Here is a 115,343-nt window from a genome sequence, read left to right as displayed (position 1 = left end):
CATCAGCCTGGGCATCAAGGAAATGTTCGGTACTGTCAGCAAAACCATCGACGACCTGCTGAACGATCTGCAGGCGTATGCACAGAGCGGGCTGGCCCAGCTGGCAGAGCCCGGCCGCAATACCAATGACACCAACGACGGCGGGCAGAAATCCGCCAAGGGGGAGTAAACCATGAAGAAAAACGGATTTTTGACCTTCTGCTTTGCCTGTATTCCCGGCGCGGGGCAGATGTACTACGGATATATGAAGCGGGGACTGTCCCTCATCACGCTGTTTTGCATCGGTGTGGGGCTGGGGGCCATCATCGGGCCGCTGGTGGTCATCTGCCCGATCATCTGGATGTACAGCTTTTTCGACACCTATGACCTGATCCGCCGCATGACCTCCGGTGATCCCAAGCCCGACGAACTGCTGCTGTTTGACAACCTGGGCTCGCTGCGCAGCGTATTTCCTGCCGGCAACCGGGTGATCGGCTGGATTCTCATCGGTCTGGGCGCATGGGCGCTGTACAGCTCCATCATTGAACCCATTCTCTACAACCTGTTCTCCTGGTACTTTGTCAACATGGTCCCCACCGTCGTGGTGGCGGCCCTGCTGATTGCAGGCGGCTTCTGGCTGCTGGGCGGCAAGCGCAGCCGCGGCGGCTATCTGCCTCCGGATGATTTTCCTCCCTACCCCGGCAATGACTGGGACCCCCACGGCATGCCTCCCGATCAGGATGTCCCCGGCTTCTCCGGCATGCCGGACGAAAACCTGGGCGCCGGCAGCGCACCCCGCTGGCCTCGGGCAGGGGTCCATCCCACCGACGGACCTCGTCCCGACGCATTCGGGCAGCAGCCCTCTGCACCGGAACAGCCGGAAACCCACACCGACGGCAGCAACGGCAGCTGCTGATCTGACAGGGAGGAACTGAAAAATGGAACAAAACACCAATCAGGCCTCGTCCCGTACGACGCAGGCCGGGCACGGCGCGCCTCAGCCGCCGGAATACCGTCCCAAACGGGTTCGCCGGGTAGGCACGGTGGCCTTTGCCCTCACCCTCATCGTGGTGGGTGTGCTGTTGCTCATCCGGGTCTTTGTACCGGGCTTTGACGTTCTGTCGGTACTCAAGTTTTCGCCGGTGATCCTCATCATTTTGGGCATCGAGGTGCTGGTCTACTCCGCCCGGCCGGATGTGAACATCAAGTACGATTTTCTCAGCATGTTCGTCTGTTTTGTGCTGCTGGTGGCGGCGGCCGGGTCCAACGTGGTCAGCGCCCTCATCGACGGCTACGGCCCCACCCATGAGTATACCGAGCACCGGCTGAAAACCGAGCTGGAACAGCAGGCATATGACGCGCTTTCCTCCACGGGCATCATCCGGGACCTGAGCGTCAACGTGACGCTGCACCGGCCCATCTCCTCCGAGGAATCGTCGGACACGGCCATCACTGCCGACGACGATGCCGATGTCTATGTGACCTTTGAAAACACCTATTCCACCGCCCTGGCCTTTGCTCAGGACTGCCGGCGCATCATCGACGCAGCGGAAGCGGCGGGCCTGCCTTTTACCGGCTACACCTTTGATACTTTCTGGGAAAACGGCAAGATGCCGGATCTGTCCCGGAGCTACTATCTTTCCATTGGCAGCAAGTGGGGTTTGGACCGGACGGCGGAAGAACTGGCCATGGATGTGGATGAGGACATCTGGTACGCCGGCGACTGCTTTGACGGACAGGCCGATCTGCAGGAATACCTGGAGCAGTACGGCCAGGAAGTGGGAGAGCTTTTCCCCGCCACCGGCGAGAGCGCCGGAACCGACGGAACCTCTTCCTCTTTGGAGGAAGCCACGGCCACCGAGAGCGCGTAATGCCTCCTGTGGGAACCCCATAAAAACCATACGGGCATTTTACACAAATTTTGCGGCGCATCCGTTGTTTTTCGGGTGCGCCGCATTGTTTTTGCCTGTGGGGGATGATACAATATATTTTAGTATCTTCTTGTCAGGAGGAAAACAGTATGGGGTTATTGAAAGGCTATACCAAGCAGGAAATCAGCTGGATGATGTACGACTGGGCCAACAGCGCCCACTCGGTCATCATCGTCACCATCCTGCCCATTTTCTTTGACTCGGTGGCCGAATGCACGGCGGACAGCGTCTCCAGCATGAGCACCTGGGGCTATGCCACCAGCATCGCCATGGCCATCGTTGCCTTGTCGGCGCCCTTCCTGGGGGTGTTCGGCGATATTCGCGGCATGCGCAAAAAGCTGTTCGGCATCTTTCTGGGGCTGGGTGTCCTGTCGGTGGCGGGCCTGGCCTTCACCCCGCTCATGGACTTCACCTCCTCCACCGATGCGGCGGGCCGGGTGGCCATGTTCATTCTGGCTTTGTACATCCTGAGCACCATCGGCTTTGACGCCTCCTGCATCTATTACGACGCCTTCCTCACCGACATCACCACCGAGGACCGCATGGACCGGGTCTCCACCCTGGGGTACGGTCTGGGCTACATCGGCGGCTCCACCATTCCTCTGGTGATCTTCCTGGTCATGAATCTGGTGGGCATCGACATGCTGATCTGCCTGTCCTTCATCTTTGCCTTTACGGCAGTGTGGTGGCTGGTGTTCAGCCTGCCCCTGCTCAAAAACTGCCAGCAAAAGGGCGGCAAACCCTACGAGAAGGGGGACGTGGGCCGCAATATCCGGGGCGTTGTCTCTACTGTGAAGGAGATCGGCCGCAACAAGCCCATGCTCATCTACATCATTGCCTATTTCTTCTACATTGACGGCGTCCATACCGTCATCAGCATGTCCACCACCTACGGCACCAACCTGGGTCTGGATTCCACCGGCATGCTGCTGGCGCTGCTTCTGGTGCAGGTGCTGGGCCTGCCCTTCTGCCTGCTGTATATGAAGCTCAGCGCCAAATTCGGCGCCCGGACCATGGTGGGCGTGGGCATCTGCGTCTATATGTTCATCTGCGTCTTCGGCTTCTTCCTGCGCAGTCTCTGGCAGTTCTGGGTGCTGGCCGTGCTGTGCGCCACCAGCCAGGGCGGCATCCAGGCTTTGTCCCGCAGCATGTTCGGCAAGCTCATCCCCGACAAGGAGCGCAGCGGTGAGTTCTTCGGCTTCTTTGACATCTTCGGCAAGTTCAGCTCCATCATCGGCCCCACCCTGGTGGGCATTGTCAGCGCCACGGTGGCCAACAGCATGCTGACCAGCCAGGGCCTGACCGCCGCCACCGCCACCGCCGAGCAGGTGGATGCCATCAATGCGGCATCCAGCCCCTACGGCATCCTGTCCATCCTCATCATTGTGGCACTGGGCGGCGGACTCTACTTCTTCCTGCTTCCCAAGTACCTGAAACAGAGCGGCAAAAAGCTGTGAGGCTTTCTGCGCGGTTCCATAAGAAAACAAAGCCGCAAAATTCTGCCTGCAAGGCGGCATCTGCTGCGTGATCGGGCCTTGCGTTCCACCAAGGAGCGCTACGGCCCTCTGCCTTGCATCTGCCGCCTTGCAGCGATTTTGCGATGCAGAGCAGTTCTTGCAGAACCTTCGTTTTCTTATGTCACTCACGCTTTCCTTCCGGAATTTCCCGGCGGGGCCGGGTTTGCATCTTTGCCCCGTTTCGTGTAAAATAGGGGAGCGACACGGCAATCCACCGATGTTTCAGCCGCGTCCCGGTGACTGCGCCGGACGCGGCTTTTTGTGCGGCAGGAGAGTCTCCCGCCGCCCCAACGACACCAAAAGGACGGAACCAAAATGCCCGAAGGATATACCCATGTGCGCACGGCACACCGCGCGGCAAAAGGGGTTCATTATCGGATTCAGTACCCGGCAGCTTTTGCTGCCGGTGCCAACGGCCCGGATTCCCTGTTCTGCTTTGAGGTATGGAAATCCGCGGCCAAGCGCCGCTACGATCTGCCCGGCCTGGGCAACCGCATGCATGAGGAAAATACCGGCGCCTTTCTGCAAAGCCTGGTCAAACGGGTCTCCACCCGGCCCCAGGTGGAGTACGCTCTGGGCTTTCTTGCCCATTACGGCACCGACACGGTCATGCATCCCTATGTCTGTGCCCTCTGCCAGCCCGGCATGCCCTACGCGGGGCCGGGCGGCCACGGCTATTTTGAGATCGCTCTGGACTCCACCCTCCACGCCGAGGACACCGGCAGCGCCACTGTCCCGGCGGAGGACACCAGCCCCCGCATGCACGGGGAGGAGCTGGCCGACGTGACCACTCTGCTGGCCCACTGCCTGTCCGACGCCTACGGCCTGGACATCCCCATCGAGTACCTGGCCGATGCCTTTGAGGACATCTATCGCCTGCGCAGCATTTTTCCCTCCCGCTACGGCGTAAAGAAGGCGCTGTTCACCCTGGTGGAACCCATGTTCGGCGGCAGGGGCTTTATCACGGGGCATGTCTCCCCGCGGCATCTGGTCAAGGACCTGCCCGACCAGTGGACCGACCCCTTTACCGGGGAGCAGCGCAGGGGCAACGCCTTTGCCCTGCTGCGGGAGGCGGAAAAGCGCAGCGGCATCTTTATGGCCGGGGCGCTGGAATACTGGATGCGGGGCATCACCGGGGAGGAGTTCTTCGGCCTGCTGGGCAGCATGAGCTACACCGAGGGCCGCCCCACACCCCAGAGCGACCCCGCCCTGGCCGCCCGCCTCCAGGCAGAGGAAGCGGCCAGGAGAGCAGCGGAGGCCGCCGCGCCTCAGCCGGAACCCGACACGTCCGTATCCCAACCGGCGCAGACGGAACAGCCCGACAGCCCTGCCGAGACAGCCCGGGAGGCCCAGGAGGCGGAACAGACCGACTGGCAACCCGGCCAGGACAGCCCGCAGCAATGAAACCCGCGTCCGCCACCGGCGTGACGGGTAAGATAGACAAACGGTATCACACAAAAAAGGAGAACACCTATGGTACGCATCACCATGCAGAACGGCAAGACCATCGACCTGGAGCTGGACCCCAAGTCGGCTCCCATCACCTGCGAAAACTTCCTCAAGCTGGTCAACCAGAAGTTCTATGACGGTCTGACCTTCCATCGCGTCATCCCCGGCTTCATGATCCAGGGCGGCTGCCCTCTGGGCAACGGCACCGGCGGCCCCGGCTGGCACATCAAGGGTGAGTTCGCCCGCAACGGCGTCAACAACCCCATCAAGCACACCCGCGGCGTCATCAGCATGGCCCGCGCCATGGACCCCAACTCGGCGGGCAGCCAGTTCTTCATCATGCACGCCGACGCCCCCCATCTGGACGGTGACTATGCGGCCTTCGGCCATGTGGTCTCCGGCATTGAGGTGGTGGACGAGATCGCCAACGTGCCCACCGACTGGAACGACAAGCCCACCAAGCCCGTGGTCATCGAGAGCATCCGCGTGGTGGACTGATTTTTCCATCTGATGCAGCAAAAGCCGCCGCAGACTCTGTGAAAGGAGCCTGCGGCGGCTTTTTGTAATTAATGTTACGGGTGGTCAGGCGGCAACGTCCTGCATGGGGGCATAGGTCATCAGGTCGGCGGCCAAATTGCCGATCTCAGTGATCCGGCTGGCACCCGGCTCGGGAAAGTCCTCGCTGTCGTTGCCCCAGTCGCTGAGCACGGCGATGCAGTAGGGCTCGTCGGCGTAGACGATGGCGATGTCGTGGAGGACGTACTCCCAGCTGCCGTACTTTTTGGCCATGGGATAGTCGCTCTCCAGCATGGGATGGTCGGCATCGAGGAAGGCCTGCTTCAGGGCCGCCGCGTTGGGGGCGTCGCTCTCAAAGTAGTCCCACAGCGCCAGCAGAATATTGGCGCAGTCCCGGGAGGTGAAGACCCCCTGAATGTTGGTCTCATCGCTGAGGGCGTTGAGGGGGCGGTCCACCCCCATGTCCAGCAGGAACTGGGAGAAATCGCTCTCGGTGTAGGCGGGCCAGATGCGGTAGAGCTGGGTGGCGGCGTCGTTGTCGCTCAGGGAGATCATGCTGATCATGGCCTCCATGGCGGTGCGGGAGGGGGAACTGTTCTGGGCGGGCACCACAGTGGACAGGTCCACCTCCCCGGCGTCGGCCCGTTCGGCCAGCCAGAGGGCATAGGGCGCCTTGAGCAGGCTGGCGGCATAGTATTCGCAGTCGGCATTGTACTCAAAGGTATAGCCGTCTGAGATGCGCACGCAGCTCACCGAGACAAGGCCGTCCAGCCCGTCCAGATAAGTATTCAGGGCGGTGAGGGCCTCCTCCTCGGTCATGAGGGACTCCGGCGTGGGGGTGGGGGCGACGGAGGAGGTCTCCGGGGTGGAGGAATCCTCCCCGTCGGTCTCTTCGGCGGAGACGCTGCTCACCGCATCCAGAATGGCGGCAGTTTCTTCGGAAGGTTGTGCATAGCAGCCCGCCAGCAGCGACAGGGCGCAGAGGGCGGACGCAAGGGGCAGTTTTGACATATGCTGTTTCCAGCCTTTCTTTCGCAGGCTGGGGCCGATGGCCAAAAGGGGGATCGTCCAACAGGGAAGGGAAGACGAAGCCGTTGTTTGGCAAGGGAGCACCCGGGCTGTGAGTGATACAAATGACGGGGATAAACCGGGCCGGACGGTTCAGGAGGCTGTAGGCCGGGTATCCCGCATTTCAAACCAGAAGGTGGCGCCGTGGCCGGGGGTACTGCTGACACCGAAGGAGAAGCCGTGCTGCTGCAAAATGGCCTTGGTGATGGAAAGGCCGAGGCCCGAGCCCACCTTGCCCTGGTCCTTGCGGGAGCGATAGTACCGGTCAAAGACATGGGGCAGGTCCTCCGGCAGGATGCCGGGACCGTGGTCCTGGACCTCCACCCGGCAGGTGCCGTCGGCGGTGGGGATGCAGCGCAGGATAAAAACGCCGTCGGGACCCATGTGATGGGTGGCGTTGCCCAAAAGATTGTGCAGCACCCGTTCCATCATGCCGGGGTCGGCCTGGACGATGCACTCATGGTCGGCCTCCAGCTGGAGAGTCCAGCCGTTCTGGTCGCAGACGGCGTCGTAACGGCCCGCTACCTCAAAGCAGAGCTGGCTCATGTCGAAGGTGACCAGATTGGGCTTTTCGGCGCCGCTGGACACCTTGCTCAGCTCCATGACGCTGTTGACCAGCCCGGACAGACGGTCGGTCTCGTCCACGATGATGTTGCACTGTTCGGTGCGCTGGTCGGCGTTGTTGCCGGTGATGTCCCGCACCGTCTCGGCGTAGCCCTTGATGAGGGTGAGGGGGGTGCGCAGGTCGTGGCTGACGTTGGCCAGGATGTCCCGTTCCAGCTGGGCCGAGCGCTTGACCTCCGAGGCCATGCGGTTGAATTCCAGTGCCAGCAGGCCCAGCTCGTCCCGGCGGCGGACATCCACGTGAACGTCATAGTTGCCGTCGGCCATTTCCCGGGCGCCCTCAGACAGTTTGCGCACGGGGGCGGTGAACCACCGGCTGAAGAAAATGGCAAACAGAATGTCCAGAGCCAGAATGGCCAGGCCGATGGGGGGCAGCATCTTGCCCAAAACCCCGGCGGCCGTCTCGATCTGGGCGACACTGGCCGACACAATAATGGCGTAGCTGCCGTCGGAGGAGAGGCCGCCCACCACCATCTGGCGGTTGCTGCCCGACTCCACAATCTCGTAAAGCTCCCCTTTGCTGAATACCTCCTTGCGCAGCTGGATGGCCAGGGGGGTGTCGCTGGTGGTGTCCACCGAGCCGCTCAGGCTGCCCATGCTTTCGTGGAGGACGCAGGGGTAGAGGCTTTCAATGTAGACGATGTTTCGGTAGGTGTGGTCGCTGATGTCGACGCAGCAGTTGGCAAGATTGAGGTCACCACTTTCGATGGCATCTGCCAGGTCCTGGAAAAAATCGGTATTGGGAATGACGTGCCACAGATCCCGGGAGATGAGGGGGGCGTCTGCTGCGTCGATGCGGGCGGTGATATCCTGCAGGCGGGTCTCCAGATTGGTGCGGATGGTGCGGTTGTACTGCGGCTGCAGAAAATAGGTGATAAGCACCCACACCAGCAAGAGCGTCACCAGAGTGATGCCGCCCAAAAATACGATCAGCTGCCCCTGTACGCCCAGCAAAATGTTGCCCTGGCGGGGGGTCTGGGGCTGCCGGGGTTTCAGTCGTGGCAGATTCAAGGAAAATACGCCTCCCGGCCGTTACAGGGTATCAGGGTCGAACTTATACCCGATGCCCCACACGGTCACAATATAGCTGCGGCATTTGCCCAGATGGCTGCGCAGCATTTTGATATGGGTATCTACTGTGCGGTCCTCGCCGTAGTAGTCGTAGTTCCAGACTTTCTGGAGGATCTTCTCCCGGGAGAGGGCAATGCCCTTGTTGCTGACCAGAAAGACCAGAAGATCGAACTCTTTGGGCGTCAGCGAGGCTTCCTGCCCTTCTACCCGGACGGTGTGGCTGGCAGTGTCGATGCACAGGTCGCCGAAGCTGTATACCGAGCCGGTATCCTCGGTCTTGGGCATGGTGCGGGAAAGCACTGCCTTGACCCGGGCCACCAGTTCCCGGGGGGAGAAAGGCTTGACCACATAGTCATCGGCACCGCTTTCCAGCCCGGCCAGCTTGTCGTATTCCTCGCTGCGGGCGGTGAGCATGATGACAGGGGTCATGATTTTGCGGGTACGCATTTCCCGCAGGCAGGTCATGCCGTCCATGAAGGGCATCATGATGTCCAGGATCACCAGATCCACACTCTCCCCCGCAAGGGTGGAGAGTGCCGCGGTACCATCGCCCGCCTCCAGGCAGGTAAAGCCGGCATGCTGCAGATGTTCCCGGATCAGATCGCGAATCCGAGGTTCGTCGTCCACAATCAGTATCTTTGCCATAAAAACCCCTCCTTACGGGAAGAAACACACAAGGCTGCAACCGGAACTCCGCAGCCGCACCGGGCCTGTCCCCGGGGCAAAGGCCGGAGCGCTTTGCTTCGGTCAAACCGCGAAAAAATGGGATCGAACAAACTCTCCCCCAAGTGTTCATGCTACTATATTAGCGGTCAGGTATGGCCGTTTTGTGAAATGTTTCTGAAAACTTTTCACAATTTTCATCTATGTGACAGAGCGGCGGCGTGGTTGCCAGCAGCCCGGCTTTGCGCTAAAATAAAAATAATAGAGGATTATGGCAAACGGGATGAAGGAGGCAGAGAAAGTCCATGTGGATCGTCTGGATGCTGTTGATTCTGGCGGCGGTATTTTGCCTGCTGACGCTGTTTCTTGTCTGCCCGGCCTTTGGCCGCAGGGCGCTGCGCCAGCCTTTTGCGGGGCGCAACTATGCCCATCGGGGGCTTTTCACCCCGGACCAGTCCATCCCGGAAAACAGCCTTCCTGCCTTTGAGGCGGCAGTTTCCGCCGGATACGGCATTGAGCTGGATGTGCAGTTCACCGGTGACCGCAAACTCATCGTCTTTCACGACGATACCCTGGACCGGATGACCGGCACGCACGGCTGGGTGCGGGACTTTTCCTGGGAGCAGGTCTCGTCTATGTCTCTGGCAGGCACCCAATACCACCCGCCCCTCTTTGCCGACGTGCTGCGCACGGTGGGCGGCCGGGTGCCGCTGATCGTGGAGATCAAGAGCCGGGCGGAGTACAAGGGCGACTATCTCAACGCCCTCTGCCATGCCGTTCTGGATGCGCTGGACGGCTATGACGGTCCCTGGTGCATCGAAAGCTTTGACCCCCGCATTGTGCAGCGAGTGCGCAAGTTCGCCCCCGGGGTGCTGCGGGGCCAGCTGGCCGACTGTAGCAAAGGCTTCCGCTCCAGCGGGGCCAAGGCGCTTCCCGCCTTTGTGATGTCCCACTGCCTGGGCAACTTCCTGGGACGGCCGGACTTCATTGCCTGGTGTCCCGCGCCCCGCAACTGGGTCATCCGGCTCAATGCGGCTCTGGGGGCCATGATGGTCAACTGGACCGCCCTGCCGGAATACGACACCGCCAAGCTGGAAGCGGGCTATGACGCGGTCATCTTCCAGTGGTATGCTCCGGCGCCCCACTACGGCAGCCGCTGAGCCGCCGATGCCGGCAGCGCTTCAAACTAATAGTAAGGCGGGGCGTCCGCCCCTGTCAAGAATCCCTGCCCGAAAAAACGGGTGGAAATTATGCCCAAGGAGGACAACCGGACCATGAAAACCTACCTTTCCCGGTTCCGGTTTCCCGATGCCGATGCCGAATGGCGTTTTTTTGCCGGCCTGCGCCGCACCTGCTACGACAGTTACTATCCCTTTCAGGTGCTGGCGCCCCGGGGACTGCACCAGCTGGAGCTTGAACCGGTGACCATCCTGTATGGCGGCAACGGCTCAGGCAAGAGCACCGCCCTCAACGTCATGGCGGAAAAGCTGGAACTGGAACGGGACGCCCCCTTCAACAAAACCGGCTTTTTCCCCGACTACCTGCGCCTGTGCAGCGCGGATGACGCCTGCCCGCCCAAAGGCAGCCGCATCATCACCAGCGACGACGTTTTTGCCTGGATGCTGGACCTGCGCAGCCTGAACGACGGCATCGACCGCAAGCGGGAGGAGCTGTTCGGCCAGTATCTGGATGCCAAGTACGCCGACTTCAAGCTGGAATCTCTGGAGGACTACGAGCGCCTCAAAACCATCAACGCCGCCCGGCGGGAAAGCCAGTCCCGGTTTGTGCGGGGCAGGCTGATGGATAATGTGCGCACCCGTTCCAACGGGGAGAGCGCCTTTCTCTATTTCACCCGGAAGATCACCTGCGACGCCCTGTATCTTCTGGACGAGCCGGAAAACAGCCTCTCTCCGGCGCGGCAGCTGGAGCTGGCGGATTTTTTGCTGGAATCGGCCCGGTTCTACGGCTGCCAGTTCGTCATCGCCACCCACTCGCCCTTTCTGCTGGCCATGCGGGGCGCCAGGATCTACGACCTGGACGCCGACCCGCCCCGGCCCCGTCCCTGGACCGAGCTGGAAAACGTGCGGGTCTATCAGCAATTCTTTGCCGACCACGCCGGGGACTTTTCCCACGACGAATGACAGTTCACAGAAAAGGAGGGCGCCCCTTTGCGCCATCAGAATGAGACCATCACCGAGCTCCCGGCAGAGCAGCTGCTCAGGGGGGAGGACTACATCGACTGCATCTTTGAGGGCTGCCGCTGGCAGGGCCTGCGCATTGAGAACTGCAGCTTTACGGGGTGTACCTTCCGCAAGTGCCAGTGGTCGGGGGTGGTGTTCTCCTTTACCCGGATGACCGACGCCCGGCTGGAAGACTGCGCTTTCCGGGGGATCGCCTGGGGCGGCCTGCGGGGCAAGAGCGCCCTGGCCCAGCCTCTGGCCGCGGTGAAAAACTGCATGTTTCAGTATAACGACTTCTCAGGTATGGCCCTCACGGGATTCGACTTTTCGGGCAGCGAGTTCCGGGACTGCCGCTTTGACAACTGCAAGCTGGCGGGGGCCAATTTCCGGGGCGTGCGGCTGGGAGAAAGCCAGTTCACCCGCTGCGCCCTGGAAAAGGCCGACTTCCGGGACGCCGAAGGCTATGCCATCGACCCCGCGGTGAACACTCTCAAAGGGGCAAGGTTTTCCTTCCCCGACGTGGTGCGCCTGCTGGACGGCACCGGCATCCGCATTGAGTAAGCGGGCTTTCCAACAGTATACAAAAAGGCCGCCCCGGCGGGAGAAAATTCTCCTCTGCCGGGGCGGCTGTTTTTATGGTCTGTGGTTGGGTTATGCCTTGTGGCTGTAATCCCGGGCGCCGTATATGGCGGTGCCGATGCGCACGATGGTGGCACCTTCCCGGATGGCGGCCTCATAGTCCCCGCTCATGCCCATGGACAGGGTGTCCAGCTGAGCGCGGGCGTAGCCGCGGGTGCGGGTCTGTTCCAGCAGCTCCCGCATCCGGGCAAAGAAGGCACGGGTCTCGTCCTCGGTGGCGTCGGCCGGGGGAATGGCCATGAGGCCCCGCAGCCGAAGATGCCCGCAGGCCTCGGCGGCGTCGGTGAGCTCCCACAGTGCCTCGGGGGAGACGCCGCTCTTGCTGGCCTCATCCCCGATGTTGATCTCGATGAGGATGTCCTGCACCAGGTCCAGGCGCTGGGCGGCGGCCTCGATCTTGTCCATCAGGCGCAGGCTGTCCACGCTCTCGATCATGGCGGCCCGGCCCACCACCTTGTTGACCTTGTTGGTCTGCAGGTGGCCGATGAAATGCCCCGGCTTGCCCAGATAGGCCCCGGCGTCGGTCTTTTCCACCAGCTCCTGGACGTGGTTCTCCCCAAAGAGGTCAATGTCCAGCGTGGCGCTGTCCTTCACTTCCTCCACGGTGCGGGTCTTGCAGGCGGCGCACAGCAGCACATCCCCGGGCCGGCGTCCGGCAGAGCGGGCGGCGTCGGCCATGCGGGTGCGGATCTCGGCCACCGCGGCGGCCATTTGTTCCCTGGTAGTCATTGCGTTACATCTCCTGGTAGACGGCACGGGCACCGCCGATATACTTGGGACGGCAGCGGGCGCACAGAATGTGTGCCTGGCCGATGTGGTCAAAGCTGAGGCGGACAGGCACCGCCACCCGGCGCAGATGCATGCCGATGAGGGTGCCGCCGATGTCGATGCCGGCACCGGCGCGGACTTCCTCCACCAGCACCGGCTCCCGGAAGGTCTGCCAGCAGTTGGTGGCCCAGCTGCCCCCAGCATGGGGCTGAGGCACGGCGTTGACCTCCTCGTAGCCGTAGCGGTCGGCGGCCTCCCGCTCAATGACGATGGCCCGGTTGAGGTGCTCGCAGCACTGGGCGGCCAGATAGACGCCCCGGGCCCGCAGGGTGGGCAGCACCCCGTCCAGAACGGCCCTGGCGGCCTCCATGCTGCTGTCCTTGCCGATGTGACCGCCCACGATCTCGCTGCTGGAACAGCCGATGACGAAAATGTCGCCGGATTTGAGATGGGCGGCGTTGAGCAGTTCCTCCACGGCCTGGCGGGACTGACGTGTGATGGTTAACAAGGTTTCATTGTCCATGCGGTACCGCTTCCTTTCCTGCAAAAAACATCAGAACAGATACATTCCTGCCAGCCCGGCCAGCCCGCCGAAGGCCAGCCCCACCAGCACATCGCTGGGGTAGTGGACCCCGGACAGCACCCGGGTCAGGGCGATGAGAAGTGCAAATACAGCGCCCGCCGCGCCCAGAGGCGGCCAGACGGCCCATGCCGCCGCCGCGATCACCGCCGCGCTGAAGGAGTGCCGGCTGGGCATGCTTTTGCCCACCGTATCCTTGGGAAACAGCGGGGGAGCACCCAGCGTCTCATAGGGCCGGGGCCGGTTGATGGCGGCACGCAGCGCTGTGCCGGCCACAAACACCGCACAGGTCACAAGGAGTACCCGCCAGAAACGAACATCACGGTTCCAGGCCAGCCAGCCCAGCAGCCCGGTGTATAATACATAGATGCAGACCACCGACCCCTGCGCCACAAAACGGATCAGACGGCATAGAGCGGGGCGGGCCCGAAGCCAGTCCAGCATTGCCCGGTAACGCGCAGCAGTCAAGTCGGTATCCTCCCGGTTGTTGTGATGAGGCGGGGTACGCTCTGCCCCGCCCGTTCTACCTGTAAGGATAACACCGGCAGGCCCCCTTGTCAAACCGGGCGGCTTGCGCCAAAGGCCCCCTTTGCTTATAATAGAGGTGCGCACGGCAACACTGTGTGCAGCGATTCCCCGCAGACAGGAAGGGAGGGTCGGCAGACCTTGTTTGAATTTGCCAACGCATTGCTGGCGGCACTGTTTCTGGCCGCCGTTTTTGATATGGTCACTGCCCTGAAACAGGCGCCTGGCCGTGGTTTTGCCCGGGCAAAAGCCGCGGTGTCCGGTCTCTGGCGGAAGGAACACTATCTCTTCGGCCAATGGGGCGCCCCGTGGCGGCAGCGGGCTGGGGAATGGCTCTTTGCCATCGGCCTTGCCGCCTATGAGGTCAGCGTCTGCTTCTGCAACAGCATGGCGCGGGAAAACTGGGCCTGGGTCCAGGGCACGCTGGCGCCCATTCTGGACTGGACGGCCTTTCTCTGCTTCGGCGTCAAGATTTTGCTGGGAACCCGGTATACCTGGCGGTCGCTGGGGGTGGCGGGATGCCTCTACTTCATTGCCCGGTGGGTCTACTTCAACTGCCATAACATCTGGTGGATCGGCCTGGTGGTAGCGGTGCTGGCCGCCAAGGGCGTGGCCCTGAAAAAGCCGCTGCGGGCCTACCTTATCGCAGGCACGGCGGCAGTGGGCCTGGTGGTGGCCCTGCATTTTGCGGGCATCGTCGCCCCTGATCTCGTCAGCGAGCGGGTGGGGGAGTACCGCGGCACCTTCGGCTACGGCCACCCCAACACCTTCGGCGGGCTGGTCTTTGGTCTGACCATGGCCTATGCCATGCTGCGGGCCAAAAAGGTCCGCTGGCTGGATGTGGCCGTGGTGGGAGCCCTGGGCGTTTTCCTATGGGTGGGACCTGCCTCCCGCAGCGCGGCGCTGTCTGCTTTGCTGCTGGCGGTACTGCTGGCCGTCTACAAGGTCTTTCCCCGCCTGTTTGGGGGGCGGCATCTGACCAAAGTTGCGGCGTCTCTGGTGCCGCTGGTGGCGGCGGTGAGCTTTCTGCTGCCCCTGCCCCTGGTCAAGATCGGCCCCTGGAACAGCGACTTCGGCCCCGCCTGGCTGGCAAAGATCGACGGCCTGCTCACCAACCGCCTTTCCCTGACCTGGAGCGCCTATTACCTTTTGGACATCAAGATCGCCGGTCAGGTGCTGGACGACTGGCCGCCGCTGGATAACTCCTTCGCCTTTGCCTTGTATCAGTTCGGCCCCGTCATGGCCCTCATCATCGGGGTGCTGTTCGCTGTGGCCATGTGGGGGCTGGCCCGCACCCGCCGCATCCCCGAGCTGCTCTGCCTCACCGTCATGCTGGTCTATGCTTATATGGAGTGCCAGAGCTTCCACCTCACCACCAACCCCACGGCATTGCTTTTCTGCGGGGCGGTGTTCGCCCTGGCGCCCTCCCGCTGGCCGGGGCTGGAGGAGGCCCCGCCGGAACGGGAATAACTTTCCCTCACACAGCAAAAATATCCCCGCGCTTTTCCTCCTGGGAAGGGAAAAGCGCGGGGATTTTTGTGCAGCACCGCCGGACAAACGATGCTTAAAATTTTCTGAAAACATCCGAAACAACCGGCGGGCCGCGGAAAAGGCAAGGCAATGGAAAAATGCTCGCCCTGCCTGCGGAAAGCAAAACTCCCTGAGGGCAGGTCTGTCCCTTGCCCTCTACCGGGCAGAAAATGCGGTTACTCGGTGGGCCAGATGCCCGCATCGGCGGCATCGGCGCTGACCTCAGTGTCGGCCTCCACGGGAGGCACCTCCCCATTGGCTTCCTGGGCGTCATCGGAGGTATCGGCGCTGACTTCGGTGCTCTCCTCGTCGGTGACGGCGGCTACCTCGGTGTCGGAGGCCGCCTCACTCTCCGCCATGGTCTGGGCGGCGGAGATCAGCCCGCTCACCTCGCCGGAGGGCTTCTCCAGCAGATAGGCCCCGATGGCCTGGGCCTTGTAGACCAGAAGCACACAGTAGCAGCCGGTCTCCCCGTCGGACAAAGCGGGGCAGAGGACCGTCCACTTTTCCACCGTCTTGCCCTTGTAGTCGGCCAGGCTCATGCCGCTCTCGCCCACCACTTGGTCAAAGGCGGTGAAGCTGTCGTCCCACTTTTTGGGGATCTTGACCTTATCCACCGCGGCGCTGGCCAGATCGACCTCAAACCCGTGGCCGGTGAAAAACTCGGCAATATCCTGCGTCGTCTCGATGCCGGACTCGGCCGCTGCCCCCGTCGGCACCGTCTCGCCTGAAAAATGTACCGCCGCCGCAATGGCGCCGGTCAGGCAGACGGCGCACAGCGCCAGCGCCCCGGCCTGCCGCAGACCGGGCTTTGTCATGGTAAACAGAAACATAGGTGCCGCCCCCTTGGTGATACGGCGGCGCGCCGCCCCGTGCCGGATGCGCCGAGGCCTGCCGCCGCTCTTGTCACCCTATCTGTATGCCGGGGCGGGGGCGGGTATGCCTGTTTTTTCAGGCGGGGCGTTTGCCCTGGGTGCGGTAGAGGTCACACAGGCGCTGGCCCAGGGCTTTCATGTTGCGGGCACAGGCGGCGGCCCGGCCGTTTTTGGCCAGATCGGGCCATGCCCCGCCCAGAATATCCCCGATAGCGGCCCGGAACCCGGCCACGTCGTGGCGCTTGAGCACCTCCCGGCCGTCGGACAGCCAGCCCTCGTAGACGGGAATGTCCCGCACCACCACTGGCACGCCGCAGGCCAGGGCTTCCAACACCACAATGCCCTCGGTCTCCTCGTGGCTGCAAAAGACAAAGGCGTCGGCGCCGCAGTAGGCTTCCCGCAGGGCGGCCTGGTCCACATAGCCCGCAAAGTGCAGGTTACCCGGGGCGACGGCCATGGCCTCCCGGATGTGGGCGGGGGTCAGGGCGGGCTCGGTGTAGCCGAACCAGAAAAAGCAGACCTCCGGCATGGCCCGGGCCAGCTCGATGTAATCCAGAATGCCCTTGCGCTCAAAGTAATGGCCCACACTCACCACCACCGGCTGATCGTCGGCCAGCTGATGCTCCCGGCGGAAGTGCTCCCGCCGGGCCGGGTCGGGGGCGAAGAAATCGGTGTCCACCCCGTTGGAGAGGACGCACACCGGCTTTTTCAGGTGATAGCTTTCAAGGATTTGCTGAGAGTAGGGGGTGGGGGTGATGATGAAGTCCCCCAGATCATAGCAGAAGCGGATCCACCGCCCGAACAGCGGGGCCAGCAGGTTGGACCCCACAAAGGAGTCCCGGAAATCCTGCATGGTGGAATGGCCGTAGTAGACGACAGTCTCCCCCCGCATCCGGGCGCGCAGGGCGGCGAACACCGCGTCGGGCAGCACCGTGTTGATGTGCACGGCGTCGGCGTGGGCGTCCCAGGACTCGGTGACGGCCACGCCGGCCTGTTCCAGCATGGCTTTCTGGTGATAGAAGGCCTGGCCCACGCCACTGCGGCGGACCAGCCCGAGAGAACCGTTATACAGATGTACCCGCATTGGATAAAACCTCCCATCCGGTCAGGACAAGGTGTGATGCATCAGCGCCACAGGCCCAGCACCTGCTGGAACAGCACGGTGAGGCCCAGGCTGTACATGGCAATGGCAAAGGGCTTGCACAGCAGAATAATGGCGGTATACAGCCGCCAGGAGATCTCGGTGGTGCCGGCCAGGAAGCAGAGGTAGTCGTCCGGCGCCACGGGGATAAAGATGAGAAAGGCAAACCACCGGGCAAAGCGGCCGCGCTCGTTGGTCCAGCGGTCGTAGCGGTCGATCATCTTTCGGGGAAACATCCGGTAGAGCAGCGGCCGTCCGCAGTTGCGGGCGATGGCGAAAGCCGCCAGGCTGCCCGCGCAGATGCCGATATAGTTGTAGAGAAAGCCGTACCAGGGGCCGAAGAGAATGACTCCGGCCAGGCATCCCAGCCCGCCCGGCAGAATGGGTACCACCACCTGCACCGCCTGGAACAGAATGAACACCGCAGCCCCGGCGGCCCCGAAGCCGTCCACAAAGCTGCGCAGCCGTTCCTGGGAGCTGAGAAGCCCCTGCTGCCAGAACCAGATGCTCAGCACCACGCAGGCGATCAGCCCTGCGATCGAGAGAAGCTGCATCCATTTCATTGACATACTTTTTGCCATCCCCATCTTCCTTTCCTTAGTGAATCAGCGTCGCAGCAGCCCGGCGGGCAGAGCCGCCGGCAGGGCCGGGAAGGCCCGGACCTGCGCCTCATGGGCGAGGCATGCCTCGCGGTAAAGCGCCTCCACGTTGCGGGCAAAACGCTGGGCGGTGAACAGCCGGGATTGTGCTGCCGAGGCCTGTCCCATGGAGGCCCGGCGTTCGGGCTGAGCGGCCAGGGTGCCCAGGGCCTCAGCCAGCTCCTCCCCGGTGCGGTAGAGAATGCCGTTTTTGCCGGGGATGACCACACCCTCCAGGCAGGGGTCCTCCCGGCAGACCAGGGGCAGCCCGCAGGCCATGGCCTCAAAGTAGGTGAGCCCCTGGGTCTCGCTGGAGGAGGCGCTGACAAAGACGTCCCCCAGCTGATAGTATTCCGGCACCAGGGCGGGAGAAACCATCCCCGCAAAGACCACCCGGCCGTCGGACAGGCCCAGGGTGCGGGCCAGATGCTCCAGCCGGGGCTGGTCGGGACCGCCGCCCACCAGCAGCAGAGTGAGGGGGACGGTTCCCATGGCGGCCCGGCAGTGCAGCAGCTCGTCGATGTTCTTCTCCCGTGCCAGACGGCCCAGAGAGAGGGCCACACAGTTGCCTTCCGGAATGCCGAGAGCATGACGGCGGGCTGTGATCTCCTCCCCGGACAGGCGATGAGCAAAGCGGGCGGTGTCGATGCCGGTGGGGATTACCCGCACCGGGGTGCGGACGCCGTAGCCTTCCAGCAGGTTGCTGACCTTGACGCTGGGGGCGATGACGGCGTCGGTGCGGGCCAGCACCGCCCGGGTAAAGCCCTTGACCAGCGCCCGGCCCCAGCGGCGGCTGGGGGAGAAGTAGTGGGTATAGTCTTCGTAGACGGTGTGATAGGTATGCACCAGGGGGGCGCCGCAGGCCCGGGCAATGCGCCGGGCGGGGGCGAAGGTGCTGAACTCGCACTGACTGTGGACCACATCGGGGCGCCAGTCGATCAGCAGCTGGAGAAGTGTCCGGGGCGAGGGGGCCAGCAGCCGGGCGCCGGGATAGATGCGCCCCACGTCCACCGAGCCCAGGGCGTAGACGCAGCCGGAATGATGGTCGCGGCCATCGCCGGAGAGGGTCAGGATGCGCACGTCGTGGCCGCAGCGGGTCAGTTCTTTCTGCAAGGTCAAAACCGAGGTGACCACACCGTTGACGGCGGGAATATACCAGTCGGAGGCAATCAGAATTTTCATTGTAAAATCCTCACATGGGACCCGGCGGGGCAGGGTCCGCAGCGACCGCCGGATCAGGTTTTTCGTTCCTTGTCCATGGAGACGAGCCGGACCGGACAGATTGAGCAGCCCAGGAAAATCTTTACAACTTTTTTATACATGTAACAGACGAAACGCTGAAATTATTTCATACAATCGCAAAAAAACAACCGGACGGCGCCGCCGGGGCGAGGGAACCCCGTATGCGGCGCCGTCCGGCGCGAGGGAGAGAAAGGAAAGAAAATGAACAGGAATTTGTGCGAAAATAAGGCCCTTGGAAGTCCGGGAAAACCGCCCCGCGGCCTGGAATGGCCGGCCGGTTTCAGCGCTGGGCGGGCATCTGCCAGGCGTGGTGGTCGGTGTGCAGCAGGGCCTCGGCCTTTTCGCTGCCCGGCTCGCCCAGTTCCTCCCGGTACAGAGCGTTGACCTCCGGGTTCTCATGGCTGAACCGCACCGTCTGGATGCGGTCGATGTTGTACAGGACCTTGCCCCGCTGGGCCGCCCGCTCCACGTCGTCGGTGTGGATGGGCTGTCCGCCGCCGCCCGCGCAGCCGCCCGGGCAGGCCATGACCTCCACAAAGTCGTAGTGCACCCGCCCGGCGGCAAGCTCTGCCAGCAGCCGCCCGGTGTTGGCCAGACCGCTGACCACGGCGGTGCGGACCATGGCCCCGCCGCCCAGGTCAAACTCGGCTTCGGTCCAGCCGGAAGCGCCGGTGGCGTCCCCGCGCACCGCACGGAAATCCTCCGGTTTGGGGTTATGTCCATTGTGCAGGAAGTAGGCGGAGCGCAGGGCAGCTTCCATGACGCCGCCCGTGGCGCCGAAGATGACGCCCGCGCCGCTGTAGACCCCCATGGGAGAGTCAAAGCCTTCCTCGGGAATATCCTCGGGGTTGAGCTTTTCCGCCCGGATCAGGCGGACAAACTCCCGGGTGGTAAGCACCAGGTCCACATCGGGCCCGGCGTCGGTGCTCATGGTGGGCAGGTCGCACTCGGCCTTTTTGGCCACGCAGGGCATGATGGATACGCTGAAAATTTTGGACGGTTCCACGCCGATCCGCCTGGCAAAGCTGCTCTTGACCACCGCGCCGAACATCTGCTGGGGGCTCTTGGCGGTGGACAGGCGGTCGGTCCATTCGGGATAATGACTCTTGAGATAGCGCACCCAGCCGGGGCAGCAGCTGGTGAACATGGGCAGCTCCCGGGTGTCCCCGGCGGCATAGCGGTGCAGAAACTCGGTACCCTCCTCCATGATGGTCAAATCGGCGGTAAAGGAAGTGTCGAACACATAGTCAAAGCCCAGCCGCCGCAGCACGCCTGCCATGCGGTTGACGGTGGCTTTCTCGGGAGGCAGACCCAGGGATTCACCCCAGGCGGCGCGCACGGCGGGGGCGATCTGCACCACCGTGACCTTGTCCGGGTCGGACATGGCCTGGAACAGGCGTCCGGTGTCGTCCCGCTCCCGCAGGGCTCCCACCGGGCAGTGGGTGATGCACTGTCCGCACAGCACACAGTCGGATTCCTTGATGCGGCGGTTGCGGCTCACATCCACCCGGGTACGGCTGCCGGTGCCGGACAGATCCCAGACGTTGACCCCCTGAATTTTATCGCACACCTGGATGCAGCGCATGCACTTGATGCACTTGTTGGTGTCCCGGTAGAGGGGAAAATCTTTGGGCCACAGGGCGCGCACGCCGGTGACCAGGTCCTGGGGATAGATGTTGTCCAGAATGCCCAGGTCGTTGGCGATGGTCTGGAGCTGGCAGTTGCCGCTGCGCACACAGGTGGCGCACTTGCAGTCGTGCTGGGAGAGGATCAACTCCACGTTGATGCGCCGGGTGCGGCGGACCCGGTCGGTGTTGGTACGGATGACCATCCCCTCAAAGACGGGGTTGTTGCAGCTGGGGACCAGATTGCGCTCCCCCTCGATCTCCACACAGCAGATGCGGCAGGCGCCGATCTCGTTGAGACCTTTCAGGTAGCACAGGTGGGGGATCTCCACCCCGGCGGCCTTGGCGGCGTTGAGGATGGTGGTGCCCTCCGGCACCGCGATGGGGGTGCCGTTGACTGTCACGTTTACCATTGGGTCGTCCTCCCTCCCTTGAAGATGCCGTAGCCGAAGTGATCGCACCGCAGGCAGCGCCCGGCCTCTTGCATGGCCTCCTCCTCGGTCATGCCGCAGGTGGCCAGCCTGAAGTCGGTGCGGGCTTCCATGGGATTGCGGCTCTTGAGCTGGATGCGCCCGCAGGGGGGCGTGTTGGACAGCTTGGCGGGCGGGATGCGCACATCGGAGCCGATGACATGGTGGAATCCCAGGAAGGCGTCGATGTTGGCAGCGCCCACCTTGCCCGCCGCCACGGCCCGGATGACGGTAGCGGGTCCGGTGACGGCGTCGCCGCCCGCAAAGACGTTGGGGGTGCCGGGCACATAGCCGGACAGATCGGCCTTGAGGGCGCCGCGGCTGGTCTCGATGCCGCCCTTCTCAAACTCGTCGGACTCGATGCGCTGGCCGATGGCAATAATGATGTAATCGCAGGGAATGCGGAATTCTTTTTCAGCAGCGTTGCGGGGACCGGGGCGTCCGTCCCGGCCGTAGCCGCCGATGATCTGGGGCCGGGTCCAGAGCGCGGCCACCTTGCCTTCCTCGTCGGCCTCGATGCGGTGGGGGGCCTGGAGGGGCAGGATCTGGCAGCCCTCGGCCAGGGCGTCCTCGATCTCCTCGGGCAGGGCGGTCATGTCGTCCACCCGGCGGCGATAAACACAGGTCACGCTGGCGGCACCCAGCCGGATGGAGGTCCGGGTGGCGTCCATGCTGACATTGCCGCCGCCGATGACCACCACCCGCTTGCCGGTGAAGTCGGGGGCATGGCCCTCGCCGCAGTTGCGCAGGAACTCCACGGCGGAGAGGATGTTTTTGCTGTCCTCCCCGGGCAGGCCCAGCTTTTTGTCGGCGTGGGCGCCTATGGCAACGTACATGGCGTCGTAGTCTTTCTGCAGGTCGGCCACCTGCACGTCCTTGCCGATGCACACGCCGGTGCGGACCTCGGCCCCGCAGGCCAGGATGTAGTCGATGTCCCGGTCCAGCACCTCGGGGGGCAGACGGTAGTCGGGAATGCCGTAGCGCAGCATGCCGCCCAGCTTTTCCCGCTGCTCAAACACCGTGACGCTGTGGCCCATCTGGCACAGGTAGTAGGCCGCCGTCAGGCCGCTGGGACCGCCGCCCACCACGGCCACCCGTTTGCCGGTGGCAGGGGCGGAGGGCGGGGGCGCGGTGCGGCTGCAATGGTCCACGGCAAACCGCTTGAGGCCGCAGATGTTCACCGCGTCGTCCACCAGACGGCGGCGGCACTGGCGCTCGCAGGGATGCTCGCAGACATAGGCGCAGGAGAAGGGGAAGGGATTGTCCTTGCGGATGAGGTCCACGGCGTCGTCGAAGCGGCCTTCCCGCACCAGGGCGACGTAGCCGGGAATGTCCACATGGGCGGGGCAGGTGGTGACGCAGGGCACTGGCTGCTTGAGGCTGCAGATGCAGCGGCCGTAGTGGGCGTGCTCCTCGTAGTCCTCCCGGAAGCCACGGACCCCCTGCAGCACCATGGCGGCCGCCTCGTAGCCGATGGCGCAGTCGGCGGAATCGGCAATGGCAGCGGCAGTGGACTCGATGAGATCAATGGTGCCGTCGGGGGCGGTCTGATCGAGGACGCTCTCGATGAGAGTCTCCAGCTGGGACAGGCCGATGCGGCAGGGTACACACTTGCCGCAGGTCTGGGCATGGCAGAGGCGCAAAAAATTGAGCGCCATATCCACAGGACAGAGTCCCGGCGGATTGGCGGCAATGCGGTGCCCCATATCGCGGCAGAGGTCGTCGACCACCTGCTGGGCGCGGTCCGGGGTCTCGATGGAAAGTCTGGACATCAATACCTCCTGAATCCTGTTCGGCGTCTGCCCGGCAGGAAGGCCGGGGACGCGGTGAGGCGGGCAGCAAACCCGTCAAAAAACTTACACCGAAAGCTTACAGCAAAGCTTGTTGTATTCATTGTACCTGATGTTTGATAAATTTTCAACAAAATACTGTACCAAATCACAAATGTTCAGATTTCGTTCACCAATTCCCAAGCACGTCCCCGCATACTTGCACCAACCCTGCCGACCGGCTACAATACAGACAGGAGCATTTACCCAAAACCGGACCAGAGGAGGCGGCAATATGGCAATCACCATTCATCTTTATTACACCGGCAGCGGGGGCAGCGCCCGGGCCTTTGCCCGGGAGATGACCCGGACCGGCGTGGTGGAGCGCATCCGGAAGGAGGCGGGCAATCTGCAGTACGAGTACTTTCTGCCCGTGGACGACCCCGAGACGGTGCTGCTCATCGACAGCTGGACGGGGCAGGAGGCCATCGACGCTCACCATGCCTCCCCCATGATGGCCGAGATCGCCGCCCTGCGGGAAAAGTACGATCTGCACATGAGGGTGGAGCGCTACCGCTCGGCGGAGGATGCCCCCGGGGATGCACAGTTCATCCGCCGGTGAAAACTGGGGCGAACCAAGGCAAACGAAAAAACGCGGCATGCCGTGGACGGGAGATTTTCCCCCACGGCATGCCGCGTTTGATGTTATATGGGTGTTTTACCGGGTGAACTTACTTTTTCTGGCCCAGCTGACGGATGTCGTCGTTGTCGGCAAAGGCAGCGGCCTGATAGCCGGCGGCCTCCAGGGTGCCGAACTGCTTGCCCAGCTTCTTGGCCTGGGGCAGCACCGTCACGTCGTAGCCGGCGCGCAGGCGCTCCGCCTTGGCCAGGACATCGGCAAAGTCGGCGTCGGGCAGGTAGAGCAGGGCCAGACGGGGTTTGGCGCCGGGTATGGCGTAGCCCTGCTCCAGCAGAATGCCGCAGACCCGCTCAAAGCCGATGGAGAAGCCCACGGCCGGGACCTGCTGGCCGATGAACTTGCCCACCATATTGTCGTAGCGTCCGCCGCCGGCCACTGCGCCGGAAAACTGGGGGCAGACGATCTCGAACACCATGCCGGTGTAATAGCCCTGGCCGCGGACCAGGCTGGGGCAGTAGGCGATGCCGTAACGGCCATTGGCCACCTTCTCGCTGGCGGAGAGCACATAGCGCAGGTCGTCGGCCAGGGAGGCGTCGCCGCAGCGGGAGGCCACCGCCTCCAGCGAGAAGTCCCCGCCCTGCAGGAAGTCGTACAGGCTGGCCACGGCATTGGCGGGCAGTTCCTTCTCGGTCAGCTCGTCCCGCACGCCGTCGGCACCGATCTTGTCCAGCTTGTCAAAGCTGATGCAGACCGAATCCAGCGTGTCGGCGGCAAAGCCCATGGTCTCCAGCATGGCCCGGAGGATGCGGCGGTCGTTGATGTTGACGGTGAAGCCGGTAAAGCCGATGCGCAGCAGGGCCCGGGCGGTCACGTCGATGAGCTCCACCTCGGCGTTGGGGGAACTGTCGCCCAGAATATCAATGTCGCACTGGACAAACTCCCGCAGACGGCCCTTCTGGGGGCGCTCAGCGCGGTAGACTCGGTCGGTCTGGATGACCTTGAAGGGAGTGGGCAGGGAAGCCCGGTTGGCCGCATAGTAGCGGGACAGGGGCAAGGTCAGGTCATAGCGCAGGCCCATGTCCGCCAGCTTGGTGGCGTCGCCGGACTGCAGAGCAGAGGTGAGCTTGTCGCCCCGCTTGAGCACCTTGAAAATCAGGTTCAGGTTGTCGCCGCCGTCGCTCTTGTCCAGATTTTCCAGATCCTCCAGGATGGGGGTGGAAATGCGCTGGAATCCCGCCGCACGGTAGGTGGCCAGGATCTCCGCCTGGATATGGTCGCGCAGAGCCTGCTCGTGAGGCAGCAGGTCACGCATTCCCTTTAAGGGTTGGGTCTTCATACAGGGTCCCTCCAATATTACAAAAGACACATTTATAAACAATATTACAATCATAGCCCGCCCGCAGGCATTTTGTCAACCGCGGCGGCGCATACTAAGGGGTGTGGGCGGCGTCAGGAGCGCTGCCCCGCATTACCGAAAGGAGGCGTCGGCCCATGCATGAGCAGCCGCGCGCAAAATGGGTGCTGGCGGCGGGAGCGGCCGTCCAGCTGCTGACCGGTATCCCTGCCGCCTGGGGCATCTTCCAGAAACCGGTCATGGAGGATTACGGCTTCTCCCGGGGGCAGGCCACCCTGGGCTTTGCCATTTTGGTAGCGGCCTATGGGCTGGGCTGCCTGCTGGGCGGCTACCTGCAGGACGCCAAAGGACCAAGGACTGCCGGGCTGCTGGGCACGGCACTTCTGGGCGGCGGCTTTGTGGCGGCGGCCTTTGTGCCTCAGGGCAATGCGGTGCTGTTTCTGCTGATTTTCAGCCTGCCGGCCGGGTTGGGCAGCGCCTTTCTGGCGCCCTCAGTGCTGGCCTGCGTCCAGAAGTGGTATGCGGATAAAAAAGGCTTTGCCACCGGAGTCACCGGCATTGCCACCGGGCTGTCGGGGGCCTTCCTCACCCTGTTTGTCCGGCTGGTGGGGGGACACCTCGGCATGCGGATCTGCTTTGGGGCTTTGGGCGGAGTGATGCTCGCCGTCTGCGGGGCGGGGGCCGCCGTCCTCAGGGACCCGCCCGACCAGTCCGCCGTCCAGGCAGGCAGCGAGACCGACCTGCCCCCCAAACAAATGCTGCGCACCCGCCAGTACCGTCTGTGCGTGGCGGCGGTGGCGCTGGCCGCGCCGCCGGTGCTGCTGTTCAGCCCGGATATTTTGTCCATCGCGGCGGAGCGGGGCCTGGCGGAGGAGCTTGCCCAGTGGTGCGTGGTCATCGGGTCGGCGGCCAGTGCGGCGGGGCGGCTGGCCTGCCCCGCCCTCAGCGACCGCCTGGGCCGCAAACCGGTACTGTACGGCGTCTATGCCGGGCTGGCGGCGGGAACTCTGGCTTTTGCCTTTGCAGGCGGGTGGCTGGTGGCGGCGGCCTATGCAGCGCTGACCTTTTTCTACTCCGGCGGCGCGGCGGTGCAGCCCGCCCTCAACACCGACCTGTTCGGCCTCAAGCACGCGGGGGTCAACTACGGCTTCATCGCTCTGGGCATGAGTGCCGGAAGCCTGCTCAGCTATGCGGGCTCCCAGCTGCTGCCCATGGGGGCAAGACACTGGGCGGCGGGGGCCTGCGCCCTGGCCGGGCTTGTGTGCATCGCACTTGTAAAACCTTTGAACAAATCTCGCTGAACGGTTGAAAAAACTCCCGATAAACGGTACAATGTCCTATGTCTGTACAAATCGCCCCGCCCTGCGCAGAGGGAACACAGCCCGGTCTGCCCTGCTGTGATGCGCTTGAAGTCTGCGGGGTACAAGGATTGGGAGGAAACCGTTTCATGCGCAATGACCCGCTCCAACGTCTGACAACGGGCGCCGCGACCGCTTTCTGCCTCGCCACGCTCAGCGTCTACCCATTATATATCGACCGCTTTTCCAACCTGGGCGTCACCAAGTTCACGGGGGTATCCACCCTGTTCCTTCTCTGGTGCATTGCCATCGGCGCCTGTGTGCTCATCGGCGCCCAGACGGTGCCCGGACGCTTTGCCGGTGCCCGGCGGGATGTGAGCCTCTGGTCGCTGGCGGCCTTTGCGGGGACAACCCTGCTGGCCACCTGCCTGTCCCTGTCGCCCCTGGCCTCGGTGTGGGGACTGGGCAGCTACTACGGCGGTCTGATGCTGGTGCTGTTCACCGCGGTGGGGTATCTGGCCGTGCGGGCCTTTGCCCCGGAACGGGGCTTTGACCTACTGGCCGCATGCACCGGCGTGACGGTTATCATCGTCACGGTGCTGTATGTCTGCAACATCTTCAACATTGATCCCATCGGCAGCTATGAGAACACCGCCGTGGTGGAGCGTGCCCAGTTCTTCTCCACCCTGGGCCAGAAGGACTTCAACGCCGGGTACATGAGCGTGGCCCTGCCCCTGGTGTTCTACGCTTTCCTGACGGCAAAAGGCCGCGCCCGCACCATCGGGTATGCGGTGCCCGCCGCCTTCGGCGCCCTGGCTCTGGCCGTGGTGGATGCCGAGGGCCTGACCCTGGGCATCGGCGCCGCCATGATGGTGCTGGCCTGCCACAGGGACTTTGACACCAAAAAACTGCGCCGGGGCGCCATAGTGGGCGTCATGTTCTTCGCCTGGGCCGCCTGGATGCACTACATGCGCCGCTCGGTCTACACCCAGGGCGGGACCTCTCTGCTGGCAAAATTCGGCGAGGTCAAACTGGCCCTGCCCCTGGGGCTTGCCTGCCTGCTGATCTGGGCGGGGCTGGCCTGGCGGGCCCGCAAGGGCAAGCCGGAAGTCTCCCTCTGCCTGCTGGGCCGGGTGCTTACCGGCATTGTGCTGGGGGCGGGTGCGCTGGTGTTTTTGCTGGCCAATCTGCTGCCCGGCTTCCCGTCCCTGGGAACACTGGACAACTTCTTTGTCTTTAACGACGACTGGGGCACCTACCGGGGCACCGCCTGGCGGGCGGCCTGGGGCACCTGGGCGGATGCCTCCCTGTGGCGCAAGCTGGTGGGCTACGGCCCCGGCATGATGCATCGGGCCGTGGCCGACTGGGCGGGGGACAGCATCACCGCCCGTATGAAAACTTTCTATGCCGCCCACAACGAGTATCTGGAGCAGCTGCTCTCCACCGGTCTGCTGGGTCTGGCGGCGTGGGTCGCCTTTCTCGTCAGTCATCTGCGCCGGGGCTTTGCCCACTGGAGCAAAAACGGCGTTGCACCGGTCGTGCTGGCCCTGTGCAGCTACCTGGTGCAGGCCATCGTCAGCATCCGGGTGTCCATGATCTTCCCTGAGGTCATGCTGCTCTTCGCACTGCTGGCGGCGTGGACCGCCCCCGAGGTCAGGCAACCCGCCGCACAGCCCGCCGCAGCCCCGGCATCCCGGGTGCGCAAAAAGCGCCGTGCCGCCCCCGCGGAACAGCAGCCTTCCCGCTGGGGCTGGGGTAAGGTGGTCGTCGCCGCCGTTGTCTCCATGGTCATGGCGGCGGGACTTTCTCACCTGGTATTTTTCTATCTGTTCTGACGGACAGAAACAAATTTTACCATCTCAAATGTTTCGGCCTTCGGATGCCTGCAAAAAGGCTCCGGAGGCTGATTTTTTGCGTTTTGCCGCGGCATATCCGGGAAGATTTGGAAAAAATGCGCGCGGTGTCCGTCAAATTTGTCACAAAGTCTTGAAAAAACGCGCCCCGCATTTTATAATGAAGGTGCTGTGTAATGCTTTACCAAATCGTCGTAAAGGAGAGAATATTATGACCTATTCTGCACAAGTCGAACACATGTGCCCCATTGCAAAAGGTCCGAAGCACGGCCCGGCTCCCATCCCCGAAGAGGGCGAATGGGTAAAGGCTTACCAAATTGAGGACATCAGCGGCTACACCCACGGCGTGGGCTGGTGCGCACCGCAGCAGGGCACCTGCAAGCTGAGCCTGAACATCAAGAAGGGCGTCATCGAGGAAGCTCTGGTCGAGACCATCGGCTGCTCCGGCATGACCCATTCTGCCGCCATGGCCGGCGAGATCCTGCCCGGCAAGACCATCCTGGAAGCGCTCAACACCGACCTGGTCTGCGACGCCATCAACGTTGCCATGCGTGAGCTGTTCCTGCAGATCGTCTACGGCCGCAGCCAGACTGCCTTCTCCGAGGACGGCCTGCCCATCGGCGCCGGCCTGGACGACCTGGGCAAGGGTCTGCGCAGCATGACCGGCACCATCTTCTCCACCAAGGCGAAGGGCGTCCGTTACCTGGAGCTGACCGAGGGCTACATCCTCAAGACCGCCATCGACAAGAACGATCAGGTCATCGGCTATCAGTTCGTCCGTCTGGGCAAGATGATGGAGGACATCCGTCATGGCGTCGATCCCAAGACCGCTTACGAGAAGAACATCGGCACCTACGGCCGTTTCAGCGCCGAGCAGGGTGCGGTCAAGTACATCGACCCGCGTGAAGAATAAGAGAGGGAGGAACAGATACTATGGCTACTTTTGAATCTCAGGAGCGCCGGATGCCCAAAATCAACGAGTGCCTGAAAGCCAATGGCCTCGAGTCTCTGGACGCCTGCAACGAGCTGCTCCTTTCCAAAGGCATCGATTGCGACAAGATCATCCGCGGCATTCAGCCCATCTGCTTTGACAACGCCGTCTGGGCTTACACCCTGGGCACTGCCATTGCCGTCAAGCGCGGCCTGAAGAGCGCCGCTGACTGCGCCGCCGCCATCGGCGAGGGCCTGGAAGCCTTCACCGTTCCCGGTTCCGTTGCCGAGCAGCGCCATGTCGGCCTGGGCCACGGCAACCTGGGCGCCATGCTGCTGCATGAGGACACCCACTGCTTCGCTTTCCTGGCCGGCCACGAGTCCTTCGCTGCCGCCGAGGGCGCCATCGGCATTGCCCGTACCGCCAACAAGGTCCGCAAGGAGCCCCTGCGCGTCATCCTGAACGGCCTGGGCAAGGACGCTGCCATGATCATCAGCCGCATCAACGGCTTCACCTACGTCAAGACCGAGTTCGACTTCAAGACCGGCGAGGTCAAGGTTGTCGAGACCGTTCCTTACTCCGACGGCGAGCGCGCTGCTGTCAAGTGCTACGGCGCCAACGACGTTCTGGAAGGCGTTGCCATCATGAAGATGGAGGGCGTTGAGGTTTCCATCACCGGTAACTCCACCAACCCCACCCGCTTCCAGCACCTGGTCGCCGGCACCTACAAGAAGTGGGCGCTGGAGAACGGCAAGAAGTACTTCTCCGTCGCTTCCGGCGGCGGCACCGGCCGTACCCTGCATCCCGACAACGTGGCTGCCGGCCCTGCTTCCTACGGCCTGACCGACTCCATGGGCCGTATGCACGGCGACGCTCAGTTCGCCGGCTCTTCCAGTGTGCCTGCTCACGTTGAGATGATGGGCCTCATCGGCGCCGGCAACAACCCCATGGTTGGCATGACCGTCGCCTGCGCTGTTGCCGCTTCCCAGGCCAACGCCTGAGTCTGTGCGCAGCATAGCCTGACAACGATATAAAAAGCGCCGCTCTCCCGGTTTCGGGAGGGCGGCGTTTTTGCTGTGCGGAGCCAGAACATAAAAACGGAGGGAGAGCGTTTCTGCTCTCCCTCCTGTATTTGGTATGGAGGTAAAACCGGGGAAAGGATCAGGCGTCGTCCTCGGCCATGTTGCCCAGTGCTTTGGCCTGCTCAATGACCTTGCCTTCCAACATCTGGGGCAGCTGCTCATAGCGGACGAAATCGAAGGTGAACCAGCCGCGGCCCTGGGTCAGCTGCCGCAGGAAGGTGGTGAAGTCCTGCATTTCCGCCATGGGGACCTCGGCTTCCACGATCTGCTGGCCGTCCTCATCGGGGGTCATGCCCAGCACGCGGCCGCGGCGCTTGGTGACCTCGCCCATGATGTCGCCGGTGTTGTCGGCGGGGACATGGGCCTTCAGGGTGCCCACCGGCTCCAGCAGGACGGGACCTGCCTCGGGCACGGCCGCCTTGTAGGCCAGCTTGGCCGCCATGATGAAGGCCATTTCGCTGGAGTCCACGGGATGGTAGCTGCCGTCCAGCAGGGTGGCTTTCATGCCCACCACCGGATATCCGGCCAGGACGCCGTGCTGGGAAGCCTGGCGCAGGCCCTTCTCGACAGCGGGGAAGAAGTTCTTGGGCACGCTGCCGCCAAAGACCTTCTCCTCAAAGACCAGTTCCTCGCAATCCCAAGGCTCAAACTCCACCCAGACATCGCCGAACTGGCCGTGACCGCCGGTCTGCTTCTTGTGGCGGCCCTGGGCCTTGCACTTCTTGCGGATGGACTCGCGGTAGGGGATGCGGGGCACTTCCAGCGTGACTTCCACGCCGAACTTGTTCTTGAGCTTGGTCACGGCCACTTCCAGATGCTGGGTGCCCAGGCCGCTGATGATCTGCTGCTTGGTCTCGGGGTCCACGGTGAAGCCGATGGCGGGATCTTCCTCCATCAGGCGGGTCAGGGCGCCGGAGACCTTGCCCTCGTCGCCCTTCTTGGCAACGCGGACAGCCATGCGGTAGCTGGCGATGGGGTAGACGGGGGCGGCCAGCTTGACCACCCGGGCGGGATCGCACAGAGTGTCGCCGGTCTTGGCGGTGGTCAGCTTGGCAACGGCGCCGATGTCGCCGGCGGGGATGGCCGCGGCGTCGGTCTGCTTTTTGCCGCAGACGGTGAGCATCTTGCCCAGACGCTCGGGCTGGCCGGTGCGGGCGTTGACTACGTTGGAGGTGCTGGTCAGCTTGCCGCCCAGAACCTTGACAAAGCTCAGCTTGCCCACGAAGGGATCGGCCACCGTCTTAAAGACGTAGGCACAGGTGGGAGCGTCGGCGTCGCAGGCGACCTCCACGGGCTCGCCCTTGTCGTCCTCGCCCACAACGGAAGCAGTGTCGGCGGCGGGCAGCAGCTCCTTCATGTTGTAGAGCAGCATATCCAGCGCCTGCTGGTTGACGGCGCTGCCGCAGAACACAGGAGTGATCTGGCCGGTGCGCACGCCGGTGGCCATGCCGGAGACGATCTCCTCGGTGGTGAAGTTCTCACCCTCGAAGAATTTCTCCATCAGGGCCTCGTCGGTCTCGGCGATGGCCTCGTTCATGGCCTGGATCAGACCCTCGAAACGGTGGCCGATGTCGGGCAGCTCGATCTGGATCTGTTTGCCGCTCTCGTATTTGAAGGCCTTCTGGCTGAACAGGTTGATGTAGGCGACGGTGCCGTCATCCAGGCGGGAAGGCACGACGCAGGGGCAGATGGTGGGGCCGAACTCGATCTTGAGCTGTTCCAGGATCTTGAAGTAATCGGCGTTTTCCAGGTCCATCTTGGAGACAAAGACCATACGGGCGCGGTTGTTTTTGACAGCCAGGCGGTAGGCCTTTTCGGCGCCCACCGTCACGCCCGAACGTCCGGATACACAAATCAGCACGCTCTCGGCGGCGGCAACACCCTCGCAGGCGCCGGTCTCGAAGTCGAACAGGCCGGGAGCATCGATCATGTTATATTTGACACCCTGATATTCCACGGGTACAACGCTGGAATTCAGCGAAGCCTTGCGGCGGACTTCTTCAGGATCAAAGTCGCTGGCGGTAGTGCCGTCCTCAACGCGGCCCATGCGCTCGGTGGCGCCGCTGGTGTACAGCAGGGCTTCGATCAGCGTCGTTTTGCCGCAGCCCGCGTGGCCGGCGACCAGAATATTGCGAATGTCTTTGCTGGCGTATTCCATCGTTATCAAACCTCTTTTCGCGCCGGAGCCGAATACCGGGATCTCCCCCTCCGGCGGTTACATACTGGCCGGGAAAGCTATGGCTTACCCGGCATATTCCTACTTTACCACACTATTTGAAAAGATTAAACAGTTTTTTACTCAATATCTGTAAAAATATTGTGCAACAGTTTTGGTCAATGTGTCAAAAGAATCACAAAAGCCGCGCTGTACCGACAAAAGGACCACAAGAGGAAAATGGAACGGAAGGGCTGCTTTTTTACGGCCGTTCCAGACGTACCGCAGCCACGGTGATGTCGTCCCGTCGGCTGCCGGCCCGGCGCACGGCGGAGTCCGCCAGAGCGGCGGCGGTCTGGGCGGGGCTGTGACCCAGCCGGGCACTGAGCTGCAGCTGCTGCAAAATCCAGTCGGTGCCGTCGCACAGCACCCCGTCGGAGACCAGCACCACCAGATCATCCGCTTCCAGAGTGAAAGTGCTGGATCGGCCTACCACCGAATCCAGGATGCCCATGGGCAGGCTGGCACCCTCCATCATGCGGGGTTCCCCCTCACGCACCAGAAAGCTGGGGGCTGCTCCCGCCTTGAAAAGGCCTGCCCGCCCGGTAAAGAGATCTACAGTCAGCAGGTCCAGGGTGGCGCCGGATTCCTGCTCGCCGTTTTTCAGGCCCAGGGCCACGTTGACCAGCCGGGCCGCGCTCTCGGCGGCAAAACCCGCCCGCAGCAGCTGGCCGGTGAGGCGGGCCGCCATCTGGCCGTCCACGGCGGCGGGGCGTCCGGTGCCCATGCCGTCGCACAGCAGCATCTGGGCCCGGCCGCAGGTATCGCAGAACTGGTCGCAGGCGTCGCCGCTGATCTCCTCGGCGGGGCGGCTGGCCATACCGAACCGGGCGCTGAACAGCGGCCGCTCCCCGAAGGAGAGCATGGTCACCGTGCGGCAGTGGGCGACCTCCGGCAGGGCCAGGTCCCGGCGGCAGAGGCGGCTGACCTCGGCGGTGAGGGCGCGCAGCTCCTCGGGGGTGAAGGCGGTGCGGGCCACCGTCACATTGGCGGAGATGCGCCCCGCCACGTCGGTGGTGACGCTGCATTCCAGAGGCTCCAGCCCAATGGAGACAAACAGCTGAGAGACCCGGCTCTCCCGGCGGGGATCGGGCAGCCCGGCCTGACCCAGGCGGGCGGACAGCTGGGCCAGGGCCGAGGCGATGGCGCCGTATTGCTCGGTCAGGGCATTGCGCAGCACGTTGGCCCGGGCCCGGGTCTGGCGGCGGCTGCGCCAGAGGCGGTAGCCGTGGTTGAGGGCGTCGCACAGGTCGGAGGGATGCTCGCAGACGCTGAGCTGCCCCGGCATGTGTTCCAGATCGGCCACGCCGGTCTGCTCCAGAATGGGCTTGAACTGGTACATGCCGTCCATGGCGCAGGAGTAGCCCTTGATCCAGCAGCGTTCCCGGCGGGCGCAGTCCTGGCAGACCCGGCGGGCGGTGTACTCCACCACAAAGTCGAAGGTTTCGCCCTTGGGCGGAAACTGCCGCTCACACACGGCGTTGACGGTGGAGGCGATGTCGGACAGAGTGTCGGCAATGGTAGAGAGGCGCCGTGCCGCCCCCGAAAGGCTCTGGGCCGAGGCCGGGGGTGCCGGCTGGGGGAAGAAGGACTGCAGACTGCGGGGCGGCACCAGCAGATAGACCGCCAGCCCGCAGACCGCGGCGCTGCCCAGGGTCAGGGCTGCATCCAGGGAGGGGGCAGCCAGAGCACCCAGACAGCACCCGGCGGCAAAGACCCCGGCACAGCGCCAGCGCTCCCCGGGGAAGAGACAGGAGGCCCCCAGGGTGCCCAGAGCCACGGCCAGAGCCCCGAAACAAAGGTCGGGGCTGGCGGCGGTGAAAGCAGCGGCCAGAGCCACGGCCAGCACAGCACTCTGCTCCAGACTGGCGGCAAAGGCGGTGCAAAGGCCTGCGAAGGCGAAGAGGGCCAGCCCCGGGGCAAAGACGGGCAGGGTGAGGCGTTCCAGACAGGCGACCCCCATGGCCAGCCACAGGCAGATGCCCCGGGGTTTGTCCGAGGGCAGGGTATGTATGGCCCGGCCAAAGCCCACAGCAAGGACGGCCCCGCAGAGGGCGGCGATCAGATCGGCGGGCACGATGCCTGTGGGAAGCTCTGCCAGCAGCTGTGCCCCGGGCAGCGCCATCCCCCCGGCGGCTGCGGCAAGGCGGAACCTGCCGGGGGCCAACTTTCGTACTGCCAGCACGATGCCGATGGCGGCGGCCAGCGGAAGGGCCTGTCCCAGGGGCTGAAAGGCCAGCACTCCGGCGATGGCGCCCAGGGCGGCGGAGAGCAGATAGCCCGGCCCGCAGCCTATGACCAGCGCCAGCCCGAAGGGAGCGGCCCCGCCGTAGACCCGCCCGGCTCCCAGCAGGATGCCGGCGCAGGCGGCGCCCAGCTGCCAGGCCAGGGCCGAGGCCCGCACACCTCCCGGCGGCAGACGCAAACGTCGGTCGGGCGGGGCGGACACCGGCGGTGCGGGCGGTGGGGCGGACTGTGGGCGCGGAGCGTTGGGCGGCGCGGCGGTGGTACGGATGGTTGCGGCTTCTTTGACGGTGTTCGGCATGGTGGTGATTCCTCCCCGGCGGATGCCTGCCCCGGATGGCCTGCGCGCCGGGAAGGGGCTGTGCCGGTGCGCCGTCGCCCCTCTTGGGCGATGCAGCAACGAGTATACCTTGCGCGGGGCGCGCTTTTTGTTGCGATGCAGCGAAATTCCAAAACCGGCCAAAAGGGAGCCCGTCCTGCCAAGGAAACCGGCAAAGCCGCAGTCTCCGGCCCAAAGCTGCGGCATCCGGGCCAAAGGGGCGGGCTTCGAGGCGAAAGCCCGTTTTGGCCGACAACTTCCGGCCGTGGCAAGGTTTCGCCCTTGCCACGGGTGGAAACCATCGCCCATGGCCGAAGCGGGGAGATTTTTCTCGGGGCAGGGGAGAAGACCCCATTCTGCGACCGCCCTCGCACCGGCAGGTCGCCTGTTTCGCCCGGAGAAAATGCGGCAGGAAACAACAAAAGCCGGCCGTGGAAAGCAACATCACTTTCCACGGCCGGCTGTCAAATTTTTATGGGATGATATGGCAAAGCGCCCCGCAAAGGGTCAGTTTGCGCGCAGGGTATCCACGGCGGCGTGCAGACGGCGCAGCGTCTCCTCCCGGCCCAGCATGGCGGCCAGATCGGTACCGCCGCCGGGGGTGCGGCTCTTGCCGGACAGGGCGATGCCCAGGGGGTAGAGCAGCCAGCCGTTCTTCTTGCCCAGCTCCTCGGCTTTCTGGCGGCAGGCGTCAAAGATGGCGTCCCGGTTCCAGTCGGTCTGGTTTTCCAGCAGGGGCAGCAGAGCGTCCAGGGCCTCCAGCGCCGACTCGGGGGTGGTCTTCTGCTTCTTGTTGCGGTAGAGTTCGGCGTCGAAGGGCACCACCGCGTCAAAGAAGTCCAGCTGTGGGGGAATGTCCTCCAGCACCTCGCAGCGGGGCTGCAGGTTGGCGCACAGCAGGTCCCGGTCAATGTCCACATGGACGGCGCTGTCGATGAAGGGGTCGGCCAGGCGGCGGAACTCCTCGGCGGGCAGAGCGCGGATGTAGGCGGCGTTGATGGCACGCAGCTTGAGGGGGTCAAAGATGGCGGGGGACTTGGAGACACGGGTGGGGTCCCAGATCTGAATCATCTCATCCAGGGAGAAGATCTCCTGCTCCCCCTCGGGAGCCCAGCCCAGCAGCAGCAGGTAGTTCAGCACGGCGGCAGGCAGGTAGCCCTTGGCCACCAGGTCCTGATAGCTAGCGTCGCCGTTGCGCTTGGACAGCTTGTTCTGGGCGTCCTTCATGACGGGCGGGCAGTGGATGTAGGTGGGAATCTCCCAGCCGAAGGCCTGATACAGCAGGTTGTACTTGGGGGTGGAGGACAGGTACTCGCTGCCGCGGATGACATGGGTGATACCCATCAGATGGTCGTCCACCACGTTGGCAAAGTTGTAGGTGGGCATGCCGTCGGTCTTGATGAGGATCTGGTCGTCCAGCTCGGCGTTCTCCACCTCAATGTGGCCGTAGACCAGGTCGTCGAAGGAGGTGATGCCCTCTCTGGGGATCTTCTGGCGGATGACATAGGGGGTGCCCGCATCCAGCTTGGCCTTCACTTCCTCAGGAGAAAGATCACGGCAGTGGCCATCGTAGTGGCTGACCTCACCGGCGGCCTTCTGGGAGGCATGGAGCTCCTCCAGCCGCTCGGGGGTGCAGAAGCAGTAGTAGGCCTTGCCCTCGGCCACCAGCTGCTCGGCATACTGGCGGAACATGCCCATGCGCTGGCTCTGGATGTAGGGGCCAACCGGGCCGCCGATGTCGGGACCTTCGTCCCAGTTCAGGCCGGTGGCGCGCAGGGTGTCGTAAATGACATCGGTGGCGCCCTCCACATAACGGCCCTGGTCGGTATCCTCAATGCGCAGGATGAAGGTGCCGCCCGAATGCTTGGCCTGCAGATAGGTGTAGAGGGCGGTGCGCAGGTTGCCCACATGCATGTAGCCGGTGGGGGAAGGCGCAAAACGTGTGCGGACGGTGTTTTCCATATTGGGTTATGCTCCTTTGGATGCGAATTTTTGCAATCGGCCGGGGAAACGGAACCCCGGAACAAGGTCTGGCGGCAGGCGGCAGCCTGCGGACCATATCTCTCAAAAGTCTACCTGTCGATGGAAGGTTTGTCAACCGCTTGAAGCTCAGCCGCCGCAGTCTTTATCGGGCTGCTGGCCGTCATGGGCCTGCCACTGGCACTCGATCAGTTCCATGTGGCTGAATACTGCCCGGAAACTGGAATCCTCCGGGCTGGCGGCATAGATGCCGAAGGACACCGGACCGTTGCCTTCCCACAGATGACAGATGCGCATCTGATGCCAGTCCTGACCGTCCTGGGAACAGTCGATGCGGAAATCGCTGCCTCTGCGGCTGAGCCGGTACCACATGGATTTGATGTGGGCAGGAATCTCGGTGGTGGCCCAGTCCGAATAGCCGTGATTGGTCACTACGCTGCCAAGATGCTGGAAAGTCTCGTTCTCATATTCAATGGAGCCTTTCAGCCAGTTTTCACTGTCCAGATACAGGACCACGCCGCACTGATCAAACCGGTGACCAGAAGCAAACTCGGTTTTGACCAGGAAGGAAAAATAAGGCTCCTGAGTGGTCATTTGCAGTACCGGAGCGGTGTCGTTGCGGAAATGGTAGTAGGTGCGCTGCCACAGGTCGGTGTGCGGGGCCGTGACGATCTCGATGCAGTCGGGACGGATACTGTACCCGGCAGGTTCCCGGGTCCAGACCAGGCGAGAGGTATCAAATACGTCCATGAAGATCGCTTCCTTTCCGATTCTGCCGTACAATACATTTTAATATATGGTACCATACCGCGGGTACCGCCGCAAGAGTACGGGCTCAAGAGAAGGCAGAGGACTCTTGACAAATGCCGTTTCGTGTGCTTGAATACCTGTATAAAGGCGCAGCGGATGCGCCTCGTTGAGAAACCGCAGATGCGAAAGTAAAACTGCGCCATGCCCCCACAGAGAGCCCGGATGGCTGGGAACCGGGCGGGAAACAGGACAGACAAATGGATCGCAGAGGGCGGCGGGGAACGGCCGGAAGGCTTACTATCCGTCGACGGCAGCCCCCGTTACCGGGCGGAAGCGGTGATTGCCGCTTCACTGAGTGGCCGCGTTCACGCGGCAAACAAGGTGGTACCGCAGGAGATTGACCTGTCCTTGTACAAATTTCTGTACGGGGGCAGTTTTTTTGTACCCCGCCCACAGGCAAAGGAGCGTAAGATCATGGCAGAAAACATTCAAAATTCTCAGGCTCAGCCCAAACGTAAGCGGATTCTTTCGGGCATTCAGCCCACCGGCACGCCCACTTTGGGCAATTATATGGGCGCGGTGCGCAACTGGGCATTGCTGCAGAAGGACTATGACTGCCTGTATATGGTGGCCGACCTGCATTCCCTGACGGTGCGCGAGGAGCCTGCCGCTCTGCGCCGCCGTACCCGGGAACTGGCCTCCCTGCTGCTGGCGGCGGGCATTGACCCGGTGAACAGCGTTCTGTTCGTGCAGAGTCATGTCCCGGCCCACACCCAGCTGAGCTGGATTCTGGCCTGCAACACCCAGTTTGGAGAGCTGTCCCGCATGACCCAGTTCAAGGACAAGAGCGCCAAGCATCCTGACAACGTCAACGGCGGTCTGTTCACCTACCCGGTGCTTATGGCGGCGGATATCCTGATCTACAACGCCGACCTGGTGCCGGTGGGCCAGGACCAGACCCAGCATTTGGAAATTGCCCGCGATATTGCCCAGCGCTTCAACGGCGTGTACGGCAATACCTTTACTCTGCCGGAGGGCTACGTCCCGGCGGCGGGCGCCAAGATCATGTCTCTGGCCGAACCCACCAAGAAGATGAGCAAATCCGACCCCAACGTCAACAGCTTTGTGCTCATGACCGACGACCGGGATACCATCGTGCGCAAGTTCAAGCGCGCGGTGACGGATTCGGACGGCGTGGTGCGCTTCGATGCCGCCAACAAGCCGGGTGTATCCAACCTCATGACCATCTACTCCGCCTTCACCGGCAAGACCATGGAGGAGATCGAGGCCGAGTTTGCGGGCAAGGGCTACGGCGACTTCAAGATGGCGGTTGCCGAGACCACTGCCGACGCTTTGGCTCCCGTCCAGGCGGAATACGGCCGCATCCTGGCCGACAAGGCTTATGTGGACGGTGTGCTCAAGGACGGCGCCGCCCGGGCAAGCCGCATTGCCGACCGTATGGTGGCAAAGGTTTACCGCAAGGTGGGTCTGCTGCAGCTGGACCGCTGATCCCTGACGGAAAAAATATCTGTCTTGGGTCAAATTTGTGAAAAATAGAAAATCTGCGCCTTTTGCGGCGCCTGTATCCCGGCATTTTGGGGTGCAGGCGCCGCTTTTTTGTGCGCTGCTGTTTAAACGGATGTTTAAAAAAACCAGAAAATGGAATAAAAAACGAATATCCTTGAACAGATGTCAAAAGAAAGGCAAAACTCTGCTGTCAGGAAAAGTCAGTTTTAACAAAAATGACATCGATTCTTCGTCGCTTTTTACGGCGCACTTTGTTAAATTATGGAAAATCCGCCTTGATTTTTGGGAAGTGTTGTGATACCATTACTACATGCATCTGGAATAATTTACTAATCCTACTATTGTGTCGGGAGTTGCACAAATGCAACTTGAGTGGTTTCCGGCACCTTTACAGCGGGCCGCCGGGATGAAGGTCCTAAGGACGTTCGCCGCTGTTTTTCATCCTTTTTTGAATCAGCATCCTGCCGGGGCAGCTGCTCCGGTGCGCTTTTGTTCGGTGGATGGCCGGGCGGGGGCAGGATGGTTGAGCGGTGGGTACTTGCCTGCCGGATAAATAGCCCAAATTTTAAGGAGGAAAAACGCATGAAGAACAAAGCAAAGCGCGTTGTCAGCGCCGTATGTGCGCTGGCAATGTGCGCGGCCATGCTGCCGGCTGCGGCGTTTGCAGACGAGCCGATTGCCGACAGCAGCATCCAAGTGATGTCAGATGAAAAGCAGATGGATTTTACGCTGTCTGTGGGGCAAACAATCGAATTGGACGGCGAACCTACTACAAACACTCATAGCTGGACTGTGGGCGGCTCCAATAAGGACTGTATTGAATTTGTAGGAGCAAACGACACTGAAGATGTAACGATTGAGGCGGTCAAAGGGGGAACGTGCACAGTTACCCACAGCTATGGGACAGAAAATTGGTGGCAACGGGGGATTGAAGTTTTTAGCATTACTGTAAATGCTTCTCCTACCCTCGAGAATATGACCTTCCAGGCAGAGGTCACTGCCATGCCGTACAATGAGGATGGCACGCAGGCAACTTCTGTTGAAATTCCTTTTGAGCTGACTTATCGTGGCGATAAGCCTGGTAATCTGGCGGATGAAAGCTTTGGGACGGTTGAATATACGGCCACTGTCAACGCTGCAAACACCCCGGTCGAAGTGACAACAAATGAAAGTGTTGAATCGTTGCCTGAGGGCTTTTACTGCCTGTCTTTCGCCGGTGACGAAAATGTTTGGGACAAGGACGCCGCGCTGAAAGATGAATCTATTTATTACGAAGTTACTGCAGAAGGTGCAGTAAATCTGGTCAACAAAGCGGGCAGTTCTACTTCCAGCGAAGAAAATAGAGTTGTTACGCTGAATCCGAAATTGTATACCTTGGATTATCGCAGTGGCTCTAGTGCCGGCGATATTGTTGGCGAAGCACCGGATGATGTTACCTACCAGTATAACCAGATTGCAACCGTTGCGGAAAACACAATGACCCGTGAAGGTTACACCTTTGTGAACTGGAAAGATATGATGGGAGAGCAGTTCTGGAACCCCGGCGACACAATCCAGATGACAAGCAACATTAGTCTGTTTGCAAACTGGGTGGAAGGAACCGTGAATCCGGATCCGGATCCGGAGCCGGAACCTGAACCGGAGCCTGATCCGGTTCCGCCGGAGACCGACCCGGTTACGCCCAATCCCGATGAAGAGGACGGTGTTACGGTGGACAAGACTGCCACCGGCCTGGTTGATGACAAGAGCAATGTTACCCTGACTGTTGGCGGCGGCGAGGAAACCACCGCTTCCGATGTGGTCTTTGTCCTGGATAAGTCCGCCAGCAGTGAGATCCGCCAGGAAGCCATGGATATGTTGACCGAGCTGCAGAAACAGGCTGGCGAGGGCAACATCATCAATGTCGGCGTGGTCAATTTTGAAAAAGGCGTTCTGGAACAGCTGGAACTGACCGCTCTCAATGATGAAAATTATGCTGCCATTAATGAAGCCATGATTTTCCAGAATGTGGCCAGCAGCGGCACCAACATTTACGCTGGTCTGGTTGCGGGTGAAGCCATGCTGGACGCCGATACCACGGTGGAGGATGCCAACAAGCACCTTGTCCTGGTGACCGACGGCGTTGGCTACCTGTGGGGCAGTGGCAACGGCAATAATGTTTTCTCGATTTACAGCGAAAGTACCTCCAACGGCGAAGAAAACCTCTACGCCAGCCACGAGACCATTGACTGGCACCATAGCGGCACGAGCTATTATGGCGAGTTCCAGAATATGCTCAAATGGTACAATGAGAATAGTGCCAGTATCGCTGATGACATGGGCCAGTACCAGGTGACTTATGAGGAAGGTCAGTACAAAGCCAAAGATTACGGAGTAATATCTAATCAGGGTGAGGATACTGACTGGTCGGTAATCGAAAAGTTTAAGGCGGAAAACAGCTATGTCCCCGCCGAACTGGAAAATGAGACTGCCAGCGCACCGGATGCAGCCATCTATATGGTTGCCCGCGAGTGGATCAAGATTGCTAAAAAGTACAATGCCTATGCCTACGCTGATCCCCGCTATGCAAAAGATGGGAAGTATCTCTGGGCTTACAATGCTATCTCCAACTTGGGCGACCTGGGCGATGCCTCCTATACGTTGCCCGAAGATGCTGCCGGCTATGACGGTATGTTCGATGCCGTTAAGAGCACTGTACTGTACGATATCGAGAGCGGTACCGTCACCGATGTGATTGGTAGCAACTTTGATGTTGCCAGCTTGGACAGCTTTGTGTTGACGGTTGGTGGTATTGAGATGAAAGGTGTTGTAAATGGCAACACCATCAATTTCGGTGAAGCTGTCGATGGCGTGTATCCCTATGTGGTGACCTACACCACCGGTGAAAATGAGCAGTTCACTTGGGCAATCAATGTTCCCGTTGAGGATGGCGCTGCTGTCCAACTGACCTACACCGTTAAGCTGGTCAACAAGGCGACCACCCCCGGCGACCACACCGTGCCCACCAACGAGGAGGCTACCCTGACCTACACCTCCACCACCGGCGGTGAGGGCAGCGAGACCTTCCCTGTTCCCACTGTGACCTATACTGTCACGTCGCCGACTCCCACGACTACTCCTGATACCAACACCGTTACCGTTACCGGTACGCCCGCACCGGATGAGCATCCCGACATTGCGGATGCCAAGGCAAACGGCACCTGGGGTCAGCCCACGCCGACTCCCGCTGCATCTTCGGTGATCCCTCAGACCAGCGACGATATGCCTCTGGTGACGCTGATCAGCGTTGCCGGTATCGCAGCGGCTGCTGTTGTGGTTCTGGTGGTTATGCGCCGTCGCCGCAAGCAGTAATGCCTGCCGCAGGTGCTGAGCCTGCCCTGTTCTGAAAACCCAATCACGGCCCAGGCGCCGGAGCGAAAGCTCCGGCGCCTTTTGTCATATTCGGCAGTTTTACACGGGATCCGACGGTTTTACATTGTACAGAAAGCCGATCCATGGTATAATAGTACAAATCTTATTCACATGCTGCCGGCCGGTATGCGCGCTGTCACGGGCATATGGCATGCGGTGGTAATTTGTCTGAACGGAGTGTCCGATCCTATGCCGTTTCTTTCCCTTGCGGAAAACCGCTATATCCGTCAGCGGCTTTCGTCGGTGCGCCATGTGACCCTTGACCCGGACGGTCCGGGTGTGGTGCGCATTCATCTGGTGCCCTGCCGGACCAGAGGCCGCGACGTGCCCTTCATCGCCATTCTCAACGGGCGGGATATTCTGCCCCTCAACGTTTCCTGGGCCATTCTGCTTGCCAACCTCATGGACGCCCTGCAGCCTTACGAGGGGCAGGAACTTCAGACTGGCCAGTGGGCACAGGTGACAGACCGTGCCGTTGAGGAGACGGTTGCCGTATACACCAAAACCCCCAGGGAGCAGATTCGCGCCGACCTGGAGGCGATGCTGGAGGCCTTTCGGGAGATTGCCACGGGACAGGGGACAGATCTGCCCATCCGCCAGATGAATCTGGGGGAGTATGCCCCCTATATGGTGGCACCTCATCGCATGGACCTGATGATCAGTTCCATGCAGAAGGACGGCGCCTGGCAGTGCAATCAGAAATGCCTGCACTGCTACGCGGCCAACCAGCCTTACGGCGCCAGTGCCGAGCTGGATACCGACCAGTGGCTGGCAATCATCCAGAAATGTCGGGCTGCCGGCATTCCGCAGCTTACCTTTACCGGCGGTGAGCCCACCATGCGCAACGATCTGGTCAAGCTGGTGAAAGCGGCCCAGTGGTTTGTGACCCGCCTCAACACCAACGGACGGCTGCTCACCACCCCTATGTGCCGGGAACTCAGTGAGGCCAGCCTGGACGCGGTACAGATTACCCTGTATTCCTGGGACGCATCGGTACACAATGAACTTGTGGGAGCTCCCGGGTTTGAGGACACGGTCAGCGGTATCCGCAATGCGCTGGAGGCGGGGCTCAATGTGAGCATCAACACGCCGCTGTGCAGCAAAAATGCAGATTACTGCAAAACGCTGGAATTCGTCCACGGGCTGGGCGTCCGCTATGCCACCTGCAGCGGCCTGATCCCCGCGGGCGGCGCCACCACCGAGCAGAGCCGCACCACCCGCCTGAGCACCGAACAGCTCACCAATACCCTGCGGGAAGCCATGGAATACGCTGTGCAAAGCGGGATGGAGATCGACTTTACCAGCCCGGGCTGGCTGCCGGAGGAAACCCTGCGCGGCCTGGGATATGGCCTGATCCCCAGCTGCGGCGCCTGCCTGTCCAATATGGCGGTTGCCCCCGACGGCACCGTTCTGCCCTGCCAGAGCTGGCTCTCAGGGCCGGGGCTGGGCAATATCCTGCACGATCCCTGGAACAAGATCTGGAATGCCCCTGCCTGCCGCCGGATCCGGCGGGTCAGCGCACGGATGGAACACATCTGCCAGCTGGGCGATCCCCGCCGGCAAAAGGAGGAAGCATGAAAACCATACCCCTGCACCGTCTGGCCTGCCTGCTGGCGGCGCTGATGCTGGCTGTGCTGTGTGTGCCCGCGGTGTCGGCCGATTCCGGCGACTACGATGAGATCCAGAGCTACGTCATCACGGTAGACCCCCGGCAGGACGGCAGCGCGGACATTACCTATCAGATCGACTGGCAGGTGGTGGGAGGCGGCTCCGGCGATTATCTGTCCTGGGTCAACATCGGCCTGGCCAACAGCTATGCCGATGAGATCGAGATTCTGACCCCGGATACGGTGGCGGATGTCTCCCTGATCACCGAGAACGGCAGCTATGCCAAGGTGACCTTCCATGACAAATACTATGCCCCCGACGTGGCCGCGGCCAACGGCGGTCAGAGCCGGGTGGAATTTGCCTTCAAGGTGCACCAGAGCCATCTGTTCACCATGAACGACGACAACACCGCCAGCTTTTCCTTTACGCCGGGCTGGTTTGATGAGATCTGCGTGCAGAGCCTGACAGTGCGCTGGCGCAATTACGACGGCTTTCTGGCCGACAACACCGGCACCGACGGCGACTATCTGACCTGGGAGTTCGGCCCGCTGGGGCACGGGGAGCGGGTCAACGTCAATGTGACGGTGCCTATCGTGACGGCGGAGGGATATACCGAGGAGAACGAGAAAACCTCCGAGGATATGGCCGCCGCTTCTGTGGAAAACACTTACCAGGAGGACGACTCCGCCGAAGGAGTGGCGGCAACAGTGGTCACCCTGATGGTCGTGCTGCTTATCGTCTTTGCGCTGAGCGCCCGTACCCCCCGCTGGCACGGCGGCATGGGGGTGGACGACGCCGCAGCCTGGATCTGGTATTCCAACAACCTGCATACCATCCGCATGCGGCGGGGCGCACCGCCGCCGGCGGGCTATCATGCGGTGGACCCGCCTGCCGGTTTCCAGGCAGGGGGAGGTTCCACCCGGGGCGGCGGTGCCGGACGTTCCGACACCAGCCACCACAGCGGATGCGTCTGCGCCTGTGCCTGCGTTTCCTGTGCCTGTGCCTGCGCCTGTGCGGGCGGCGGCCGTGCGGGATGCAGCGTGAAGAATTTCTATCGTATCCGGCTGCCCAAATCGGCATTGCCCGCCAAGGAGTACGACAATGAGCATTGAGGAACAATACGATGCCTGGGTGCGGGGCCTGATGGGCTCGACCCGTGCAGGCAGCCGGCGGGATGCCGAGGAGGCGGCCCGCAGCGTGGAGGAGATGCAGCGGGAGCTGGAACGGCTCACCGCGACCTCCCGCAGTGATCCCACCGCCGCCGTGGAGCGGGCTGCCGGTGCCACGGCGGAAAACGTCCGCCGCATGAGCAGCGAGCTGACCCGTTCCCTTCGCAGGGACGGCCTGCTGGATGAGGTCCCGGCCCGCAAATCTGCCCCGGCGGCTCCGGCCAAAAAGGGAGACTTCACCGGGCTGGCGGATAAAGTGCGTACCCGGGTGCTGGGACAGGACGCCTTTGTGGGGGCCCTGGTCAAGGCTTTCCGCCGTCCCTTTGTGATGGGCACCCCGGAGGATTCGGCCCATGTGCGCAGCCTTATGCTTCTGTGCGGCGCCGAGGGCACCGGGCGGCACTACACCCTCCGCTGCGTGGCCGAGGAGATGGCTGCCCGGGGACTTCTGCACAGCGCCCGCATTGAGACCATGGACCTGTCTCTCTATCCGGGACCTGCCCAGGAAAAACTGTTTTTGCAGGACCTGTATGCGGCTTTACAGTCCAAGGCGGAGATCCTTGCCTTTGACCATTACGAGAGCTGTGCCTCGGCCTATCTGAACATGCTGGCCGCCCTGGCCATCGACGGCACTCTGGCCCTTTCCAGCCGCTATGTGCTGCAGCGGGGAATTCTGGTGGATGTGGGCACTGCCCTGGCGCCGGGTGCTGTAGGCGAGCTGGAGGCCGGCGGAAAATACTTTGTCTTTTTCTCCAACAAGGGCCCTGAGGCTCTGGCCGAGCGCTTCGGCGCACGGTTTGTGGATGCCTTGTCCGGGGATATCTGCCGCACCCAGCCCTTCACCCCCGAGAGCCTCAACGCCATTGCCGCCCGGGAACTCAACGCCCTGGCTCAGAAGGTCCGTGCCCAGTGCGGGCTGAACCTCTCCATGGACAGCAGCGTCCGGGATCTGCTGGCGGCCCAGTACGGCAAGGCCAGGGGCATTGAAGCCATTCAGGAATATGCCGACAACGCCTACCGCGCCCTTGTAGAGTATGTCCTCGACCACGAGGAACCCATCCGTGCCGGCACGCAGGTCCGCCTGAGCACGGCGGAAGGCCGCCTTGCCGCTGCGGTGGGGGAGGGGAAAACCTTCGACCTGTTCGGTCTGCTGCCCCAGCAGTACCGCGGCGACGTGGCCGCCGTGGAGGCGGAGCTGGACGCTATTGTGGGACTGGACACGGTCAAGACCTTTGTGCGGGACATTGCCAAGAACGTCCAGGCCCAGCAGCGCCGCAAGGCCCAGGGCCTGACCGCCGCTACCGTCAATATGCACATGATCTTCACCGGCAACCCCGGTACCGGCAAGACCACCATTGCCCGCATCCTGGCCAAGTACCTCAAGGCCATCGGCGCCTTGGGGGGCGGCCAGCTGGTGGAGGTCACCCGGGCCGATCTGGTGGGGCGCTATGTGGGCCACACGGCGCCCCTGACCAATCAGGTCATCCGCAGCGCTCTGGGCGGTGTGCTGTTCATTGATGAGGCATACAGCCTCTACCGCGGCCGGGACGACAGCTTCGGGCTGGAGGCCATCGACACCCTGGTCAAGGGCATCGAGGATCACCGGGATGAGCTGGTGGTCATTCTGGCCGGATACACCCGGGAGATGGAGCAGTTCCTGACGGCCAATTCCGGCCTGGAAAGCCGCTTCCCCAACCGTATTGAGTTCCCCGATTACACCGGGGAGGAGCTGTGGAAAATCACCCTCTCCCTGGCGGACGGCAAGGGCTACAAGCTGGATACCGCCTGTGAGGCTCCCCTCAAGGCCTACTTCGACCGCAAGCAGGGGGAGGATGCCGCCCACAACGGCAACGGCCGCATGGCGCGCAATGTGCTGGAACGGGCCATCCTCAACCAGTCCAAACGGCTGGTGGCCGATCCGTCGGCCTCTCTGGAACTTCTGCTTCCGGGAGACTTCGATCTGGACGACTGAATGGAAAAATCATACAAAAATCCCCCGCCGGGGCGCCCTCTCAGGAGCAGCCCCGGCGGGGGTCTTTTTTTGAGAATGATGCTGCCTCAGTCCGCGTCGGCGGCGATGGTCAGCAGGGAGTTGAAGTACTGCCCTGCGGCGGAGGCATCCTCACGGCCGGGCAGGAAAAGCCCCACTTCACGGGTGAAAGGGCTGTCCTCCCCGTTGAGGTCGATCCAGGTATCGCCGGTGAAGGCATCGGGCAGGCAGGCACGCAGCAGGGTATAGTCAAAGGTGCGGTTGTTGGGGGTGAAGGAGGAGGTCTCCTCCGCGGAGGTGACATAGAGCACCGCGGTGTTGTCCACCTCGCCCCGCACCGGGGAACCGGAGCCGTCCAGCAGGGAGGCAAAGGTCCGGTAGTTGTCCTCGCCCTTGCCCACAATGGAGGTGGAGGAGGCTTCCGCCAGACGGATGCAGCCAAAGAAGCGGGCATCCTCGGGCAGAGCGTCGTAGATGGAGCAGAAATTGTCATACATGCTCTGGGCCAGATCGGCGCCGGAAAGTTCCTCTTCTCCGGAGAGGATGGCCTCGGCGCTGTTGTCACAGAAAAGCTCCACCATGGCGGTATTGTCGCCGAACAGGGTCTCCAGCAGCTCAGGGTCCTCGTCCAGCAACTGGGTCAGGCGCAGAATGACATACTTGCTGCCGGTGGTGGTAGCGGAAGCATCGTTCCGGTCCATCCAGTAGACGATGTCGGAGAGGCTGTCGTCAGGCTGAGCATCTTCGTCCCGCAAGAGGGACAGCGCCTTGACCGCCAGGGAGGGGGAGACATCCTCGCCCAGGCCGATGATGTGCAGCTTGTCACCGCTGCTCTGGGTGGCGTTGTACTCTCGCAGCCATTGGCAGAACTGGGCGTCGCCGGTGTCTGCATCGGGGTGGAGGGCCAGATAATCGTCGTAGAGGGATTCCGGGCCGTCATTGATGTAGCAGTCCAGCAGGACGCCCGCGGCAAAGCCTTCCTCGGAAAGAACGTAGTTGACGCCCTCCTGCTCATGCAGGCGGGTCAGCATGGCCTGGCGGACGGCAAGGCTTTCACTGGAGGAGGTGTCGTCCCCCAACAGGCAGACCCGTGCGGTGGAAGGTTCGCTGTCCTCTTCCTCTCCATCCAACGCAGAGGAAACGTCCTCTTCCGGCGATTCTTCCTCCCGTACCGGCCACAGGGTACTCAGGTCGGTCAAGTCCACAGCGGAGCTGTTGTCCTCCAGGTATTCGGCAAAGGTATCCAGTTCCTCGTCGGAGTACTGATCCACCGCCGTCTCCACCGTTTCGCCGTTGGGATAGACATCGCTGGTGCTGTCGATGCCGTACAGGAACTTGTGAAGGATGGCAATGTTTTCGGCCCAGTCAGGGTCATACATCAAACGGTCGTCCATGCCGTAGCGCACGCCGTAGGTGCCGTCGGCGGGCAGAGACATCTGCTCGGCGGTAACGCCCAGAAAGTCGGGCAGCTGCACCAGCAGGGCAGCGATCTCCGACTTGGTAAAGTTGGTCTGGACCAGGGGCAGCACCGTATTGAGCAGGTTGTCCAGATCCATGGGGGTGGCATTCTTGATCTGATCCAGAACAGCCTGAATGACGGTGCGCTGACGCTCAATGCGGACCCAGTCGCTGTCGATGGCGCGCAGACGTGCATACTGCAGGGCGGTATAGCCGTCCATATGATTGACGCCGGGCTCTACCTTGTCCACAATCAACATGGAGTTGGAGGGAACTTCCCAGTTGAGGGCAGCGGCTTCCTCCTCGGTCAGATTGATATCGATGCCGCCCACCGCGTCAACGATCTGCACAAAGGAGTTGAAGTTGATACGGACGTAATGATCCACCGCCACGTTGAAGCAGTCTTCCACCGTCTCCATGGTGAGCTTGGCGCCGCCGTAGCGGAAGGTGTGGGTGATCCAGTCGTACTCACCCTCGTAGCCGTCCAGCAGGATGGGAACGCCGGTGGCGCGCTCGATGGAGACCAGCTTGATGGTGTCCTCCTGAATGTTGAGGGAGACCAGGATCAGACTGTCGGCCCGGGCGTCCTCACTGAATTCGGTGGTATCGCTGGTGCCGTCCAGGTCGTTCAGATGGGTAAAGGCATCCCAATCGTTGACGGCGTCGGTGCGCTCGTCAGTGCTGATGAGCAGAATGTTCAGCACATTGGAGTCCTCAAAGGGACTGCCCTCCGGCATGATCATTTCGCCGGTGTTTTCCACCAGACCGGTGCCGTCCAGGTCCTGGTCTTCATCCGCATCAATGGTGCCGACAGAATCCACACTGCCGTCATCGTAGCGAATCAGGTCCAGCTTGCCGTTGATGTAGAGGGCTGCTGCACCGATCAGCACCACAAAGACGCAGAGAATCCCCAGCAGGACTCTGCCCCACAGGGGGATGCGATGCTTCTTTTTGCTGCCGCCGTGCTTTTTGCCGGAAGCAGACTTCTCCTCGGCAGTGCCGGCGGGAGCGGCAGTTTTTGCAGCGGGGGAAGAGGCATTCTCATCCCCCGCAGGAGAAGAAGGTACAGAATCGGCCGGCTGCGTCCCGGCGGATACCGATTTCGGTTCATTATCTTGTTGCGCCATATTGTTCCTCTGATAAAAAACGTGAAAACGTTTGATTTTTGTAATGCATCGGGAAAGCGGCCTGCACAGACACAAAGCCGCAGCCTAATATTACAAAATTATGATACCATACTTTTCGGGCCATTGCATCAATTTTCGCGGAGCTTTCACATTTGCGGCAAACAAAGCTAAAAGAAAACGGACAGCGGCAGGCAAAACAAAAACGAGCGCCGAATCCTAGGGATTCGGCGCTCGCTGCATCAGCAATTCAATGGGATAAATTGAGAGAAATTACTGTTCCTGGCGGCGCTTGCGGACGACGACCAGAATGATCACCGCAGCGGCGGCAACCGCGGCCAGGATGGCCAGCAGGGTGACAGGCATGCCGTCGCTGGTCTGGGGGACAACGGCAGCTGCGGGAGTGGGAGTGGGCTGACCCCAGGTGCCGTTTTCTTTGGCTTCGGCAATGTCGGGGTGCTCATCCGGGGTGGGGGTGCTGACAGCGGTCTGAGTGTTGTCCCAGAGCAGAACATACGGCGAGAAGCTGTCCGTGGTGAAGGAGATGCCGTACTCGTCAGTCTTGACATTCAGAACCTGAACATTTGCGCTGGCAATGCCGCTTTCCACATCGGAAACGTTCATGTCGCGGTCCAGACCCTCAAAATGAACCAGCTTGAAGGTGGTGTTGGCATCGGTGCCGTCGGGATACGGCCAGTAAACAGTCACAGCCTTGCTGGGAGTCAGCCAGACGTTGCCGTTGTTGGCATCCACCAGATCCAGGTACTTTGCCTCGTACTCGACATTCTGGAAATCCTTGGCGGCGGTATCGATGGCCTTCTCGGTGAGCATGGAGTAGTAGTCACTGACGCCCTCGGTGTTGTCGGGGGAGACGATATCGTCGAACAGCAGGGAAACGTCGGCAAAGCCTTCCGTTTCGGTAACATCCACATCGCTGTTGTTGATGTAGAACTTGGTGTCCTCATCGCGGATCACATAGGCATGATCCAGAGCAGTTTTGTTGGGATTGTCTGCCTTGGAAGCCTCTGCAACGCTGTTGAAGGAAGAGGTCACCACGCTGTCCTGTTCGCCGGTGACATAGCGGATGTTCAGGTTGCCGGGGAGGGTGGTCAGGGTGCAGGTATAGCTGGGACCATCGGGAATACTGACCTGAAGAATGACTTGCTTTGATTCAATGAGCTCCTGATAGATATCCATCTGGTAATGCTGGTACAGCGTGCCGGTGGAGGCAGGATTGAACGTGTCGCTGTCATGGATAGTGCCGGCTTCATCCGTAAATGTCAAACGGAAGGGTGCGGCATTGTCCACAGGGACAAAAGCGTAGATATATTTGCCGAATGCAGCCGAATAGGTGTTGCCGTAAGGAGACAGCGTCCAGCTGTGATCCGCGTCGGTACCCTGGGTGTAGATGGAAAGGTAGTTGGACAGGTCGGCAGGGGTTCCTTCCGTGGAAAGACCGGCATCTGCCAGAGCTTTGTTGATTTCCGCAGGCAGAGTGATATAGTAACCGGGCTCAGGCAGGGAATTGCTGCCGGAGATGGTTCCATCGGTTTCGGAGACGCCCTCATAGCCGTTGTCGCCGCCCATGTAGATGGTGATGTCGGCGGGCTGGACAACAGCAACATACTGTTTGATCCACTTCGCATACAGCGTGGTCCAGTTTGCGGTCAGCGGGGTGGAAAAATCGAATTCCTTGCCGTTGCTGCAGGCAGCATCCGTGTACCAGCCGCCGAACACATAATAATACTCATCGCTGTCGCTTTGGAGGGAGGGGGCGGCAGGCTCGTCATAGGTCTGGCCGTATTCATAGCAGGCAACGGTTTCAGGGATCCCGCTCACAGCGCTTGCGTCAACGCCGGCGGGCAGGTTGGCATTGAACTCGATGCCGACCAGAGGAGCATAGACATACGTGCCGCCGCAATCGAAGCTGTTGGGATGGGCGCTGGTATTTGCGGTGTAGCCGGCACAGACATCCGCACAGGCATAAGCGCGGGCACCGTAAGTGGTGGCAGTTGCCGGCACGTCCTCCTTGCCGAGCTGAGACCAGTCGTATTTGTGGTGGGAAAGCTGAGCCGTGGAAACTTCGCCGATCGTGGCATTGTCGGCACCGAGAATATCTTTGATGTCGGTTGCCTTATCGTCTTTGAACAAATCGGCGTCATTGTTGCCGGCAGAGGTCTCCGCATTGCCGCGGGCATACACCGTTTCCATAAAGGGGTTCAGGAGCAGGGTGTGCATCTCATCATTGAGGGCAAGGCTGGCATTGGTCAAAACAGGCTCAGTGTTGCTCTTGAGATTGTCCGCGGCGTTGGTGTTGAGGTCATAGGCGACAACATTGCCGCTTGTGGTGGTGACGGCGCCCTTGCGGCCGACGGCACCCAGCCAGACGGAGCCGGGCTGAGCGGCAGAAGTGCCGCCGCTGACGGTCAGCATGTTACCGTTCAGCCACACATCACCGGCACTGTAGCTCAGCATTTTTTCACCGTTGCAGCGAATATCCACCGAGCAATTGGTCAGGCTGGAAGCCTGCGACTGAATATAGATGCCGGCATAGCCGTTGTGCAGAACTTCCAGACGGGAATTGGTCATCGCAAAACCAATGCAGGACAGAGCGTGGCCCCCGCGGTTGCCGTCCATAACGAGATTGGAATTGTTGACCATCCAGTATCCGGAGTTGCAGGCATTGCCCTTGTTGTTGCTGACGGTAACGCTGGAGTTGTCCACGTGGATATTGACGTTGTTGATGGCAAAGCCGCCGGCCTGGTTGTCGCTGAAATCCACGACAGAATTCGTGAAGAAGACGGCATCGTATCCGGTCTTGTTGTCACCGGAATAGAAAATATTGATGTTGCCGCTTTCCGTAGAGGCGCCGGTGGCGGACATGGTGGAGTGGTCCAGTTTCAGCACCGAACCGCCATACATGGCATAGCTCCAGCCATTGCGGGTATTGGTGGTGGAAATTTTGCTGTTGTTGAACTGTACCGCGCCGGTACTGCCGTAAAGGCCCAGGAACTGACCGTTATAGCCGTTGGCAGACAGAGCGCAGTTGTTCAATGCAATGTTGCCGGAGAAGAAATAGATGCATGCATCATAACCGGCCGAAGTGCTCTTGGAACCGTTGCTGTCCGTGACAAAGGTGCAGTTGTCAAACCGAACATTGCCGCCGATCCAGAGCTTGGTAACGACTTCACCGTTATGATAGGAAATTCCGTCCTGATTGCCGCTGATTTTGACCGTCTGGCCGGAAAGGTTGAAGGTGCAGTTGGAAAAAACAAGGGGAGCATCCTCGGCAGCGGCCTGTCCGCTGATCATGACGGCCTGTCCCTCACCGATGTTGAAGACGGTTTTTTCCTTGCCTTCCTTGATGATGTTGACGCCGTTGTTCAGAGCGAATTCCTCGCTGCCGTCGGAGCTGGCACCGATTGTGCTCTCATCTGCGCCAATGCCGGAGCCGGCGCCGATGGAATCGTCCGCGAATACAGATACAGGAAATGCGGTGCCGATACACAGTGCCAGAGCACACAGCATACAGACAAGCCATATCCAACGGTTTTTTGCTGATTGCATGAAATAATTCCTCCTTCAGAATCAATAACTCCTTTTGATTTACAGCGGGAATGTCCCAAAGCATCCCCGTGCGTTGTCCCTCCCTTCCCGTGTCGAGGTATCTCTTCGACAAGTGCAGCAGGCTTAAAAAAACGCATTTCCCCGGGCAGAATGCAGTGTAGAGAGAAATACGGTGAAGCACAGCGGAATTTATACATAAAATAAATTATATTGCAAACAAAGGCGCAACACAACGAAATCAAGATTTTTAACAATACATTAAAATATTAATAAACTGAAATACATGTTACCATATATTCCCTTTGAAAGCAAGAATGTACGCTAATAAAGAGAAATAATCCGAGAAAAACAATGCAGAATACCGGCGAATCAAAAAGCAAGATCACGAATTACTGCAATTCCGATCAAATAAAAACAACATAACTGTATTACATAAATAAAACCGCAACCCTAAAACAGGGCTGCGGTCAATGCGGAAGGTGAAAAAACAAAGTGTTATTCGTTTGGACGCTGATAGAAACGCCCCAAAATCTGGTCGGTCTTGATGACGTTGATGAAGGCCTTGGGATCGGCGTGCCGGACGGCGCGGATCACCGACTTGCATTCGTCGCTGGACACCACCGAGTAGACCACCTTGCGCTCCTCATGCTGGTAGGAGCCCTCGCCGTCCATAACGGTGGCGCCGTGGTGGCTGATCTTGGAAATTTCCTCATAGACATCCTGGGCATGGTTGGTGACCACGAACAGCGTCTTTTGCTGGTAGCGTCGATACATCATGTGCAGCACCTGGGTGGAGGCAAACTGGAAAATAATAGAGTACAGCGCCTTGTCCCAGCCGAAGAGCAGGCCTGCCGCCGCCAGGATGAACACATTAAGAACCAGCACCATGTTCCAGGCGTCGATCTCTTTCTTCTCGGAAAGGTAGAGAGCAATGAAGTCGGTACCGCCGGTGGTGGCGTTCATGACCAGGCACAGGCTGATGACAAAGCCGTTGATAAGCCCGCCGAAGATGCTGATGAGCAGGGTATCGTAGGTGATGGGAAAGGCGGGCAGCAGGTCGGTGAGCAGGTTGGTGAGCATGATCATCAGGCAGGAATAGAGGGTGAACTTTTTGCCGATGAACCGGAATCCCAGATAGACCGGGAAAGCGTTGAGGGCGACGTTGACCACCGTATAAGGCAGCTCAACATGGAACCAGAGCTCAAATACCCGCTGCAGAAGCAGAGTCAGGCCGGTAGCGCCTCCCGGATACAGGCCGCCGGTGCGGACAAAAGATTTGATGTTGACAGCCATGATAACGGCAGCCAGACAGATGACGACCAGCCGCAGGCCGTCTTTTTTCAAGTCGAATTTCATAAAAACGATACCGCCTTTTGTTGATGTGGCACGTTTGTGCCGTTTTATGTCAAGCTCATTATACCCGATACCCCGCCGAATGAAAAGGATTTTTGCACAGCAATTGTATAATCCTCAAGGACAGGCGCCAAACTAAGGGCAGTACCACGGCGCGGGGGTTCCCGCGCAGAATCTTTCGCGGAAAAGGACGGAGGACAATGGACAGCTTGAAAGCATTTTTTAGGGAAAAAGGTCTGTACTTGATCTGTTTGGGCCTGGTCCTGGCCGCTACGGTGACCAGCATCTGGGCGATCCGCAACGTCGTGCGCGGCGTTGAAAACCTGAACAACACTACCCAGGAGGAATCCACATGGAATCAACCCGATGCAGCCGCAAACACTCCGGCATCCGATGTGCCGCAGAGCACGCCGAAGCCGTCGGAGGAGCCGTCTGCCTCGTCGTCCTCCTCTGGGGAGTCGTCACAATCTGCCGCCGTGCAGGGCGGGTCTGGCGAATCTGCCGCTTCGTCGGCACCGTCAGCCAGCTCCTTCACTGCGCCGGTAGATGGTGAGATCACCCTGGCCTTCAGCGGGGACGAGCTGGTGTACAGCCAGACCCTGGGAGACTGGCGCACCCACAACGGTGTGGACTATGCCTGCAAGACCGGCGATGCCGTCAGGGCGTCGGCCCCGGGCACCGTGTCGGCAGTCTACAGCGATGCTCTCTGGGGTAGCGTGGTGGAGGTGACCGATGCCTCCGGCAATGTGTGGAAATACTGCGGCGTTTCGGAACCCACCGTTGAGACGGGGGACACGGTCAAGGCCGGGGAGGGGATCGGCCGGGCCGGCAGCATCCCCAGCGAGTCGGAGGACGGCGTGCACATCCATCTGGAATGCCTGCAGGGGGAAACCTGGGTGGACCCTGCAAAAGCACTGGAAAACTGAACTTTGCGTCCCGCGGGCGCAAAAAAAGCCGTACCCGGCAGTTGAAACTGCCGGGTACGGCTTTGCTGTACATGAGAAAGGGCGGAACCCCCACATCCGCTCCGGGGATGTCAATGGGCAGAGTGAGTAAAGGACAGCGTCCGGGAGGTGCCGTCGGCGTAATCCAAAAGCACGTCGTAGGTGATGCCGACCTGCGGAGAGCCGGATGCGGTCCCCACTGCCTGCCAGTCATCCGGCCAGTCATTGCCCTTGCTGTATGTTCTGCCGTATTCGATCTCTCCCAGATCTTTGCTCTGCTCCTCAAGCAGGCCCGGATCCTGAGAAGGATCTGAGAAGCCGGTCTGGTCCACCCGGACGGCAGCATTGTGCACACTGTTGTAGGGGGCCATGGTATAAATTTCCCGATCCAGGCGGAAAGAGATGAGATCATATTTCCGGAAGTCATTCTGCCCGGTTTGCACGTTATACACCAGAGTGGCCGTATAAGTGATGAGGCCGGGATCGGCAAATGTAACTTCACCGCCATTGCCTGCCGGTGAGGTAAAGCGCCGTTTTTCCCGGATCTGGCCCAAAGCGTCGGCATCATATTCCGGATTTTCTGCGGATAGCTCCGGGACCCGTATCTGGACGGTTGTCGTTATTGTGTTGTCCGTCTGCGTCGTCTTTTGTGTGACCGGGACCGGAATGGTTTTATCCTCGGTGGTGACCGCTGCCGTGCAGTGGATTTCCGCCGGGGTTACCGTGGAGGCGGAGGAAAGGGGAGCAGTCATGGTGCACAACAGGCAGACCGCAATCGTACCGGACATCAATCTTTTCATCCATCTCATCTTGTAAACCTGCCTTTCCCGATAGTTTGTATGGAGAAGGGGGACAAATCAAACCGTTACGGCACCCGGCCCATAAAGGCTGAAAAAAGAATCCTCGACTTTTCTTCTGATTTAATGATACATTTCTTTAATAAATTTGTCAATTCTGACGGTATGCTTTTTCAAATAAAATTGTTAATGAAATGTATGTATTCTTGTCCGTTTTTGTGCTATATTGAATTAAAACTTATCTGTAATCCCACGTAATGATCTCACAACAAATGGGAAGTGTTCCTATGACTGATTCCAAATCTTCCCGTGCTTCCCGCAGCGGAACAGCTGCCGGCATGCGGGAATCCATAAAAAAGGCCGTTACCGAGATGATGGTCCTGTTTCTGCTGCGGCAAAAGCCGATGTACGTTTACGAAATGTCGCAGGAACTGGCTCGGCTGACGGGTGGTGTCTATACCTTCAACACACTGTATTTGGCTGTCTATCGCCTGCAGGAGCACGGCCATATTACCGAGGCGGGCAAGCGGGAGGCAGATCACCGCATCCGGGTCTATTTTAAGCTGACAGACGCCGGACAGCGATATCTGGACGAACTGCTGCCGGCTTATCGTGAGATGACCGGCGCACTGGATGGCCTGCTGGCACAGGATGATAAGTTGTACAAGGAGGAATGACCATGTATGAAAGGGAAGTGAAAGATTACTGCCGGCGCGCCGGCGGCTTGCTTGCCTGTGGTCGGACACAGCGGAGGGAGTTTAATCGGCTGACCGCCCAAAGCGTGCGGGATTATCTGCAGGAAGCACCCGATGCGTCCTGGACGGAAGTGGAGCAGATACTGGGCAGTCCGCAAGACGCAGCCGATGCGTTTATGGAATCCATGCCGCCAGATACGGCCGAACGTTGGGCCGGTGCCCGCAAACGCCGCCTGCGTCTGGCCGCAGTTTCAATTTGTCTGGTTATTGCATTGCTGGTGGGGGTCATTGCCTTTTTTTGGAAAACAGATGGTGTGGTTATTGTTGAGACACAGACAACGTTTTATGACTTTGGGGAAGACACGCCCTTTCCAACGCCCATGCCATTAAAATGAGAATAAAGGAGCAAATAAATATGAAAAAGATTTTTGTGGTAGCACTTTCTTTGTTTATTATGCTTTCGCTGGCGGTTCCCTGTTTTGCCGACGGGTACGAGGCTAATATTGTTTCCGTCACCGAAGAAGTTTTGGACAATGGCGTTGTCTGCACAACGACTATTTACGAGTATCCTTCTATTCAGCGTGACAAAACAAAGAACGGGAGTGTACGGCGAGAGTACATATATGATGGAGAAATAGTTGCATCCGTCGTTTTGAATGCTTCCTTCTCTTATAACGGTAGCACTGCTACAATGATAACCGCCTTCGGCGATCACTCGGTCGCGTCCGGCTGGTCCTACAGCGGCCAGTCCATCTGGGGTACTGGCGCCACCGCCCACCTGTCCGCCACCATCTCCGGTCCGGTCACTTTCCCGGTGAGCCTGTCTCTCACCTGTTCGCCCACCGGCGTCCTTTCCTGATCCCCTTTTCCTTGTCCCTCCACCAGCATAAACCAAACGCCCAGCATAAACCAAACGCCGCCCGGCGGGGAATTCCCCGCCGGGCGGCGCTGCTGTTTATAAAATTGTTTTTAGTAAACTTTGGCTTCCTCTTCGCCGGTCATGACGCGCAGACCGCCCTGTGCCAGGGCCAGCAGCTCGTCCTCGCCGGGATAGACGGTGATGGGAGCGATCCAGCCCAGGCTCTCGGTGAGCTTGTCCACCGTCAGCTGAGCGTAGGCAATGCCGCCGGTCAGGATGATCTGGTCCACCTTGCCGTGGAGCACCGCGGCCATGGCGCCGGCATCCTTGGCAATCTGGTAGTAGAAGGCATCCTGAATGAGCTTGGCGTAGGCGTCGCCTTCCTCCACCATCTTCTCCACCACGCGGGCGTCGTTGGTGTGCAGGTAGGCGTTGAAACCGCCGTTGCCGCAGATCTTCTTGTAGATCTCCTGCTGAGTATACTTGCCGGAGAAGCACATCTTGATGAGATCGCCCGCAGGAACGGTACCGGCACGCTCGGGGCTGAAGCAGCCCTCACCATCCAGAATGTTGTTGACATCCACGACCTTGCCCATGGAGTGAGCGCCCACAGAGACGCCGCCGCCCATGTGGATGACGATGAGGTTGAGGGCATCGTAGGTGGTGCCGTGCTCCTTGGCGTAGCGGCGGGCCACAGCCTTCTGGTTCAGGGCGTGGAAGATGCTGCGGCGGGGCAGCTCGGGCATGCCGGAGATGCGGGCCACATCGGTCAGCTCATCCACGACCACGGGGTCAACGATGTAGGAGGGCTTGCCGATGGCGTCGCCGATCTCACGGGCCAGAATGCCGCCCAGGTTGGAGGCGTGCTGGCCCTGGACGCCCTTCTTCAGGTCGGCCAGCAGCTCGTCGCTGACAGCGTAGGTGCCGCCGGGGATGGGCTTGAGCAGGCCGCCGCGGCCGACGATGACATCCAGAGAATGAACGTCGCAGTTTTTCTCCTTGAGGAAGTCCAGGATGATTTGCTTGCGGAAGTCCTTCTGGTCGATGATGGAGGCATACTTGGCGATCTCCTCGGTGGGATGGCGCAAAGTCTCCTCAAACAGCAAGGTCTCGTCCTCAAAGACGCCCACCTTGGTGGAGGTGGAACCGGGATTGATAATCAGGCTTTTGATAGACATGGAATCGTACTCTCCTTTATGCACGGCGAAAACTGCGCGTCAATTACTGCTCATTGCTCAGGCCGGCGGCCACCACGGCTGCCAGCGCGATGGAGTTGACCTTGGTCTGGAAGGAATCGGAACGGCTGGTCAGAATGGCCGGGACCTTGGTGCCGGTCAGGATGCAGCCGTTCTCGCACTTGGCGGTGTGGACCAGAGTCTTGTAGACCAGGTTGCCTGCCTGGATGTCGGGGAAGAGCAGAATGTCCGCATGGCCGGCAGCAGGACGGTCCTGGGCGCCCTTGTGAGCGGCAGCCTCGGGATCGATGGCGATGTCCATGGACAGGGGGCCGTCCACCACGCAGCCGGTGATCTTGCCCTCCTCGTTCATCTTGCGCAGCTCGTCGGCATCCACGGTGCAGGGCATCTTGGGGTTGACGACCTCAACGGCGGCCAAAGGCGCGACCTTGGGGCAGGCGACGCCGCAGGCATGGGCCACGGCGACGGTGTTCTCGATAATGTTGACCTTGTCCTCCAGAGAGGGATAGGTGACAAAGGCAACGTCGGTGAGGAAGAGCAGCTGCTCAATGCCCTCCACCTGGAAGACGGCCACGTGGGACAGGGTCTTGCCGGTGCGCAGGCCGACCTCCTTGTCCAGAATGCTCTTGAGGAAGGTCTTGGTGTCCAAAAGGCCCTTCATGTACATATCGGCCTCGCCGTCGTGGGCCAGCTTGACGGCCTTCAGGGAAGCCTGGACCTTGTCCGGCTCGTTGATAATGCGCCAGCCGGTCAGGTCGATGTTCAGCTCAGCGGCGATCTCACGGATCTTGGCCTCGTCGCCCACCAGAATGGCGTCGGCAATGCCCTGCTCACGGGCAGCGTTGACGGCTTCCAGAACGGCGTCGTCCTCCGCAGCAGCGACCGCAACGGTCTTTTTCTCACACTCTTTGACACGGGAAATCAAATCGTCAAAATTCATTGTTACTCCACCTCGTTTAGCTGTTTACCCTGAAAAAACAGCGGCAGGCGCACGGCTGCGTCAAAAAAGGCCGCTATCTGTTAAAAGAATAACACGCAGCGGGGCGAGGGTCAAGAGGAAGCGGGGAAAAAGAGCGAAATCCCGCAATATTACGGGGCGGATACTCCGTGCGGGTCGCTTAAGCAGGTCGGAATGCAAAATTCTATCGGCAGGGCGGTATCTGCCGGGGCACCGGGCCTTGCCCTCCACCGGGGAACGTTTTTTTCGCTGCCCTGCATCTGCCGCCCCGCGGGTGCTGCAGGATCCTGACTTTTTCTCTGCCGCCTGCTGTGGCATTTTGGCTTTTGCCTGCCCGGAAGCACTGTGCTTTGCCCCAAGGGGCTTATATAAATAGGTAAAGAGAAAGGCTGGCACTGCACAAGACGAAGGGGCAGAAAGGGGAATGCAAAAAAGCGAAAGTGCAAAGTGTATAAAAGCGACAACAAAAGTGGAAAAAACACAAGCATAACACCGAAAAATAACCAAAGGGACGCCAAAAATCAAAAAAAACACATCTTTCCATTGACAAAACCTTAACGAAATAGTAAAACTATAAATGAGGATGGCGTAAACCGTCCCTGGCAGGCACCAACCTTTCCCACGTAATACCCAAACACGCACGGATTGAACTTCGGTGCCTTAAGATTTTGCCCTGACCTGTTACATTTTTAACAGTGCGGGCGACTGGGAGGTCGATCCCAATGCCCATAGCCATGTATCCCGGCAGCTTTGATCCGGTCACCAATGGCCATCTTGACATCATCAAACGGGCTTCCCGGATGTTTGACAAGGTCATCGTGGCGGTGCTCATCAACAGCGCCAAGCATCCGCTGTTCACGGTGGAGGAGCGCGTGGAACTGCTCAAAAAGTGCTGCGCGTCCATGCCCAACGTGGAGGTCAAGTCCTTTGACGGGCTGACGGTACATTTTGCCAAGGCCAACAATGCCGCCGTCATGGTGCGGGGACTGCGGGCGGTCACGGATTTTGAAAATGAGATCCAGCTTGCCCACACCAACCACGCCATCATCCCCGGCATCGAGACGGTGTTCCTGGCTACATCCATCCGCTGGAGTTATCTGTCCAGCACCGTCGTCAAGGAGGCCGCCCACTACGGGGCGGATGTTTCCAAGTTCGTGGCGCCCTGCGTAGACGCGGCGCTGCGGGAAAAAGCCGCGCGCGGCGAAGTCTGAGCGCGCACAACCAAGGTCCACGCCGCGCAAGCGGCTTGCGATAAGCATAGGTTCTCGATAGTCCTATCCATACATTCAAGGAGGCTGTTTTCATGAAGAAGATCGTCATTGCCAGCGCCTGCCGTACTGCCATCGGCAAGTTCGGCGGCACGCTTTCCAATGTCCCCGCGGCAGAGCTGGGCTCCATCGTCATCAAGGAAGCCATCAACCGCGCCGGCATCACGCCTGAGCAGGTCGACCATGTGTACATGGGCTGCGTCATCCAGGCCGGTCTGGGCCAGAACGTCGCCCGTCAGGCCAGCCTGAAAGCCGGCCTGCCTGTCACCACCCCGGCTGTTACGGTCAACGTTGTCTGCGGCTCCGGTCTGAACTGCGTCAACATGGCTGCTCAGATGATCGAGGCCGGCGATGCCGACATCGTCGTCGCAGGCGGCACCGAGAACATGGATATGGCTCCCTTTGCCATGATGAAGGGCCGCTACGGCTACCGCATGGGCTACCCCATGGGCAAGAGCGAGCTGGTCGACACCATGGTCAACGACGCTCTGTGGGACGCTTTCAACAACTACCACATGGGCATCACCGCTGAGAACGTTGCCGAGCAGTGGGGCCTGACCCGTGAGCAGCTGGATGAGTTCGCTTACAACAGCCAGGTCAAGGCCGACGCTGCCATCAAGTCCGGCGCGTTCAAGGACGAGATCGTCCCCGTTACCATCAAGACCAAGAAGGCCGAGATCGTCTTCGATACCGATGAGGGCCCCCGTCTCAGCCCCATGGAAGTCCTGGGCAAGCTGAAGCCCGCCTTCAAGAAGGACGGCATCGTCACCGCCGGCAACTCCTCCGCCATCAACGACGGCGCTGCTGCTTTGGTCATCATGAGCGAGGACAAGGCCAAGGAACTGGGCATCACCCCCATGGCTACCTGGGTCGGCGGCGCTCTGGGCGGCGTGGATCCCTCCATCATGGGTGTCGGCCCCATCGCCGCTACCCGCAAGGTCATGGAGAAGACCGGCCTGACCGTTGCCGATATGGACCTCATCGAGGCCAACGAGGCTTTCGCTGCACAGAGCCTGGCTGTTGCGCATGACCTGGAGTTCGACATGAGCAAGGTCAACGTCAATGGCGGCGCTATCGCTCTGGGCCACCCCGTCGGCGCTTCCGGCGCTCGTATCCTGGTCACCCTGCTCTACGCCATGAAGCATCGCGGCGCCAAGAAGGGCCTGGCTACCCTGTGCATCGGCGGCGGCATGGGCTGCGCCACCATCGTCGAGATGGACTGAGCGCCTCATAAGCGATAAAGGAGATACGCACTATGTCTTTTGTGAATACCGAAGTTCAGGGCGCCGTTGCGGTGGTCACCATCGACCGTCCCAAGGCCCTGAATGCCCTGAACCCCGAAGTTCTGGCCGACCTGAAAGCTGCTTTTGAGGGCATCGACCAGAACACCGTCCGCTGCGTCGTCCTGACCGGTGCAGGGGACAAGAGCTTCGTTGCCGGCGCCGACATCGGCTCCATGTCCACCATGACCAAGGCCGAGGGCGAGGCTTTCGGCAAGATGGGCAACGACATCTTCCTCATGATCGAGAACTTCCCACTGCCCGTCATCGCGGCAGTCAACGGCTTCGCTCTGGGCGGCGGCAATGAGCTGGCCATGAGCTGCGACATCCGCATCTGCTCCGACAACGCTGTCTTTGGTCAGCCGGAAGTGGGCCTGGGCATCACCCCCGGCTTCGGCGGCACCCAGCGTCTGGCCCGTCTGGTGGGCATGGGCATGGCCAAGCAGATGGTCTACTCCGCTCTCAACATCAAGGCGGACGAGGCCCTGCGCATCGGTCTGGTCAACGCGGTCTATCCTCAGGCTGAGCTGATGGACAACGCCATGAAGCTGGCTTCCAAGATCGCCAAGAACGCTCCCATTGCAGTCCGCAACTGCAAGAAGGCCATGAACGAGGGCATCAGCCTGCCCATGGACAAGGCCGTTGAGGTGGAGGAAAAGCTGTTCGGCGACTGCTTCGAGACCCACGACCAGGTGGAGGGCATGCAGTGCTTCCTGTCCAAGGAAAAGCCGAAGCCCAAAGCTGTTTTCACCAACAACTGATTTTTTCATATTACATTTTGGGAGGTTAACTACTATGAAGGTAGGCGTTATCGGCGCTGGCACCATGGGCCAGGGCATCGCGAAGGCATTTGCACAGTGTGAGGGCTACACCGTGGCCCTGTGCGACATCAAGCAGGAGTGGGCCGAGGGCGGCAAGGACAAGATCGCCAAGGGCTACGCCAAGCTGGTTGCCAAGGGCAAGCTGACCCAGGAGAAGGTTGACGCCATCCTGGCTGCCATCACCCCGGGCCTGAAAGAGGACCTGTGCGCAGACTGCGACCTCATCGTCGAGGCTGCTTTTGAGGATATGAAGGTCAAGCAGACCACCTTTGCCGAGCTGGACAAGATCTGCAAGCCGGAGTGCGTTTTTGCCTCCAACACCTCCAGCCTGTCCATCACCGAGATCGGCAAGGGCCTGTCCCGTCCCATGGTGGGCATGCACTTCTTCAACCCCGCCGACCGCATGAAGCTCATCGAGGTCATCGCCGGTGTCAACACCCCCGCCGAGACCGTTGAGACCATCAAGAAGATCTCCGTTGAGATCGGCAAGACCCCCGTTCAGGTCAATGAGGCTGCCGGCTTCGTCGTCAACCGCATCCTGATCCCCATGATCAATGAGGCTGCCTTCATCAAGATGGAGGGCGTTTCCGACATCGCCGGCATCGACGCCGCCATGAAGCTGGGCGCCAACCATCCCATGGGCCCCCTGGAGCTGGGCGACTTTGTTGGCCTGGATATCTGCCTGGCCATCATGGATGTCCTGTATAAGGAGACCGGCGACAGCAAGTACCGTGCCTGCCCGCTCATCCGCAAGATGGTCCGCGGCGGCAACCTGGGTTGCAAGACCGGTAAGGGCTTCTACGTTTACAATGCCGACCGCACCAAGACTCCGGTCGACGCGCTGTAAAATATAACGCGTTTCTCCCGCCGCCTTGCAGGGCGGCAGGAGAAATTTGTTTGCATAGGAGGTTGCATTTTATGGATTTTACTCTGTCCAAACAGCAGCAGATGGTACAGAAAATGTACAAGGAATTTGCTGAGAATGAAGTCAAGCCCCTGGCCAAGAAAGTCGACGCCGAGGAATACTTCCCTGTTGAGACCGTCAAGAAGATGGCCAAACTGGGCATGATGGGCATCTACTTCCCCAAAGAGGTCGGCGGCGCCGGCGGCGACGTGCTGTCCTACGTCATGGCCGTTGAGGAAATGAGCAAGGTCTGCGGCACCACGGGCGTTATCATCTCCGCCCACACTTCTCTGTGCGCTGCTCCCATCTTTGAGAACGGCACCCCCGAGCAGAAGGCCAAGTACCTGCCCAAGCTGTGCAGCGGCGAGTGGATCGGCGCTTTCGGCTTGACCGAGCCCGGCGCCGGCACCGACGCTCAGGGCCAGCAGACCTACGCTGTGGATGAGGGCGATCACTGGAAGCTCAACGGCTCCAAGATCTTCATCACCAACGCGGGCTACGCCAATGTGTTCATCATCATCGCAGTCACCGGCACCGTGCTGGACAAGCGCGGCCGCAAGCAGAAGGAGATCTCTGCGTTCATCGTTGAGCGCACCGACCCCGGCTTCAAGGTCGGCAAGCCCGAGGACAAGATGGGCATCCGTGGTTCCTCCACCTGCGAGCTGATCATGGAAGACTGCATCATCCCCAAGGATCGTCTGCTGGGCGTCAAGGGCAAGGGCTTCCAGCTGGCCATGGCTACCCTGGACGGCGGCCGTATCGGCATCGCTGCTCAGGCTCTGGGCATTGCTGAGGGCGCCATCGACGAGACCGTTGCTTACGTCAAGGAGCGCAAGCAGTTCGGCCGTTCCATCTCCGCTTTCCAGAACACCCAGTTCGAGCTGGCCGAGATGAAGGCCCGCGTGGACGCTGCCAAGTATCTGGTTTACGCTGCGGCTCAGAAGAAGCAGGCTGTCATGAACGGCGCCAAGGCCCGCTACAGCGTCGAGGCTGCCGAGGCCAAGCTGATCGCCGCCCGCACCGCCAGCGACGTGACCCGCCGCTGCCTGCAGCTGTTCGGCGGTTACGGCTATACCCGTGACTACCCCATCGAGCGGATGATGCGCGATGCCAAGATCACCGAGATCTACGAGGGCACCAGCGAAGTCCAGATGATGGTCATTTCCGGCGCGCTGCTGAAGTAAGGAGGCAAGACGTACAATGAAAGCTATCGTTTGTGTCAAACAGGTCCCTGATACCCAGGGCAAAGTTGCCGTCAAGCCGGACGGCACGATGGACCGTGCCGCCATGGCCACCATCACCAACCCCGACGACCTGAACGCCGTCGAGGCTGCTCTCCAGCTGAAGGAAGAGACCGGCTGCGAAGTCGTCGTCGTCACCATGGGCCCGCCCCCGGCCGAGGGCATGCTGCGTGAGCTGATCGCCCGCGGCGCTGACCGCGGCGTGCTGGTTTCCGGCCGTGAGTTCGGCGGTTCCGACACCTTCGCCACCAGCCAGATCCTGGCCGCTGCCGTCAACAAGATCGGCGTCGGTCCCGATGATATCGTCTTCTGCGGCCGTCAGGCCATCGACGGCGACACCGCTCAGGTCGGCCCCCAGATCGCTGAGAAGCTGCATCTGCCCCAGGTCACCTATGTCACCGAGATCAAGAAGGACGGCAACAGCCTGACCGTCAAGCGTCAGCTGGAAGACGGCTACATGGAGCTGAAGGTTCAGACTCCCTGCCTGCTGACCTGCATCAAGGAGCTCAACGAGCCCCGTTACATGAGCGTGTCCGGCATCTTCGAGTGCTACGACAAGCCCATCGATGTCTTTGACTACAACGCTCTGAAGGACGATCCCCTCATCGAGACCGACACCATCGGTCTGAAGGGCTCTCCGACGAACGTTTACAAGTCTTTCGCTCCCCCGGTCAAGGGCGCCGGCATGATGGTCGAGAGCGTCGGCCAGCTGGTCGGTATCCTGAACGACAAGCACCTGATTTGAGAGAGGAGAGAAAAACAATGGCTGAATTCAATGCAATGGATACCGCCGCTTTCAAAGGCGTATGGGTGTTCTGTGAGCAGCGCGAGGGCCAGATCCAGACCATCAGCTATCAGCTGCTGAGCGAAGGCCGCAAGCTGGCCAACGATCTGGGCGTTGAGCTGTGCGGCGTTGTTATGGGCAGCGAGCTCAATGAGGATTACATCAAGGCTCTGGGCGGTTACGGCGCTGACCGCGTCTACTACATCGACAGCCCCCTGCTGAAGGACTACACCACCGACGGCTATGCCAAGGTCCTGTGCGACCTGGTCATGGACAAGAAGCCCGAGATCGTTCTGATCGGCGCCACCAACCTGGGCCGCGACCTGGGCCCCCGCTGCGCAGCCCGTCTGCACACCGGCCTGACCGCCGACTGCACCCACCTGGATGTGGACGTGGAGAAGTACAAGAACTTCCTGCGCACCACCTCCAACATCGACGTGGACAACACCAAGTTCGAGGAGAACACCAACCTGAAGATGACCCGTCCTGCTTTCGGCGGTCACCTGATGGCTACCATCATCTGCCCCCGCTTCCGTCCGCAGATGTCCACCGTCCGTCCCGGCGTTATGCAGACCCAGCCCTACGATGAGGCCGGCGCTGCCAAGGTCGTCATCGAGAAGGTCACTCCCGCTCTGACCGCCGACGACATCCATGTGGAGATCCTGGACATCAAGAAGAGCGCCAAGAAGATGGTTGATCTGATCGGCGCCGACGTGGTCGTTTCCGTTGGCCGCGGCATCAGCTCCGATGTGGAGAAGGGCATTGCCCTGGCCGAGGAACTGGCCGGCGTTCTGGGCGGCGTCGTGGGCGCTTCCCGTGCCGTTACCGATGAAGGCTGGCTGTCCAGCGATCATCAGGTCGGCCAGACCGGCAAGACCGTCCATCCCCGCATCTACGTTGCTCTGGGCATCTCCGGTGCCATCCAGCACGTTGCCGGTATGCAGGACTCCGAGACCATCATCGCTGTCAACAAGAACGAGAGCGCGCCCATCTTCGATGTGGCTACCTACGGTATTGTGGGCGACCTGTTCAAGGTCGTTCCCGAGCTGATCAAGGAGATCCGCGCCATCAAGGCAGCTCAGTAACCTCTGATCCATCCCCTTAAAAGCACATTACACAGCAAACATCCCCCGGAAGGCATTCTCGCCCCTCCGGGGGATGTTTCTGTTTGTGTATGACATTGGGCCGCGGTATGGCCGAAGCGCCGTTTGGCGCATTTCGCCCAGCTGTGCCGGGGATACATTGGAACAGGGGAGCGGGACCCTTTGGCTCAGGGAAAAAAGCAGCACGGCAGAAAAACACAAAAAAGGCCCGTACCGTTGCCGGAGTTTCCGACGATGGTACGGACCTGCCGTCCGGCACAGATGCCGGGCGGGTTATTTGTTTTGGGGAAAATTACTGCATGCTGTGGCCTGCCGCACCCACAGTCTGGGGAACCCAGCAGCTGGCGCTGTCATCACCGGAAGCGGCGACAAAAGCATCGGCAATTTTTGTGGAGGTGACGGTCTCGGACAGGGCGGTGTCCACCATGACGAGCATGGCAATGTTGCCTGCGGCACCCACCTGAATGTCATCTGCCTGGGCACAGATCCACTTGGCAGGGTCAATGCCGGCGGCCATCTGGTCGGCCACCTCGGCAGCGTCCACACCGTCCTTGACTCGGACCAGTACCAGACTGTATGCCTGGCTGCCGATCATGGCCTCGGAGGCGACGGCGGCATCCAGGTCGGAGGCGTCCTCCAGGCCGGTGTAATAGGTGACCCAGGAAGCCTGGCTCAGATCAATGCCGCTGGTGGCGACCATAATGCCCGGATCTGCCGAAGCATAGATGCTGTCTACCAGCGCGGAAAGGTCGGCATCCGCTTCCACGGGCTCGGTGACGGCACCGGAGTCGCTGTCGGCAGTGTCGCCGCCTTCGGGCGGGGTGGCGGGCTCCTCGGGATCTACGTTGGTTTCGGGGGTGGACTCCGAGGTGGAAGCAGACTGGGAAGAGGAACTGTCCGAACCGGTGGACTGGGAGGACGCGGCGCTGCAGCCCGCAACGGTGAGGGCCATGGCAGCAGCACAGAGCAAAGCAAGCAGTTTCTTCATATGGTTTCTCCTTTCAAAATGCGGGGAAATCCCCGTCTTGGGGCAATGAGGAAGAACCTCCGGTCAGAATATCGGCCGGGGAAAAGCGGGCGTCCCAGGGCTCGGCGGGCAGGGAGTCAAAGACCAGTGCCCGGGGGCAGAGGAGGACGGCATGTCCCCCGAATCCGGCAAGAAAGCGGTCATAGTAGCCGCCGCCCCGTCCCAGCCGCACCCCGTCCCGGCTCACAGCCAGACAGGGCACCACAGCCAGTGCCCGGGCCCCCAGGTCAGCTGGGGCAAGCACCTGCCCGCCCAAAGGCTCCCGGATGCCCAGGGCATTGGGATGCAGGGTTTCCAGCGCGGAAATGCAGACGATCTCCATCTGTCCGCCGCCCAGCATCCGGGGCACACACAGACGCTTGCCGCCTGCCAGGGCTGCCTGCAGAATGGGCAGCGTGTCCACCTCGCTGGGCAGAGATACAAAGCAAAATACCGTGTCGGCAGCCTGCCAGTCGGGCCGGGCAAAGAGAGTGTGGGAAATCTCCCGTCCTGCCGCCTGCAAGGCCTCGGGAGAGAGGACTTGCAAACGTGCCTTTGCAGCGCGGCGGGCCGCCTGTTTGGCCTGGCGCAGATCGGAAAGAGCAGGGAACATGGCGGGCACCTCACTTCAGGACAGGGGATAGGGTACGGATTCCTGCCTATTGTAGCATGCCCCGGGGTGTTTGCACAAGACGCACACACCCGCTGCCGGGAGGCTTCTTTTTTTGACCCGCTGCCCATAAGGACGGAAATTTTGGATACCTGTTACACCGCACTCAAAAAAACAGCATCAAGGTTTGTTATACAGCAAAAATCCCGCGGGCGGAATGGGAAAGAACAGAAAAACAACACGGGATCGAGGCTTTTATCCGGCACGGCGGGGCAATGCGTTTTCCTGTTGCAGTCCGGAAAGAACAAACCGCAGGGATTTTGGGCCGGACAGAAGAAAAATTCTCTTACAATGGTTACAACCTGTTTGCAGACGCAGCTCCTGCGCTTGCACAGACGGCCAAAACAGAGTAGAATAACACTGTATCAGTAGAAGTATGCCCGGCTGTGCCGGACTTAATAATGTTCAGAGGAGTTGCGAAAGATGGGCAAGTTCAATTTTATTCAGACAGAGATTCCCGGCGTCGTCATCATCGAGCCGACCGTCTACGGCGATGACCGCGGTTATTTTATGGAGACCTATCAGGCGGACGAGTTCGCCGCCGCGGGCATTGACCGCAATTTCGTGCAGGACAACCAGAGCCGTTCCACCAAGGGCGTGCTGCGGGGCCTGCATTTCCAGAAGAACCACACCCAGGGCAAGCTGGTGCGCGTCACCCTGGGCGAGGTGTACGACGTGGCCGTCGATTGCCGCCCGGGCAGCGCCACCTTCGGCAAGTGGGTGGGGGTGACCCTCTCGGCGGACAACAAGCGGATGTTCTATATCCCCGAGGGCTTTGCCCATGGCTTCCTGGTCCTGTCCGACGTGGCCGAGTTCACCTACAAGTGCACCGATGTCTACGATCCCACCTCCGAGGGCGGCATCCCTTACGACGACCCCACCGTCAACGTCCAGTGGCCGGACTGCGGCTGCGAGCACAAGACCAGCGCCAAGGACAAGCAGCACGAGCCCTTTGCCGCACAGGATTTCGCCTGGTTTGCCAAGTACTGATCCGGTGGCCTGATTCACCCATCCACACCAAACCCGAAAGGCGGAACCTTTTTGCGTACCATCAAAAATTATTTTGTCGGCTTCTGGCGTTACCGCTATTTGCTGCAGAACCTGATCTCCCGGGACTTCAAGCTCAAATACCGCCGCAGTGTGCTGGGCGTGGCCTGGAGCGTGCTCAACCCCCTGCTGACCTGCCTGGTCATGTGGGCGGTGTTCGGCTCGCTGTTCAACAGCCGGGGGCAAGGCATTGAAAACTTCGCAGTCTTTCTCATCATCGGCCAGCTGATGTTCAACTTCTTCCGGGAGTCCACCACCATGGCCATGGAGAGCGTCCTGAAAAACGCCCCCCTCCTGCGCAAGGTCTACATCCCCAAGTATGTCTTCCCCCTGGAAAAGACCTGCTTCGCCCTGGTCAACTGCATTTTCAGTTTTGTGGCATTGCTCATCGTGGTGCTCATCACCCGGGCACCCCTGTCTCTGTCCACCGCCCTGCTGGCCATTTACCCGTTGGTCATGCTGTTTTTCTTCAGCCTGGGCATCGGCCTGCTGCTGTCGGCTCTGTATGTTTTTGTGCGGGACATCATGCACATCTGGGAGGTGTTCTGCACCCTGCTGGTCTACGGCAGCGCCATCTTCTATGACCCCACCCAGATGGGCATCGCCTGGGTACAGTATGCCATCAACCTCAATCCCATCTATTGGTATATCACCTCCTTCCGCAGCTGTGTCATGTGGGGGGAGGGCCTGACCCCCAACATGCTGCTCATCGACTTTCTGTGCGCGGCCCTCAGCATGACGCTGGGACTGTGGGTGTTCAAGGCCAATCAGGACAAGTTTGTCCTGTATATGTAAGGAGGGCGCAGTATGGACAGCAAAACGCCCATTATTTCCATCGAAAACGTCTCCATGCGCTTCAACCTGGCCAAGGAAAAGCACGAGAGCCTGAAAGAATACTTCATTGCCCTGACCCACGGCGGCATCCGCTTTGACGAGTTCTTCGCCCTCAAGGATGTCACCTTCGACATCATGCCCGGGGACTTCTACGGCCTCATCGGCCTGAACGGCAGCGGCAAATCCACCCTGCTCAAGATCATCTCCGGTGTCTACAAGCCCTCCTCCGGCAAGGTGACGGTGCGGGGCACCATCGCCCCCCTCATCGAGCTGGGCGCTGGCTTTGACATGGACCTCACAGCCCGGGAGAACATCTTCCTCAACGGTACGGTGCTGGGCTATACCCCCAAGTACATCCGCTCCAAGTTTGACGAGATCGTGGACTTCAGCGAGCTGAAGGATTTTCTGGATGTGCCGCTGAAAAACTACTCCAGCGGCATGGTGGCCCGTCTGGCCTTTGCCATCGCCACCATGACCAAGCCGGACATCCTCATTGCCGACGAGATTCTGTCGGTGGGCGACTTCCTCTTCCAGCAGAAGTGTGAAAAGCGCATGGCCGAGCTCATGAGCGGCGGCACCACCGTCATTCTGGTCAGCCACTCCATCGAGCAGATCGAGCGCATGTGCAACAAGGTGGCCTGGCTGGACCACGGCCATCTGCGCCGCAACGGCCCCACCGGGCCCATCGCGGAGGAGTACCGCCATTTCAAGAAGCAGGACAGCATGAAGGCGGAAAAGCCGGAATAAGCCTGTCCCGTCCGAACCTTTCCCTGCGCCGGGCCCCGTGTCCGCCGCAAACCGGGTATGTCCCACAGGGCGAAGTCTGCCCGTCCGTTCTCCATGGGCGGCAATGGCTTCGCCCTTTTGCCGGGCTGCCCGCAGTATAGAATGCAGGAGTTTTTATGGATCAGAATCCGCAGGATCAAAACCGTCCGGCCGATGTCGCCGCACCGGACAGTGTGGGAGGCATGGCCAAACGCCTGATGAACCCGGCCCACCTCAAGGACCTGGCATCCCGCAGTGTCCAGACGCTGCAGGAGGAGGGGGCCGAGCAGCTCTGGCGGGATGTGACCTTCCGGGTAGGGCTGGCTTTTCATCATGACGGCTGGCGCCACCGGGCCGATATTCCGCTGCGCCGCACCCTCCGCGCCCAGCGTGCCGAAAACCTGCAGGGGCCGTGCATCTCGGTGGTGGTGCCGGTGTACAACACGCCCATGCCCTTTTTCAAGCAGATGGTGCAGAGCGTCCTCCGCCAGACCTACCGCAACTGGCAGCTGGTGCTGATGGATGCCTCCGACGAGGACCACCCCCAGCCCGGGGAGCTGGCCCGCAGTCTGGCCGCCAAGGATGACCGCATCCTCTATGACAAGATCGACAACGGCGGCATTGCGGCCAACACCACGGCGGGCTTCGAGGCCGCCACAGGGGAGGCGGTGGCCCTGCTGGACCACGACGACCTGCTCTATCCCAACGCCCTGTATGAATGTGCCAAAGCCCTCAACGACGGGGCCGACTTTGTCTATTCCGACGAGATCGTCCTCTCGGCGGACCTGAAAAAACTGGGCGGCTACCACTTCAAGCCGGACTTTGCCCCCGACTATCTGCGGGGCTGCAACTATATCACCCATCTGGCGGTGTTCACCCGGTCGCTGCTGGATTCGGTGGGGGCCGCCGAGTACAGCGAGTTCGACGGCGCCCAGGATCATGACCTGTTCCTCCGCCTCACCGAGCGGGCCAAAAAGATCGTGCACATCAAAAAGGTGCTGTATGTCTGGCGGGGGCACGCCGGGTCCACGGCCGCCGGCATGGAGGCAAAGCCCTATGCGGTGGAGGCGGGGGTCCGGGCGGTGGACGCCCAGCTGGCCCGGCTGGGCCTGCGGGGCAAGGCTATGCCCGCCCCCGACGCCCCGGGTGCCTTTCAGGTGCGGTATGAGCTCAACGGCCGTCCGCTGGTCAGCGTGCTGATCCCCAACAAGGACCACACCGACGACCTGGACCGCTGCCTGCGCAGCCTTTATAAAAATGCAGGCTACGATAATTTTGAGGTGCTGGTCATCGAGAACAACTCCACCGACCCGGCCACCTTCGACTATTATGAAAAGATCCTGGCCGACCCGTCCATGCCCCGCTGCAAGGTGGTGCACTACCACGGGGCATTCAACTTCTCGGCCATCAACAACTTCGGCGCCCGGTATGCCAGCGGCGAATACCTGCTGCTCCTCAACAACGACATTGAGATCCTCTCCCACGACTTTGTGCGGGAGCTGCTCAGTTACGCTCAGCGGGCGGATGTGGGAGCCGTGGGGGCCAAGCTCTACTATCCCGACGACACCATCCAGCATGCGGGGGTGCTCATGGGCATCAACGGCAGCGCGGGCCACAGCCACAAGAGCTATCCCCGCAAGGCGGTGGGGGACTTGTACCGTCTGGTCACCACCCAGGACTATATGGCCGTCACCGGGGCCTGCCTTATGACCCGGGCCTGCCTCTACCGTCAAATGGGCGGGCTGGATGAGAAGGATTTCGCCGTGGCCTACAACGATGTGGATTACTGCCTCAAGCTGTGGAAGCGAGGCCTTTTGAACGTCTACACCCCCCGGGCCGAGGCCTACCACTACGAGAGCAAGAGCCGGGGCCTGGACACCACCGGGGAGAACGCCCGCCGCTACGAGCGGGAGAAGGCCGCCTTCTACAACAAGTATCACCAGTGGATTGATAACTACGATCCGTATTATAATCCGCATTTCAACAATCTGTATGAAAATTTCGGCCTGAAATAAGCCGATCTGCCGTCCATCCTTCCCGAACCAAAGGAGAACAGGGCCATGCCGCAAAACAACACTGCCGATTCCAAACAGCTGCCCTCCGCCAAGGTGGAGACAATTCTGGGCTGCGCCTGGACCGCTTACCGCAGCCATCTCACCGCCCTGGTGCTGCTGGGGGCAGAGATGGGCATCCTCAATGTGGTGGTCAATCTGCTGCCCACCCTGCCCCGGCTGGGGCTGAGCTTTCTGCTCTATCCCGTGGTGGTTCTGGGCCTTTACCGGGCCTGCCTGGAAGCCCTTTGCGGCAAGGCACCCCGTCCGGGCCTGCTGCTGTGCGGGGCAAAGTCCCTGCGAGGTTACGGGCAGTCCCTTATGCTGGGATTGCCCGCTCTGGCCATTGAGCTGCTGGCGCTGCTGGCCTCTGTGGCGGTGGCGGGGCTGAACCAGACGGCCGACCAGGACCCCAACCAGATGACGCTGAGCCTCTCGGTCTCGGTGGGCATGCTGCTAGTGCGGGTATGGTACCTCTACCGGTTCAGCCTGCTGGAGTACAGCTGGCTTACCGGCCGGGCAAAAACGCTGCCTGCGGCGGTGGACCTGACCGTGAAAAAGACCCGCGGCACCTTCGGCTATGCGGTGCGGTTCGGCATCGGGCTGCTGCTTTGCTATCTGCCGGTGCTCGCGGCGGGCAGCGCGGCGGATGCCCTCATCCTCCGGGCCGGGATGGATGCCGCCACGGCCCTGTCGGTGAGCGTGACGGTGCGCATTGTCCTGAACGCCGCCATGCCTTTTTATGTCATGGCGGCCATGGCCTTTGCCGCCAGCTATTTTGACGGAATCAAACAGGAATTTTCTTCCACAGAGGGATTGGTATGAACCTGAAGCTCAAACGCATGCGGGAACTGTTGGGTTACGCCCGCACCCTGACCAAAGAGCAGGGGGCAGGGGCCATGCTGCATCGGGCAGCGGGCTTTGCCGCCCGGCGGTTGCTGCCTCATCGGGGACGGTATCTGCCCTCCAAAAAGGCACTGGCCGCCCAGCGGGCGGAGGATACCTCGGAGTTCCCCGTCATCTGCATCCTGACGCCGCTGTACAACACCCCGCCCAAATATCTGGAGCGGTTTCTGGGCAGTGTGCAGGCCCAGACCTGCGGCAGATGGCAGCTCTGCCTGGCCGATGCCTCGGACGAGGCCCACGCCTATGTGGGGGAGACTGTCCGCCGCCGTGCCGAGGCAGACCCCCGCATCCGCTACCGCAAGATCGACAACGCCGGCATTGCAGCCAACACCAACGCCGCCGCCCAGCTGGCGGAGGGGCCCTACCTGGCCCTGGCCGACCACGACGACGAGCTGGCCCCCCACGCCATCTACACCATGGGCCGGGCCATTGCAGAGGGGGAGGCTGCCGGGGCAAAGCCGCAGTTTCTCTACAGCGACGAGGCCCTCTTCCGCCGCACCCCCAAAGACGCCTATGTGGGGCACTTCAAGCCGGACTACGCGCCGGAGTACCTTATGGCCTGCAACTACATCTGCCACCTGGCGGTGTTTGAAAAATCCCTCTTTGAGGCGGTGGGCGGGGAGCGTCCTGCCTGTGACGGCGCCCAGGACCACGACCTTTTTCTGCGCATGATGGACGAGATGCAGCGCCATGACCCCGCCGCCGCACCGGTGCATCTGCCCCAGGTGCTCTATTACTGGCGGGTGCACGCGGCTTCCACCAGCGGCGGCACCGGGGCCAAGCCTTATGTGGTGCAGGCAGCCCAGAAGGCGGTGGCCGACCACCTGACCGCCGCCGGCCGCAAGGGCAGTGTGGAGGAGGGCAAATTCTCCGGCCTTTGCCATGTGCGGTGGGAGCTGCCCGACCCGCAGCCCCTGGTCAGCATCCTTATCCCCAACAAGGACCACACCGACGACCTGGAAAAGTGCCTGCACAGCCTTTATGCCCGCACCAACTACGACCGGTTCGAGGTCATCGTCATCGAGAACAACTCCACCGACAAGGCGACTTTCGACTATTATAAGACGCTGCCCCAGCGGTACGAGGACTGCCGGGTGGTCCGGTATGAGGGCGGCTTCAACTTCTCAGCCATCAACAACTTTGGGCGAAAGGCGGCAAAGGGCGACTTCCTGCTGCTGCTCAACAACGATGTGGAAATCCTCAGCCACGACTGGCTGGGGGAGATGGTGGGGGAGGCCATTCAGCCCGGGGTGGCGGCCTGCGGCGCCATGCTCTACTATCCCGACGATACCATCCAGCACGCGGGGGTCATCACCGGGCTGGGGGGCTATGCGGGGCACAGCCACAAGTACCATCGCCGTGGGGCCAGCGGGTATATGTTCCGCCTGGCCACCGTGCAGGACTACTCCGCCGTGACCGCTGCCTGCCTGCTGGTCCGCACCGAAGTGTACGACGCTCTCAACGGCCTGGACGAGGAGTTCACCGTGGCCTTCAACGATGTGGACTTCTGCCTGCGCATCCGTGAGGCGGGCTGGCGTATTGCATGGACCCCCTATGCCGAGCTCTACCACTATGAGAGCAAGAGCCGCGGCTCTGACGAGAAGGACCCTGTCAAAAAGGCCCGCTTCGACGCCGAGCGCGCCCGTCTCTACGCCCGCCATGGCCGGGAAAACATCCTCCGCGACCCCTATTACAGCCCGTCCCTGTCCCTGGACTATGAGGACTTCCGGGAGAGCGCCGACCTGCGCAACCTGAAAAACGCCGGCATGCAGCTGTGACTGTAGCTGCCGTACCCCGCTGACGGCAGAGAAACCGGACAAGAGAAAACGATAAAACAACGCCGCCCGCGGCAGGGAAAACTCCCCGCTGCAGGCGGCGTTGCTGTTTGGATTGCGAAAAGGATAACCTGCGCAGAGAGCAAACCCTCAGCGCTTGATGTCGTAGTTCATGTTCATCAGTTCGCGGATCGCCTTGGCGTCGTCGGTGATGTTGGCGTCGCCGTGGATGGTGTGCTTGATGGCGCTGCTGGCCACCGCAAAGTTGATCATGTCCATGGGCTTGTAATTGTTCATCATGGCGTAGATCAGGCCGCTGGCAAAAGCGTCGCCGCCGCCCACGCGGTCGAGAATGTTGAAGGTGAAGAGCTTGCTCTCAAAGGTATGGCCCTCGTACCACATAAAGGCCTTGAGGCTGTTCTCGGAGCCGGAATGGGCGTACCGCACATGGCGGGCAATGCAGGTGAGGTTGGGATAACGCTCAATGAAATGCTGGAAGACCTCGTCCTCCTGTTCGTAGCTGGGCTGCAGGGGAACGCCGTCCTTCCAGTCGCCCTTGGCGTGATCGTCCTCGTCCTTCCACAGGTGGTAGGGCTCGATGCCGAACAGTACATTAACGTAGGGCAGGCATTCGGTGCAGTAATCCCGGGCTTCCTCCCAGGTCCACAGGGCACTGCGGAAGTTGCCGTCAAAGCTGATGGTCAGGCCCTTGGCCTGAGCAACTTTCAGGCAGTCGGTGATGAGCTGGCGGCAGTTGGGGCCCAGCGCCGGGGTGATGCCGCTCAGGTGCAGCCAGTCATAGCCGTCCAGCAGAGCGTCCAGGTCCACGGAGGAGTAGTCATACTCGGTGAAGGCACTGTGCTTGCGGTCGTAGGTGACCTTGCTGGCGCGGATGCCGTAGCCGGTCTCCAGATAATAAGTACCCAGACGATGGGTGGGGGTCTCCTCCGGGGTGGAAAGGATCATGGGCGTGCAGTGCACGTCGTTGGACCGCAGCCAGCGCACCGCGCTCTTGCCCAGGCTGTTGTTGGGCACCACGCTGAAAAAGGTGCTGTCGATGCCCAGGTTGGCCAGAGCCAGGGCGATGTTTGCCTCGCTGCCGCCGTAGCTGGCCTCAAAGTTGCTGGCCATGCGGATTTTTTCGTAGTTGGGCGGGGTGAGGCGGAGCATGATCTCGCCGATGGTGATGAACTTTTCGGAACTGTTGCCGCGCAGCAGGGGATTGTAGTGCTCCATGAAATGACCTCCTCAAATACGGGGCCGCAATCTCCGGAAGCCGTGCCGGGCAGGCAAGGTGACTTTCCGGGCTGCGGTGTGCCGGACATTCGTTTATGTATCTTTATTGTACCGTTTTTGCACAAATGTTTCAACTGCCCGGACAAAGTTTCTTGCCCGGCGGAAAACAGGCACAGAAAACGCCGGACAGCGGTAAGCTGGTCCGGCGGGATTCGGTTTATTCTTTGGATGGGGCGGCGTGGGAACGCTCCATTTTCAGGCAGGCGGCCAGGTAGGAGATCTGCCCCACACCCCAGGGGATCAGCGCGGCCAGCACCGGCAGCGGGCCGATGGGCAGATACAGGTTGACAAGCACCATGGCGATCCAGACGATCATGGATGTCCGGGAGGTCACAAGAAAACTGGAATAGGCGGCCTGACCGATGCGCTGACGTTCGGCCTCGTCACAGCTGGCCAGCCATTTTTTCTGGAACTTGAAATCGTAGACGCTGCCCTGCTTTTCGGGGTTGATGCGCCGGGTCAGGTCCACCACCCGCTGCTGGGTGAACAGAACGAGGAAGGTGACCGCCAGAAGCCCGACGATGGCTGCCAGCAGAGCAATGTAGTCCGCATAGCCCAGAGGAATCAGGGACACCACCACCGAAAAGACTGCGAAGGCAAAAAACTGGGATGCCGTCGCCCAGAGGATGCTCCAGGACAGCAGATGCTCGGCGGGCTCCAGCGCATCTTCGTCCTCACCGTCCCAGGAGGCAAAGGCAGCCTTGCCCCGGCGGTAGCAGACCATGCTGCCCGCCCAGAACAGCAGGGCGCACAGCACGGCCCAGGGCGAGCAGGTACCCAGAGCGACGCCCAGATGGCGGATGATTTCATCCCGCGAAGGATTTTCCATGATCCAGGTGACAGCAGTGCCCAACGCTCCACCCGCAAACAGCGCGACAATGAGAACGGCCACAAATTTCGGCCAGTTTTTGCGGTTATCCCGGGCGACGGGGTCCTGCATGTTAGGTTGTTTCATCCGATGATTCCTCCTCATAGCGGAAAATGTCCTCCACGGTCACGCCGCAGAGTTTGGCCAGCTTGAGCGCCAGCGTGACCGACGGGGAATAATCCCCCCGCTCGATCTGGCTGATGGTCTGCCGCGAGACCCCGGCCATGGCGCCCATCTGCTGCTGGTTGACACCCAGCCGGGCGCGGTGCTCCTTGAGGCGATTGTACAGCGGCATCCGCCCACCTCCTTTTTATGACAAGCAATTTTGTCAAAATGACAATTTTTCTTGTCAAATCCATCTTAGCATTGACAAGGAAAGTTGTCAACACACAAAACAAAAATCCGCCGTACCCTACAGCGCGTTCACTGATGGTACGGCGGATGATTTGATTGATTAAGAAACTGCCTGCGAAACAGCTTTACGCCCTGGGGGCGAAGCGGTAGACGACGGCCTCATAGGGGCGCAGGGTCATGTGAGGAGCGAAGGGCTGTTCCGGCCAGTTGCCGATGAGCAGCCGGGCGTCCTGGCCTTGGGGAGCGGGCAGGGTGACCCGGGCAGGTTCGGCGTAAAAGTTGCAGGCTACCACCAGGGTCTCGTCACCCAGGGTGCGGGTATAGGCGTAAACGTTGGGATTGCCCGGCTCCACCGGAGCATAGAGCCCGGACTGGATGACCGGATACTCCTTGCGCAGTGCCACAAGGCGGCGGTAGTAATTGAGCACCGAGTCGGGATCGGCAGCCTCCGCAGCAGCGTTGATGGTGTCGGTGTTGGGGTTGACGGCCAGCCAGGGGGTACCGGTGGTAAAGCCGCCCCGGGCGCTGCCGTCCCACTGCATGGGAGTGCGGCCGTTGTCCCGGGAGCGGGCACCCAGAATGGCGTAGATCTCCTCGTCGGGCATGCCCTGTTCTTTGAGAATGTGGTAGCGGTTGGTGCTCTCCACATCCCTGTACTGGCGGATATCGGTAAAGTGGGCGTTGGTCATGCCCAGTTCCTCGCCCTGATAGATGTAGGGGGTGCCCCGCAGCATATGGATGGCGGTGCCCAGCATTTTGGCCGAGACATCATGGTACTGCCCCTCGTCCCCAAAACGGGACACAATGCGGGGCTGGTCATGGTTGCACCAGAACACCGCGTTCCAGCCGTGTTTGGCCTGCATGCCCAGCTGCCACTTGTCCAGCAGGCCTTTCAGCTCTCCAAAGCGGTTGGGTTCCAGCTGCCACTTGTCTCCGTTTTTGTAGTCGGTTTTCAGGTGGTGGAAGCTGAACACCATGGACAGCTCTCCCTCGGCGGGATCGGTGTAGCGGACACAGTTTTCCAGGCTGGTGGAAGACATTTCCCCCACCGTCACCACATCGGCGCATTTGCCGAAGCCCCGGGCGTTGAGCAGCTTGAGATATTCGTGGATGCGGGGGCCGTCGGTGTAAAAGCGGCGGCCGTCCCCGGCGTTGTCGTCGGTGTAGGCGTCGGGCTTGGAAATCAGGTTGACCACGTCGAAGCGGAAGGCGCGCACGCCCTTGTCCTCCCAGAAATGCAGGATGTCGAACAGCTCCTGCCGGACCTCGGGGTTTTCCCAGTTGAGGTCGGCCTGGGTGCGGTCGAACAGATGCAGGTAGTATTTGCCCACATGTTCTTCCCACTGCCAGGCGGAGCCGCCGAACTTGGACTCCCAGTTGGTGGGAGGCGTGCCGGGCACGCCGTCCTTCCAGATGTAATAGTCCAGGTATTTCTGTTCCCCGGCAATGGCCCGGCGGAACCATTCGTGGTCGGTGGAGGTGTGGTTGAACACCATGTCCAGCATGATGCGGATGCCCCGCTTTTCCGCCTCGGCACACAGTGTCTCAAAATCCTGCATGGTGCCGTATTCGGGATTGATGGCGCGGTAATTCGCCACATCGTAGCCGTTGTCCCGCTGAGGGGAAGGGTAGATGGGGGTCAGCCACAGATAGTCCACGCCCAGCCCTGCCAGATAGTCCAGGCGGCTGGTGATACCGGGCAGATCGCCGATACCGTCGCCGTTGGAATCCTGAAAGCTCTTGACATAGATCTGGTAGACGACCTTACCGCCCAACTGGTTCTGGGTCATAATCAGTGTACTCCTTTCTTTTTACCAATGATGAGGGTCAGGACAAAAGGCACCACAATGGCAATGGCCATGCAGACAAAGAACATGGGCATATGTTCGGGCATGATGGAGAGGAAGCCGGGCAGACCGCCCACGCCCACCGAGAAGGACATGACGCCGGTGCCCACAGACACGGTGGCGGCGATGGCGGAGCCGATCATGCCGCAGACAAAGGGAAAGCCGTTTTTCAGGTTGACGCCGAAGAGGGCGGGCTCGGTGACGCCCATGTAGCCGGAGATGCAGGCGGGGATGGAGACCTGGCGTTCCCGCTCGCCCTTCTGCAGGACGATCATGGCCAGAACAGCGGAAGCTTGGGCAATGTTGGACAGGGCGATCATGGGCCAGAGCATGGTGCCGCCGAACTGATTGGACAGCTGAGTATCAATGGCGTTGGTCATGTGATGCAGGCCGGTGATGACCAGCGGGGCATACAGCAGGCCGAAGATGGGAGCAAAGATCCAGCGCAGGTTGGTGGTCAGGCCGATGTAAACCACGTTGGCGATGGCGTCGCCGATCTTCCAGCCGATGGGGCCGACGATGGTGTGGGCGATGAGCACCGACAGGACCAGGGAGAAGAAGGGGACGATGATCATGGACAGATATTCCGGCGTGATCTTTTTGAACAGCCTTTCAAGATACACCAGCACAAAGGCAGCCAGAATAGCGGGGATGACCTGGGCCTGATAGCCGATCATCTGCACCTGGGCGAATCCAAAATCCCAGACGGGAATGTCGGCGGCCGCAGTGGAAGCGACCGAGTAGGCGTTGAGCAGCTGAGGAGAGACCAGGCAGATGCCCAGGATGATGCCCAGGATCTGGGTGCCGCCCATCTTTTTGACCACCGACCAGCAGATGGCCACAGGCAGATAGTGGAAGACCGCCTCGCCGATCAGCCACAGGAAGCTGTAGGTGCCTGCCCAGAACTGGGAGGTCTCGGACAGGGTTTTGGTGCCGCCGTCGAAGATGGCGACCTCACCGATGAAGCTGCGGAAGCCAAGGATCAGACCGCCGACGATCAGAGCGGGGATCAGCGGGGCGAAGATCTCCGCCAGGTTGCTCATGAACTTCTGGGCGGGATTCTGGTTGCTTTTGGCGGCCTGCTTGGCGGCGTCCTTGCTGACGCCTTCAATGCCGGAAACGGATGTGAAGTCGTTGAAAAACTCGGCCACGTCGTTGCCGATGATGACCTGGAACTGTCCGGCCTGGGTAAAACTGCCCTTGACCGAGGGCAGCGCTTCAATGCCCTTGATGTCGGCCTTGGCCGGGTCTGCCAGCACAAAACGCATGCGTGTCATGCAGTGGGTAACGGCACTGATGTTTTCCTTGCCGCCGATTAATTCCAGCATTTTGGCGGCGTCCGCGGTAAATTTCCCCATAATGATCTCTCCTTCAATACTCCTTGCTTATACGTGTTTTGAAATCGAAATTTGTCAACGTATACGTATATGTTAACCCGGTGACTGTATGGTATCATATACGTATATGTTTGTCCACGGCCCGGGGGAAACTTTGGCGCAACACACAAAAACGCATTCCCCGCTTTGTGCAAACGGACAATGCGCTTTTGACGATGTTTCGAAAAAAACAGACAAGTGAAGCGGGTTGTATGCCTGTGGAGGAAAGGTTATACGCGGGAGCGGCGGGCAAAATCCACAAAGCGGAAGCGGTCCCAGCGGTGGCGGGATTCAGTATGCTGGAACAAAGCGCCGCTTTCCAGATAGACATAGCTGGACACCACGATCATGATATCGTTTTTGCCCAGGTCCAGATAGCGGCGGTCCTCCTCGGTGGGGCGGCAGGCGGTGATCTCTTTCTGGGCACAGCCGATCTTGAGGCCAAGATCCTTTTCCAGATAGCGGTAGAGAGAGTCGGAGCAGTCGGCCTCAGTCAGTGCGGGGACATACTTGCGGTTGAGAAAATCCTTGTCCAGAATGACGCGCTCCCCCTCGATCTCCCGCACGCGATACAACCGCCAGGCCTCGTCGTCCCGGCTCAGGTCAAGAGCTTTCATGAGCTCGCGGCAGCCGCGCACCGATTCCAGCAGCACCACATGGGTTTTTGTCTGGTAGCCCTCGGCGGTGGCCAGCTCCTGAAAGCTGGTCAGCCCCGAAACCGGGAACACCACCTTTTCCCGGTCAAGCACCAGCGCCTCGCGGCCGCGGGCTTTCTGGATATAGCCGTCCTGCTCCAGCATGGCCAGCGCCTTGCGCAGCGTATCCCGGGAGACGCCGTATTCCTGAATCAGAAGATTCTCGGCGGGGAGGCGGCTCCCCGCCGGGTACATACCGCTCTGAATGCGGGAGGTAATGTCGTTGTAAACCAGAATGTATTTGCTTGCCATGGTTTGAAAAAGTCACCTGCCCTGTACGGAAATCTGTTATTATCTATCATAACATATACGTATACACTGTGCAACCGGACTCCAACACGGCAGGCAGAGCAAAAAAATGCCGTCCCGGCACAGAGCCGGGACGGCAGAAAATCTACGGAAACATCCGGGCAGGAGAGCGGAAGCAAGATCAATCCTTGCGCTCGTCGCCCCAGAAGAACAGCGCCACGGTGCCGGGGCCGGTGTGGCTGCCGATGGTGGTGCCGATGTTGTTGATGAGGACCTTGCCGTCCAGCTTGGGGAAGCGGGCCTCAATGAGGGCGGCCACGGCCTTGGCGTCCTCCATGCAGGCGGACTGGGAAATGTAGCATTTGCCCGAGTAGTTCAGGCCGTCCTGGGCATGCTGTTCCATCTTTTTGACGATCTCCTCAATGGCGCGCTTTTTGCCGCGGCATTTCTGGCGGGGGATCAAACGGCCCATATAGTCCACGTTGAGCAGGGGGCAGATCTTGAGGGCGGTGCCGAACCAGCCCGCGGCCTTGGTGATGCGTCCGCCCTTGACAAAGAAGGTCAAATCGCTGGAGAAGAACCAGTGATGCAGCATGAGGCGGTTGTCCATAGCCCACTGATAGAGGGCGTCGATGGACATGCCGCCGTCCCGCAGATCGGCCAGCTTGTCCATGAACAGGCCGGAGCCGGAGGAGGCAGACAGAGAATCCACAATGTAGATCTTGCGGTCGGGGTATTTCTCCATCAGTTCCTGGCGGGCCAGGTTGGCGGAGTTGACCACGCCCGAAATGCCGCTGGACAGGCAGAGGTGGAGGATATCCAGTCCCTGCTCCAGGAAAGGTGTGAAGTACTCCACAAACTCGTCGGCGTTGATCTGGGAGGTGCGGGTGGTGGCGCCGTCCACCATGGCGGCGTAGAAACGATCCAGAGGCATGGTCTGGCCCAGATCATCGGGGTAGGCCTTGTCGTTCAGATAGTAATGGAAGCAGGCGTAATGGATGTCACGCTCGCGGAAATGCTCGGCGCTCAGATCGGCGGTGGAGCAGCAGCTCAGAATAAAGTTTGCCATTGTCCTCTCTCTTTCCCCGGCGGCAGACGCCGGATGAATTTGTGCCCCGCAGGGTATGCCCGGCGGGACGAAAGCGGTACAAAACCGCTGTTTTGTCCAATAAAATCAGTATAGCACATTCCCGGCAAAATCAAAAGGAATTTGCCCCGGCTTACAGGAGTTTTACACAGCAAAGGTCCGGCCGGGCCCCCGCGGTTGAAATACGACATGAAATCGGTTATACTATTTTGTAACCATATCAATGGAACAGCGTCCGCCATTCAGGGCGGATATCTTGATAATAAAAGGAGCACAAACATGGCACATACGGTTATGGTCACCGGCGCGGACGGTTTTATCGGCAGCCATCTGACGGAGGAGCTGGTCAAGCGCGGCGAGAAGGTCCGTGCCTTCTGCCTGTACAATTCCTTCGGGTCCTGCGGCTGGATCGACACCCTGCCCCCCGAGATCAAAAACGAGATCGACATCTTCATGGGCGACATCCGTGACCCCAACGGCGTCCGCACCGCCATGCGCGGCCAGGAGCGGGTCTTCCATCTGGCAGCCCTCATCGCCATTCCCTTCTCCTACCACAGCCCGGACAGCTATGTGGATACCAACATCAAGGGCACCCTCAACGTCCTCAACGCCGCCCGGGAGCTGGGCACCTCCCGCGTGCTGGTGACCTCCACCAGCGAGGTCTACGGCACCGCCCAGTATGTACCCATCGATGAGCACCATCCCTTCCAGGGCCAGAGCCCCTACTCCGCTACCAAGATCGGCGCCGACCGCCTGGCGGAGAGCTTCTACCGCAGCTTTGACCTGCCGGTGTCCATCGTGCGGCCCTTCAACACCTACGGCCCCCGCCAGTCGGGACGTGCCATCATCCCCACCATCATCACCCAGCTGCTGGCGGGTCAGACCGAGCTCAAACTGGGCAACCTGAACCCCACCCGGGACTTCAACTACGTCAAGGACACCGCCGCCGGCTTTATGGCCATTGCCGACTGCGACGCCGCCGTGGGTCAGGAGCTGAACATCGCCACCGGTGTGGAGCACTCCATCGGCGACCTGGCCAACGAGCTCATTGCCCAGATCAACCCCAATGCAAAGATCGTCTGCGAGGCCGAGCGCCTGCGCCCTGAAAAGAGCGAGGTCAACCGCCTGCTGGGCGACTCCACCAAGCTGCGCAAGATGACCGGCTGGGCGCCCAAGTACACCTTTGCCGAAGGTCTGGCCGAGACCATTGAATTTTTGCGCGGCAATCTGGACTCCTACAAGGTCGGCCAGTATATCCTGTGATGTCCATGTGGAATAAACTGCGGGCAAAGCCCGCTCTCGGCTGGGGGCTGGCGGCTCTCGTCGCAGTGGCGGCGGGGGTGGCCTGGTCCTACTACTGGCGGGTATTCTACTACCTGGATGCCCGGGTCAATCCGCTGCTGGTCACAGCAGCCTGCGTGCTGGCGGCTCTGGTGGCGGTGGCGGCGGCGGGCATCCTGCACTATGGCGTGCGGGACTTTGCCGCCAAAGGTGCGGTGTGCATCGCGGTGTGCGGGCTTCTCTTTGCCTTTGCCAATCCGCCCATGCAGACCCCCGACGAGTCGGAACATTTTCTGCGCACCTACGCCATCAGCATGGGCCGGTTGGACTTTGATGCTCAGCGGGGCTATCCCGACGATGTAAGCGCCCTGTACAACGCTTTTCCCGGCGCGTGGGTCAACGCTCACACTTCGGCGGGGACGGCAGTAGACGAGGAGTCCGGCGAAACGGAATACTACACCACCTCCGGCTATGCCCTCAAGCAGACGGGGGAGGACGGCCCGGTCCAGAGCATTACCGACAGCTTTGACGAATACTTCAACGACCCCGACACCACCCCGGTATACGAGCCGGTCAGCTTTCTGATCCTGCCCTTTCTGCCAGGGGCGCTGGGCATGGCGGTGGCCCGCCTGCTGGGCTTTGCAGCCCTGGGATGCCTTTACGCCGGGCGCATTGCCAACCTTATTGTCTATACACTCCTGTGCTGGCTGGCACTGCGCAGTGCGCAAAAGTTCCGGCCTGCTTTCCTCTGTGTCATGCTGCTGCCCATGTCCCTCTGGATGGGGGCCAGCCTCAGCTATGACGCGGCATTGCTGGCCTGCTACTACCTCATGCTGGCCCTGCTGACCCGCCGCACCTGGACCACCCGGACGGCTGTGGTCTATGCGGCGGCCTGCGTCTGGGTCAATGTGGCAAAGCCCTATATCAATCTGCTGTGGGCGCTGCTGCCGCTGATTCTTTTGCGGGAGGCCTTCTGTGCCAGGGGGCGCCGCTGGCAGTGGACGGCGGGCATGCTGGCGGCCTCTCTGGCCGTGACCCGCCTGCTGGAGATCTACGGCGCTGTGTTCCGCTACAACTACGGCGAGATCGGCCGCATGGGCGGCAGCGACGTGGACCAGATGGGCCAGCTGGTCTTTCTGCTCAAAAATCCCCTGCGTTATCTGGCGGTTCTGATGGGCACACTGTACGAGAATGACTTTTTCGTGGGTCAGCTGGGCCTTTTCGGCTGGAAGGACCTGCCCATCGCATTCCTGAGCCTGACCGGCCCTGTGGTGCTTTTGGCGGGCACGGTGCTCTCGGCGGGCAAGGGCCAGTCCATCACCCGGCGGCGCACGGTGCCGCTGGCGGTGTTCGGGCTGGTGTACGCCGTGGGGGCCATGACCGCCATGTATATCACCTACACCCCGGTGACCATGGTGCGCATTGTGGGGCTGCAGACCCGGTACTTTTTGCCGGTCATTCTGGTGGCCATGATGCTGCTGGCCGCCCCTCTGCGCCGGATGCTCTCCGCCGAGCTCTCCGCCCAAAAGGCCGAGCGCTGGGCTGCCCGGCTGTTTGCACCCTATGCGGCCTTCGGGGCAGTGCTTTTGTTCCAGCATTACTTTATCGGGCCCATCAGCACCATCCCGGTGTGAGAAGGTCCCGTTTTATCCTGATTTGCCTTTGAACTGAGAGAAGGGAGGGCAGTCCATGACGCTTGTGGGCGGTCTGTTGATCCTGGCGCTGGTCTGCGCCGTCTCGGTGTGTGCGGCGGCGGATACCGGCCGGGACGCCGCAGTCTTTCCGCTGCCCGTGCTGGCCGGCAGTGTCTGCCTGCTGCTGTGCGGCGGCTACCTGGGTCTGCTGGTCCCGGCACTGTGGGTCAATTACGCACTTTTGGCCGCGCTGGCGGTGGGGCTGGGCGTTCACGCGGGGCGGGAACGCCTGAAAGCCGCACTGTTCAGCCCCGGCTTTTTGTTTTTTGCGGCGGCATCGGCGGTGTTCTGGCTGATGTTCGCCGTGCTGCAGCCCATGTTCACCCAGTGGGATGAGTTCACCTTCTGGGGGGCGGCGGCAAAACTGCTGAAAGAACACGGCATGCTCTATCCCGCCGACCCCGTCAACCTCAAGGCGGCGGCGGGCCTGCCCGGCCTGGGGCTGGTTTCCTTCTTTGTGCAGGGGCTCTCCCCGGTGTTCACCGAGTGGCAGTGCCTTGCCGCCTACGATATGCTCTTCATGGCCTGCATCGCCGGGGCATCGGTTTTGCCCCGCCGCCGCTGGGCCCAGAGCGCCATGGTGCTGACGGCCGGAGTGCTGCTGCCCTTCTTTTTCAGCGTGGTCACCCCGGGCTCGGCCAGCACCGTCTATGCCAACGCCATGGCGGACATCCCTCTGGCGCTGCTGTTCGGCGGGGTGGTGAGCCTGTGGTTTGCGGTGGGCCCCGGCAAACTGGGCCTGCTGCTCACCGCCCTGCCTCTGGCTCTGCTGACCCTGACCAAGGATATGGGCTTTGCCTATGCCCTCATTGCCGTGTTCCTCATCTTTCTGGACCTGCTCTTCGGGCAGGAGCACAAGGACCGGCGTCCGCTGCGGGTGTTCGGCGGGGCGCTGTGGCGTGCCGTTGCGCTGGCGGTGCCGGTGCTGGCGGCTTTCCTCAGCTGGAACCGCTATACCGCCACCTGCCTGGATACCGGCAGCGGTACCGTGGGCGGGGCGGGCCTGAGCTACGGCCAGGTCCTCACCGGCGGCCTTGCCCAGTTCTTCGGCATCGGCCGCACCCAAAAGTTCTCCGACATTATGGGCCTGATGGGGGATGCCTTCTTCAGCCGGGATGTCTGCCTGCTGGGCCCCGGTGTCCGGGCACTGGCCGTCATCACCCTGGTGGCTGCGGCAGCCTTTGTCTTTGCAGGCAAGGGGGCGGCCCGGCGGCGGGTCCTGGTGACCTGGCTGGGTTTTGCCTTCTGCTTTGCGGCCTTCTATCTCTTCCACCTGATTCTCTACTGCTACAACTTCTCCGACGTGGAGGCCTATATCCTCAAGGACTACGAGCGGTACATCGGTCCCTACTATCAGGGATGGATGCTGGCCATGCTCTGCCTGCTGGGCCGCTCGGCGGCCGGTTATGCGGGGCGGTGGTACCGTCTGGCGGACGGCGCCCTGCTGGGGGCGGCTGCCTGCATCCTGGCGGTGTTTTTCTGGCGTGGTGTGCCCACGGCGGGCTTCTGGACCAACGCCGACAGCCTCTACCTGCTGCGTCAGGACGTGAAAGACCGTGCAGCCGCCGCCAATGAGGTGCTGGACTGGGACGACAATGTGCTGGTCATCAGCCAGGGGGACGACGCCACCCGCTGGTACTACTACAACTATGAGCTCACCGCCCATGTGGCCAGAGGCTACGGCGGCTATTTCAACGGGGTGGACAAGTCCAGCCGCTGGGATTCCGATTTCATGAACCTGGTGGAGAGCGAGAACTGGACTTTGTACGATTACAAGGCAGTCTGCACCCCCGACGCCCTGGTGGCTTATCTCATTGAGAAAGACTGCGACTATCTGCTCATCGACCGGGCGGACGACTACCTGGAGCGGGACTTCAGCAGCCTGTTTGAGGGCGGCCTGACCGCCGACATGCCCGCTACACTCTACCGGTTCGACCCGGATGCCGCGACGCCTTTCACACCGGTGGCCGTGGCGGAAAGCGAGGGGTGAGCCATGAACGAAACCAAAAGGACTCTGCGCCGGTTTGCCCTGTGCTATGCCCTTGCCCTGATTCTGTGGGTGGTGTTCTGCCTGGGCAGATGCGCGGTCATGCTGATGCACCGGGCGTCGGGGGATATGCCCCAGACGACGCTGGGGGCGGAGGACCTGACCTTCGAGAGCTTTGAGTGTTATCTCGATCTGGAGTGGGACACCCCGCCCGACGACGACCCCAACTGGTATCTTTCCACCGACAACGACCCCCATATTTTCTACGACGGCGGCGGCTATCTGGAGACGGTGCGCCTCTACGCCAAACACCGCCTGCCTCCGGGCAGCGTGGTGCTCTACTACCTCAAACCCGGCCAGACCGATTACAGCGAGACCCAGAAGGTCTACGGCCATGTGGCGGGGGATGGGGTGTATGAGTTCGACCTGGGCGGGGTGGAGGTCTCCGGGCTGCGCATCGACCCCGACAGTGTGGGCGGCGTGGCCACCCTGTTTACCGGCATTGAGCTGAACCCCGCCCGGTTCTGGGTCTGGCGCTTTGTGCCGGACGGCGGTCAGTTTTTGCTGATCCTCGGCCTGCCTGCCGTGGCGGCTGCCGCCTGGACCCTGCTCCGCAGCCGCCGGGAGGATGCCTGATCCCCGCCATTACCCGAAAAGGAGGACCCCTGCATGGAGCTGCTTTGCGTCTTTGCGTCCATGGCGGCATTGTTTCTGTTTTGTGCATTTCTGACCCTGCGGTGCGGGCTGCACAGTGCCCTGGCCCCGCTGACTGCCCTGTCCGCGGCTGTTTTGTGGCTGACGCTGTGGGGCATGGCCGGGCCGTTGCTGGCCGGGGCCTGGATTCTGTTTGCGGCCTTTGCGGTGCTGGGCATCTGGGCCCTGTGGCCCCGCAAGGGAGCCAAGCCCGACTATAAAAAACTGGCAAGCCCCGGGGCGGTGCTGTTCTGGGGCATGACGGTGGCCTTTGCCGTTTATTTCTTTGTCCGCCAGCCCATGGCCACCGGCTTTGACGAGCTCAACCTGTGGGCCACGGCAGTCAAGGTGACAAAGGTCGACAACAGCCTCTACTCCAATGCGGTGCTGGGCACCCCCTGGGCCGTCACCCAGAACCCCGGCCTGCCGCTGCTCAGCTACTTCTTCTGCTTTTTCGGCAGCTATGCCGACTGGAAGATCTACCTGGCCTACAACGCCCTGGCCTTCGCGGTGTTTGCCGCCGTGCTGGGCGGCATGGGCTTCTCCCGCTGGCGGCTGGCCGTGCCGACGGCCGCGGTGCTGTGGTGCGTGCCCTACTTTTTCACCACCTACAACCACACCATCTACCTGAACACCGTCTACATGACCTCCTACGGCGACATCCCGGCGGGCCTGGTCATGGGCGGCGCGGTGGCCCTCTGGCTGGCGCTGCGCAAGACCGGCGGGCCCAAGTGGGCGGTGCTGCCGGTGCTGGCTCTGGCTGCCAACACCAAGGCCAACACCTTTGTGCTGGCCCTGGTGGCGGCGGGCATTGTGGCGGTGGACGGATGGCTTTGGCCGGAGCAGCGTCCCTTCCGCAAAGGACTTTTGCGCCGTACCGGCTTTGCGGCGGCCTCCTTTGCCGCCCCGCTGGCGGTCTACTATCTCTGGAATGTCCGCTACGTGGGGATGCTGGTCTCCAAAAATGCCGAGACCGGCGGCGTGGGGGAGACCAGTGCCGCCCTGTCCGACGTGGTGGTCAACGGCATCAAGATTTTGCTGGGCCAGCCGGTGGAGGGCTTCTTTGCCGAACGACAGCCCCAGTTTTTGCAAGCCATTGCCGACATGGGCACCCAATTCTGGACCTCCGACGGCAAGCTGAGCATGATCGGCCAGGGCCGCAACGTGGTGGCGCTGATCCTGCTGGTCTTTGCGCTGGCGGTTTTCGCGGCGCCGGGCCTGCTGCTGCGGCTGCGGGTGGTGTGTGCCGCGGTGTGCAGCACCCTCTGCTTTCTGGGCTACAACCTGATGCTGGCGCTGAGCTACGGCTTCATCTTCAAGCCCTTCCAGGCGGAGAGCCTCACCGACTATAACCGTTACATTTACAGCTATTACATTGGCTGGTTCTTGATCGCCCTGGCCTGCCTGGCTGTGGTTTTGCAGGGCCGGACTGTTCCCGCAGCGGCGGAGAATGCCCGCCCCGCATCCCCGTGGGAGCGCCGCCGGGCGCTGGCAGGGCAGGGGGGCGTGCTGCTGCTGGCCTGCGGAATGCTTTTCCGCCTGAACCAGATGGTACTGCCTCAGCTGTCGGTGCTGGGCTTTTCCGACAGCGAGTTTGCCGACCGCAAGGCCGAGCGCGCTGAGGCCCAGCTGGTCTGCAGCTATCTGGAGCCGGAGGACCGGGTCTTTTACGTCAGCCAGGGGGACAACGGCGAGGGCTGGTTCTCGGCGGTGTTTGACTTTTACCCCGTGCTGGTGGACTATTCCGGCGTTGTCTCCACCATGGAGGGCGGCGGCGGGACCTTTGGCCTGCCCGAACTGGAACCGGAGGAGGAAGGTACCAAGAAATACTACTACCATCCCTACACCACCCAGCGCCTGGACGAGACCATCCGGGAAAACGGCTGCACCGTTATTTACCTGCAAACTATCGACGACATTTTTGTGGAGAGCTACGCCAGCCTGTTCACCGACGGCCTGGCTGCCGCCCAAAACGGCGAGACGCTGCTCTACCGCGTGACCGATGCGGGCTATGCCCCCGTGGAGATGGAGGTGACTGCCCCGTGAAAACCGCACTGCGCCAATTCTTTGCCCGCCGCGGGGCCATCCCGGCGGCCTGCTATCTTCTGACCCTGGCCGGCTGGCTGGTGCTGGGGGCGTGGAACTTCGGCAGCGACGCCATGGCCCGCGCCGGGGGCACGCTGACCGAACAGCAGCTGTCCCTCTCGGCGTTCCAGCTGGTGGACCTGCAGGGGGAGGGGGACGGCTATGTCTCCACCAGCGGCGACCCCCAGATCATTCTGGAGGACGTGTCCGACCAGGTGGTGCGCACCCTGAGCTATCGGGCGGAGTTTGACGCCGAACCCCGGGAGATGTGCCTCTACTACACCACCGCAGCGGGGGAGCCCTACAGCCAGGACAAGCGGGTTTTCCCCACGATGGGGGAGGACGGCAGCTACATTTACACCCTGCCCCGCACAACCATCGTGTCTCTGCGCCTGGACCCCTGCAGCCCCGACGCCAACACCCCCGTCACGGTGCAGTTTGAGGGGGATGCCATCACCCTCAACGCCGCCGACGCTCTGCCCTCCGGCCTTGCCTACTGGCTGCCCAGCTGGTATCAGCTGTTCTGCTTTGTGCTGTATCCGGCGCTTGCCGGGGCGATTTTGAGCTGGATGCGGGCCCTGTGGGGGGAAATCCGAGACCGCCGCAAAGGCTGAAATCTTATATTGCGCCATGGTATTCCATGGATACTGCTTGCGTTCCGTGTCCCTGCCCGGGGAGCGGAGCGCAATTTTTTTGCCCGGATGTTGTAACACTCTGCCGCCCGGGGGGACTGATTCAGCGAAACGTCCCGAAATTACCCGGGGCGGAGGCTGCGCAGCCGGAAAACAAGGGAAAAGGAGGGGACGCCGTGCTGGGAATTGAGGAACTCTACCGCCGTTACCGGGACGACGTTTACCGCTACCTTGCCTCCCTGACCCATGACCCCGCCCTGGCCGAGGACCTGCTCAGCGAGACCTTTCTCTGCGCGGTGCAGAAAGCGGGGACCTTCCGGGGCCAGAGCAGCGAAAAGACCTGGCTGTTCGGCATTGCCCGCAACCTCTGGCTGCAATCCCTGCGGAAAAACCGCCCCACGGTGGAGTACAACGACCTCCTGGGCCTGTACGTGGAGGACCGGGTGGGGGAGGCCTACGACTTCCGCCAGCTGGCCGAACGGGTGGCCCAGCTGCTGGAGGCCCTGCCGGAGCGGGAGCGCACCATCGTGCAGCTGCGTGCCCGGGGTTTGCCCTACGAGGAGATCGCCGCCCGCTGCGGCATCCGGGCGGGATCAGCCCGGGTAATCGAGTACCGCGTCCGCCAATCCCTGAAAGAAACCCTGCGAAAGGAGGGCTATCTGTGACAGAAGATACCATGCAATCCCGTTCCCTGCCCCAAGCACAGCCCGATCTGCCGGAAACCCTGCCCGACCTGCCCTGCGATGTCTGCCGGGACCTGATCCCCCTGGTGCAGGACGGCGCCGCCAGCCCCACCGCCACCGAGATGGTCCGCCGCCATATGGAACACTGCGAAAGCTGCCTTGCTTTCTGGCGGGAGGGCGCCCCCGTTCAGCCCGCCGCCCCCGACGACGGCAAGGTGCTGGGCAAGATCTACAAGCGCCTGCGCCTGCTGGTGTTCGCCGCCCTGGGGGCGGGGGCGCTGTTCGGCCTGTGGCTCATGAGCTACGGCTTTGCGGGGCAGTTCAATCTGCTCATCATGCCGGCGGTGGGGGCAGCGGGGGCCCTGCTGCTCCGCCGCCGGTGGTACCTGACGCCTCTGTGTGTGGCGGCGCTGGGATTTGTCTGGCATCTCTCGCTGGAAAACACCGGCCCTGTCCTGGGGCTGATCTATGCCGCCTTTTACGGCGGTCTCTGCCTGCTGGGCGGAGTGGCCGCCATGCTCTTCCGCTATGCATTCGGAAAGGAGGAACTTCCATGAATACCGCTGAACGAACCCCGTCCAGACATCCGCGTACCAAGGCCAGGCGCCGCCTTGCCGCCGCGGGCGGGTTTGCCATTGTGCTGCTTTTGATTTTTGTGCTTGTGGCCTATACCGGGGACCCCGTCACCAAGCATCTGGCCATGAACACGGCCGAAACCTACGCCAACGAGACCTACCCCGGTTACGACATCCGGGCGGTGGCAGCCTCGGCGCGGCACTGGTTCCGCTATGAGGTGATTGTAGATTCCTCCATCAGTGAGGATACCAGCTTCCTGGTGGAGGTGGAACAGGGGCGTGTCACCGGGGATTCCTACGATGACATGGTGGCCAATGGCGGCAACACCTGGAGCCGCATCATGGTGCAGCTGGACGGCAGTGTGACCGGGGCCCTTTCCAATGCCGGTATCTCCCACCGGGGATATGGACTTTACTGCGACAACTACCTGGGCAGCACCGGCGAGGTCCCCGTCCCGGCCGAGGGCCACCCGCCCCTGACGGTGGACATGCCCTACGACAAAACCAACCTGCCGCCGGTGGCGCTGGCGCTGGACCTCAATGCCCCCGACGGCGCCGACGACCCCCAGGCCGCCGCCTGGCAGCTGGCCCAGCAGGTCAAGAACGCCATGGACGAGGCGGACATTGACCTGGCTGCTTACGTCATCACGCTGTACGGCATGAACAACCAGGTGGTGGTCACCACCGGCCTGATCCCCGCCGCCGACCTGGACTGAGGCACACATCCCCGCATAACCTCACCCGCCCGTGCATATGATATGGGCGGGTGATTGCATATGAAACAGTTTCCGTGGAAAACCTATCTCTTCTGGGTGCTGCTGACCGAAGCGGTGGGCGCACTCTCCGGCTTTCTGACCCGGGATGGGGCAAAACAGTACGCCGAGACCATCACGCTGCCGCCACTCTCCCCGCCGGGCATCGTCTTTCCCATTGTGTGGACGGTGCTTTTTGCCCTCATGGGCATCGGGGCGGCCCGGGTCTGGCTGGCGGCGGCCTCGGCGGAGCGGACCAAAAGCCTGTGGCTGTTCTTTGTCCAGTTGGGGTTCAACTTCTTCTGGAGCATCTTCTTCTTCAACCTGCAGGCCTATGGCTTTGCCCTTGCCTGGCTGGTGGTGCTGTGGGTGCTGATTCTGTGGATGCTGCTCTCTTTCCGCAAGGTGGACCCCCTGGCCGGGTGGCTGCAGCTGCCTTACCTTTTGTGGGTGGCCTTTGCCGGGTATCTCAACCTGGGGGTATGGCTTCTCAACTGATGGCAACATTCCCGCAATACAAAATGCCGTCCCTTTCCCAACGGGAGAGGAACGGCATTTTTACATATGAGAATGTACGGGCAAAAGGCAGAATCTCAGGTGATTTGCAGCGCCCGCTGGACGCGGTAGACGATGTACCGGAACAGCCCGGCGATGAGGCTGCACTCCACCCACAGATAGTTGGGCAGGTTGCGCCAGTAAAATTTGGGCTTGTCGATCTTGGGCAGGGCGATTTTTGCCTCGGCGTAGCCCTTGGCGTAGTCACTGCCGAAGCCCCGGTGGCGGAACATCACCACTTTGAGCAAATACCCAAACGCCATGGGGATGAAGTTCACCACCAGCATGCCTATGGGCTGGTTTTTGTAGGGCAGCAGAATGCTGTTGCGCCCGCTCTGGATGCTCTTGAAGGGGTTGTAGCGCACCGCGCCGGTGGTAGCGCCGCAGATGTGGCGGCAGCGGGCGGTGGGGCAGTAGACGTTTTTGTAGCCGAAGTTGTTGGCCCGCCAGGAAAGGTCTACGTCCTCATAGTAGGCAAAAAACAATTCGTCAAAAACGCCGATTTTATCCAAAATGGATTTTCTGTACAGCGCAGCACCCCCGCAGGCGGAGAAAATGCGGCAGGGCTTGGTGTACCGGCTGGCCTTGAGGCCGTCCCCCCGCTTGCAGGCAAAGCCCAGGATGGTCACATAGTCCCCGGCGTCGTCGGCCAGTTCCGGCTCGTAGTAGCGCAGCATCAGACTGGACACGGCGAAAATTTTGGGGTCGGAGTCGGCAGTTTTGATGAGCTCCGCCAGCCAGTCGGGCTCGGCAAAGGCGTCGTTGTTGAACAGCACGGCGTACTCGCCCTTTGCGATGGCGATGCCCTGGTTCACCGCATGGGAAAAGCCGGTGTTTGTGTCGTTCTCGATGAGGGTATAGTTGGGGCGGCCGCGATAGCTGCGGGCGATCTCCAGGCTTTCGTCGGTGGAGCCGTTGTCAATGATGATGAGCTCAAAGTCCTGCTCGGTCTGGGCCCAGATGGATTCGATGGAATCCCGCAGCCAGCCCGCGCCGTTGAGGTTGGGGATGATAACACTAGCTTTCAAGATGGAATCCTCCTCATCAGTAAAGGCCGTAGTAGGAGTAGAACATTGCCTGCTGTATGCTGCCCAGAAGCAGTGTAAACAGGAAGATGCCGATGGCGATCACCGCTGCCAGCAGCAGAGCCAGCAGCAGGCTGGCGCGGGCCAGATTGCGCTGCCGGGGCGTGCATCCCGGCAAAAAGGAGAAGCACAGCATGGCCACCAGGCCCACCACCGGCACAGCAAAGAGCAGCAGCATGCCGAAATACCACCACACCGAGGGGACTTCCCCCGATTCCTGAGGCTCCGCGCAGTAGCGGGGCCCCTGGGGCGCCTGTGCCCCGGGCTGAGGCGGTGCAGGCTGCACCGGCGGCTGGGGTGTGGGCCGGGCAGGCTGGGGAGCCTGGGCATATACCGGCCCTGCCGGTTGAGGGCCTGCCTGAGGCATGGTCACCTCAGGCTGCTGTACGGGAGGGACAGGCGGCACACAGGAGGCACCGCAGGCAGGGCAGTGATCGGCGCCTGGAATGAGCCGGGCACCGCAGTTGTTACAAAATTCCATGGTTTTTATCCTCCGCGCGGCAGGTTCAGATCATCAGCGGACGGTCGGTCTGAGTGTTCAGAATGATCTGGGTGTTGGTGGACCCCATCTTCTGCATCTTAGTCAGCAGATGCTCCAGCCCGTCGATGCTCTCGCAGCTGACCTTGACGATAAAGTTGTAGCTGCCTGTGACCCGCCAGCACTGCAGGACCTGGGGCTCGCTTTCCACCAGGGCGAGAAAATCGTCCCGGCTGGCCGCGTTGGCCGAGATGGAGATCAGCGCCTGCACCCGGGCAGCTTCGCCCGGGTGGTGCAGGATCACGGTGTAACCGCCGATGATGCCCTCCTGTTCCAGCTTGCGGATGCGGCTGGACACGGCGGGACTGGTCAGGTTGACGTTCTCGGCAATCTCCTTGACGGGCATACGTGCATTTTTGATCAGCAGACGGATGATTTTTTGGTCAAGCTCATCCATAATGGCACCTCTTGCATTTGATATTTTGTATAATGCGCACAAAAAAATAAAATTAAGGAAAAGAAGGTTGTGTTCTTTCACAAAAAATGCGAATCGCTTTTTTTTGAGCCAAAATCGAAAAAAATTAAGCGATTGCCCCATTATTATAATAAAAAGAAAAACAAAATACAAGGTTTGAATTTGACATATTAAGAAAAATGAGTATACTTAAGGCATATTCAAAGACAACTTCTAACCTTTATATACTTTCCCACCCCTCTATGCACAAAGGCCCGTCCGCAAGGACGGGCCTTTGTGTTTGTGCCGGTCCTTCGAAAGCCCTCTTTCACCCCAAGGCAGGAAAAAGGAAAGGCCGGTTTATTTCAATACAGGCTCGGCGGCATGGGCACGGGCGCAGTCCACATATCCGGCGGTGTTGGCGCGGGTCTCCGCCTGCTGCTCGGGGGTAACAGCGCCCCGAATCTTTCCCGGCACCCCCATCACCACACTGCCCGGGGGCACGATGGTCCCCTCGGTCACCAGAGCACCGGCAGCCACAATGCTGCCCCGGCCGATCACCGCGCCGTTCATGACGGTGGCATGCATGCCGATGAGGGCATCGTCCTCCACGGTGCAGCCGTGGACGAGGGCGCAGTGACCTACCGTCACATGGCGGCCGATGTGTACCCCCTGTCTCTCGCCGGTGTGGAGAACAGCCCCGTCCTGAATGTTGCTGCCCTCCCCAATCACGATGCTGCCCGAGTCACCCCGCAGCACAGCCCCGTAAAAGACACTGCTGTCGGGGGACAGGTGAACGTCTCCGATGAGTGCGGCAGTCTCGGCCACAAAAGCCGGACGGTCCAGCACGGGGTGCTTGTCCCCGAATCCCTTGATAAGAGCCATGGCAGAATCCCTTCCCCGAAGTTTTTTCTGTATTCATTGTACTACATCCTGGCAAGGGGGCAAATCTTGCGCGGGAACGGGGAATATGATACAATCGTAACCGATTTGAGAGATGCAACACAGGTTTTGACAGAATATGGGGGAAAGTGCAATGATCCGAATGGTATGCAGTGACCTGGACGGCACGCTGCTGCGGTATGACCAGAAAGTTCTGGGGGAGAGAATTCTCAGCCAGATCCGGGCGCTGGCGGCCCACGGCATCCGTTTTTGTCCGGCCAGCGGACGGCAGTATACCAGCCTGAAAAAGCTGTTTGCCCCGGTGGCGGAGCACTGTGTCTTTCTGTGCGAAAACGGCGGCGTGCTGTATGAGAATGACCGTGTGCTGGCCAAGACGCCCATGCCCCGGGCCCTGGCGGAGGAGATCGCCTGGGATTTCTGGAACAACAGCGACGGCAAAGGGGAGGTCATGCTCTCGGGAGAGAACACCTCCTACCTTATGGAGCGGGGCCTGGGCATGACCGACCGTATCCGGTTTATCGGCAATCACTATTGCAGCATTCAGGACCCGGCACAGATCCCCGAGGACATCGTCAAGGTGTCGGTCTACCTGGAAGATGGTGTGGATGCCTATGTGGACCGGTTCGTCCCCCGCTGGCGGCAGGCCAACGCGGCGGTGGCCGGGCCCAAGTGGATCGACACCACCTTTGCCAACAAGGGCATCGGCGTACGCGCCATGTGCCGGGAGCTGGGCATCGGGCTGGAGGAAGTCATGGCCTTCGGGGACAATTATAATGATATCTCCATGCTGGACGCCGTGGGAATGCCCTGCCTGATGCAGACCGCCGCCCAAGAACTGCTGGAACGCTATCCCAACCACACCCCCTGCCCGGAGGATACCATCCAGACCCTGCTGGACAGCCTGAAAGACTGAGAGCGGACCTTTGCTTTTCCAAAACTCCCGCCGGGCGGTACATCGCCCAGGCGGGAGTTTTTTGCTGTCGGCGGCAGAGCTTGCCGTAGGGCAGAAAAGGGCTTACAGAGAAAATTCCCGGCCAGTTGTGCAAAGCCTACAAGGACCGCTGTTTGAAAAATGTCAAATTCGTCGCTAAAACGCTGGACGAAAGGGGAAATATGCGCTAATATATAAAAAAGATTAAGAAATTCGGGAGATTAGGAGTGTAAGGAAATGGAGCAGATACTGTTTTTTGTTGTGAGCTTGCTGGCTTCAGTGGCAGGTGCCATCTGCGGCATCGGCGGCGGCGTCATCATCAAGCCGGTGCTGGACATGGCGCATCTGGCGGATGTTTCCACCATCAGCTTTTTGTCGGGATGCACGGTGCTTTCCATGAGCTGCTACTCGGTGGGCAAATCCATGCTGGCCAAGGACAGCTCGGTGGACCTCAAGAGCGGCACCTACCTGGCAGTGGGCGCGGCCATCGGCGGCGTCTGCGGACAGCAGCTCTTCGCCCTGGTGCGCAGCCTCTTTGAAAACCAGAACACCGTGGGCGCGGTGCAGGCAGCCTGCCTCTTCCTCATCACTCTGGGTACCCTGATCTACACCATTCGCAAGGCCGGCATCCGCACCCTGAATGTACAGGGCCTTGTCCCCAGTGTGCTCATCGGCCTGGCTCTGGGCATCATGTCCAGCTTCCTGGGCATTGGCGGCGGCCCCATCAATCTGGTGGTGCTGGGTTACTTCTTCTCCATGCAGACCAAGACCGCAGCCCAGAACAGCCTGTACATCATTCTCTTCAGCCAGATCACCAACCTGCTCACCACCATCGTGGCGGGCAACGTCCCGGATTTTGAGATCCTCACCCTGGTGCTGATGGTCTGCGGCGGCATCGGCGGCGGCATGATCGGCCGTTTCTTCAGCCGCCGGATGGACAACCGGGCGGTGGACAAGCTGTTCATCGGCCTGATGATCGTTATTATGGGCATCAGCGTCTGGAACACCTGCCGCTATTCCGGCATCGTGATGTGATCGCCCGATAACCACGAAAATGATAAATGCCCCGGGACACGGTCTGAGCCGTATGCCGGGGCGCTTTTTGTGCCGTATTCTGTGGAAATGTGGAAAACTTCTCAGCCTTTGGCCGGGCGCTGGGCCTTGGCGGTCATCCGCTCCACCGTCAGGCGGAGGATGACGGTGTGCTTCTTCCAAGTTTCATTGAAGGGCAGGCCGCTGCCGCCGTAGTGGGCCATAAGGGCGGGCAGTGCCCGGGGCGCCTCCTCAGGGGTAAGACGCTCCAAGCGCCCACAGCCGATGACGCTCTCGTATTCCATGGACCAGTCGCAGGCGTCGGGACCGGTGATAATCCTGTGGGCGCCGTCCATCTCAAAGGAGGCGCGGCAGTCCCGGGCGATCAGGTCGTATTTGGTGCCCTCCGCCGCCCCGTGAAAGTAAAGGTACAAAGTGCCGTCCGCCTCCTCCATGCCGAAGTTGAGGGGCAGCAGATAGGGGTAGCCGTCGCTGCCGTTGAGGGCCAGCCGGCAAACGTCGCACCGGCCCATGATGTCCAGCATCTCCTGCCGGTCGGTGATTTCGCGGTCTTTTCTGCGCATGAAAGCTCATCCTTTCCGGGTATTATCCTCACAGCGGGGCAGGGTGAAGGTGAAGCTGCTGCCCCGGCCAGGGAAGCTTTCCACCGCGATGGTGCCGCCGTGGGCCTCCACGATCCATTTGACCATGGAAAGTCCCAGCCCGGCCCCCTTGCCGCTGTGGGAGGGGTCCGCCTGCCAGAACCGCCGCCAGATCTTGTCCAGGTCCTCCCGGGCAATGCCGATGCCGTCGTCGGCCACAGTGCCGGTGACGGTATCCCCCATAGCGGTGAGGGTGAGGTTCAGGTGGCCGTTCACCCGGCCGTACTTGATGCCGTTTTCCATGAGGTTGATGAGCATCCGCATAAGCAGCGTCTCGTCGCCGCAGACCATAACGCCGGGCTGGATGTCTGCCCTCACCGTAATGCCCCGGGCGTCGGCCAGCTCCTGCTGCTCTTCCGCCACCGCCTCGGCCAGGCTGCTCATGTCAAAGGGCTCCTTGTGGAGCACCTGCCGTCCGCTGTCCGCCCGGGCCAGCATGAGCAGCTGGGACAGCATGCCGGCCATCTTTTCCGCCTGCTTCTGGATGGAGCGCAGGGCGGCGCGGGTCTCGGCAGGGGAGCGGTCCTCCTCCAGAGCGTCCTCGCACTGGGACAGGATGACCGCTGTGGGGGTGCGCAGCTCGTGGGAGGCATCGGAGACGAACTGCTTTTCGCTGTCAAAGGCGGCTTCCAGACGGCCGAACATCCGGTCGAACTCGTCGGCCAGCACATGCACGTCGTCCCTGCCGGGACCCAGGGCGATGCGCCGGGACAGGTCGTTGCCCTGCCCGATCTCCCGGGCGGTCTGGGTGATCTGCCGCACCGGCAAAAGCGCCCGGCGGGTCAGCCAGTAGCCCCCCGCCGCGGCCAGCAGGATATAGAAGGGAAAGACGATGCCTGCCAGCCGCAGCAGTGCCGTGATGGTGGAGTCCACCTCATCCACAGCGGCCACCGTCCGCACCCAGACACTGATGCCGTCAATGGTCTGGCAGGCATCGTAGACATACCATTTGCCGCCTGAGTCGGTGACCTCCCGCAGGGTGGAGTCGGCAAACACCACCGAGTTGTCAAACCGGCGGGGGACTGCACCGTACAGCGGCAGGCCCTGGGCGTCGTATACCGAGAGGTAGACGCCCTCCCGGAAATATTCCAGATCGTTATCTACTTCGGCGCCGTCGCTGCGGATGTGGATATCGCTCCAGGAGGCCTCGGCCATGTCGGTCATACGGCCCTTGGTGGCGGCCAGCGCCGACTGCCCGCCCATATAAAAGAGGAACACCAGACCGGTGGCCGCCAGCGCCACCATGAGCACCGTGAACCACAGAGTGACCCGCAGCTGGATGGAAAACCGTTTCATGCTTCCTCCCGCAAAACATAGCCCGCTCCGCGCACTGTGTGGATCAGTTTGGGCGAGTGTCCATCGTCCAGTTTTTTGCGCAGATAGCGGATGTAAACATCCACCACGTTGGAGGAGCCCTCATAATCATAGTTCCAGATGTGGCGGCAGATCTTGTCCCGGGACAAAACGACGCCCTGATTGCGGATGAGATATTCCAGAATATCAAACTCCCGGGCGGACAGGGCGATGGACTCGCCGCCCCGCTGCACCGTTCGGGCGGAACAGTCCACCACCAGGTCCGCCGCCGTGAACACATCGCTGACGCTGCCGCTGCTGCGCCGCAAAAGCACCCGCAGCCGGGCCAGCAGCTCGTCAAAGGCAAAGGGCTTGACAAGATAGTCGTCCGCCCCCGCGTCCAGCCCGGTGACCCGGTCCTCGATGCCGCCCCGGGCGGTCAGCAGCAAAACGGGGGTGGCGTTATGCTTCGCCCGCATGCGGCGCAGCACCTCAAGCCCGCTGATGCCGGGCAGCATCACGTCCAGGACCAGAGCGTCGTACTCGGCACCACCGAGATAGTCCAGGGCATCGGTGCCGGACAGACAGGCGTCCACACTGTAGTGGGCCTGCTCCAGACGTTTCTTCAGCAGCCGGTTGAGCTCCGGCTCATCCTCTACGACCAAAATACGCAAAACGGCGGCACCGCCTTTCTCTGTTTCTGTAAGATCTGTACCTTTGGAAGGCATATCCTATTATATATGGGTCTTGTACTTCATTTTGGCATAAAAACAGGATGCAGGCAAGGGGTAAACGAAATTGTTACAGGCTGTCGTTTTGTGTTGACACGCCCGCGGCATCATGCTAGAATATATAAAATCTGTGCCGCGGCAGGCAAGCCGCGGGCAAACAAGCGAAAGGAGCGACGCCGTATATGCTGTGGGTTTCCCGTTTCCGCTATCCCAGCGGTGAGAAGAATGGTATGGCGGCGCTGTTTGGTTTCGCCGGGGTCTTGTTTTGACTTTTCCTTTCGGGGAGAAGTTTTTTTTTGCCCAAACGCCGTCAAACGGCCGCAAAACGGAGGTAATACGGATGATCGTCAAACATGCCAAGGATGTAAACGGCACCCGCTGCGACGTGTGGATCAGCGACGGAAAGATCCGCGCTTTCGGCGTGGACCTGCCCGTCCCGGAAGGGGAGCAGGTGGTGGATGCCGGGGGCCTTACCCTGATGCCCGCCTTCATTGACACCCACTGCCACTGGCGCACGCCGGGCTTTGAATACAAGGAGGACATCGCCACCGGCAGTGCGGCTGCCGCAGCGGGCGGATACACCTACGTCAACCTGATGCCCAACACCAAGCCGGTCTGCTCCAGTGCCGAGATCGCTCATGAGGTCATGGCCAAGGCAAAGGAAGTGGGCCTGTGCGACTGCAACCAGACAATCTCCATCACCAAAAACTTTGACGGCAAGACGCTGGATCATCTGCTGGAACTGCCCGACGACCTGCGCTGCATCTCGGAGGACGGCAACGGCGTCATGAACAACGCCGTTATGGCGCGGGCCTTCGCCATCGCCACCGACCGGAGCCTCATCGTCATGTCCCACGCCGAGGACCGGGAGATCAGCCCATGGGACTACCGCCTGGCCGAGAACATCGAGACGGTGCGCAACTGCCACCTGGCCCAGTACTACGGCACCCGCCTGCACATGTGCCATGTCTCCACCAAGGAGGCCATCCGCACCATCCGTCAGGCCCAGTTCAGCGGCGCCCGGGTCACCTGCGAGGTCACGCCCCATCACCTGTGGTTTGACGACAGCCGCCTGCAGTACCGTGTTAACCCGCCCATCCGCAAGGCCGACGACGTGGACGCCCTGGTGGAGGGCATCCGCAACGGCACGGTGAGCTGCATCGGCACCGACCACGCCCCCCACACTGCCGAGGATAAAGAAAAGGGCGCCGCGGGCATGGTAGGGCTGGAGACCGCCTTTGCCGTCTGCTACACCAAACTCTGCCGGGAATGCGGCCTGCCCCTGGAACACCTGAGCGCCCTGATGAGCGCCGGCCCTGCCGGCGTGCTGGGCCTGACCACCAAGGGCCTGCTGATCCCCGGCTTTGACGCCGACCTGGTGCTGGTGGACATCGACCATATGTTTACCGTGCATGCCGACGAGCTGCACTCCAAGAGCAAGAACTGCCCCTACGACGGCCAGAGCCTGTACGGCAAGGTCATGCTGACCCTGAAGGCCGGCAAGGAGACCTACCGCAGCGCCGACTTCAAGGGCTGAGGATACACACAGGAGAACAAAGGAGCTGGAAAAACAATGACCAACATGGACAAACTGTACGACAGCGTTGCAAAGAACGGCCCCGTCTGCGTGGGGCTGGACACCGAGATCTCTTACCTGCCCGAGACCGATACCGCTCTGACGGCGGGGGAGAACATTGTGGCCTTCAACCGCCGCCTCATCGATGCCACCAAGGGCGTGGCGGGCTGCTACAAGGTGCAGATCGCCTACTATGAGTCCCTGGGCATGGACGGCATGCTGGCCTACCAGCAGACCCTCAAGATGGCCCGTGCCTCCGGTCTGCCGGTCATTGCCGACATCAAGCGCGGCGACATCGCCAAGACCGCCGAGATGTACGCCAAGGCCCACTTCACCGGCGACTTCGAGGCCGACATCGTCACCCTGGCCCCCTACATGGGCCTGGACTCCATCGTTCCCTATCTGCCCTACTGCAAGGATCAGGGCAAGGGTGTGTTTGTCCTCTGCCGTACCTCCAACCCCGGCCGCATGGACTTTGAGTATCAGACCCTGTCCGACGGCCGCACCGTCTACACCATGGTGGGCGATGCCCTGACCAAGCTGGGCGCCGACTACATGGGCGAGCGGGGCTACTCTTCCGTGGGCCTGGTCATCGGCGGCACCACCGGCGAGGAAGCTGCCGAGATCCGCGACCGCTACAAGAACACCTTCTTCCTGATCCCCGGCTACGGCGCGCAGGGCGGCAAGGCCTGCGACATTGCTCTGTACATGAACAAGGGCAACGGCGGCGTGGTCAACTCCAGCCGCGGCATTCTGATGGCCTGGAAGAAGCAGCCCGGCGTTGCCTTTGACGAGGCCGCCTACAACGAATGTGTTCGTATGAGGGAGGATATCCAGAGTGAGTGCAACAAGCTGTAATGTCCGGGTGCTGCGCCAGAGCGCTCCCATGCCCGACATCCGCCGCCTGACGGTGGCTCTGCCCAAGGAGGGCCCCATGCCCAAGGCAGGGCAGTTCTATATGCTGCGCGCCTGGGCCGCCAACGAAAGCCCGGTGCTCTCCCGCCCCATCAGCGTCCACGATGTGGACACCGTCGAGGGCACCCTGACCTTCCTCTATCAGATCAAGGGCGAAGGCACCCAGAAGCTGGCCCGCCTGGCCTGGGGCCAGACGCTGACTCTTACCGGCCCCTGCGGCAACGGCTTTGATGTGGCCGGGGCTGCCGCGGCAGGCCGCGTGGCCGTGGTGGGCGGCGGCATCGGCACCGCGCCCCTGCTGCTGCTGTGCAAGGAACTGGCCGCTGCCGGCTGCAAGCCCGACCTGATGGTGGGCTTCCGGGACCAGCCCTACGGCATGGATGCCTTTGAACCCTATTGCAACAGCATCGCCATTGCCACCGACAGCGGCGCGGCAGGCCATCACGGCCTGGTCACCGACTTGCTGGACCCCAAACAGTACGACCTGGTGCTGACCTGCGGCCCCACCGTCATGATGCGCGGCGTTGCCAAACTCTGCGCGGCGGCGGGGACCCCCTGCAAGGCCAGCCTGGAGCACAAGATGGCCTGCGGTCTGGGCGCCTGCCTGGGCTGCACCTGCCACACCAAAGTGGGACCCAAGACCGTCTGCAAGGACGGGCCTGTATTTGATGCCGGGGAGGTGTTCGAGCTGTGAGTGACCTGCATGTAAACTTTCTGGGCAAAACTCTGGCCGGCCCCGTGGTCGCGGCTTCCGGCACCTTCGGCTTCGGCGAGGAATACGCCGCCATCGAGGACCTGCGCCTGCTGGGCGGCATCTCCGGCAAGGGCCTGACCCTCAACGGTCAGCCCGGCAACCGGGGCGAGCGCCTGCACGAGACCCCTTCCGGCCTGATGAACTCCATCGGCCTGCAGAACCCCGGCGTGGACCACTTCATCCAGCATGAGCTGCCGGTGATGAAACAGCTGGGCACCAGCGCCTGGGCCAACCTGGGCGGCCACAGCGTGGAGGAATACTGCGAGGGCGCCGAGCGCCTGTCCGCCACCGATGTGGACTTCATTGAGCTGAACATCAGCTGCCCCAACGTCAAGCAGGGCGGTCTGGCCTACGGTGTGCGCTGCGCCGACGCTTCCGGCGTCGTCTCTGCGGTGCGCGCCCGCTGCACCAAGCCCCTCATCGTCAAGCTCAGTCCCCAGGCAGAGAACATTCCCGACATGTGCAAGGCGGTGGAAGCTGCCGGTGCCGATGCCATCAGCCTGTGCAACACCTTCCAGGCCTGTGCCATCGATCTGGAAAAGCGCCGCCCCGTCTTTGACAACGTCTTTGCAGGCCTGTCCGGCCCGGCGGTGCGCCCCATCGCCCTGCGGATGGTCTGGCAGGCGGTGGGCGCGGTGAACATCCCCGTGGTGGGCCTGGGCGGCATCCTGACCGGAGCTGACGCCCTGGAGTTCATCATGGCCGGCGCGACGCTGGTGCAGGTTGGCACCGCCAACTTCATGGACCCCGGTGCCTGCGTGCGCATCACCAAGGAGATCGGCGCCTGGATGGACGCCCACGGCGTCAAGACGCTGGACGAGATCCGCGGCTGCGCTCGTGTTTGATTGCATAAACAGTGTATAAAACGTATATTTATTGAATAACTCATGAATAACTTGCAAGTATATGCGGGTTGTGTTAAGATAGGACCAACAATGGAACAGCGGTATGGAGGGAATTATTATGGCGAGAGATAACAAAGAAATTCTGAAAGAGTGCGAAGCGTTTCTGGAAGGTCACTTCCTGCTTTCCAGCGGCCGTCATTCCGGCGCTTACTGCCAGATGGCCTTTTTGCAGCAGTACCCCGACAAGTGCGCCGAGGTCATGGCCTCTGTGGCGGAGCAGCTGAAGGACACCGATGTGGATGTCATCGTGGGACCTGCCATGGGCGGCATCGTCTATGCCTATGAGCTGGGCCGCCAGCTGGGCAAGCGGGCCATCTTCACCGAGCGTGTGGACAACGTCATGACCCTCAAGCGCTTTGCGCTGCATCCGGGTGAGAAGTGCATCATCGCCGAGGACGTGGTCACCACCGGCATCTCCAGCCTGGAGACCAAGAAGGTCATCGAAGCCGCCGGCTGCGAGTGCCTGGGCATCGTCTGCGTCGTCGACCGCACCCGCGCCGAGGCGCCCTCTCCCATTCCCATCCTGGCCAGCGCCCTCAAGCTGGACCTGCCCAACTACCTGCCGGAGGAATGCCCCATCTGCAAGGAGGGCAAGCTCCCCCTGGTCCATCTGGGCAGCCGCAAAATGAAGGAACAGGCCAAGCAGACGCTGTAAGGTCTGCCGCCAACACAGAGGGAATCCGGATATTGCACGGTATTTTGGAAGGAAAGGTAACATGAACGCATATCTTGTTTTGGCAAACGGGATGGTCTTTGCTGGCAAAAGCATCGGCTGCCCCGGTACCACGGTGGGCGAGGTCGTGTTCGCCACCGGCATGGTGGGTTTTGAGGAAACTCTGACCGACCCCAGCTACTACGGCCAGATCATCACCCAGACCTATCCGCTGATCGGCAACTACGGCATGAACAGCGAAGATAAGGAGAGCGGCCGCATCTGGGCCAAGGGCTACATTGTGCGCGAAGCCTGCACCACGCCCAGCAACTTCCGCAGCGAGATGACGCTGGACGAGTTTTTGAAGCAGAACGGCATCATCGGCATTGAGGGCATCGACACCCGCCACCTGACCCGCACCCTGCGGGAAAGCGGCGTCATGAACGGTGCCATCACCACTGAGTTTGACCCCAATACCGACGCCGAAAAGCTGGCGGCCCTGATGGCCGAGATCAAGCCCTACGCCGTGACCCAGGCTGTCGCCACCGTCACCTGCAAGGAGCCCGAGACCTATGAGCCCACCGCCGGCGTGGCGGAAGGGGGGCAGCCCCTGCATGTGGCGCTGCTGGACCTGGGCTGCAAGAATAACATCGTGCGCTGCCTGTGCAAGCGCGGCTGCCGTGTGACGGTGCTGCCCGGCACGGCCACCGCTGCGGATCTCGCTGCCCTGAAGGCCGATGGACTCATGCTGTCCAACGGCCCCGGCGACCCTGCCGAGAACGTGGAGATCATCAAAAACATCGGCGAGATGCTGGACACCGGCATCCCGGCCTTCGGCATCTGCCTGGGCCATCAGCTCACCGCCCTGGCGGCGGGGGCCCAGACCTGCAAGCTCAAGTACGGCCACCGCGGCGCCAACCAGCCCGTTACCGAGTTTGAGACCGGCCGCACCTTCATCACCAGCCAGAACCATGGCTATGCCGTCATGGGCGAGACCCTGCCCGCCGAGGTGGGCGTGGTCAGCCATGTCAACGCCAACGACAAGACCTGCGAGGGCGTTGTCTATACCAAATGGAACTGCTTCACCGTGCAGTTCCACCCCGAGGCCAACGGCGGCCCCAAGGATACCGAATTCCTGTTCGACCGCTTTGTCGGGCGGATGAAACAAGCGAAAGGAGACCAGTGAAATGCCGAAGGATCCCAGTATTAAAAAGGTTCTGGTCATTGGCTCCGGCCCCATCATCATCGGCCAGGCGGCCGAGTTCGACTATTCCGGCACCCAGGCCTGCCGCGCTCTCAAGAGCGAGGGCATCGAGACGGTGCTGGTCAACTCCAACCCCGCCACCATCATGACCGACCCCGACATCGCCGACCATGTCTATATCGAGCCCCTGACCGCCGAGGTCATTGAAAAGGTCATCGAGAAGGAAAAGCCCGACGCCATCCTGCCCAATCTGGGCGGCCAGATGGGTCTGAACCTCTCCATGGAGCTGGCCCGCTCCGGCTACCTGGACCGCTCCGGCGTCCGGCTGCTGGCCTGCCGTCCCGACACCATCGACCGTGCCGAGGACCGTCAGCTTTTCAAAGACACCATGGAAAAGCTGCACCAGCCCATCATCCCCTCCAAGGTGGTGGAGGACCTGGACGACGCCCTGGACTTTGCCGAGGTCATCGGCTACCCCGTCATCGTCCGTCCCGCCTTCACCATGGGCGGTACCGGCGGCGGTATCTGCGAGGACCGGGAAAAGCTGCATGAGATCGCCACCAACGGCCTGCGCCTGTCTCCCATCCATCAGATCCTGGTGGAAAAGTGCATCGCCGGCTGGAAAGAGATCGAGTACGAGGTGATGCGCGACGCCAAGGGCAACGTGATCACCGTATGTAACATGGAGAACCTGGACCCCGTGGGCGTCCATACCGGCGACTCCATCGTCGTGGCTCCCAGCCAGACCCTGTCCGACAAGGAATACCAGATGCTGCGTACCGCGGCGCTGGACATCATCACCGAGCTGGGCATCGAGGGCGGCTGCAACTGCCAGTTTGCCCTCAAGCCGGACAGCTTCGAGTATGCGGTCATCGAGGTCAACCCCCGTGTGTCCCGTTCCTCGGCTCTGGCCTCCAAGGCCACCGGCTATCCCATCGCCAAGGTTGCCACCAAGATCGCCCTGGGCTACACCTTGGACGAGATCACCAACGACGTTACCGGCGAGACCTGCGCCTGCTTTGAGCCGGCTCTGGACTACGTGGTCGTCAAATATCCCAAGTGGCCCTTTGACAAGTTCGTCTACGCGGACAAGTCCCTGGGCACCCAGATGATGGCCACCGGCGAGGTCATGGCCATCGGCAACAACTTCGAGCACGCCATGATGAAGGCGGTCTCCTCCACCGAGCTGGGCATGGACACCCTGACCCTGCCTGCCTTTGAGGAAATGTCCACCGAGGACATCATCGAGCACCTGCATGTGCAGGACTCCGAGCGCGCCTTCTGCGTGTACGAGGCCCTCAAGCGGGGTGTGCCCCACCAGACCATCTACGACATCACCAAGATCGACTGGTGGTTTTTGGACAAGATGCAGCATCTGGCCAATCTGGAGCTGGGCCTCAAGGAAGGCGAGCTGACCAAAGAGAAGTACCTGGAGGCCAAGAAGTACGGCTTCCTGGACAAGACCATCCTGCGCCTTTCCGGCGCCGACAAGCTGCCGGTGGAGAACTTCCGCGCCGGCTTCAAGATGGTGGATACCTGCGCCGCGGAGTTTGCCGCCAAGACCCCCTACTTCTACTCCACCTGCGACGGGGACAACGAGTCCGCCCAGTTCATTGCCGAGCACAGTGACCCCAAAAAGAAGAAGGTCCTGGTCTTCGGTTCCGGTCCCATCCGCATCGGTCAGGGCATTGAGTTCGACTACTGCTCGGTCCATGCGGTCTGGACGCTGAAAAAGCACGGCTGCGAGGCCATTCTGGTCAACAACAACCCCGAGACCGTCTCCACCGACTTCGATACCGGCGACCGCCTCTACTTTGATCCCCTCAACCCCGAGAGCGTGGACAACGTCATCGCCACTGAGAAGCCCGACGCCTGCCTGGTGCAGTTCGGCGGTCAGACCGCCATCAAACTGGCCAAGCACATGGATGAAGTGGGCCTGCCCATCCTGGGCACTCCTGCCGACGCCATCGACGAGGCCGAGGACCGGGAGCGCTTTGACGAACTGCTGGAGCGCTGCGGCATTCCTCGTCCCGAGGGCCGCACCGTCTATACCCTGGACGAGGCCCTCAAGGCAGCTCAGGAGGTGGGCTATCCCGTTCTCATGCGTCCTTCCTACGTGCTGGGCGGTCAGAATATGATCGTGGCCTACAACTCCGCCGACGTCATCGAGTATATGGGCGTCATCACCGCCCATGTGGATATGTCCCACCCCGTGCTGATGGACAAGTACATCTACGGCACCGAGTGTGAGGTGGATGCCATCTGTGACGGCGAGGACTACCTGGTCCCCGGCATCATGGAGCAGATCGAGCGTACTGGCGTCCATTCCGGCGACTCCATCTGCGTCTACCCGCCCTACGACTTCCCCCAGAAGGTCATTGACACTTTGGTGGATTACACCGGACGTTTTGCCCGGGAGCTGAAGGTCGTGGGTCTGGTCAACGTCCAGTACGCGGTGCAGGACGGCAAGGTCTACGTCATCGAGGTCAACCCCCGTTCCTCCCGCACGGTGCCCTATATCAGCAAGGTCACCGGCGTGCCCATGGTGGATCTTGCGGTCCGCTGCACCCTGGGTGAAAAGCTCAAGGATATGGGCTACGGCACCGGTCTGTGGCGGGGCGGCAAGAGCCCCTACTACGCGGTCAAGGTGCCGGTGTACAGCTTCCTGAAACTGCACGGCGTGGATACCATGCTGGGCCCCGAAATGAAGTCCACCGGCGAGGTGCTGGGCATTGCCCCCACCTTCCACGAGGCTATGCTCAAAGGCCTGGTGGGTGCGGGATACCAGTTCAAGGTCCCCGGCCCCGGTTCCTGCGTCATCATCTCGGTGAAGGACAGCGACAAGCCTGAGGCCGCCGAGCTGGCCTGGAAGCTGCACGATTACGGCTACAAGATCTACGGCACCGCCGAGACGGCCCGCTACTTCAACAGCCAGATGATCCCCTGCAGCGTCGTCCGCCAGATGAGCGGGGAGCGCCCCAACGTCATCGATCTGCTGGAAAGCGGACTGGTGGATTACATCATCTCCACCAGCCCCCATGGCCGTGATCCCCACCGGGATTCGGTCAAGTTCCGCCGCAAGGCCACCGAACTGTCCATCCCCTGCATTACGGCGCTGGATACCGCCCGCGTGCTGGTGGATACCCTGCGTGGCGACCACGATGTCAGCCGCAGTGAATTGATTGATATCAGTACGCTGCATCGCAAAAAATCCTGAGGTCGAGCAGACAATATACAGAAATCCCCGCTCCTGTGAACCCGGTTTTTATCGGAAATGACGATTTTTTGGCAGGCACCTTTGTTTTTTCAAAAAAATGCTTGCCTACATGGGTTTATTTTTCTATAATTGATTACGTTAATTCGCAGTGCTGCCGGCCGTCCCTGTAATGGGACCGGCCGGCGGCCTGTCTGCGCGAAGCGCAGGATCATAGATGGATTAGGGAGCAAAGAAAGTTTATGACAAGATCTCAGTTGATTACCAAAGTTGCGGGAAGCACCGGCATTTCGGCCGCAGAGGTCGAAACCATTATGGACGGTATTTTTGATACGATCGGTGAAACACTGAAACAGGGCGAGAAGGTCACCATTGCAGGCTTTGGCCGTTTTGAAATGCGCCAGCGCCGTACCAAGAGTTTCACCAACCCCAAGACCAAAGTTGCCAGCCAGCTGGAGCCCACTGCGATTCCTGGTTTCAAGGCGAGCGGCCGTCTGAAGGAAAAGGTCGGCAAGTAAGATCCCTACAAGACCTCCGCGTCCTCTCGCGGGGGTCCTTTTCTTAGCAGTGTCTGTGGGAGTGACAAGGGGGCGGTATAATGAACCGGAAAGAAGTAATGGAAGAGTACACCTATGCGCAAAAGCGGGGTCTCAAAGAGTATCGGGAAGCTATGTCGGCGGGGCGGTATCCCTACCTGCCCGTACTGGATGATATTCTGGAAAACGCCGATGTGGAGTCCCAGCTGCCCATGGGTCTGATCGAGATCCCGCTGGACCAGGTGGTGGGCACCAAAACGGCGGGACGTACAGCGGCATTTGCCAGTAACTTTATGCCGCTGCTGAATATTGATACCGAGTTTGCCTCCAAATGGATCAACCTTTGTCAGGCACATCTGGAGGAGGGCATCCGCGATCCCATCCGCTGCTACGAATACCTGGGCCGTTTCTACGTGCAGGAGGGCAACAAGCGGGTCAGCGTGCTGAAATACTTCGATGCCGACAGTATCTCGGCCAATGTCATCCGCATGGTGCCGCAGTATGCCGATCGTCCTCGGATCCGCAGCTACTACGAGTTCATGGACTTTTACGGCCTGAGCAAGATCTATTACCTGCAGCTGACCCAGGAGGGCGGTTATGGCCGCCTGCAGGCGATCATGGGCAAAAAGCCCGGGGAAAAGTGGACCGATGACGACCGTACCGATGTCCGCTCGCTCTATAACTGGGTCAAAAAGGCCTATGAGGCCCGGGGAGCCGGCCGGATGCGCCTGACCACCGGCGACGTGATGCTGGTACTGCTGAAGGTCTATGGCTACCGGGAAATGCTGGACAAAACTCCCGCGGAGATCGCCAAATGCCTGGACGCTGTATGGGATGATGTTCTGGCGCTGGAACGGCCGGACTCGGTCAAGCTCAGCACCAAACCGGCAGAACCGGAGGAAACGCCGCTGCTGGCGCGTATCCTGCCCGGCATCCGGAACGCGGCGCCCACCCATCTCCGGGTGGCTTTTGTCAACGAGCGTACCCCTGCCACCAGTACCTGGACCAACTCCCATGAGTTCGGCCGCACCCAGCTGGACCAGGTGTTTGAAGGCAAGGTGGAGACAGCGGCCTACAACGGTGCAGTGCCCGGCAAAAACGCCGAGCAGCTGGTGGAACAGGCCATCAGCGAGGGGGCGGACATTGTCTTTACCACCTCGCCTCAGCTGGCCGGGGCCAGTTTGCGGGCAGCGGTGCGCCACCCCGAGGTGCGTATCCTCAACTGTTCCATGGACCTGCCCTATGCCAGCATCCGCACCTATTACAGCCGGATCTATGAGGCAAAGTTCATCACCGGTGCCATTGCGGGCGCCATGGCGGCCAATGACCGGGTGGGATTTGTGGCCAACTATCCCATGCTGGGTGTGCCTGCCGATATCAATGCCTTTGCCCTTGGCGCAAGGATGGTCAACCCCCGGGTCAAAATTGACCTGCAGTGGACCTGCCTGCCCGGCGATCCTCTCAAGGTGTTTGCGGCGCGGGGCATTACGGTGGTTTCCGGCAGGGACACCCCCGCACCCGGGCGCCCCAGCCGGGAGTTCGGCATTTTCCAGATCCGCCCGGGCGGAGTGCTTCAGGACCTGGCCTCACCCTTCTGGCACTGGGGTCAGTTTTACGAACATGTGGTGCGCAGCGTGCTGAACGGAAGCTGGAACCGCGATAAATCCGGTGCCGACGGCAGCGTCATCAACTACTGGTGGGGGATGAACAGCGGCGTCATCGACGTGCTGCTCAGCCGGGAACTGCCCCATGACCTGCGCCGCCTGGCGTCTCTGCTGCGGTCGGGCATTATGTCGGGCAGCATCGATCCCTTTGCCTGCCACATTGTTGCACAGGACGGCAGCCTGAAAAATGAGGGGCTGCGGGGATTCTCGCCGGAGCAGATCCTGCATATGGACTGGCTGTGCGATGCGGTGGAAGGCCACATTCCCGCCTATGAGGAGCTGACCGAGGCATCCAAGCCGATGTACCGGGTCCAGGGCATCCATCGGGATTCCCTGCCGGAGGAGGATCGCGAAATATGAAAATCCTGGCGGTTGCAGACGAGGAATGCAAATCCCTGTGGGATTACTATAAGCCGGAAAAGCTTGCAGACATTGACATGATCGTCTGCTGCGGCGATCTCAGCGCCCATTACGTGTCGTTTCTCGCCACCATGGCGCCCATGCCGGTGATCTACGTGCATGGAAATCACGACGAAAGCTATGACTGGGAGCCCCCCGGCGGGGCCATCTGTATCGATGATGAAGTGTATGTCCACAACGGGGTGCGTTTTGTGGGGCTGGGCGGCAGCTGCCGCTACCGCAAGGGGGCCTGGCAGTTTACCGAGGCCGAGATGCGCGCCCGCATCCGCCGCCTGCGGGGCAGGATCGACCGGATGGGCGGGGTGGATGTGGTGGTCACCCATGCCCCCATGCACGGGTACGGCGATCTCAGCGACCTGCCCCACCGCGGGTTTACGGTGTTTCATGAACTGCTGGACGCCTACAAGCCGCAGCTGATGCTGCACGGGCATATCCATATGAATTACGGCGCCAACATCCCGCGGGAGCATCAGTACGGGCCTACCCGCATCATCAACGCCTACGAGCGGTTTGTGGTGGATGTGGAACCGCGGGCCGTGATCAAGCCCACGTTTTGGGAACGTTTTTTAGGGCACAAATAAGCCAGTACAATACAGCCGGGCCCATCTGCTGTGCCCGGCAGCTTGGAGGAAACAACTATGACAAAAG

100 protein-coding genes (2 of these 100 only partly in view) are annotated in these 115,343 nt (G+C 61.1%); 61 read left to right on the top strand and 39 right to left on the bottom strand.

The features are described 5' to 3' along the window. The 6 genes from INF35_RS06425 to INF35_RS06400 all read left to right on the top strand — a co-directional run. Positions 1 to 169, top strand: the 3' end of a protein-coding gene (locus INF35_RS06425) for a hypothetical protein (RefSeq protein WP_193500758.1). 401 nt of this gene lie to the left of the window's left edge; only the last 169 of its 570 coding nucleotides appear in the window; its start codon lies beyond the left edge, outside the window; it ends in the stop codon at positions 167 to 169. A gap of 3 nt (positions 170 to 172) precedes the next feature. Continuing rightward, a complete protein-coding gene (locus INF35_RS06420; RefSeq protein ID WP_193500756.1) occupies positions 173 to 895 on the top strand; it encodes a hypothetical protein in 723 nt (240 codons plus the stop codon). Between the two features lie 22 nt (positions 896 to 917). Then, positions 918 to 1,850, top strand: a complete 933-nt coding sequence (locus INF35_RS06415; protein WP_193500754.1) for a hypothetical protein — start codon at positions 918 to 920, stop codon at positions 1,848 to 1,850. A gap of 149 nt (positions 1,851 to 1,999) precedes the next feature. Continuing rightward, entirely contained in the window at positions 2,000 to 3,367 is a 1,368-nt protein-coding gene (locus tag INF35_RS06410) for an MFS transporter (RefSeq protein WP_193500752.1), read from the top strand. A 375-nt stretch (positions 3,368 to 3,742) separates the two neighbouring features. After that, positions 3,743 to 4,831, top strand: a complete 1,089-nt coding sequence (locus tag INF35_RS06405; RefSeq protein ID WP_193500750.1) for a zinc dependent phospholipase C family protein — start codon at positions 3,743 to 3,745, stop codon at positions 4,829 to 4,831. Positions 4,832 to 4,900: 69 nt separating this feature from the next. Continuing rightward, positions 4,901 to 5,374 (top strand): peptidylprolyl isomerase, encoded by a 474-nt coding sequence (locus INF35_RS06400; protein WP_193500748.1) that lies wholly within the window; start codon positions 4,901 to 4,903, stop codon positions 5,372 to 5,374. 84 nt (positions 5,375 to 5,458) lie between these two features. Here the strand turns inward: INF35_RS06400 and INF35_RS06395 are convergent, their stop codons facing one another. The 3 genes from INF35_RS06395 to INF35_RS06385 form a co-directional block, all read right to left on the bottom strand. Then, on the bottom strand, positions 5,459 to 6,403 hold the full coding sequence (locus tag INF35_RS06395) for a serine hydrolase (RefSeq protein ID WP_193500746.1): 945 nt from the start codon (positions 6,401 to 6,403) through the stop codon (positions 5,459 to 5,461). Positions 6,404 to 6,553: 150 nt separating this feature from the next. Beyond that, positions 6,554 to 8,095 (bottom strand): sensor histidine kinase, encoded by a 1,542-nt coding sequence (locus INF35_RS06390; protein WP_235983151.1) that lies wholly within the window; start codon positions 8,093 to 8,095, stop codon positions 6,554 to 6,556. A 21-nt stretch (positions 8,096 to 8,116) separates the two neighbouring features. Next, on the bottom strand, positions 8,117 to 8,800 hold the full coding sequence (locus INF35_RS06385; RefSeq protein WP_193500744.1) for a response regulator transcription factor: 684 nt from the start codon (positions 8,798 to 8,800) through the stop codon (positions 8,117 to 8,119). Positions 8,801 to 9,123: 323 nt separating this feature from the next. Between INF35_RS06385 and INF35_RS06380 the strand changes: the two genes are divergently transcribed. The 3 genes from INF35_RS06380 (at position 9,124) to INF35_RS06370 (ending at position 11,559) form a co-directional block, all read left to right on the top strand. Then, complete coding sequence (locus tag INF35_RS06380; RefSeq protein ID WP_193500742.1) at positions 9,124 to 9,978, top strand: glycerophosphodiester phosphodiesterase family protein; 855 nt, start codon at positions 9,124 to 9,126, stop codon at positions 9,976 to 9,978. A 114-nt stretch (positions 9,979 to 10,092) separates the two neighbouring features. Beyond that, a complete protein-coding gene (locus tag INF35_RS06375; RefSeq protein ID WP_193500740.1) occupies positions 10,093 to 10,959 on the top strand; it encodes an AAA family ATPase in 867 nt (288 codons plus the stop codon). Between the two features lie 27 nt (positions 10,960 to 10,986). Beyond that, positions 10,987 to 11,559 (top strand): pentapeptide repeat-containing protein, encoded by a 573-nt coding sequence (locus INF35_RS06370; RefSeq protein ID WP_193500738.1) that lies wholly within the window; start codon positions 10,987 to 10,989, stop codon positions 11,557 to 11,559. Between the two features lie 90 nt (positions 11,560 to 11,649). Here INF35_RS06370 and INF35_RS06365 read toward each other — a convergent pair whose 3' ends face one another. From INF35_RS06365 to INF35_RS06355, 3 genes are read right to left on the bottom strand one after another with little or no spacing between them, the layout of a single operon-like run. Continuing rightward, positions 11,650 to 12,366, bottom strand: a complete 717-nt coding sequence (locus INF35_RS06365; protein ID WP_193500736.1) for a YggS family pyridoxal phosphate-dependent enzyme — start codon at positions 12,364 to 12,366, stop codon at positions 11,650 to 11,652. Positions 12,367 to 12,370: 4 nt separating this feature from the next. Next, on the bottom strand, positions 12,371 to 12,928 hold the full coding sequence (locus INF35_RS06360; RefSeq protein WP_193500734.1) for a TIGR01440 family protein: 558 nt from the start codon (positions 12,926 to 12,928) through the stop codon (positions 12,371 to 12,373). A gap of 30 nt (positions 12,929 to 12,958) precedes the next feature. After that, positions 12,959 to 13,453: a phosphatase PAP2 family protein gene (locus INF35_RS06355; RefSeq protein WP_193500716.1), complete on the bottom strand. Its 495-nt coding sequence runs from the start codon at positions 13,451 to 13,453 to the stop codon at positions 12,959 to 12,961. A 198-nt stretch (positions 13,454 to 13,651) separates the two neighbouring features. Between INF35_RS06355 and INF35_RS06350 the strand changes: the two genes are divergently transcribed. Next, positions 13,652 to 14,980, top strand: a complete 1,329-nt coding sequence (locus INF35_RS06350; RefSeq protein ID WP_193500714.1) for a hypothetical protein — start codon at positions 13,652 to 13,654, stop codon at positions 14,978 to 14,980. A gap of 236 nt (positions 14,981 to 15,216) precedes the next feature. Here INF35_RS06350 and INF35_RS06345 read toward each other — a convergent pair whose 3' ends face one another. The 6 genes from INF35_RS06345 to INF35_RS06320 form a co-directional block, all read right to left on the bottom strand. Next, on the bottom strand, positions 15,217 to 15,873 hold the full coding sequence (locus INF35_RS06345; RefSeq protein ID WP_193500712.1) for a DUF4830 domain-containing protein: 657 nt from the start codon (positions 15,871 to 15,873) through the stop codon (positions 15,217 to 15,219). Between the two features lie 118 nt (positions 15,874 to 15,991). Then, positions 15,992 to 16,999 carry a glycosyltransferase family 4 protein gene (locus INF35_RS06340; RefSeq protein WP_193500711.1) on the bottom strand — a complete coding sequence of 336 codons (1,008 nt, stop codon included), beginning with the start codon at positions 16,997 to 16,999 and terminating at the stop codon, positions 15,992 to 15,994. Positions 17,000 to 17,040: 41 nt separating this feature from the next. Beyond that, a complete protein-coding gene (locus INF35_RS06335; RefSeq protein ID WP_235983150.1) occupies positions 17,041 to 17,625 on the bottom strand; it encodes a TVP38/TMEM64 family protein in 585 nt (194 codons plus the stop codon). A gap of 36 nt (positions 17,626 to 17,661) precedes the next feature. Continuing rightward, positions 17,662 to 18,876 carry a glycosyltransferase family 4 protein gene (locus INF35_RS06330; protein WP_193500709.1) on the bottom strand — a complete coding sequence of 405 codons (1,215 nt, stop codon included), beginning with the start codon at positions 18,874 to 18,876 and terminating at the stop codon, positions 17,662 to 17,664. A gap of 340 nt (positions 18,877 to 19,216) precedes the next feature. Continuing rightward, positions 19,217 to 20,974 (bottom strand): [FeFe] hydrogenase, group A, encoded by a 1,758-nt coding sequence (locus tag INF35_RS06325; protein ID WP_193500708.1) that lies wholly within the window; start codon positions 20,972 to 20,974, stop codon positions 19,217 to 19,219. Then, positions 20,968 to 22,803 (bottom strand): NAD(P)-binding protein, encoded by a 1,836-nt coding sequence (locus INF35_RS06320; RefSeq protein ID WP_193500707.1) that lies wholly within the window; start codon positions 22,801 to 22,803, stop codon positions 20,968 to 20,970. The genes INF35_RS06325 and INF35_RS06320 overlap by 7 nt, the downstream gene beginning before the upstream one ends. A gap of 292 nt (positions 22,804 to 23,095) precedes the next feature. On the opposite strand from INF35_RS06320, the gene INF35_RS06315 reads away from it, so the two are divergent. Then, a complete protein-coding gene (locus tag INF35_RS06315; RefSeq protein ID WP_193500705.1) occupies positions 23,096 to 23,422 on the top strand; it encodes a putative quinol monooxygenase in 327 nt (108 codons plus the stop codon). A gap of 109 nt (positions 23,423 to 23,531) precedes the next feature. On the opposite strand, the gene hisS is transcribed toward INF35_RS06315, so the two are convergent. Next, complete coding sequence (gene hisS, locus INF35_RS06310; RefSeq protein WP_193500703.1) at positions 23,532 to 24,776, bottom strand: histidine--tRNA ligase; 1,245 nt, start codon at positions 24,774 to 24,776, stop codon at positions 23,532 to 23,534. Positions 24,777 to 24,931: 155 nt separating this feature from the next. Between hisS and INF35_RS06305 the strand changes: the two genes are divergently transcribed. The 4 genes from INF35_RS06305 to INF35_RS06290 all read left to right on the top strand — a co-directional run bounded on the left by INF35_RS06305 (position 24,932) and on the right by INF35_RS06290 (position 29,877). Further along, positions 24,932 to 26,095, top strand: coding sequence for an MFS transporter (locus INF35_RS06305; protein ID WP_193500701.1), 1,164 nt, complete (start codon positions 24,932 to 24,934; stop codon positions 26,093 to 26,095). A gap of 146 nt (positions 26,096 to 26,241) precedes the next feature. Beyond that, positions 26,242 to 27,927 (top strand): O-antigen ligase family protein, encoded by a 1,686-nt coding sequence (locus tag INF35_RS06300; protein ID WP_193500699.1) that lies wholly within the window; start codon positions 26,242 to 26,244, stop codon positions 27,925 to 27,927. Positions 27,928 to 28,156: 229 nt separating this feature from the next. Next, entirely contained in the window at positions 28,157 to 28,858 is a 702-nt protein-coding gene (locus INF35_RS06295; RefSeq protein WP_193500697.1) for an iron-sulfur cluster assembly scaffold protein, read from the top strand. Positions 28,859 to 28,878: 20 nt separating this feature from the next. Next, positions 28,879 to 29,877 carry a GGGtGRT protein gene (locus INF35_RS06290; RefSeq protein WP_193500695.1) on the top strand — a complete coding sequence of 333 codons (999 nt, stop codon included), beginning with the start codon at positions 28,879 to 28,881 and terminating at the stop codon, positions 29,875 to 29,877. A gap of 160 nt (positions 29,878 to 30,037) precedes the next feature. Here INF35_RS06290 and INF35_RS06285 read toward each other — a convergent pair whose 3' ends face one another. The 4 genes from INF35_RS06285 to INF35_RS06270 all read right to left on the bottom strand — a co-directional run bounded on the left by INF35_RS06285 (position 30,038) and on the right by INF35_RS06270 (position 37,466). Further along, on the bottom strand, positions 30,038 to 32,116 hold the full coding sequence (locus INF35_RS06285) for an elongation factor G (RefSeq protein WP_193500693.1): 2,079 nt from the start codon (positions 32,114 to 32,116) through the stop codon (positions 30,038 to 30,040). A gap of 259 nt (positions 32,117 to 32,375) precedes the next feature. Further along, entirely contained in the window at positions 32,376 to 34,718 is a 2,343-nt protein-coding gene (locus INF35_RS06280; protein ID WP_193500691.1) for a SpoIIE family protein phosphatase, read from the bottom strand. 525 nt (positions 34,719 to 35,243) lie between these two features. Next, a complete protein-coding gene (gltX, locus tag INF35_RS06275) occupies positions 35,244 to 36,698 on the bottom strand; it encodes a glutamate--tRNA ligase (protein ID WP_193500689.1) in 1,455 nt (484 codons plus the stop codon). Positions 36,699 to 36,845: 147 nt separating this feature from the next. Beyond that, positions 36,846 to 37,466 (bottom strand): DUF1349 domain-containing protein, encoded by a 621-nt coding sequence (locus tag INF35_RS06270; protein ID WP_193500688.1) that lies wholly within the window; start codon positions 37,464 to 37,466, stop codon positions 36,846 to 36,848. Between the two features lie 474 nt (positions 37,467 to 37,940). On the opposite strand from INF35_RS06270, the gene trpS reads away from it, so the two are divergent. The 6 genes from trpS to INF35_RS06240 all read left to right on the top strand — a co-directional run bounded on the left by trpS (position 37,941) and on the right by INF35_RS06240 (position 47,153). After that, positions 37,941 to 38,975 (top strand): tryptophan--tRNA ligase, encoded by a 1,035-nt coding sequence (gene trpS, locus INF35_RS06265; RefSeq protein WP_193500686.1) that lies wholly within the window; start codon positions 37,941 to 37,943, stop codon positions 38,973 to 38,975. Between the two features lie 37 nt (positions 38,976 to 39,012). Further along, on the top strand, positions 39,013 to 39,291 hold the full coding sequence (locus tag INF35_RS06260; protein WP_193500684.1) for a hypothetical protein: 279 nt from the start codon (positions 39,013 to 39,015) through the stop codon (positions 39,289 to 39,291). Between the two features lie 284 nt (positions 39,292 to 39,575). Further along, the gene (locus INF35_RS06255) at positions 39,576 to 42,344 is read left to right on the top strand and encodes a vWA domain-containing protein (RefSeq protein WP_193500682.1); all 2,769 of its coding nucleotides are present in this window, start codon (positions 39,576 to 39,578) and stop codon (positions 42,342 to 42,344) included. A gap of 249 nt (positions 42,345 to 42,593) precedes the next feature. Beyond that, the gene (locus INF35_RS06250) at positions 42,594 to 43,982 is read left to right on the top strand and encodes a radical SAM protein (RefSeq protein ID WP_193500680.1); all 1,389 of its coding nucleotides are present in this window, start codon (positions 42,594 to 42,596) and stop codon (positions 43,980 to 43,982) included. Continuing rightward, a complete protein-coding gene (locus tag INF35_RS06245) occupies positions 43,979 to 45,124 on the top strand; it encodes a hypothetical protein (RefSeq protein ID WP_193501803.1) in 1,146 nt (381 codons plus the stop codon). The genes INF35_RS06250 and INF35_RS06245 overlap by 4 nt, the downstream gene beginning before the upstream one ends. Then, positions 45,114 to 47,153, top strand: a complete 2,040-nt coding sequence (locus INF35_RS06240; protein ID WP_235983149.1) for an AAA family ATPase — start codon at positions 45,114 to 45,116, stop codon at positions 47,151 to 47,153. The genes INF35_RS06245 and INF35_RS06240 overlap by 11 nt, the downstream gene beginning before the upstream one ends. An 86-nt stretch (positions 47,154 to 47,239) precedes the next feature. Here INF35_RS06240 and INF35_RS06235 read toward each other — a convergent pair whose 3' ends face one another. The 3 genes from INF35_RS06235 to INF35_RS06225 form a co-directional block, all read right to left on the bottom strand. After that, a complete protein-coding gene (locus INF35_RS06235) occupies positions 47,240 to 49,756 on the bottom strand; it encodes an LCP family glycopolymer transferase (RefSeq protein ID WP_193500678.1) in 2,517 nt (838 codons plus the stop codon). Between the two features lie 270 nt (positions 49,757 to 50,026). Beyond that, positions 50,027 to 53,320 (bottom strand): InlB B-repeat-containing protein, encoded by a 3,294-nt coding sequence (locus INF35_RS06230; RefSeq protein ID WP_207728284.1) that lies wholly within the window; start codon positions 53,318 to 53,320, stop codon positions 50,027 to 50,029. Between the two features lie 495 nt (positions 53,321 to 53,815). Further along, entirely contained in the window at positions 53,816 to 54,676 is an 861-nt protein-coding gene (locus INF35_RS06225) for a YitT family protein (protein ID WP_193500676.1), read from the bottom strand. 239 nt (positions 54,677 to 54,915) lie between these two features. On the opposite strand from INF35_RS06225, the gene INF35_RS06220 reads away from it, so the two are divergent. After that, the gene (locus tag INF35_RS06220; protein WP_193500674.1) at positions 54,916 to 55,599 is read left to right on the top strand and encodes a M23 family metallopeptidase; all 684 of its coding nucleotides are present in this window, start codon (positions 54,916 to 54,918) and stop codon (positions 55,597 to 55,599) included. Positions 55,600 to 55,709: 110 nt separating this feature from the next. Here INF35_RS06220 and INF35_RS06215 read toward each other — a convergent pair whose 3' ends face one another. Further along, positions 55,710 to 56,417 (bottom strand): hypothetical protein, encoded by a 708-nt coding sequence (locus INF35_RS06215; protein ID WP_193500672.1) that lies wholly within the window; start codon positions 56,415 to 56,417, stop codon positions 55,710 to 55,712. Positions 56,418 to 56,701: 284 nt separating this feature from the next. Here INF35_RS06215 and INF35_RS06210 point away from each other — a divergent pair, with 284 nt between their 5' ends. Genes INF35_RS06210 through INF35_RS06200 form a run of 3 tightly spaced genes read left to right on the top strand, consistent with a single transcriptional unit; the run spans position 56,702 to position 57,968 of the window. After that, complete coding sequence (locus tag INF35_RS06210) at positions 56,702 to 57,091, top strand: PadR family transcriptional regulator (protein WP_193500671.1); 390 nt, start codon at positions 56,702 to 56,704, stop codon at positions 57,089 to 57,091. Positions 57,092 to 57,093: 2 nt separating this feature from the next. Then, positions 57,094 to 57,504, top strand: coding sequence for a hypothetical protein (locus tag INF35_RS06205; RefSeq protein WP_193500670.1), 411 nt, complete (start codon positions 57,094 to 57,096; stop codon positions 57,502 to 57,504). 20 nt (positions 57,505 to 57,524) lie between these two features. Further along, the gene (locus INF35_RS06200) at positions 57,525 to 57,968 is read left to right on the top strand and encodes a hypothetical protein (protein WP_193500669.1); all 444 of its coding nucleotides are present in this window, start codon (positions 57,525 to 57,527) and stop codon (positions 57,966 to 57,968) included. Positions 57,969 to 58,078: 110 nt separating this feature from the next. Here the strand turns inward: INF35_RS06200 and buk are convergent, their stop codons facing one another. Together buk and ptb are read right to left on the bottom strand one after the other, a co-directional pair. Further along, entirely contained in the window at positions 58,079 to 59,146 is a 1,068-nt protein-coding gene (gene buk / locus INF35_RS06195; protein ID WP_193500668.1) for a butyrate kinase, read from the bottom strand. Positions 59,147 to 59,189: 43 nt separating this feature from the next. Next, the gene (ptb, locus tag INF35_RS06190) at positions 59,190 to 60,104 is read right to left on the bottom strand and encodes a phosphate butyryltransferase (protein ID WP_193500667.1); all 915 of its coding nucleotides are present in this window, start codon (positions 60,102 to 60,104) and stop codon (positions 59,190 to 59,192) included. A gap of 740 nt (positions 60,105 to 60,844) precedes the next feature. On the opposite strand from ptb, the gene coaD reads away from it, so the two are divergent. From coaD to acrA, 7 genes are all read left to right on the top strand, one after another. Beyond that, positions 60,845 to 61,333: a pantetheine-phosphate adenylyltransferase gene (coaD, locus tag INF35_RS06185; protein ID WP_193500666.1), complete on the top strand. Its 489-nt coding sequence runs from the start codon at positions 60,845 to 60,847 to the stop codon at positions 61,331 to 61,333. A 92-nt stretch (positions 61,334 to 61,425) separates the two neighbouring features. Beyond that, positions 61,426 to 62,613 carry an acetyl-CoA C-acetyltransferase gene (locus INF35_RS06180; RefSeq protein ID WP_193500665.1) on the top strand — a complete coding sequence of 396 codons (1,188 nt, stop codon included), beginning with the start codon at positions 61,426 to 61,428 and terminating at the stop codon, positions 62,611 to 62,613. A 32-nt stretch (positions 62,614 to 62,645) separates the two neighbouring features. After that, positions 62,646 to 63,431 carry an enoyl-CoA hydratase-related protein gene (locus INF35_RS06175; RefSeq protein ID WP_193500664.1) on the top strand — a complete coding sequence of 262 codons (786 nt, stop codon included), beginning with the start codon at positions 62,646 to 62,648 and terminating at the stop codon, positions 63,429 to 63,431. Between the two features lie 34 nt (positions 63,432 to 63,465). Then, positions 63,466 to 64,338: a 3-hydroxyacyl-CoA dehydrogenase family protein gene (locus INF35_RS06170; RefSeq protein ID WP_193500663.1), complete on the top strand. Its 873-nt coding sequence runs from the start codon at positions 63,466 to 63,468 to the stop codon at positions 64,336 to 64,338. Between the two features lie 71 nt (positions 64,339 to 64,409). After that, on the top strand, positions 64,410 to 65,579 hold the full coding sequence (locus INF35_RS06165; protein ID WP_193500662.1) for an acyl-CoA dehydrogenase family protein: 1,170 nt from the start codon (positions 64,410 to 64,412) through the stop codon (positions 65,577 to 65,579). A gap of 16 nt (positions 65,580 to 65,595) precedes the next feature. Continuing rightward, positions 65,596 to 66,381, top strand: a complete 786-nt coding sequence (gene acrB, locus INF35_RS06160) for an acryloyl-CoA reductase electron transfer subunit gamma (RefSeq protein ID WP_193500661.1) — start codon at positions 65,596 to 65,598, stop codon at positions 66,379 to 66,381. A 17-nt stretch (positions 66,382 to 66,398) separates the two neighbouring features. After that, positions 66,399 to 67,505: an acryloyl-CoA reductase electron transfer subunit beta gene (gene acrA, locus INF35_RS06155; RefSeq protein ID WP_193500660.1), complete on the top strand. Its 1,107-nt coding sequence runs from the start codon at positions 66,399 to 66,401 to the stop codon at positions 67,503 to 67,505. 310 nt (positions 67,506 to 67,815) lie between these two features. Here the strand turns inward: acrA and INF35_RS06150 are convergent, their stop codons facing one another. Together INF35_RS06150 and INF35_RS06145 are read right to left on the bottom strand one after the other, a co-directional pair. Next, positions 67,816 to 68,511, bottom strand: a complete 696-nt coding sequence (locus INF35_RS06150; RefSeq protein ID WP_193500659.1) for a hypothetical protein — start codon at positions 68,509 to 68,511, stop codon at positions 67,816 to 67,818. Between the two features lie 13 nt (positions 68,512 to 68,524). Continuing rightward, positions 68,525 to 69,142, bottom strand: coding sequence for a 5-formyltetrahydrofolate cyclo-ligase (locus tag INF35_RS06145; protein ID WP_193500658.1), 618 nt, complete (start codon positions 69,140 to 69,142; stop codon positions 68,525 to 68,527). A gap of 480 nt (positions 69,143 to 69,622) precedes the next feature. Here INF35_RS06145 and rfbC point away from each other — a divergent pair, with 480 nt between their 5' ends. The 6 genes from rfbC to INF35_RS06115 all read left to right on the top strand — a co-directional run bounded on the left by rfbC (position 69,623) and on the right by INF35_RS06115 (position 76,580). After that, on the top strand, positions 69,623 to 70,189 hold the full coding sequence (rfbC, locus tag INF35_RS06140; RefSeq protein WP_193500657.1) for a dTDP-4-dehydrorhamnose 3,5-epimerase: 567 nt from the start codon (positions 69,623 to 69,625) through the stop codon (positions 70,187 to 70,189). Between the two features lie 51 nt (positions 70,190 to 70,240). After that, on the top strand, positions 70,241 to 71,041 hold the full coding sequence (locus tag INF35_RS06135; protein WP_193500656.1) for an ABC transporter permease: 801 nt from the start codon (positions 70,241 to 70,243) through the stop codon (positions 71,039 to 71,041). A 12-nt stretch (positions 71,042 to 71,053) separates the two neighbouring features. Then, a complete protein-coding gene (locus INF35_RS06130) occupies positions 71,054 to 71,827 on the top strand; it encodes an ABC transporter ATP-binding protein (RefSeq protein ID WP_193500655.1) in 774 nt (257 codons plus the stop codon). Between the two features lie 155 nt (positions 71,828 to 71,982). Further along, entirely contained in the window at positions 71,983 to 73,860 is a 1,878-nt protein-coding gene (locus tag INF35_RS06125; protein WP_193500654.1) for a glycosyltransferase family 2 protein, read from the top strand. Positions 73,861 to 73,905: 45 nt separating this feature from the next. Continuing rightward, positions 73,906 to 74,721: a hypothetical protein gene (locus INF35_RS06120; protein ID WP_193500653.1), complete on the top strand. Its 816-nt coding sequence runs from the start codon at positions 73,906 to 73,908 to the stop codon at positions 74,719 to 74,721. After that, a complete protein-coding gene (locus tag INF35_RS06115) occupies positions 74,718 to 76,580 on the top strand; it encodes a glycosyltransferase family 2 protein (protein ID WP_193500652.1) in 1,863 nt (620 codons plus the stop codon). The genes INF35_RS06120 and INF35_RS06115 overlap by 4 nt, the downstream gene beginning before the upstream one ends. Before the next feature lie 147 nt (positions 76,581 to 76,727). Here INF35_RS06115 and INF35_RS06110 read toward each other — a convergent pair whose 3' ends face one another. The 7 genes from INF35_RS06110 to INF35_RS06080 form a co-directional block, all read right to left on the bottom strand. Beyond that, entirely contained in the window at positions 76,728 to 77,813 is a 1,086-nt protein-coding gene (locus tag INF35_RS06110) for a sugar kinase (protein ID WP_193500651.1), read from the bottom strand. A 217-nt stretch (positions 77,814 to 78,030) separates the two neighbouring features. Then, complete coding sequence (locus INF35_RS06105; RefSeq protein WP_193500650.1) at positions 78,031 to 78,828, bottom strand: DUF3169 family protein; 798 nt, start codon at positions 78,826 to 78,828, stop codon at positions 78,031 to 78,033. Further along, positions 78,815 to 79,036 (bottom strand): helix-turn-helix transcriptional regulator, encoded by a 222-nt coding sequence (locus INF35_RS06100; protein WP_193500649.1) that lies wholly within the window; start codon positions 79,034 to 79,036, stop codon positions 78,815 to 78,817. Before INF35_RS06100 ends, INF35_RS06105 begins: the two co-directional genes overlap by 14 nt. A gap of 184 nt (positions 79,037 to 79,220) precedes the next feature. Then, positions 79,221 to 80,885 (bottom strand): alpha,alpha-phosphotrehalase, encoded by a 1,665-nt coding sequence (treC, locus tag INF35_RS06095; RefSeq protein ID WP_193500648.1) that lies wholly within the window; start codon positions 80,883 to 80,885, stop codon positions 79,221 to 79,223. 2 nt (positions 80,886 to 80,887) lie between these two features. Then, entirely contained in the window at positions 80,888 to 82,300 is a 1,413-nt protein-coding gene (gene treP, locus INF35_RS06090; protein WP_193500647.1) for a PTS system trehalose-specific EIIBC component, read from the bottom strand. A gap of 248 nt (positions 82,301 to 82,548) precedes the next feature. Continuing rightward, positions 82,549 to 83,265: a trehalose operon repressor gene (gene treR / locus INF35_RS06085; protein WP_193500646.1), complete on the bottom strand. Its 717-nt coding sequence runs from the start codon at positions 83,263 to 83,265 to the stop codon at positions 82,549 to 82,551. A gap of 178 nt (positions 83,266 to 83,443) precedes the next feature. After that, entirely contained in the window at positions 83,444 to 84,331 is an 888-nt protein-coding gene (locus INF35_RS06080; protein WP_193500645.1) for a DegV family protein, read from the bottom strand. Positions 84,332 to 84,628: 297 nt separating this feature from the next. Between INF35_RS06080 and INF35_RS06075 the strand changes: the two genes are divergently transcribed. From INF35_RS06075 to INF35_RS06030, 10 genes are all read left to right on the top strand, one after another. Then, a complete protein-coding gene (locus INF35_RS06075; RefSeq protein WP_193500644.1) occupies positions 84,629 to 85,612 on the top strand; it encodes an NAD-dependent 4,6-dehydratase LegB in 984 nt (327 codons plus the stop codon). Positions 85,613 to 85,617: 5 nt separating this feature from the next. Then, complete coding sequence (locus tag INF35_RS06070) at positions 85,618 to 87,264, top strand: DUF2142 domain-containing protein (protein WP_193500643.1); 1,647 nt, start codon at positions 85,618 to 85,620, stop codon at positions 87,262 to 87,264. 55 nt (positions 87,265 to 87,319) lie between these two features. Beyond that, entirely contained in the window at positions 87,320 to 89,314 is a 1,995-nt protein-coding gene (locus tag INF35_RS06065) for a hypothetical protein (protein WP_193500642.1), read from the top strand. Between the two features lie 3 nt (positions 89,315 to 89,317). Continuing rightward, positions 89,318 to 89,947 (top strand): hypothetical protein, encoded by a 630-nt coding sequence (locus INF35_RS06060; protein WP_193500641.1) that lies wholly within the window; start codon positions 89,318 to 89,320, stop codon positions 89,945 to 89,947. A 33-nt stretch (positions 89,948 to 89,980) separates the two neighbouring features. Next, positions 89,981 to 92,050, top strand: a complete 2,070-nt coding sequence (locus INF35_RS06055) for a hypothetical protein (RefSeq protein WP_193500640.1) — start codon at positions 89,981 to 89,983, stop codon at positions 92,048 to 92,050. Next, positions 92,047 to 92,703 (top strand): hypothetical protein, encoded by a 657-nt coding sequence (locus INF35_RS06050; RefSeq protein WP_193500639.1) that lies wholly within the window; start codon positions 92,047 to 92,049, stop codon positions 92,701 to 92,703. Before INF35_RS06055 ends, INF35_RS06050 begins: the two co-directional genes overlap by 4 nt. 194 nt (positions 92,704 to 92,897) lie before the next feature. Beyond that, on the top strand, positions 92,898 to 93,386 hold the full coding sequence (locus INF35_RS06045) for an RNA polymerase sigma factor (protein WP_193500638.1): 489 nt from the start codon (positions 92,898 to 92,900) through the stop codon (positions 93,384 to 93,386). Beyond that, on the top strand, positions 93,383 to 93,961 hold the full coding sequence (locus tag INF35_RS06040) for a zf-HC2 domain-containing protein (protein WP_193500637.1): 579 nt from the start codon (positions 93,383 to 93,385) through the stop codon (positions 93,959 to 93,961). The genes INF35_RS06045 and INF35_RS06040 overlap by 4 nt, the downstream gene beginning before the upstream one ends. Beyond that, the gene (locus INF35_RS06035) at positions 93,958 to 94,695 is read left to right on the top strand and encodes a YfjL-like protein (RefSeq protein ID WP_193500636.1); all 738 of its coding nucleotides are present in this window, start codon (positions 93,958 to 93,960) and stop codon (positions 94,693 to 94,695) included. Before INF35_RS06040 ends, INF35_RS06035 begins: the two co-directional genes overlap by 4 nt. Before the next feature lie 60 nt (positions 94,696 to 94,755). Next, positions 94,756 to 95,229, top strand: a complete 474-nt coding sequence (locus tag INF35_RS06030) for a TspO/MBR family protein (protein ID WP_193500635.1) — start codon at positions 94,756 to 94,758, stop codon at positions 95,227 to 95,229. Between the two features lie 95 nt (positions 95,230 to 95,324). Here INF35_RS06030 and INF35_RS06025 read toward each other — a convergent pair whose 3' ends face one another. The 4 genes from INF35_RS06025 to INF35_RS06010 all read right to left on the bottom strand — a co-directional run bounded on the left by INF35_RS06025 (position 95,325) and on the right by INF35_RS06010 (position 98,188). Beyond that, a complete protein-coding gene (locus tag INF35_RS06025; protein ID WP_193500634.1) occupies positions 95,325 to 96,314 on the bottom strand; it encodes a glycosyltransferase family 2 protein in 990 nt (329 codons plus the stop codon). Positions 96,315 to 96,330: 16 nt separating this feature from the next. Continuing rightward, the gene (locus INF35_RS06020; RefSeq protein WP_193501801.1) at positions 96,331 to 96,852 is read right to left on the bottom strand and encodes a zinc ribbon domain-containing protein; all 522 of its coding nucleotides are present in this window, start codon (positions 96,850 to 96,852) and stop codon (positions 96,331 to 96,333) included. A gap of 25 nt (positions 96,853 to 96,877) precedes the next feature. Then, positions 96,878 to 97,306 carry an Lrp/AsnC family transcriptional regulator gene (locus tag INF35_RS06015; protein WP_193500633.1) on the bottom strand — a complete coding sequence of 143 codons (429 nt, stop codon included), beginning with the start codon at positions 97,304 to 97,306 and terminating at the stop codon, positions 96,878 to 96,880. Positions 97,307 to 97,663: 357 nt separating this feature from the next. Continuing rightward, positions 97,664 to 98,188: a gamma carbonic anhydrase family protein gene (locus tag INF35_RS06010; protein WP_193500632.1), complete on the bottom strand. Its 525-nt coding sequence runs from the start codon at positions 98,186 to 98,188 to the stop codon at positions 97,664 to 97,666. A gap of 151 nt (positions 98,189 to 98,339) precedes the next feature. Here INF35_RS06010 and INF35_RS06005 point away from each other — a divergent pair, with 151 nt between their 5' ends. Further along, the gene (locus tag INF35_RS06005; RefSeq protein WP_235983148.1) at positions 98,340 to 99,119 is read left to right on the top strand and encodes an HAD family hydrolase; all 780 of its coding nucleotides are present in this window, start codon (positions 98,340 to 98,342) and stop codon (positions 99,117 to 99,119) included. 255 nt (positions 99,120 to 99,374) lie between these two features. Continuing rightward, positions 99,375 to 100,172 (top strand): sulfite exporter TauE/SafE family protein, encoded by a 798-nt coding sequence (locus INF35_RS06000; protein WP_193500630.1) that lies wholly within the window; start codon positions 99,375 to 99,377, stop codon positions 100,170 to 100,172. 101 nt (positions 100,173 to 100,273) lie between these two features. On the opposite strand, the gene INF35_RS05995 is transcribed toward INF35_RS06000, so the two are convergent. The 3 genes from INF35_RS05995 to INF35_RS05985 are packed head-to-tail and all read right to left on the bottom strand — an operon-like array spanning position 100,274 to position 102,798. Beyond that, positions 100,274 to 100,753, bottom strand: a complete 480-nt coding sequence (locus tag INF35_RS05995) for a pyridoxamine 5'-phosphate oxidase family protein (RefSeq protein WP_193500629.1) — start codon at positions 100,751 to 100,753, stop codon at positions 100,274 to 100,276. A 6-nt stretch (positions 100,754 to 100,759) separates the two neighbouring features. Next, entirely contained in the window at positions 100,760 to 102,127 is a 1,368-nt protein-coding gene (locus tag INF35_RS05990) for a sensor histidine kinase (protein WP_193500628.1), read from the bottom strand. Further along, positions 102,124 to 102,798, bottom strand: coding sequence for a response regulator transcription factor (locus INF35_RS05985; protein WP_193500627.1), 675 nt, complete (start codon positions 102,796 to 102,798; stop codon positions 102,124 to 102,126). The genes INF35_RS05990 and INF35_RS05985 overlap by 4 nt, the downstream gene beginning before the upstream one ends. A 397-nt stretch (positions 102,799 to 103,195) precedes the next feature. Here INF35_RS05985 and INF35_RS05980 point away from each other — a divergent pair, with 397 nt between their 5' ends. The 11 genes from INF35_RS05980 to INF35_RS05930 form a co-directional block, all read left to right on the top strand. Further along, positions 103,196 to 104,392, top strand: a complete 1,197-nt coding sequence (locus INF35_RS05980; protein ID WP_193500626.1) for a dihydroorotase — start codon at positions 103,196 to 103,198, stop codon at positions 104,390 to 104,392. A 36-nt stretch (positions 104,393 to 104,428) separates the two neighbouring features. After that, on the top strand, positions 104,429 to 105,289 hold the full coding sequence (pyrF, locus tag INF35_RS05975) for an orotidine-5'-phosphate decarboxylase (RefSeq protein ID WP_193500625.1): 861 nt from the start codon (positions 104,429 to 104,431) through the stop codon (positions 105,287 to 105,289). Further along, on the top strand, positions 105,270 to 106,040 hold the full coding sequence (locus INF35_RS05970; RefSeq protein ID WP_328740489.1) for a dihydroorotate dehydrogenase electron transfer subunit: 771 nt from the start codon (positions 105,270 to 105,272) through the stop codon (positions 106,038 to 106,040). Before pyrF ends, INF35_RS05970 begins: the two co-directional genes overlap by 20 nt. Further along, positions 106,037 to 106,945: a dihydroorotate dehydrogenase gene (locus INF35_RS05965; protein ID WP_193500624.1), complete on the top strand. Its 909-nt coding sequence runs from the start codon at positions 106,037 to 106,039 to the stop codon at positions 106,943 to 106,945. The genes INF35_RS05970 and INF35_RS05965 overlap by 4 nt, the downstream gene beginning before the upstream one ends. A 118-nt stretch (positions 106,946 to 107,063) precedes the next feature. After that, positions 107,064 to 107,660 (top strand): orotate phosphoribosyltransferase, encoded by a 597-nt coding sequence (gene pyrE, locus INF35_RS05960; RefSeq protein WP_193500623.1) that lies wholly within the window; start codon positions 107,064 to 107,066, stop codon positions 107,658 to 107,660. Positions 107,661 to 107,721: 61 nt separating this feature from the next. Further along, complete coding sequence (locus INF35_RS05955) at positions 107,722 to 108,843, top strand: carbamoyl phosphate synthase small subunit (protein ID WP_193500622.1); 1,122 nt, start codon at positions 107,722 to 107,724, stop codon at positions 108,841 to 108,843. Between the two features lies 1 nt (position 108,844). Continuing rightward, positions 108,845 to 112,078 (top strand): carbamoyl-phosphate synthase large subunit, encoded by a 3,234-nt coding sequence (gene carB / locus INF35_RS05950; protein WP_193500621.1) that lies wholly within the window; start codon positions 108,845 to 108,847, stop codon positions 112,076 to 112,078. Between the two features lie 239 nt (positions 112,079 to 112,317). Beyond that, a complete protein-coding gene (locus INF35_RS05945; RefSeq protein ID WP_193500620.1) occupies positions 112,318 to 112,593 on the top strand; it encodes an HU family DNA-binding protein in 276 nt (91 codons plus the stop codon). Between the two features lie 80 nt (positions 112,594 to 112,673). After that, positions 112,674 to 114,635, top strand: coding sequence for a BMP family ABC transporter substrate-binding protein (locus INF35_RS05940; RefSeq protein WP_193500619.1), 1,962 nt, complete (start codon positions 112,674 to 112,676; stop codon positions 114,633 to 114,635). Further along, on the top strand, positions 114,632 to 115,276 hold the full coding sequence (locus tag INF35_RS05935) for a metallophosphoesterase family protein (protein ID WP_193500618.1): 645 nt from the start codon (positions 114,632 to 114,634) through the stop codon (positions 115,274 to 115,276). Before INF35_RS05940 ends, INF35_RS05935 begins: the two co-directional genes overlap by 4 nt. Before the next feature lie 57 nt (positions 115,277 to 115,333). After that, positions 115,334 to 115,343 carry the start of an NAD(P)H-dependent glycerol-3-phosphate dehydrogenase gene (locus tag INF35_RS05930; RefSeq protein ID WP_193500617.1) on the top strand. The gene runs 995 nt beyond the window's last position, so only the first 10 of its 1,005 coding nucleotides appear in the window; it begins with the start codon at positions 115,334 to 115,336; its stop codon lies off the right edge, out of view.

The organism is Gemmiger gallinarum (assembly GCF_014982805.1).
In the GTDB taxonomy this organism is placed as follows: domain Bacteria; phylum Bacillota; class Clostridia; order Oscillospirales; family Ruminococcaceae; genus Gemmiger; species Gemmiger gallinarum.
The sequence above is the reverse complement of the archived record's forward strand: the minus strand, read 5'-3'. Positions and strand labels throughout refer to the sequence as shown.

Bases quoted from the DNA above. Each gene is read 5' to 3' on its own strand.
- INF35_RS06420 (WP_193500756.1), top strand. From the start codon at position 173: ATGAAGAAAAACGGATTTTTGACCTTCTGCTTTGCCTGTATTCCCGGC.
- INF35_RS06415 (WP_193500754.1), top strand. From the start codon at position 918: ATGGAACAAAACACCAATCAGGCCTCGTCCCGTACGACGCAGGCCGGG.
- INF35_RS06410 (WP_193500752.1), top strand. From the start codon at position 2,000: ATGGGGTTATTGAAAGGCTATACCAAGCAGGAAATCAGCTGGATGATG.
- INF35_RS06405 (WP_193500750.1), top strand. From the start codon at position 3,743: ATGCCCGAAGGATATACCCATGTGCGCACGGCACACCGCGCGGCAAAA.
- INF35_RS06400 (WP_193500748.1), top strand. From the start codon at position 4,901: ATGGTACGCATCACCATGCAGAACGGCAAGACCATCGACCTGGAGCTG.
- INF35_RS06395 (WP_193500746.1), bottom strand. From the start codon at position 6,403: ATGTCAAAACTGCCCCTTGCGTCCGCCCTCTGCGCCCTGTCGCTGCTG.
- INF35_RS06385 (WP_193500744.1), bottom strand. From the start codon at position 8,800: ATGGCAAAGATACTGATTGTGGACGACGAACCTCGGATTCGCGATCTG.
- INF35_RS06380 (WP_193500742.1), top strand. From the start codon at position 9,124: ATGTGGATCGTCTGGATGCTGTTGATTCTGGCGGCGGTATTTTGCCTG.
- INF35_RS06375 (WP_193500740.1), top strand. From the start codon at position 10,093: ATGAAAACCTACCTTTCCCGGTTCCGGTTTCCCGATGCCGATGCCGAA.
- INF35_RS06365 (WP_193500736.1), bottom strand. From the start codon at position 12,366: ATGACTACCAGGGAACAAATGGCCGCCGCGGTGGCCGAGATCCGCACC.
- INF35_RS06360 (WP_193500734.1), bottom strand. From the start codon at position 12,928: ATGGACAATGAAACCTTGTTAACCATCACACGTCAGTCCCGCCAGGCC.
- INF35_RS06345 (WP_193500712.1), bottom strand. From the start codon at position 15,873: ATGTTTCTGTTTACCATGACAAAGCCCGGTCTGCGGCAGGCCGGGGCG.
- INF35_RS06340 (WP_193500711.1), bottom strand. From the start codon at position 16,999: ATGCGGGTACATCTGTATAACGGTTCTCTCGGGCTGGTCCGCCGCAGT.
- INF35_RS06335 (WP_235983150.1), bottom strand. From the start codon at position 17,625: ATGTCAATGAAATGGATGCAGCTTCTCTCGATCGCAGGGCTGATCGCC.
- INF35_RS06330 (WP_193500709.1), bottom strand. From the start codon at position 18,876: ATGAAAATTCTGATTGCCTCCGACTGGTATATTCCCGCCGTCAACGGT.
- INF35_RS06325 (WP_193500708.1), bottom strand. From the start codon at position 20,974: ATGGTAAACGTGACAGTCAACGGCACCCCCATCGCGGTGCCGGAGGGC.
- INF35_RS06320 (WP_193500707.1), bottom strand. From the start codon at position 22,803: ATGTCCAGACTTTCCATCGAGACCCCGGACCGCGCCCAGCAGGTGGTC.
- INF35_RS06315 (WP_193500705.1), top strand. From the start codon at position 23,096: ATGGCAATCACCATTCATCTTTATTACACCGGCAGCGGGGGCAGCGCC.
- hisS (WP_193500703.1), bottom strand. From the start codon at position 24,776: ATGAAGACCCAACCCTTAAAGGGAATGCGTGACCTGCTGCCTCACGAG.
- INF35_RS06305 (WP_193500701.1), top strand. From the start codon at position 24,932: ATGCATGAGCAGCCGCGCGCAAAATGGGTGCTGGCGGCGGGAGCGGCC.
- INF35_RS06300 (WP_193500699.1), top strand. From the start codon at position 26,242: ATGCGCAATGACCCGCTCCAACGTCTGACAACGGGCGCCGCGACCGCT.
- INF35_RS06295 (WP_193500697.1), top strand. From the start codon at position 28,157: ATGACCTATTCTGCACAAGTCGAACACATGTGCCCCATTGCAAAAGGT.
- INF35_RS06290 (WP_193500695.1), top strand. From the start codon at position 28,879: ATGGCTACTTTTGAATCTCAGGAGCGCCGGATGCCCAAAATCAACGAG.
- INF35_RS06285 (WP_193500693.1), bottom strand. From the start codon at position 32,116: ATGGAATACGCCAGCAAAGACATTCGCAATATTCTGGTCGCCGGCCAC.
- INF35_RS06280 (WP_193500691.1), bottom strand. From the start codon at position 34,718: ATGCCGAACACCGTCAAAGAAGCCGCAACCATCCGTACCACCGCCGCG.
- gltX (WP_193500689.1), bottom strand. From the start codon at position 36,698: ATGGAAAACACCGTCCGCACACGTTTTGCGCCTTCCCCCACCGGCTAC.
- INF35_RS06270 (WP_193500688.1), bottom strand. From the start codon at position 37,466: ATGGACGTATTTGATACCTCTCGCCTGGTCTGGACCCGGGAACCTGCC.
- trpS (WP_193500686.1), top strand. From the start codon at position 37,941: ATGGCAGAAAACATTCAAAATTCTCAGGCTCAGCCCAAACGTAAGCGG.
- INF35_RS06255 (WP_193500682.1), top strand. From the start codon at position 39,576: ATGAAGAACAAAGCAAAGCGCGTTGTCAGCGCCGTATGTGCGCTGGCA.
- INF35_RS06250 (WP_193500680.1), top strand. From the start codon at position 42,594: ATGCCGTTTCTTTCCCTTGCGGAAAACCGCTATATCCGTCAGCGGCTT.
- INF35_RS06245 (WP_193501803.1), top strand. From the start codon at position 43,979: ATGAAAACCATACCCCTGCACCGTCTGGCCTGCCTGCTGGCGGCGCTG.
- INF35_RS06240 (WP_235983149.1), top strand. From the start codon at position 45,114: ATGAGCATTGAGGAACAATACGATGCCTGGGTGCGGGGCCTGATGGGC.
- INF35_RS06235 (WP_193500678.1), bottom strand. From the start codon at position 49,756: ATGGCGCAACAAGATAATGAACCGAAATCGGTATCCGCCGGGACGCAG.
- INF35_RS06230 (WP_207728284.1), bottom strand. From the start codon at position 53,320: ATGCAATCAGCAAAAAACCGTTGGATATGGCTTGTCTGTATGCTGTGT.
- INF35_RS06225 (WP_193500676.1), bottom strand. From the start codon at position 54,676: ATGAAATTCGACTTGAAAAAAGACGGCCTGCGGCTGGTCGTCATCTGT.
- INF35_RS06215 (WP_193500672.1), bottom strand. From the start codon at position 56,417: ATGAAAAGATTGATGTCCGGTACGATTGCGGTCTGCCTGTTGTGCACC.
- INF35_RS06210 (WP_193500671.1), top strand. From the start codon at position 56,702: ATGACTGATTCCAAATCTTCCCGTGCTTCCCGCAGCGGAACAGCTGCC.
- INF35_RS06205 (WP_193500670.1), top strand. From the start codon at position 57,094: ATGTATGAAAGGGAAGTGAAAGATTACTGCCGGCGCGCCGGCGGCTTG.
- INF35_RS06200 (WP_193500669.1), top strand. From the start codon at position 57,525: ATGAAAAAGATTTTTGTGGTAGCACTTTCTTTGTTTATTATGCTTTCG.
- buk (WP_193500668.1), bottom strand. From the start codon at position 59,146: ATGTCTATCAAAAGCCTGATTATCAATCCCGGTTCCACCTCCACCAAG.
- ptb (WP_193500667.1), bottom strand. From the start codon at position 60,104: ATGAATTTTGACGATTTGATTTCCCGTGTCAAAGAGTGTGAGAAAAAG.
- coaD (WP_193500666.1), top strand. From the start codon at position 60,845: ATGCCCATAGCCATGTATCCCGGCAGCTTTGATCCGGTCACCAATGGC.
- INF35_RS06180 (WP_193500665.1), top strand. From the start codon at position 61,426: ATGAAGAAGATCGTCATTGCCAGCGCCTGCCGTACTGCCATCGGCAAG.
- INF35_RS06175 (WP_193500664.1), top strand. From the start codon at position 62,646: ATGTCTTTTGTGAATACCGAAGTTCAGGGCGCCGTTGCGGTGGTCACC.
- INF35_RS06170 (WP_193500663.1), top strand. From the start codon at position 63,466: ATGAAGGTAGGCGTTATCGGCGCTGGCACCATGGGCCAGGGCATCGCG.
- INF35_RS06165 (WP_193500662.1), top strand. From the start codon at position 64,410: ATGGATTTTACTCTGTCCAAACAGCAGCAGATGGTACAGAAAATGTAC.
- acrB (WP_193500661.1), top strand. From the start codon at position 65,596: ATGAAAGCTATCGTTTGTGTCAAACAGGTCCCTGATACCCAGGGCAAA.
- acrA (WP_193500660.1), top strand. From the start codon at position 66,399: ATGGCTGAATTCAATGCAATGGATACCGCCGCTTTCAAAGGCGTATGG.
- INF35_RS06150 (WP_193500659.1), bottom strand. From the start codon at position 68,511: ATGAAGAAACTGCTTGCTTTGCTCTGTGCTGCTGCCATGGCCCTCACC.
- INF35_RS06145 (WP_193500658.1), bottom strand. From the start codon at position 69,142: ATGTTCCCTGCTCTTTCCGATCTGCGCCAGGCCAAACAGGCGGCCCGC.
- rfbC (WP_193500657.1), top strand. From the start codon at position 69,623: ATGGGCAAGTTCAATTTTATTCAGACAGAGATTCCCGGCGTCGTCATC.
- INF35_RS06130 (WP_193500655.1), top strand. From the start codon at position 71,054: ATGGACAGCAAAACGCCCATTATTTCCATCGAAAACGTCTCCATGCGC.
- INF35_RS06125 (WP_193500654.1), top strand. From the start codon at position 71,983: ATGGATCAGAATCCGCAGGATCAAAACCGTCCGGCCGATGTCGCCGCA.
- INF35_RS06120 (WP_193500653.1), top strand. From the start codon at position 73,906: ATGCCGCAAAACAACACTGCCGATTCCAAACAGCTGCCCTCCGCCAAG.
- INF35_RS06115 (WP_193500652.1), top strand. From the start codon at position 74,718: ATGAACCTGAAGCTCAAACGCATGCGGGAACTGTTGGGTTACGCCCGC.
- INF35_RS06110 (WP_193500651.1), bottom strand. From the start codon at position 77,813: ATGGAGCACTACAATCCCCTGCTGCGCGGCAACAGTTCCGAAAAGTTC.
- INF35_RS06105 (WP_193500650.1), bottom strand. From the start codon at position 78,828: ATGAAACAACCTAACATGCAGGACCCCGTCGCCCGGGATAACCGCAAA.
- INF35_RS06100 (WP_193500649.1), bottom strand. From the start codon at position 79,036: ATGCCGCTGTACAATCGCCTCAAGGAGCACCGCGCCCGGCTGGGTGTC.
- treC (WP_193500648.1), bottom strand. From the start codon at position 80,885: ATGACCCAGAACCAGTTGGGCGGTAAGGTCGTCTACCAGATCTATGTC.
- treP (WP_193500647.1), bottom strand. From the start codon at position 82,300: ATGGGGAAATTTACCGCGGACGCCGCCAAAATGCTGGAATTAATCGGC.
- treR (WP_193500646.1), bottom strand. From the start codon at position 83,265: ATGGCAAGCAAATACATTCTGGTTTACAACGACATTACCTCCCGCATT.
- INF35_RS06080 (WP_193500645.1), bottom strand. From the start codon at position 84,331: ATGGCAAACTTTATTCTGAGCTGCTGCTCCACCGCCGATCTGAGCGCC.
- INF35_RS06075 (WP_193500644.1), top strand. From the start codon at position 84,629: ATGGCACATACGGTTATGGTCACCGGCGCGGACGGTTTTATCGGCAGC.
- INF35_RS06070 (WP_193500643.1), top strand. From the start codon at position 85,618: ATGTGGAATAAACTGCGGGCAAAGCCCGCTCTCGGCTGGGGGCTGGCG.
- INF35_RS06065 (WP_193500642.1), top strand. From the start codon at position 87,320: ATGACGCTTGTGGGCGGTCTGTTGATCCTGGCGCTGGTCTGCGCCGTC.
- INF35_RS06060 (WP_193500641.1), top strand. From the start codon at position 89,318: ATGAACGAAACCAAAAGGACTCTGCGCCGGTTTGCCCTGTGCTATGCC.
- INF35_RS06055 (WP_193500640.1), top strand. From the start codon at position 89,981: ATGGAGCTGCTTTGCGTCTTTGCGTCCATGGCGGCATTGTTTCTGTTT.
- INF35_RS06035 (WP_193500636.1), top strand. From the start codon at position 93,958: ATGAATACCGCTGAACGAACCCCGTCCAGACATCCGCGTACCAAGGCC.
- INF35_RS06030 (WP_193500635.1), top strand. From the start codon at position 94,756: ATGAAACAGTTTCCGTGGAAAACCTATCTCTTCTGGGTGCTGCTGACC.
- INF35_RS06020 (WP_193501801.1), bottom strand. From the start codon at position 96,852: ATGGAATTTTGTAACAACTGCGGTGCCCGGCTCATTCCAGGCGCCGAT.
- INF35_RS06015 (WP_193500633.1), bottom strand. From the start codon at position 97,306: ATGGATGAGCTTGACCAAAAAATCATCCGTCTGCTGATCAAAAATGCA.
- INF35_RS06010 (WP_193500632.1), bottom strand. From the start codon at position 98,188: ATGGCTCTTATCAAGGGATTCGGGGACAAGCACCCCGTGCTGGACCGT.
- INF35_RS06005 (WP_235983148.1), top strand. From the start codon at position 98,340: ATGATCCGAATGGTATGCAGTGACCTGGACGGCACGCTGCTGCGGTAT.
- INF35_RS06000 (WP_193500630.1), top strand. From the start codon at position 99,375: ATGGAGCAGATACTGTTTTTTGTTGTGAGCTTGCTGGCTTCAGTGGCA.
- INF35_RS05995 (WP_193500629.1), bottom strand. From the start codon at position 100,753: ATGCGCAGAAAAGACCGCGAAATCACCGACCGGCAGGAGATGCTGGAC.
- INF35_RS05990 (WP_193500628.1), bottom strand. From the start codon at position 102,127: ATGAAACGGTTTTCCATCCAGCTGCGGGTCACTCTGTGGTTCACGGTG.
- INF35_RS05980 (WP_193500626.1), top strand. From the start codon at position 103,196: ATGATCGTCAAACATGCCAAGGATGTAAACGGCACCCGCTGCGACGTG.
- pyrF (WP_193500625.1), top strand. From the start codon at position 104,429: ATGACCAACATGGACAAACTGTACGACAGCGTTGCAAAGAACGGCCCC.
- pyrE (WP_193500623.1), top strand. From the start codon at position 107,064: ATGGCGAGAGATAACAAAGAAATTCTGAAAGAGTGCGAAGCGTTTCTG.
- INF35_RS05955 (WP_193500622.1), top strand. From the start codon at position 107,722: ATGAACGCATATCTTGTTTTGGCAAACGGGATGGTCTTTGCTGGCAAA.
- carB (WP_193500621.1), top strand. From the start codon at position 108,845: ATGCCGAAGGATCCCAGTATTAAAAAGGTTCTGGTCATTGGCTCCGGC.
- INF35_RS05945 (WP_193500620.1), top strand. From the start codon at position 112,318: ATGACAAGATCTCAGTTGATTACCAAAGTTGCGGGAAGCACCGGCATT.
- INF35_RS05940 (WP_193500619.1), top strand. From the start codon at position 112,674: ATGAACCGGAAAGAAGTAATGGAAGAGTACACCTATGCGCAAAAGCGG.
- INF35_RS05935 (WP_193500618.1), top strand. From the start codon at position 114,632: ATGAAAATCCTGGCGGTTGCAGACGAGGAATGCAAATCCCTGTGGGAT.